Source organism: Cobetia sp. Ld8 (assembly GCF_045066615.1).
Lineage (GTDB): Bacteria > Pseudomonadota > Gammaproteobacteria > Pseudomonadales > Halomonadaceae > Cobetia > Cobetia amphilecti.
Map to the genome: position 1 here is coordinate 401,936 of NZ_JBISHF010000007.1, position 115,343 is coordinate 517,278.

87 protein-coding genes and 1 pseudogene (2 of these 88 running past the window's edge) are annotated in these 115,343 nt (G+C 60.9%); 49 read left to right on the forward strand and 39 right to left on the reverse strand.

Translation table 11 applies throughout. The features are described from left to right. Positions 1 to 130, forward strand: partial view of a DUF1294 domain-containing protein gene (locus ACJJV2_RS06625; protein WP_405279203.1) — the final stretch only. Its footprint begins 509 nt before the window's first position; the window shows 130 of its 639 coding nt (coding positions 510-639); its start codon lies beyond the left edge, outside the window; its stop codon occupies positions 128 to 130. Between the two features lie 112 nt (positions 131 to 242). Here ACJJV2_RS06625 and ACJJV2_RS06630 read toward each other — a convergent pair whose 3' ends face one another. Together ACJJV2_RS06630 and ACJJV2_RS06635 are read right to left on the reverse strand one after the other, a co-directional pair. Then, positions 243 to 1,184, reverse strand: coding sequence for a 2OG-Fe(II) oxygenase (locus ACJJV2_RS06630; protein WP_405279205.1), 942 nt, complete (start codon positions 1,182 to 1,184; stop codon positions 243 to 245). Positions 1,185 to 1,381: 197 nt separating this feature from the next. After that, entirely contained in the window at positions 1,382 to 3,076 is a 1,695-nt protein-coding gene (locus ACJJV2_RS06635; RefSeq protein ID WP_405279208.1) for an L-lactate permease, read from the reverse strand. Positions 3,077 to 3,842: 766 nt separating this feature from the next. Here ACJJV2_RS06635 and ACJJV2_RS06640 point away from each other — a divergent pair. Next, the gene (locus tag ACJJV2_RS06640) at positions 3,843 to 4,805 is read left to right on the forward strand and encodes a DMT family transporter (RefSeq protein WP_405279210.1); all 963 of its coding nucleotides are present in this window, start codon (positions 3,843 to 3,845) and stop codon (positions 4,803 to 4,805) included. 217 nt (positions 4,806 to 5,022) lie between these two features. Here ACJJV2_RS06640 and ACJJV2_RS06645 read toward each other — a convergent pair whose 3' ends face one another. The 4 genes from ACJJV2_RS06645 to ACJJV2_RS06660 form a co-directional block, all read right to left on the reverse strand. Continuing rightward, positions 5,023 to 5,706 (reverse strand): hypothetical protein, encoded by a 684-nt coding sequence (locus ACJJV2_RS06645; RefSeq protein WP_288987208.1) that lies wholly within the window; start codon positions 5,704 to 5,706, stop codon positions 5,023 to 5,025. Between the two features lie 175 nt (positions 5,707 to 5,881). Next, a complete protein-coding gene (locus ACJJV2_RS06650) occupies positions 5,882 to 6,322 on the reverse strand; it encodes a YkvA family protein (protein ID WP_192839264.1) in 441 nt (146 codons plus the stop codon). A gap of 281 nt (positions 6,323 to 6,603) precedes the next feature. Continuing rightward, positions 6,604 to 7,329: a pirin family protein gene (locus ACJJV2_RS06655; protein ID WP_405279214.1), complete on the reverse strand. Its 726-nt coding sequence runs from the start codon at positions 7,327 to 7,329 to the stop codon at positions 6,604 to 6,606. 61 nt (positions 7,330 to 7,390) lie between these two features. Beyond that, positions 7,391 to 7,843 (reverse strand): DoxX family protein, encoded by a 453-nt coding sequence (locus ACJJV2_RS06660; RefSeq protein ID WP_054557158.1) that lies wholly within the window; start codon positions 7,841 to 7,843, stop codon positions 7,391 to 7,393. Positions 7,844 to 7,974: 131 nt separating this feature from the next. On the opposite strand from ACJJV2_RS06660, the gene ACJJV2_RS06665 reads away from it, so the two are divergent. Then, positions 7,975 to 8,916 (forward strand): LysR substrate-binding domain-containing protein, encoded by a 942-nt coding sequence (locus tag ACJJV2_RS06665; protein ID WP_405279218.1) that lies wholly within the window; start codon positions 7,975 to 7,977, stop codon positions 8,914 to 8,916. 15 nt (positions 8,917 to 8,931) lie between these two features. Here the strand turns inward: ACJJV2_RS06665 and tdh are convergent, their stop codons facing one another. The 3 genes from tdh to ACJJV2_RS06680 all read right to left on the reverse strand — a co-directional run bounded on the left by tdh (position 8,932) and on the right by ACJJV2_RS06680 (position 12,828). Then, positions 8,932 to 9,957, reverse strand: coding sequence for an L-threonine 3-dehydrogenase (gene tdh, locus ACJJV2_RS06670; RefSeq protein WP_192839259.1), 1,026 nt, complete (start codon positions 9,955 to 9,957; stop codon positions 8,932 to 8,934). Next, complete coding sequence (locus ACJJV2_RS06675) at positions 9,954 to 11,192, reverse strand: glycine C-acetyltransferase (RefSeq protein WP_405279221.1); 1,239 nt, start codon at positions 11,190 to 11,192, stop codon at positions 9,954 to 9,956. Before ACJJV2_RS06675 ends, tdh begins: the two co-directional genes overlap by 4 nt. 124 nt (positions 11,193 to 11,316) lie before the next feature. Then, positions 11,317 to 12,828 carry a Na+/H+ antiporter NhaC family protein gene (locus tag ACJJV2_RS06680; RefSeq protein ID WP_405279223.1) on the reverse strand — a complete coding sequence of 504 codons (1,512 nt, stop codon included), beginning with the start codon at positions 12,826 to 12,828 and terminating at the stop codon, positions 11,317 to 11,319. A gap of 1,120 nt (positions 12,829 to 13,948) precedes the next feature. On the opposite strand from ACJJV2_RS06680, the gene ACJJV2_RS06685 reads away from it, so the two are divergent. Genes ACJJV2_RS06685 through ACJJV2_RS06705 form a run of 5 tightly spaced genes read left to right on the forward strand, consistent with a single transcriptional unit; the run spans position 13,949 to position 19,424 of the window. Further along, entirely contained in the window at positions 13,949 to 14,848 is a 900-nt protein-coding gene (locus tag ACJJV2_RS06685) for an NAD-dependent epimerase/dehydratase family protein (RefSeq protein WP_405279226.1), read from the forward strand. After that, complete coding sequence (locus tag ACJJV2_RS06690) at positions 14,845 to 16,140, forward strand: glycosyltransferase (protein WP_405279229.1); 1,296 nt, start codon at positions 14,845 to 14,847, stop codon at positions 16,138 to 16,140. Before ACJJV2_RS06685 ends, ACJJV2_RS06690 begins: the two co-directional genes overlap by 4 nt. Then, positions 16,140 to 17,168: a radical SAM/SPASM domain-containing protein gene (locus ACJJV2_RS06695; RefSeq protein WP_405279232.1), complete on the forward strand. Its 1,029-nt coding sequence runs from the start codon at positions 16,140 to 16,142 to the stop codon at positions 17,166 to 17,168. The genes ACJJV2_RS06690 and ACJJV2_RS06695 overlap by 1 nt, the downstream gene beginning before the upstream one ends. Next, the gene (locus tag ACJJV2_RS06700) at positions 17,165 to 18,835 is read left to right on the forward strand and encodes a methyltransferase (protein ID WP_405279234.1); all 1,671 of its coding nucleotides are present in this window, start codon (positions 17,165 to 17,167) and stop codon (positions 18,833 to 18,835) included. The genes ACJJV2_RS06695 and ACJJV2_RS06700 overlap by 4 nt, the downstream gene beginning before the upstream one ends. Continuing rightward, positions 18,828 to 19,424 (forward strand): histidine phosphatase family protein, encoded by a 597-nt coding sequence (locus ACJJV2_RS06705; protein WP_405279237.1) that lies wholly within the window; start codon positions 18,828 to 18,830, stop codon positions 19,422 to 19,424. Before ACJJV2_RS06700 ends, ACJJV2_RS06705 begins: the two co-directional genes overlap by 8 nt. Before the next feature lie 391 nt (positions 19,425 to 19,815). Here the strand turns inward: ACJJV2_RS06705 and ACJJV2_RS06710 are convergent, their stop codons facing one another. From ACJJV2_RS06710 to ACJJV2_RS06720, 3 genes are all read right to left on the reverse strand, one after another. Continuing rightward, positions 19,816 to 21,339, reverse strand: a complete 1,524-nt coding sequence (locus ACJJV2_RS06710) for a BCCT family transporter (RefSeq protein ID WP_405279240.1) — start codon at positions 21,337 to 21,339, stop codon at positions 19,816 to 19,818. 370 nt (positions 21,340 to 21,709) lie between these two features. After that, a complete protein-coding gene (locus tag ACJJV2_RS06715; RefSeq protein ID WP_405279243.1) occupies positions 21,710 to 23,407 on the reverse strand; it encodes a BCCT family transporter in 1,698 nt (565 codons plus the stop codon). A gap of 583 nt (positions 23,408 to 23,990) precedes the next feature. After that, the gene (locus ACJJV2_RS06720) at positions 23,991 to 25,793 is read right to left on the reverse strand and encodes a BCCT family transporter (RefSeq protein ID WP_405279246.1); all 1,803 of its coding nucleotides are present in this window, start codon (positions 25,791 to 25,793) and stop codon (positions 23,991 to 23,993) included. Positions 25,794 to 26,332: 539 nt separating this feature from the next. On the opposite strand from ACJJV2_RS06720, the gene ACJJV2_RS06725 reads away from it, so the two are divergent. The 8 genes from ACJJV2_RS06725 (at position 26,333) to ACJJV2_RS06760 (ending at position 33,976) form a co-directional block, all read left to right on the forward strand. After that, the gene (locus ACJJV2_RS06725; protein WP_054557162.1) at positions 26,333 to 27,289 is read left to right on the forward strand and encodes a GlxA family transcriptional regulator; all 957 of its coding nucleotides are present in this window, start codon (positions 26,333 to 26,335) and stop codon (positions 27,287 to 27,289) included. Positions 27,290 to 27,623: 334 nt separating this feature from the next. Then, a complete protein-coding gene (locus tag ACJJV2_RS06730) occupies positions 27,624 to 28,667 on the forward strand; it encodes a YHYH protein (RefSeq protein WP_405279250.1) in 1,044 nt (347 codons plus the stop codon). Positions 28,668 to 28,816: 149 nt separating this feature from the next. Beyond that, positions 28,817 to 29,167, forward strand: coding sequence for a hypothetical protein (locus ACJJV2_RS06735; protein ID WP_405279253.1), 351 nt, complete (start codon positions 28,817 to 28,819; stop codon positions 29,165 to 29,167). A gap of 229 nt (positions 29,168 to 29,396) precedes the next feature. After that, on the forward strand, positions 29,397 to 30,488 hold the full coding sequence (locus ACJJV2_RS06740; RefSeq protein WP_405279256.1) for a YHYH protein: 1,092 nt from the start codon (positions 29,397 to 29,399) through the stop codon (positions 30,486 to 30,488). Between the two features lie 206 nt (positions 30,489 to 30,694). Continuing rightward, a complete protein-coding gene (locus tag ACJJV2_RS06745) occupies positions 30,695 to 31,315 on the forward strand; it encodes a HupE/UreJ family protein (RefSeq protein ID WP_405279259.1) in 621 nt (206 codons plus the stop codon). Further along, positions 31,312 to 31,863 (forward strand): hypothetical protein, encoded by a 552-nt coding sequence (locus ACJJV2_RS06750; protein ID WP_405279262.1) that lies wholly within the window; start codon positions 31,312 to 31,314, stop codon positions 31,861 to 31,863. The genes ACJJV2_RS06745 and ACJJV2_RS06750 overlap by 4 nt, the downstream gene beginning before the upstream one ends. Positions 31,864 to 32,124: 261 nt before the next feature. Then, positions 32,125 to 32,736, forward strand: a complete 612-nt coding sequence (locus ACJJV2_RS06755) for a hypothetical protein (protein ID WP_405279265.1) — start codon at positions 32,125 to 32,127, stop codon at positions 32,734 to 32,736. A gap of 334 nt (positions 32,737 to 33,070) precedes the next feature. Then, on the forward strand, positions 33,071 to 33,976 hold the full coding sequence (locus tag ACJJV2_RS06760) for a hypothetical protein (protein WP_405279268.1): 906 nt from the start codon (positions 33,071 to 33,073) through the stop codon (positions 33,974 to 33,976). A gap of 174 nt (positions 33,977 to 34,150) precedes the next feature. On the opposite strand, the gene ACJJV2_RS06765 is transcribed toward ACJJV2_RS06760, so the two are convergent. The 5 genes from ACJJV2_RS06765 to ACJJV2_RS06785 all read right to left on the reverse strand — a co-directional run bounded on the left by ACJJV2_RS06765 (position 34,151) and on the right by ACJJV2_RS06785 (position 38,987). After that, complete coding sequence (locus tag ACJJV2_RS06765) at positions 34,151 to 35,197, reverse strand: alpha/beta hydrolase (RefSeq protein ID WP_405279271.1); 1,047 nt, start codon at positions 35,195 to 35,197, stop codon at positions 34,151 to 34,153. A 120-nt stretch (positions 35,198 to 35,317) separates the two neighbouring features. Next, a complete protein-coding gene (locus ACJJV2_RS06770) occupies positions 35,318 to 35,785 on the reverse strand; it encodes a thioesterase family protein (protein WP_192839241.1) in 468 nt (155 codons plus the stop codon). Further along, complete coding sequence (locus tag ACJJV2_RS06775; protein WP_405279275.1) at positions 35,785 to 36,738, reverse strand: L-carnitine dehydrogenase; 954 nt, start codon at positions 36,736 to 36,738, stop codon at positions 35,785 to 35,787. Before ACJJV2_RS06775 ends, ACJJV2_RS06770 begins: the two co-directional genes overlap by 1 nt. Further along, complete coding sequence (locus ACJJV2_RS06780; protein WP_405279278.1) at positions 36,735 to 37,670, reverse strand: 3-keto-5-aminohexanoate cleavage protein; 936 nt, start codon at positions 37,668 to 37,670, stop codon at positions 36,735 to 36,737. The genes ACJJV2_RS06775 and ACJJV2_RS06780 overlap by 4 nt, the downstream gene beginning before the upstream one ends. Positions 37,671 to 37,949: 279 nt before the next feature. Further along, entirely contained in the window at positions 37,950 to 38,987 is a 1,038-nt protein-coding gene (locus ACJJV2_RS06785; protein ID WP_279833170.1) for a LacI family DNA-binding transcriptional regulator, read from the reverse strand. Between the two features lie 162 nt (positions 38,988 to 39,149). Between ACJJV2_RS06785 and ltnD the strand changes: the two genes are divergently transcribed. The 12 genes from ltnD to cydC all read left to right on the forward strand — a co-directional run bounded on the left by ltnD (position 39,150) and on the right by cydC (position 55,119). Then, positions 39,150 to 40,088 carry an L-threonate dehydrogenase gene (ltnD, locus tag ACJJV2_RS06790; RefSeq protein ID WP_192839235.1) on the forward strand — a complete coding sequence of 313 codons (939 nt, stop codon included), beginning with the start codon at positions 39,150 to 39,152 and terminating at the stop codon, positions 40,086 to 40,088. After that, on the forward strand, positions 40,088 to 41,440 hold the full coding sequence (gene otnK / locus ACJJV2_RS06795; protein WP_405279283.1) for a 3-oxo-tetronate kinase: 1,353 nt from the start codon (positions 40,088 to 40,090) through the stop codon (positions 41,438 to 41,440). The genes ltnD and otnK overlap by 1 nt, the downstream gene beginning before the upstream one ends. Further along, positions 41,437 to 42,090 (forward strand): 3-oxo-tetronate 4-phosphate decarboxylase, encoded by a 654-nt coding sequence (otnC, locus tag ACJJV2_RS06800; protein WP_107334577.1) that lies wholly within the window; start codon positions 41,437 to 41,439, stop codon positions 42,088 to 42,090. Before otnK ends, otnC begins: the two co-directional genes overlap by 4 nt. Positions 42,091 to 42,128: 38 nt before the next feature. Further along, on the forward strand, positions 42,129 to 42,926 hold the full coding sequence (gene otnI, locus ACJJV2_RS06805) for a 2-oxo-tetronate isomerase (RefSeq protein ID WP_405279286.1): 798 nt from the start codon (positions 42,129 to 42,131) through the stop codon (positions 42,924 to 42,926). A gap of 98 nt (positions 42,927 to 43,024) precedes the next feature. Next, positions 43,025 to 44,020 carry a D-erythronate dehydrogenase gene (denD, locus tag ACJJV2_RS06810; protein ID WP_405279289.1) on the forward strand — a complete coding sequence of 332 codons (996 nt, stop codon included), beginning with the start codon at positions 43,025 to 43,027 and terminating at the stop codon, positions 44,018 to 44,020. A gap of 163 nt (positions 44,021 to 44,183) precedes the next feature. Further along, positions 44,184 to 45,560, forward strand: a complete 1,377-nt coding sequence (locus ACJJV2_RS06815) for a GntP family permease (RefSeq protein WP_215822963.1) — start codon at positions 44,184 to 44,186, stop codon at positions 45,558 to 45,560. A 298-nt stretch (positions 45,561 to 45,858) separates the two neighbouring features. Beyond that, positions 45,859 to 47,268 carry a GGDEF domain-containing protein gene (locus ACJJV2_RS06820; RefSeq protein ID WP_405279293.1) on the forward strand — a complete coding sequence of 470 codons (1,410 nt, stop codon included), beginning with the start codon at positions 45,859 to 45,861 and terminating at the stop codon, positions 47,266 to 47,268. Next, positions 47,265 to 48,509 carry a diguanylate cyclase domain-containing protein gene (locus tag ACJJV2_RS06825; RefSeq protein WP_405279296.1) on the forward strand — a complete coding sequence of 415 codons (1,245 nt, stop codon included), beginning with the start codon at positions 47,265 to 47,267 and terminating at the stop codon, positions 48,507 to 48,509. Before ACJJV2_RS06820 ends, ACJJV2_RS06825 begins: the two co-directional genes overlap by 4 nt. 600 nt (positions 48,510 to 49,109) lie before the next feature. After that, positions 49,110 to 50,516 (forward strand): cytochrome ubiquinol oxidase subunit I, encoded by a 1,407-nt coding sequence (locus tag ACJJV2_RS06830; RefSeq protein ID WP_405279299.1) that lies wholly within the window; start codon positions 49,110 to 49,112, stop codon positions 50,514 to 50,516. A 4-nt stretch (positions 50,517 to 50,520) separates the two neighbouring features. Then, positions 50,521 to 51,519, forward strand: coding sequence for a cytochrome d ubiquinol oxidase subunit II (cydB, locus tag ACJJV2_RS06835; RefSeq protein WP_405279302.1), 999 nt, complete (start codon positions 50,521 to 50,523; stop codon positions 51,517 to 51,519). Next, positions 51,506 to 53,341, forward strand: a complete 1,836-nt coding sequence (gene cydD / locus ACJJV2_RS06840) for a thiol reductant ABC exporter subunit CydD (protein WP_405279305.1) — start codon at positions 51,506 to 51,508, stop codon at positions 53,339 to 53,341. The genes cydB and cydD overlap by 14 nt, the downstream gene beginning before the upstream one ends. Then, positions 53,338 to 55,119: a thiol reductant ABC exporter subunit CydC gene (gene cydC, locus ACJJV2_RS06845; RefSeq protein WP_405279308.1), complete on the forward strand. Its 1,782-nt coding sequence runs from the start codon at positions 53,338 to 53,340 to the stop codon at positions 55,117 to 55,119. The genes cydD and cydC overlap by 4 nt, the downstream gene beginning before the upstream one ends. Before the next feature lie 122 nt (positions 55,120 to 55,241). Here the strand turns inward: cydC and dkgB are convergent, their stop codons facing one another. The 5 genes from dkgB to ACJJV2_RS06870 all read right to left on the reverse strand — a co-directional run bounded on the left by dkgB (position 55,242) and on the right by ACJJV2_RS06870 (position 59,461). Beyond that, a complete protein-coding gene (gene dkgB, locus ACJJV2_RS06850) occupies positions 55,242 to 56,048 on the reverse strand; it encodes a 2,5-didehydrogluconate reductase DkgB (RefSeq protein ID WP_405279311.1) in 807 nt (268 codons plus the stop codon). Positions 56,049 to 56,205: 157 nt separating this feature from the next. Continuing rightward, entirely contained in the window at positions 56,206 to 57,213 is a 1,008-nt protein-coding gene (locus ACJJV2_RS06855; RefSeq protein WP_405279314.1) for an alcohol dehydrogenase catalytic domain-containing protein, read from the reverse strand. Between the two features lie 120 nt (positions 57,214 to 57,333). Next, positions 57,334 to 57,591, reverse strand: coding sequence for a hypothetical protein (locus ACJJV2_RS06860; protein ID WP_405279317.1), 258 nt, complete (start codon positions 57,589 to 57,591; stop codon positions 57,334 to 57,336). Then, positions 57,563 to 58,171: an LLM class flavin-dependent oxidoreductase gene (locus tag ACJJV2_RS06865; protein ID WP_405279320.1), complete on the reverse strand. Its 609-nt coding sequence runs from the start codon at positions 58,169 to 58,171 to the stop codon at positions 57,563 to 57,565. The genes ACJJV2_RS06860 and ACJJV2_RS06865 overlap by 29 nt, the downstream gene beginning before the upstream one ends. Before the next feature lie 108 nt (positions 58,172 to 58,279). Next, a complete protein-coding gene (locus tag ACJJV2_RS06870) occupies positions 58,280 to 59,461 on the reverse strand; it encodes an MFS transporter (protein WP_405279323.1) in 1,182 nt (393 codons plus the stop codon). A gap of 442 nt (positions 59,462 to 59,903) precedes the next feature. On the opposite strand from ACJJV2_RS06870, the gene ACJJV2_RS06875 reads away from it, so the two are divergent. From ACJJV2_RS06875 to ACJJV2_RS06885, 3 genes are all read left to right on the forward strand, one after another. Next, positions 59,904 to 60,176, forward strand: a complete 273-nt coding sequence (locus tag ACJJV2_RS06875) for a hypothetical protein (RefSeq protein WP_064503359.1) — start codon at positions 59,904 to 59,906, stop codon at positions 60,174 to 60,176. Beyond that, entirely contained in the window at positions 60,173 to 61,672 is a 1,500-nt protein-coding gene (locus ACJJV2_RS06880) for a sodium:solute symporter (protein WP_405279327.1), read from the forward strand. The genes ACJJV2_RS06875 and ACJJV2_RS06880 overlap by 4 nt, the downstream gene beginning before the upstream one ends. A gap of 417 nt (positions 61,673 to 62,089) precedes the next feature. Continuing rightward, positions 62,090 to 63,118, forward strand: a complete 1,029-nt coding sequence (locus ACJJV2_RS06885; protein ID WP_405279329.1) for a diguanylate cyclase — start codon at positions 62,090 to 62,092, stop codon at positions 63,116 to 63,118. Positions 63,119 to 63,159: 41 nt separating this feature from the next. Here the strand turns inward: ACJJV2_RS06885 and ACJJV2_RS06890 are convergent, their stop codons facing one another. After that, on the reverse strand, positions 63,160 to 64,053 hold the full coding sequence (locus ACJJV2_RS06890; RefSeq protein WP_405279331.1) for a LysR substrate-binding domain-containing protein: 894 nt from the start codon (positions 64,051 to 64,053) through the stop codon (positions 63,160 to 63,162). A 325-nt stretch (positions 64,054 to 64,378) separates the two neighbouring features. Between ACJJV2_RS06890 and ACJJV2_RS06895 the strand changes: the two genes are divergently transcribed. The 5 genes and pseudogenes from ACJJV2_RS06895 (at position 64,379) to ACJJV2_RS06915 (ending at position 70,610) form a co-directional block, all read left to right on the forward strand. Next, on the forward strand, positions 64,379 to 65,362 hold the full coding sequence (locus tag ACJJV2_RS06895) for a DMT family transporter (RefSeq protein WP_405279334.1): 984 nt from the start codon (positions 64,379 to 64,381) through the stop codon (positions 65,360 to 65,362). Between the two features lie 329 nt (positions 65,363 to 65,691). Further along, positions 65,692 to 66,753 carry a GlxA family transcriptional regulator gene (locus ACJJV2_RS06900; RefSeq protein ID WP_405279337.1) on the forward strand — a complete coding sequence of 354 codons (1,062 nt, stop codon included), beginning with the start codon at positions 65,692 to 65,694 and terminating at the stop codon, positions 66,751 to 66,753. A 230-nt stretch (positions 66,754 to 66,983) separates the two neighbouring features. Further along, positions 66,984 to 67,604, forward strand: a pseudogene (locus ACJJV2_RS06905) (trimeric intracellular cation channel family protein); the annotation flags it as partial. 415 nt (positions 67,605 to 68,019) lie between these two features. Next, positions 68,020 to 68,910: a LysR family transcriptional regulator gene (locus tag ACJJV2_RS06910; protein ID WP_405279340.1), complete on the forward strand. Its 891-nt coding sequence runs from the start codon at positions 68,020 to 68,022 to the stop codon at positions 68,908 to 68,910. Positions 68,911 to 69,155: 245 nt separating this feature from the next. Next, positions 69,156 to 70,610, forward strand: a complete 1,455-nt coding sequence (locus ACJJV2_RS06915; protein ID WP_405279343.1) for an NERD domain-containing protein — start codon at positions 69,156 to 69,158, stop codon at positions 70,608 to 70,610. On the opposite strand, the gene ACJJV2_RS06920 is transcribed toward ACJJV2_RS06915, so the two are convergent. Continuing rightward, positions 70,585 to 71,703 (reverse strand): L-dopachrome tautomerase-related protein, encoded by a 1,119-nt coding sequence (locus tag ACJJV2_RS06920; RefSeq protein ID WP_405279346.1) that lies wholly within the window; start codon positions 71,701 to 71,703, stop codon positions 70,585 to 70,587. The genes ACJJV2_RS06915 and ACJJV2_RS06920 overlap by 26 nt on opposite strands. A 202-nt stretch (positions 71,704 to 71,905) precedes the next feature. Beyond that, positions 71,906 to 72,229, reverse strand: a complete 324-nt coding sequence (gene trxA, locus ACJJV2_RS06925) for a thioredoxin (protein WP_054557199.1) — start codon at positions 72,227 to 72,229, stop codon at positions 71,906 to 71,908. Between the two features lie 502 nt (positions 72,230 to 72,731). Between trxA and ACJJV2_RS06930 the strand changes: the two genes are divergently transcribed. The 4 genes from ACJJV2_RS06930 (at position 72,732) to chrA (ending at position 77,119) form a co-directional block, all read left to right on the forward strand. Further along, the gene (locus ACJJV2_RS06930) at positions 72,732 to 73,094 is read left to right on the forward strand and encodes a metalloregulator ArsR/SmtB family transcription factor (protein ID WP_054557247.1); all 363 of its coding nucleotides are present in this window, start codon (positions 72,732 to 72,734) and stop codon (positions 73,092 to 73,094) included. A gap of 114 nt (positions 73,095 to 73,208) precedes the next feature. Beyond that, entirely contained in the window at positions 73,209 to 74,258 is a 1,050-nt protein-coding gene (locus ACJJV2_RS06935; RefSeq protein ID WP_405280703.1) for an ArsJ-associated glyceraldehyde-3-phosphate dehydrogenase, read from the forward strand. Position 74,259: 1 nt separating this feature from the next. Next, positions 74,260 to 75,579, forward strand: coding sequence for an organoarsenical effux MFS transporter ArsJ (gene arsJ / locus ACJJV2_RS06940; RefSeq protein WP_405279350.1), 1,320 nt, complete (start codon positions 74,260 to 74,262; stop codon positions 75,577 to 75,579). 262 nt (positions 75,580 to 75,841) lie between these two features. Next, complete coding sequence (gene chrA, locus ACJJV2_RS06945) at positions 75,842 to 77,119, forward strand: chromate efflux transporter (protein ID WP_405279353.1); 1,278 nt, start codon at positions 75,842 to 75,844, stop codon at positions 77,117 to 77,119. Positions 77,120 to 77,270: 151 nt separating this feature from the next. Here the strand turns inward: chrA and ACJJV2_RS06950 are convergent, their stop codons facing one another. From ACJJV2_RS06950 to ACJJV2_RS06980, 7 genes are all read right to left on the reverse strand, one after another. Further along, positions 77,271 to 78,476, reverse strand: a complete 1,206-nt coding sequence (locus ACJJV2_RS06950) for a GAK system CofD-like protein (protein ID WP_248377862.1) — start codon at positions 78,474 to 78,476, stop codon at positions 77,271 to 77,273. A 178-nt stretch (positions 78,477 to 78,654) separates the two neighbouring features. Further along, complete coding sequence (locus ACJJV2_RS06955; RefSeq protein ID WP_405279356.1) at positions 78,655 to 79,329, reverse strand: HAD family hydrolase; 675 nt, start codon at positions 79,327 to 79,329, stop codon at positions 78,655 to 78,657. Then, on the reverse strand, positions 79,322 to 80,509 hold the full coding sequence (locus ACJJV2_RS06960; protein ID WP_405279359.1) for an ABC transporter ATP-binding protein: 1,188 nt from the start codon (positions 80,507 to 80,509) through the stop codon (positions 79,322 to 79,324). The genes ACJJV2_RS06955 and ACJJV2_RS06960 overlap by 8 nt, the downstream gene beginning before the upstream one ends. Continuing rightward, positions 80,509 to 81,489, reverse strand: a complete 981-nt coding sequence (locus tag ACJJV2_RS06965; RefSeq protein ID WP_405279362.1) for an ABC transporter permease — start codon at positions 81,487 to 81,489, stop codon at positions 80,509 to 80,511. Before ACJJV2_RS06965 ends, ACJJV2_RS06960 begins: the two co-directional genes overlap by 1 nt. Beyond that, the gene (locus tag ACJJV2_RS06970; protein ID WP_216060786.1) at positions 81,473 to 82,321 is read right to left on the reverse strand and encodes an ABC transporter permease subunit; all 849 of its coding nucleotides are present in this window, start codon (positions 82,319 to 82,321) and stop codon (positions 81,473 to 81,475) included. Before ACJJV2_RS06970 ends, ACJJV2_RS06965 begins: the two co-directional genes overlap by 17 nt. Next, entirely contained in the window at positions 82,321 to 83,154 is an 834-nt protein-coding gene (locus tag ACJJV2_RS06975; RefSeq protein WP_405279366.1) for an alkaline phosphatase family protein, read from the reverse strand. Before ACJJV2_RS06975 ends, ACJJV2_RS06970 begins: the two co-directional genes overlap by 1 nt. A 92-nt stretch (positions 83,155 to 83,246) precedes the next feature. Next, positions 83,247 to 84,335 (reverse strand): ABC transporter substrate-binding protein, encoded by a 1,089-nt coding sequence (locus tag ACJJV2_RS06980; protein WP_405279369.1) that lies wholly within the window; start codon positions 84,333 to 84,335, stop codon positions 83,247 to 83,249. Between the two features lie 652 nt (positions 84,336 to 84,987). Between ACJJV2_RS06980 and ACJJV2_RS06985 the strand changes: the two genes are divergently transcribed. After that, positions 84,988 to 85,758: a UTRA domain-containing protein gene (locus ACJJV2_RS06985; protein ID WP_405279372.1), complete on the forward strand. Its 771-nt coding sequence runs from the start codon at positions 84,988 to 84,990 to the stop codon at positions 85,756 to 85,758. Positions 85,759 to 85,909: 151 nt separating this feature from the next. Here ACJJV2_RS06985 and ACJJV2_RS06990 read toward each other — a convergent pair whose 3' ends face one another. Both ACJJV2_RS06990 and ACJJV2_RS06995 read right to left on the reverse strand, forming a co-directional pair. Next, positions 85,910 to 86,467, reverse strand: coding sequence for an NYN domain-containing protein (locus tag ACJJV2_RS06990; protein WP_405279375.1), 558 nt, complete (start codon positions 86,465 to 86,467; stop codon positions 85,910 to 85,912). A gap of 205 nt (positions 86,468 to 86,672) precedes the next feature. Continuing rightward, on the reverse strand, positions 86,673 to 86,861 hold the full coding sequence (locus tag ACJJV2_RS06995; protein ID WP_084589604.1) for a hypothetical protein: 189 nt from the start codon (positions 86,859 to 86,861) through the stop codon (positions 86,673 to 86,675). A gap of 330 nt (positions 86,862 to 87,191) precedes the next feature. Between ACJJV2_RS06995 and ACJJV2_RS07000 the strand changes: the two genes are divergently transcribed. The 5 genes from ACJJV2_RS07000 (at position 87,192) to ACJJV2_RS07020 (ending at position 91,822) form a co-directional block, all read left to right on the forward strand. Next, a complete protein-coding gene (locus tag ACJJV2_RS07000) occupies positions 87,192 to 88,277 on the forward strand; it encodes an NAD(P)-dependent alcohol dehydrogenase (RefSeq protein ID WP_405279378.1) in 1,086 nt (361 codons plus the stop codon). A gap of 148 nt (positions 88,278 to 88,425) precedes the next feature. Further along, positions 88,426 to 89,289 (forward strand): PA4780 family RIO1-like protein kinase, encoded by an 864-nt coding sequence (locus ACJJV2_RS07005; RefSeq protein WP_054557253.1) that lies wholly within the window; start codon positions 88,426 to 88,428, stop codon positions 89,287 to 89,289. 478 nt (positions 89,290 to 89,767) lie between these two features. Then, positions 89,768 to 90,784, forward strand: coding sequence for a substrate-binding domain-containing protein (locus ACJJV2_RS07010; RefSeq protein ID WP_405279381.1), 1,017 nt, complete (start codon positions 89,768 to 89,770; stop codon positions 90,782 to 90,784). A gap of 261 nt (positions 90,785 to 91,045) precedes the next feature. Then, positions 91,046 to 91,459 (forward strand): arsenate reductase ArsC, encoded by a 414-nt coding sequence (locus tag ACJJV2_RS07015; protein WP_131432205.1) that lies wholly within the window; start codon positions 91,046 to 91,048, stop codon positions 91,457 to 91,459. Positions 91,460 to 91,486: 27 nt separating this feature from the next. Then, a complete protein-coding gene (locus ACJJV2_RS07020) occupies positions 91,487 to 91,822 on the forward strand; it encodes a metalloregulator ArsR/SmtB family transcription factor (RefSeq protein WP_276315240.1) in 336 nt (111 codons plus the stop codon). Between the two features lie 89 nt (positions 91,823 to 91,911). Here ACJJV2_RS07020 and ACJJV2_RS07025 read toward each other — a convergent pair whose 3' ends face one another. The 4 genes from ACJJV2_RS07025 to ACJJV2_RS07040 all read right to left on the reverse strand — a co-directional run bounded on the left by ACJJV2_RS07025 (position 91,912) and on the right by ACJJV2_RS07040 (position 95,512). Next, positions 91,912 to 92,412, reverse strand: coding sequence for a DUF1456 family protein (locus ACJJV2_RS07025; RefSeq protein WP_405279385.1), 501 nt, complete (start codon positions 92,410 to 92,412; stop codon positions 91,912 to 91,914). A gap of 116 nt (positions 92,413 to 92,528) precedes the next feature. Next, the gene (locus ACJJV2_RS07030) at positions 92,529 to 93,293 is read right to left on the reverse strand and encodes a YiiX/YebB-like N1pC/P60 family cysteine hydrolase (protein WP_405279388.1); all 765 of its coding nucleotides are present in this window, start codon (positions 93,291 to 93,293) and stop codon (positions 92,529 to 92,531) included. 87 nt (positions 93,294 to 93,380) lie between these two features. Continuing rightward, positions 93,381 to 94,487 carry an endonuclease/exonuclease/phosphatase family protein gene (locus tag ACJJV2_RS07035; protein WP_405279390.1) on the reverse strand — a complete coding sequence of 369 codons (1,107 nt, stop codon included), beginning with the start codon at positions 94,485 to 94,487 and terminating at the stop codon, positions 93,381 to 93,383. 95 nt (positions 94,488 to 94,582) lie between these two features. Next, a complete protein-coding gene (locus ACJJV2_RS07040) occupies positions 94,583 to 95,512 on the reverse strand; it encodes a DMT family transporter (protein ID WP_405279393.1) in 930 nt (309 codons plus the stop codon). Positions 95,513 to 95,896: 384 nt separating this feature from the next. On the opposite strand from ACJJV2_RS07040, the gene ACJJV2_RS07045 reads away from it, so the two are divergent. Further along, the gene (locus tag ACJJV2_RS07045; RefSeq protein WP_225346721.1) at positions 95,897 to 96,763 is read left to right on the forward strand and encodes a cation diffusion facilitator family transporter; all 867 of its coding nucleotides are present in this window, start codon (positions 95,897 to 95,899) and stop codon (positions 96,761 to 96,763) included. 256 nt (positions 96,764 to 97,019) lie between these two features. On the opposite strand, the gene ACJJV2_RS07050 is transcribed toward ACJJV2_RS07045, so the two are convergent. Then, positions 97,020 to 98,402, reverse strand: a complete 1,383-nt coding sequence (locus tag ACJJV2_RS07050) for an NAD-dependent succinate-semialdehyde dehydrogenase (RefSeq protein WP_405279396.1) — start codon at positions 98,400 to 98,402, stop codon at positions 97,020 to 97,022. Positions 98,403 to 98,725: 323 nt separating this feature from the next. Here ACJJV2_RS07050 and ACJJV2_RS07055 point away from each other — a divergent pair, with 323 nt between their 5' ends. Together ACJJV2_RS07055 and ACJJV2_RS07060 are read left to right on the forward strand one after the other, a co-directional pair. Then, positions 98,726 to 99,166, forward strand: a complete 441-nt coding sequence (locus ACJJV2_RS07055; protein WP_405279399.1) for a low molecular weight phosphotyrosine protein phosphatase — start codon at positions 98,726 to 98,728, stop codon at positions 99,164 to 99,166. Positions 99,167 to 99,701: 535 nt separating this feature from the next. Continuing rightward, positions 99,702 to 115,343 carry the 5' portion of a VCBS domain-containing protein gene (locus ACJJV2_RS07060; protein WP_405279402.1) on the forward strand. 3,348 nt of this gene lie beyond the right edge of the window, so only the first 15,642 of its 18,990 coding nucleotides appear in the window; it begins with the start codon at positions 99,702 to 99,704; the stop codon falls past the right edge of the window.

A 115,343-nucleotide genomic window follows, 5' to 3' on the forward strand; every position in this document is an offset into this window, starting at 1 on the left:
GTTCTGGGGCGCGGTACTGCTCAATATCGCGGCCGTGAGCTGGCTGACTCTCTCGCCGGATGCCGCGACCCTTCGTGACCTGCTCGGCTTTCCCTTCATGGCAGGCGACGCCATGATCAGGTGGTCATGAACGGATAATTGAGCGGCGTTATCGATCGCATGACAACGACAAAGGGGGCCTATCAAAGGCCCCCTTTGTCGTTTTTGCTCACTAATGTTTACCAGTAGAGCATTGCTAGCCATCAGAACGGTGCGAAATCATCCTGTTCGGCGCTCGAGGCGACCCAGCGGTCTCTGGCAGGTATCGCCCGGCGTTGCGCGCCCTGTGGCGGTATCTGGCCTCGCTCACCATACAGCCACAGCACCAGGTTGGAGCGCTGGCCGCTGGTGATCGGCTGCGCGGCATGCGGCACATTACCGCGATGCAGCATGGCCGAGCCGGGCGTGAACGAGAAGCGCACTGCGTCTCCGCTAGCGGCGTCCAGAACGTCCAGTTCAGAGCCCTCGAAGGTCTCGTCGGGCAGGTTCATGTTGATGTTGAGGGTCACGGACGAGGCGTCGGTATGCGGCCGAATCGAGGCGTCCGTGGTGGGCTGATAATGGATCGAGAAGCCGAAGGACTGGCTGTCGTAGCCGATGATTTCCGGGAACAGCAGCCGCGAGATCGGGCGCATGTAGGTGTCCAGCAGTTGCTGATAGAACGCCTGGAAACCCGGTGCCGCCAGATAGCCCTCTGAGCGACGGTCGAGCATGGCGCCGCGTCGATTGAGCACGATGCCGTAGGGCGGACGCAGCGGAATACCGGCGTCCCATGCCTGTTCCAGCATGTTGCGCAGATCAGCAATGCGCTCGACATCGAAGAGCTGGAACTGATAGACGTCAGTGGCGACTTCTGTCATCAGCGCCTTGACGTCCGTCTCGCGCTCGGGATTTTCCCACGCCTGCTTGACGGCAGTGCGCAGCGCCTCGTCGATCAATCCACTATCGAGGATGGCGAGTTTGTCTTGCTCGACGGCTTCCCATTCACGCCAGGCGTCACTCAGCAGCTGACGATGGCTGTCCCAGAATTGCTGGACGGAGGGGGCGCGCCGCAGCATGGCCTCGCGGGAAGGAAGTTCGAGCTCGCGGGCCTGCTGCAACCGGGTCTGCTGTAGTCGGGTAGGGTGCAATACAGAATGGGTCATGGGGTGTCTGCTCCAGAAACTTGCGACATGAGGCTGCCGTTTCGGCGATGTTGGGCAATTTATTGCGCCGTGCCTTGTTGATAAACAGGCCCCTGGAGTAAACACATTCAATATTCTGTTGATGATCTCCACACGACAGCAGGCCCGCACACAATGCGGGCCTGCTGTCGTTTGCCAGAGTGATACGAGGCGTGTTGTCAGCTCATCAAGCCGTCGATCACGCCCAGGCCATGGAAGGCGATCATGCCGATGATGCCAGCGAAGATCACGTAGTAGAGCGTCGGCAGGATCGTCTTGCGAAGCGTGACGCCTTCGCGACCCAGGAGGCCGACGGTGGCCGAGGCGGCTACCACGTTGTGGATGGCGATCATGTTGCCGGCAGCCGCGCCGACCGCCTGGAGGGCGACCATCATGGCGCTGGAGATGCCCAGAGCCTGGGCGACGTTGAACTGGAAATCGGCCAGCATCAGGTTGGAGACGGTGTTGGAGCCGGCGATGAAGGCCCCGAGGGCACCGACACTCGGCGCGAACAGCGGATAGATATCGCCCACGCTATCGGCGATGAACTGCGCCATCGCCACCGGCATCGACACCAGATCCGCCTCGTTGACGCCGGAGTTGATCAGGATGCGCACCATCGGAATCGTGAACAGCAGCACGAAGCCTGCGCCGAGGATGGTACGGCTGGACTCGCTGACGGCAGCACTGACGTCTCGCATTCGCATGCGGTGCAGCACGATGGTCAGCAGTACCACGACCACCAGGATACCGCCGGGCAGGTACAAGGGCTGCAGACTGCCAGAGATGTCAGCCTCCCCGAGAATGCCGCTCCAGCCGAAGCTCCATGAGGTCAGCGCCTCCTTGATCGGCGCGATGACGCGCGACATCACCAGCAACACCGCGAGCAGCACATACGGCAACCACCCCATGCCGACCGAGAGCGGCTTGCGGCCCTCGACGGGCTCAAGTGTCATGTCCAGCTTGCCGATCCACTCCGCGGGCCAGCTGTCAGCGTTCGGGAAGTCCCAGGTTCTGCTGGGCAGCAGGAAGCCCTTGCGCGCCGCGGGTACCACGATGGCGAGCCCCACCATTGCGCCGATCATCGACGGGAATTCCGGCCCCAGCAGCATGCCGGCCAGTACGTAAGGCACCACGAAGCAGACACCGGCGAACAGCGCGAAGGGCGCGACTTCCAGCCCTTCACGCCAGGAGCGATTGGCGCCGAAGAAGCGCACCATCACCGCGACCATGATCAACGGCATGCAGATCCCGATGATGCCGTGGGTGATGGCGACCTCAGAGGTCACCAGCTGGAAGTAGGCCTCCCAGCTCGAGCCATTCGCGGCCAGTGTCTCGCTGACACCGGCCTTGTCGAGGCCACCGGAGACCCCGACCACGATAGGCGTGCCGACCGCACCGAAGGAGACTGGCGTCGATTGCACCATCATGCCCACCACGACCGCGGCCAGTGCCGGGAAGCCCAGCGCCACCATCAAGGGGGCGGCGACGGCGGCAGGGGTGCCGAAGCCGGAAGCACCTTCGATGAAGCAGCCGAACAGCCAGGCGACGATGATGGCCTGCACGCGGCGGTCCGGGCTGATGCCGGAGAAGCCGTTGCGTATCGCGGCAATGCCGCCGGAATGCTTGAGGGTATTGAGCAGCAGCAGGGCGCCGAAGATGATCCACAGGATCGCGATCGTCAGTATCAGCCCTTGGAGTGATGAGGCCAGGACACGAGTGAAGGTCATGTCCCAGGCCAGCAGGGCGATCAGCGCAGTGACCACGAAAACGATGGGCATGGCGAGGCGGGCGGCCATGCGAAAGCCGATCAACAGCACCCCGGCGAGCAGCAATGGCACGAAGGCCAATAGTGCCAATAGCGACTGATTCATGTGCAGCACTCTCCCTATGTTGCGTGGCGCCCTATGTTGCGTGGCGAACGTCGTTTTATAAGTCTTTGTTGTTGGGTGGGTGCGTTGTTATGTCGCACCTGACGCTAGCTCAAGGTAAGAGAGTCCATTTGTTTCTGCTACTTGAGGTCATCTGGTATTACCAGTGATGATCACGAGGTTTATTTGCGCCAACTCATTGATAGTCAATGCCTCTGTGAGGTGTCGCAGCCCACTCATCACGCGCAGCAGGCCAGTTTATTAGACTAAAAGGCGGCAGTTTACCGGGTGAGAGGCGTCTGCTTTCTGAGCGTGACAGGAAGGGCGTGCGGCCAATGACATCTGCATGTCACGCGCTCCACGTGCCCCAAGCGCCCCAATAGAAGGAGGAATGGCGAACAAAAAGCGGGTTGTCATGCGCGCCAGGAGAGCGGGCTCACGTCTTGCTGGCTCGCGGGAATCCCCTCTTTCTGGTGGTCGTCATTGTCTCGAGATGATGGGCGAAGTGGAGACCTATTCAGGCAAGGATATATCCCTGGATTATTCAAGAAGTCGCGCTCGATTCAGTGGCAAGTCACTTGTAGTCGTCATGTCTGTCATGCATTGGCGACAGGTTTTCAAGTTTATCTTTCGTTGGCTGATTGAGGATAACAATTGGATACCATTTAAATAAAAGAAAGTACAAATAAGCCGGCTGTGTATATTTACAGGCTCCGGCCGTGTCTTGATACGCTGTCTTTCCTCAATCAATCACGTCTATGGAGAGCGCATGGCACAATGGGGCACGTTGTTGGTCATTCTGGCAGCCTTCCAGTGGGGGATTACCGGTGGGCTGGGGAGCCAGTTGATGTCGTGGGGCTGGCAGACCGAAGTCATTTCGATATGGCGCGCCCTGATAGGGTTCATCTGCATGTTGGGCTGGATGTTTCTACTGGGGTATCACAAGCGCCCGGCCGACTCCACGCGCGGTCTGTTGGTGTGGTCATTGCTGGCGGGGTTAGGGGTCGCTGGTAACTTCATGTTCTATTTCAAGAGTGTCAATGAAAGCAGTGTCGCAGTGGCTGCCACGCTGATGTATAGCGCACCCATCTTTGTCTATATCGCCTCTTTCCTGGCACGAGTCGAGAAGCCGACGCCGACCAAGTTGGCATCGATCGTGGTGGTGATGATCGGCATCGTATTGCTGACAGGTGTGCTGCAATCCGGTTCTGCTTCTGTCACTACGTCAGGTATCGTCTTTGGCTTGTTGGCGGGCGTGTCTTACGCCGTGTTCATCTTCGCCTTCAAGTCCGCTTCGCGGCATGGCAGTGTGCCGGGCATCCTGGCTATTGCGTTGGGCTTGAGCACCTTGATCATGGTGCCGTTCACGGACATGGGGCAGGCGATTGCGGTGCCCTTCGCCGATGAGTGGTGGGTCTTCATCCTGTTCGGGCTGGTGGGCGGTGGCCTGTCCTTCTATTGCTATGTCTTCGGGCTGCGGCATAGCTTGCCCTCGGTCGCCTCCATCGTCGCCATGATCGAGCCGATCACCGCCACTCTGTACGGCCTATTGATTCTGGGGCAGGGGCTGAGTGCCATGCAGATAGGCGGCATGGCGCTGATTCTGCTCGCGATCACGGTGCTGAGCCTGGCGCAGAATCGCCCGGATGTGCTGCTGCGCATGCCGCTCGGGCTGCGCAAGGCCAGGCCGAAAGATTCGCAGTCGAATCAGGCGGAACAGGCAAATAGATGAAGCCTTTTGAGCTCTGAACCAGCGCCTTCACTCTGCTTGTGATCGTGATGAATGCAATGCCGCGAGGTACACGATGCGCGAGTCTCCAGGGTAATAGTGAAGGGATGAAGGGCCCTGAAACACGACAACGCCTCGTCAGCATGGCTGGCGAGGCGTTGTCGTGTTGTGACGTGTATGAAGTCGAGTGTTGCCAGTGCGTGCTGGATCTGCCTCGCTGTCAGCTATCGCTGAGCACGGCGGCAAGTTCTGGGCTCGGGCGACTGGCGTTGACGAAGAAGTCATTCATCGTCAACAGCAGGTACTTCTTCATCATGTTCTGGGCCGGCAGGAAGATGCGATCTCCGAAGTCGAAGTTGCCTGCCTGGTGCGGCACGGAGTCCTGAACGGCGTAATCCTTGCTGAACAGCAACTGCTCGTTCTTGTCGTACAGACGATACTGGACATCGAAATCGGCAATGATATCGAAATCTTCATTGGCGACACCGAAGGTCAGCAGATTCTTGGTCAGGTTCTGGGCGATCAGGTAATCAAGATAGACAGGGCCACGATTCTCATGGGCCTGGATTTCCACCTGCAGGCGGTAGTCGCTGGCACGTGCATCATGGGTGATGCGCGAAGAGGCGGGCAGTTGCTCACGCAGCAATTGATTGAAGTGGGTCATCGCCGGTGAACAGATGCGCGACAGCTTGATGTTGCCCAGTGGTTGCATGGCCTGTTGGGCAGCACCGGAAAACAGGTTGGCCTGTGGCTGGCTGTAATAGACGTCGGAATAGAACACCTTGTGCTGGTAGGCCTGCGCCTCCACCGGTGTGACCTTCGGGACATCGATCTGCGCGCGCGACACACAGCCGGCCATCACCATGAGGGCAATGCCCGCGCTAGCGAGTTTCATCAATGGCATGGGCATTCGAGTGACGGGCATATGACGAATTCTCGGGCGTGGCGAAGTTGTCGCTCACCGTAACATGCGCATGTCACAAGGCTAAACACGGGCCTGACAACGCCTTTCAACTATTGTTAACTTTTGTTGAATATTGTTGCATTTGTATATGTGAAGACATGCAAGAGGCGCCAGCTCAATCGAACCAGCGCTTGAGTGTCGTCTCCGCGCGCGCGGAATGTTCCGGCTTGATATGTGCGGCGACGATGGCGACGGCGCCTGCCATCAGCGTCAGGTCATCGGTGTAGCCAAGCAGCGGCGTGAAATCGGGCAGACCATCGATGGGCGAGATGAAATAGCCCAGCGCCCCATAGATGGTGGTGCGCGCCCAGAGAGGCGTGTCGGGGTCCTGGGCGGCGAAATACATGCGGAATGCGGGATTGAGCACGCGCTTGCCGGCCTTTCTGGCAGCGCCGCTCACCTTGCGCCAGAAGCCGGCCTCCGAGTAGTCCTCGGCATGGGCGTCGAGGGCCTCCTGGTGTGGACGGCTGCCATCGCCTGTCTGCGCTAGCGGATCCGGTGCTGGCAGCCTGAGTGTCTCAGGCGGCTCGGCGGCGATGATGGTCTCATTCGTCATGGCGCTGTCTCCGTCATCTGAAGGTGTCGGCAATGGCTGCCAGCCTCATATCCTGCGCTGCAGGCCTTACTCTACCATGTGACTTTGTACGGGTTGCGTCGTTCCATGGTTCGCTCCGTGAGTCACTTCGGGAATCGCTCCGTGTGTCGTTCTGTGGAGCGCTTTGTGAGCCGCTGCGTGCTGGCAATGACAGACAGAAAGACGCCGCTTCCTCACCCGTATCGATTGGGCAAGGAGGCGGCGTCTTTTTTGGCCATCAGGAATTGGTCAGCATCAACGGCTCAGGCGGGCAGGTCGAACAGCAGGGCATGCAGGCGGTGGGCCTCGCTCAGCGCGAGCCGTGATACCTGATCCAGCGTCACGGCGTCGCCTGCGACCAGCGAGACACTTTGCGCATCGTCCCCGCTCAAGCGCGTGGACCCGTCGATCACGTGCAGATAGTAGCGGCGCTCGGTGTCCAGTGGCAGTTCCAGTGCTGCGCGCTGCTCGTCATCTCCCTGCAGGGCGATGCGATACATCCGGGCATCCTGATTGATGGCCAGCACCCCAGGCGCGGCTTGCGCCGGTGGTGCGATCAACAGGGTGAGACCCTCGCGGGCGGCGAAGGGCTGCTGCTGATAGCGCGGCGGCAGCCCCTTGGCCTGTGGCGTGATCCAGATCTGAAGAAAGCGCAGCGGCTCGCGGGACGAGGCGTTGTACTCACTGTGCTCGATGCCCGTCCCGGCACTCATCAGCTGGACTTCGCCCACCCCCAGGGTATGCCGTGAGCCCATGCTGTCGCGGTGCTCGATGCTGCCTGACAGTACATAGCTGATGATTTCCATGTCACTGTGCGAGTGCGGATCGAAGCCCGCGCCCGGCGCCACGCGGTCATCGTTGATCACGCGCAGCACGGAGACGCCCATGTGAGCCGGGTCGTAGTAGCTGGCGAAGGAGAAACTGTGGCGGCTCTCCAGCCAGGCGAACCTGGCATGGCCGCGCTCATTGCCGGGACGTAATGTGAGCATGGCAACCTCCTGAGACTGTGCGGGCGCGCATTGAGTGATGAATAGCCAGCCTTCAGCAGGCTCATGAATCGTGCCTGGCCGGGCTCAGCAGACGGTCGAGTGACAGCTTGCCGCCGCCGGTGATCGCCAGGCTCGCCGCGATGGTCAGCAGTGCCAGCGCGTATTCGTAGCCATTGTTGCTCGCGAACAGACCATTGCCGATATGCACGGTCAGGATGGCGATCAGCATGGTGAAGGCCAGCACGGCAGCCGCCGGACGTGTCAGCAGGCCGATCAGGATCGCCAGTCCGCCGAAGAACTCGCCGCTACCGGATAGCAGCGCCATCAGGTAGCCCGGCTCGATACCGATGGAGGCCATCCACTGACCGGTGCCTTCCAGACCGTAGCCGCCGAAGGCGCCGAACAGTTTCTGTGAACCGTGGGCCATGAAGATGATGCCGGTCGGGACCCGTAGCACCAAGCTTGCGAGGCTGGAGTCGGTGGTCATCAGGCGAGAGAGGGCGGACTTGAACATGTGTGGCTCCATTGATCAGGGGATGTGAGGTCTTTCAGATCAGTGTGTTTGATCGATGGAGCTACTATAGAATGAGGCCTATCAAAAAAATAACGGAGGATTCTGGTCTCAATGATCAGAATTTTTGAATCATGGTCTCACCCATCACACTCGACGCCCTGCGCGTGCTGGATGCCATCGAGCGGCGGGGCAGTTTCGCCGCGGCCGCCGAGACATTGCATCGCGTGCCCTCGGCGATTTCCTATTCGGTCCAGAAGCTGGAGGAAGAGCTGGGCGTGCCGCTGTTCGATCGCTCGCGGCGCAAGGCCGAGCTGACCGATGCGGGTCACCTGGTGCTGGCGCATGGGCGGCGCATTCTGCTGGCCACCGAGGAGATGACGGCGCTGGCGCGTCAGGCGGGAGCGGGCTGGGAGGTCGAACTGCGTATCTGCGTCGATACCATTCTTGATCCAGAGGCGCTCTATCCGCTGTTGGAGGAGTTCCAGGCCATCCAGCCGCGCACGCGGGTGGTATTGAGCGAGGAGGTGATGGCGGGTGCCTGGGATGCGTTGCATGACAATCGCTGTGATCTGGTGATCGGCGCGCCCGGCGAGCCACCGGTATCGGGTCTTGCGTGCCGGCGGTTCGGCGCAATAGAACCGGTCTTCGCCGTGGCGGCAGATCATCCGCTGACCCGGCTGGCGCAGCCGATTGCCATCGAGGCGCTGCAGGAGTATCCCACCGTGATCGTGGCGGACAGTTCGCGCAGTCTGCCCGGTCATTCTTCCGGCTTGCTGGATGGCCGCAGCCAGATCATCGTCAAGACCACGGCGCAGAAGATCGAGGTCCAGCGCAAGGGGCTGGGAGTTGGCTATCTGCCGCGGCATCGAATCCATCGTCATCTGGAGGAGGGCAGTCTGGCACTGCTGCAGCTGGAGACGGCGCGCGCGCCGATCGATCTCTCGCTCGCCTGGCGCAGTGGCCGTCAGGGCAAGGCGCTCAAATGGTTCCTCGAGCGCCTTGCCGCCCCCGGCATGGGTGAGGCCTTCGGGCTGTTGCCGCGCGCGCCGGCGACTGACTTGCGTGGAGACTGAATCGCGCAAGCGCCCTCAGCCCCAGTCGAGCACCACCTTGCCCGACTGACCGGAGCCCATGATCTCGAAGCCTTGCTGGAAGTCTGCGACGCCCAGGCGATGGGTGATGATGGGCGAGAGATCCAGCCCTGACTGGATCAGGCTGGCCATCTTGTACCAGGTCTCGAACATCTCGCGGCCATAGATGCCCTTGATGGTGAGGCCCTTGAATATGACCTTGGTCCAGTCGATGGCCATCTCGCCGGGCGGAATGCCCAGCATGGCGATCTTGCCGCCATGATTGATGACATCGAGCATCTGCTCGACGGCGGAAGGCACGCCGGACATTTCCAGTACCACATCGAAGCCTTCATGCATGTCGAGCTCCGCCATCACCTCCTGCAGGGATTCGCGGCTGACATTGACGGTGCGGGTCGCGCCCATCTGCTCGGCCAGTGCCAGTCGATAGTCATTCACGTCGGTGATCACCACGTGGCGAGCCCCGATATGGCGGATGACCGCTGCCGCCATGATGCCGATGGGCCCGGCGCCGGTGATCAACACATCTTCGCCGACCACATCGAACGCCAGCGCCGTATGCACGGCATTGCCGAAGGGGTCGAAGATGGCCGCCAGGTCATCGCTGATCTCATCCGGCAGCTTGAAGAGGTTGTAGGCGGGCAGGGCGAGATATTCGGCGAAGGCGCCGGGGCGGTTGACGCCCACGCCCTCGGTATTGCGACACAGATGGCGACGCCCCGCGCGGCAGTTGCGGCAATGGCCACAGGTGATGTGCCCTTCGCCCGAGACACGGTCGCCGATCTCGTAGCCGCGCACCTCGCTGCCCAGCGCGACGATCTCCCCCGCATACTCATGACCGGTGACCATCGGTACCGGCACGGTCGCCTGCGACCACTCATCCCATTGATAGATGTGCATGTCCGTGCCGCAGATCGCGGTCTTGCGGATCTTGATCAGCACATCGTTGTGGCCGATTTCCGGCACGGCCGTCTCGGTCATCCAGATGCCGGGTTCGGCCTTGAGCTTGGCCAGCGCCTTCATGCATCACCTCCCGCCGTGGACTTGATCACGCCCATCTCGCGGCCGATGCGCGTGAAGGCGGCAATGGCCGTCTCGATCTGCTCCGGAGTATGCGCCGCCGAGATCTGGGTACGAATGCGCGCCTGTCCCTTGGGCACCACCGGGTAGGAAAACCCGATCACGTAGATGCCGGCCTCCAGCAGGCGATTGGCGAAGTCGCCCGCCAGGCGTGCATCGCCGATCATCACCGGAATGATGGCGTGACCGGCACCCGCGAGGGTGAAGCCGGCCTCCTGCATGCCACGACGGAAGCGTTCGACGTTCTCCCACAGTTGGTGGCGCGCCTCGGCGCTGTCCTCGACCTTGTCCAGCGCCTTGAGGGTCGCCGCCACGATGGGCGGTGCCAGCGAGTTGGAGAACAGATAGGGGCGCGAGCGCTGACGCAGCCACTCGACGATGGGCCCGCGCGCGGCCGTCACGCCGCCCGAGGCCCCGCCCAGTGCCTTGCCGAAGGTGGTGGTGATGATGTCGATCTGGTCCATCACGTCATGGTATTCGTGGCTGCCACGCCCGTTGGCCCCCACGAAGCCGGTGGCGTGGGAGTCATCCACCATCACCAGCGCATCGTAGCGTCTGGCGAGCTCGCAGATGCCCTTGAGGTTGGCGATCACGCCATCCATCGAGAAGACACCGTCGGTGGCGATCAACTTGAAGCGTGCACCGGCGGCGTCCGCCTCCTTGAGACGGGCCTCGAGTTCGCGCATGTCATTGTTGGCATAGCGATAGCGGCTTGCCTTGCTCAGACGCACGCCATCGATGATGGAGGCGTGATTGAGCGCATCGGAAATGATGGCGTCTTCAGGGCCGAAGAGTGTCTCGAACAGGCCGCCATTGGCGTCGAAACACGAGGAATAGAGGATGGCATCGTCCATGCCGAGAAAGGCTGCGAGGCGTTTTTCCAGCACGCGATGCTGATGATGAGTGCCGCAAATGAAGCGCACCGAGGCCATGCCGAAGCCGTCACGCTCCAGCGCCTGTTGCGCGGCGGCAATCAGCTCGGGGCTATCGGCCAGGCCCAGATAGTTGTTGGCGCAGAAGTTGATCACCTCCGACCCTCGCCCCTCGCGTTCATCACAGCCCGCGACCCGCAGGCTGGCACGCTGGGGCGAGGTGATCTCGCGCTCCTGCTTGTAGAGACCTTCTTCATGCAGCTCATTGATCTGACGGCTGAGGTGGTCGTGGAAACTGGCTGGCATGCGTCGCTCCTGTCTGTCGTGGTCCTGTTCGCTTCCGATGGACGCTGAACGCCTGCGGGAAACGTGATGGCACAGGCTTTCAGCGTAGTCGGGGTCTGTCAGCGGTGTGGTGCGGATCGTGCGCTCAGCTGGCCGGACGCTCCTTGAGTTCGTTGCCATCCTCGTCTTCAAAGGTCAGCCCCCAGCTGGTGACGGCGGCCAGCAGCATGATGGCCACGAGGAACCAGCCCTGGAAGACAAACGGGAAGACGGCGGTCGGCGAGACGGAGGGCAGCCAATCATAGGTGCCCTGCATGGACTGGATCGTCGACCAGCCCAGCAGTACCGGTGCACCCCAAGGGAAGATGTAGCCCAGCGCAGAGGTCACGGCGTCCAGCATGTTGGCGCGGCGATAGCGATGGATGCGGTAGCGGGTGCCCAGCGCACGCACGAAGGGCGCGGCCGCGATCTCGGCGGCGGTATTGATGGTGATCGCGCTGTTGAGCAGCGCCACGATGCCCCAGATGGCCACTTCGGCGCGGCGCATCGATTGCTTGATCCAGCGCATCAGCAGGCGCGTGACATGCTCCATGGTGCCGCCGAGGGTCATCAGGTGGGCGGCACCGACGATCAGCAGGATCAGGATGCCCATGTTGACGTAACCTTCGACGCCGCGAACCAATGCGCCAGTCATGACGCCATCGGCCTCGGCATCGAAGGCGATGATCTGTGGCAGGCTGCCGGTGCCGGCGATCAGCATGACAGGAATGGCGAGCAGGATGCCCCAGGTCAGAGAGGTCAGCAGGTGCTGTCCACGCAGTGCCAGTATCAGTACCAGTGCAAAGGGCGCCAGCATGATCAGGCCCGCTGGATCGGCGGCCTCCTGCATCGATTGAACCGCCGCGGGGTCGGTGATGCCGCCTTGCTCGCTGCCGCCGAAGATCACGAACAGCGCCAGTGCCGGCAAGGCTGCCGCAATCGAGTACTTGAAGCGGCTTTTCACCACGCCGGGGACATCCGCGCCCTGGGTCGTGGCGGAGACGATGGTGGTGTCCGACACCGGGGCCAGGTTATCGCCGAAGATGGCACCGGACAGAATTGCGGCAAACAGCAGGGTGGGGTCACCGCCCACCGCGATGCCGGCCGGATACATCAGCGTGCAGAAGGCGACCGTGGTGCCGTAACCAGTACCGACAGCGGTCGAGAACACGGCTGCGAGCAGGAAGGTGAGCCCGACGAACCAGCCGCCGGTCATGTCCGAGATGCCGCCCAGCCAGACAAGCCCTTCGACCAGTCCCCCGACCTGCAGAACCTGAGCGAACATCCCGGCATAGAACCAGGCGACGATGGCGACCACCCCGATGGGCTGCGTCAGCCCATCGAACAGCCCGTTGGCATAGTCCTCCCAGCGACTGGTGCAGAAGAACAGACCGAGGGTCAGCCCGAACAGAGCCCCCATGACCAGGCCGATTTCAGAGGACAGCCCCAGCACGCTGGTCGTGATTGCCCAGACGACAAAGAAGATCAACGGGATGGCGGCGCCCCAGGCACCGAAGCGGAATGTCAGCGAAGGGGAGTCAGGCGCTGCGTGTGAGGCGTCATTGGGCGGGTGAGCAGCGTTCTGCTGCCCATGATCCTGCTGGGAAGTCGGGGACATGTCATTACCTGTCTACGTCATTGTGATTGTTGGGTGACGACTTGAGGCAGGCGCTGGGCAAGACGATCTTCCGCATGGCAATGCATTTGCTTCACCTTGCATCGGATGGCACTCGGCACATGCCTGAGCGCAATGGCGATGTCCGCATGGCCTTGTCAGCAATACAAACGCCAGCAAGGCTTGTGGATGTTTGATGTCTTGCCAGCATGAAGCGCTGAAAATCCAGCGTTCTGCCAGTCATTTCAGCCTATCAGTGTGTGCTGATGGACTGTCAATGCGGCGAAGGCGCAAGACGTGTCGTTCGAGGCGGGTAGCGAAAAAAGGTGTTCATCAGACGTGACACGGCCCTGCACCTCATTCGAGGGCAGGGCCGTTGTTTTGGATAGATCGCGTTGGACAGATTGCGTTGTCCTGCATCGCATCAGTACGCGCTGCGGCGTCTCTCACGCCATGGCGGTTCAGCGCTGGGTAAGTGGCGCCGGCGCCGGGATGGCGCGGGTGGCGCGATCACGGCGTACGCGGATCACGAAGGCGATCAGAGTCTTTATAAAGTACTTGGTACGTGATAATGATCAACGAAACGAAAGTGATGCTGTCCACCTCGGTATGAATAGATACTTGGCTCAGGGTAATGACGCTGAGGATTCGCGTAAGAGTATTGCGGTTATGCAGAAAGGTATCAAGAGAATGGAGAAAGCCCCCCCCGATTGAATAGCTGTTGCTTGAGTCCAAGAAAATCTCGGCCAGTATCCGATCCAATGTCGACCTCTTGCTACGTATCAGCAAGAATTTTTGGCTATCGAAAGGTTCGCTACAAAAGAATGGCCAAGCACCAAGCATCATTGTTCAGTCTGGCAGCTCATGCGAACTGGTGCCGAGAAACAGCACGAAGGGAAAATAAATAAAGGCAGCACATCTTGAATCTGACTTGATAGACAAATAATATGGCAGCTAGGTTGAGGGTGACATTCTCTGGCGTCCTAACCACATTGCTAGAGCAGAAAGATGCTCTTGGTACTCTCCCCCCCCTAACCAGGTCTTGAGTTGTTGATGAATTTCTTTTCTATATCGAGTGATGCGTATTTTTAGTACATTTTTACAGTGGCTTTAATTTGATTCTATGAAAAAAATTTTAATGACAGGCCATCTGGGCTTGGTTGGGCGGCACTTAAAGCCTTTGCTGGAACGCAAAGGGTATTTAGTTCAGGGATTTGATCTGGCTGATGGCAGCGGGGATATCTGTCGGCCAAGGGAGCTCGAGCAAGCTTTGATAGGCGTAACTGGTGTAATTCATCTAGCGGCAGTCTCTAGAGTTATCTGGGGCGAACGCGATCCTGAGCTGTGCTGGTATACTAATGCTGTATCAAGTGAACAATTGTTGAAAGCAGCCTATGAAAATTATAATAAACCATGGGTGCTGGTTGCTAGCAGTCGTGAAGTATATGGCGAAGCAAATGTGCTTCCTGTGCGTGAGTCATTATTACTTGACCCTGTAAATATATATGGCCAAGCAAAAGCATATATGGAGCGAAAAGCACTAGAGGCCAGAGAAGGGGGGCTCAATACAGCAGTGATTCGTTTAGCAAACGTATATGGCTGCACTGAAGATCATCCAGACAGAGTCTTACCAGCATTCTGTTATAATGCCGTTAGACAGTCAGATCTTCGTGTGGATGGCTGGGAGCATTTGTTTGATTTTACTCATGTGTCTGACACAGTTGAAGGCCTCTTATTAATTGTTGAGCAGCTGGAACATGGTGAAAAAAACCTTCCGCCAACACATTTTCTTCCCGGTATAGGCACCACGCTTGGTGAAGCCGCTGAAATGGCTGTCAGATTTTCTCACAGCAACTCCAGAATAATTGAAGCGCCATCTCGAACTTATGATGTAAGTCGCTTTATCGGTGACCCAGCTCAGGCCAAAGCGCTATTTGGATGGCAGGCACATGTCACACCTGAGCATGGGATTCAGCTTTTAGTTGAAGCATTTAAAAAACAGTTAAAGGACGTTTCTGCATGAAAATTGTGAAAGTTATTCATGGGTATCCGATGCTATACAATGCCGGGTCCGAAGTATATTCACAAACCATTTGTCAAGCCTTGGCAGAGCGTGGCCACGAAGTGCATGTGTTCACTAGGGAGGAAGACTCATTCCAACCTGATGGTGCCTTACGGGTCAGTCATGATCCCGACATGCCGGCAGTTACCTTGCATCTCGTTAATAATCCGAGAATGCGGGATCGTTATCGATTGGATATTATTGATCGCCGATTTTCTGATCTACTTGATGAAGTTCAACCAGATGTTGTGCATATTGGTCACTTGAATCATCTTTCAACTTCTCTGGTGTACGAGGCAAAAAAACGGAAGGTTCCGATCGTTTATACATTGCACGATTATTGGTTGATGTGTCCAAGAGGCCAGTTTATGCAAATGCACTCTGCGGATGATAATCTATGGGCTGCTTGCGATGGCCAAGAAGACAAGAAGTGTGCAAAGCAATGTTATGCCCGCTACTTTTCCGGTAGTGCACAAGAAGAAGCTGATGATGTAATTTATTGGGAAGGTTGGGTAAGCCGACGAATGGCACATGTTCGAGACATCGTCAACCATATTGATTTGTTTATCTCTCCTGCTAACTATCTCAAACAGCGATATGAGTTAGAGTTTGATCTTCCGCAAGAGAAGAGTATATATTTGGATTATGGTTTTGATAGGTCTAGAATGCAAGGTAGAGTTCGCCAGAATAATGAAGTGTTTACATTTGGATATATCGGAACCCATATGCCGGCTAAAGGTATTCATCAGTTAATCAATGCCTTTGGTATGCTCAGAGGAGAAGCGAAGCTTAGGATATGGGGACGTAATCGTGGACAGGATTCTAGATCCTTACATGAAATAGCATCGTTATTACCCGATAACAAAGCAAACTCTATAGAATGGATGACGGAATACAAAAACCAGTCTATTGCCAAGGATGTGTTCAGCTACACCGATGCGATTGTTGTACCGTCAGTCTGGGTCGAGAACTCGCCTTTAGTCATCCATGAAGCCCAACAAGCCAAGGTACCTGTAATCACAGCTTGTGTCGGTGGCATGGGCGAATACGTCCATCATGAAGTCAATGGTCTAAACTATCAACATCGGGATACAGTTGATCTCGCAAAACAAATGCAGCGTTTACTCGATGAGCCAGGGTTAGCAAAACAATTGGGTCAGCATGGTTATCCTTTTAGCGATGATGGCCAAATCCCCGACATTCAACAACATATACTGGATCTGGAAGCTTGTTACGCGAGGGTCATGGGCTGATGACACACAAATTTTGGCGAATTACACTAGATACTAACCCTGACTTTTGTAACCTTAAATGTGTAATGTGCGAGGATCACTCTCCTTATGCTGCTAGTCTGACGGAAAGAAAAAAAAATGGATTATTGCGTCCCACCATGGACACTACATTACTTGAAAAAGTTGTGCGCGAGGCGGCTCAGTTGGGAGTCAGAGAAGTCATCCCCTCTACTATGGGTGAGCCACTACTCTACCCTCATTTTGATGTTTTTCTCGCTCTGTGCTCCGAGCTTGGGCTTACCCTCAACCTCACCACCAATGGCACGTTCCCAGCCCCCAAATCACACCAGAACGTTGAGTATTGGGCTCGAAAAATTGTTCCGATTACCAGTGACGTAAAGATTTCCTGGAATGGCGTAACCGAAAGGACCCAATCAACAATTATGGGGGGAACTTCTCTTGAGCAACATATAGATAATGCTAAGCGCTTTATTGAGATACGTGATGAATTACAATCAAAGAATTACTGCTCAATGACAATGCAGTTGACATTTATGCGCAGCAATCTTGAAGAAATTCCCGATTTACTGGACCTAGCATTATCACTAGGGTTTGATCGATTGAAGGGTCATCAACTCTGGACTCATTTTGATGAAATTCGAAATGAAAGCCTTCGGAATGATCTGGTTTATGCTGCTCGCTGGAATCAAATCGTCCAACATTGCCATGAACGTGTCGCTACTCATAACCAAACAGCTAAGCGTCCGTTCCGACTAGAAAATTTCTTTGCACTTGATCTTGCCATATTAGAGGATATCTCGCCCGACGGCGAGTGCCCCTTTTTAGGTAAAGAGCTCTGGGTGGATCCCACGGGGAGGCTCAATGTATGTTGTGCACCAGACCAGCAGCGTAAGACCTTGGGGGATTTCGGTAACCTCAATACAGCTAAATTATCGGAATTGGTGGAAGGCGAGAGCTATCAAGAATTGATGAATACCTACCAGTCACATGCACTCTGTCAGTCTTGCAATATGAGGCGGCCAAAATGAAAGTTGAAGAAAAACCAACCATCTCTGCATGTGGAAAGTTTCATGTGGGGGGAGACCTAAAGCCTTTATACGAAGCACAGTTTGATGAAGTACTTGCCTTTCATGAAGTAAATGGATGCTGGATTGCATCAGCACAGAAAGGCTCTGATGCTTTTCATATAAATATAGATGGAAAGCCTATCTATACCCAGCGCTTTAAAAGGTGTTTTGGCTTTTATCATGGGCTGTCTGCAGTAATTGACGAAGATGGTTGGTACCATATAGATCAAGCGGGAAATGCTCTCTATCCAGAGCGATATGGCTTTGCTGGTAACTATCAAGAAAACGCTGTCGTGGTAATGAATGCAGATGGCCAGTATTTTCATCTCAACGCTTATGGGGCGCCTCTATACAATAATCGATGGCAGTATTGTGGAGATTTCCGCGATGGTATTGCCGTAGTACAGGCGATGAATGGCTTAAGTACGCATATTCGTTATGATAGTACACTCCTACATCAGCAGTGGTTTCTAGATTTGGATGTATTCCATAAGCGGTATGCGAGAGCAAAAACCAGTAGGGGTTGGTGCCATATTGATAAATATGGCGTCCCAATTTATTCGCAAAGATATTTATCTGTTGAGCCCTTTTATAATGGATTTTCTCGCTGTGAAACAAATGATGGCGCTTTGCTTGTGATTGATGAACGAGGTTATACTGTTCGGCTGCTACGCAGTCAAACAACCGATAAGTTTGTAGAGTTATCTGCTGATATGGTCGGGTACTGGAAGACTTATGTTATCTATTCGGCAGTCAAGCTTGGAGTATTTGACAATCTACCCGCTGCCGGTGAACAACTTTCCATACGTTGTGCATGTGATCCACAAAAGCTTGAGCGTTTGATGAAAGGTCTTGTTGAACTGGACCTTGTTGAACTGACAGCTGGTTGTTATACAGTTTCAGAAAAGGGCTCTTATCTTTGCTCATCTAATAGTACAACGTTAGCCGATGCTGCCATTGAATATGGGGAAGATCTTTTACAGTGTTGGCAAAATTTGCCTGGAAAAATTCAGGATGAAAAATTTGAATCAAAGATTTTCTCTGAAGTAGCCTCTGATCCTAACAGAGTTATCTCACACCATCGAATGCTCGGTAGCTATGCTCTGCATGATTACTCAGCAATAATACCGTTCTTGCCAATCAATAAAGAGCAAAGAATTCTGGATGCTGCTGGAGGAACAGGCACATTAGCCACATTATTGCAGGCTCACTTCCCTGTTTCATCTATTTGCCTTGGTGATATGGCATCTGTTGTGGCGGAATCCACTTTTCCTGTCAAATTGGAAATGGATCTTTTTAGCACATGGCCAAGAGCATTTGATATTGTCGTACTAGCTCGAGTTATACATGATTGGGAAGACGCAGATGCAGTGAAGATTCTACAGAATGCAAAGCAAGCTCTGACATCTTCTGGAGTAGTTTATTTGCTGGAAATGGTGCTTGAAGAAAATTCAACCCAAGGAGCTTTATGTGACTTGCACCTTTTAGCTGCAACAGGTGGGAAAGAAAGAACGGTAACTGAATTTGATGCTATTGCTATTCAATCAGGACTAAAAGTATGTCAAGTTATCCTGGGGCCATCCTTGGTTTCCTTGATTATATTGAGGCAGTGGCATAATAATGAATAAATTGATTCTAGTGCGTCATGCGGAAAGACCCGATATTCCTGATGATACTGTTGGGAATGATATACTACTGACAGATAAAGGGGAAAATGATGCTCAGTACTTCGCGCAGAAAATTTCCTATCCTGTTGTTTCTATACAATCTAGTCCTGTTGAGAGATGTAGACAAACAGCAAATGTCATTGGCGATGTTGTTGGTATTAAGTATGAAGATATTATTTTAAGTCGGGATCTTGGTGAACCTGGTTTTATAATTGATGATGGTGCTGTAGCATGGACTCACTGGAAAGAAAAAGGGCACGCGAAAGTAAACGAATATCTCCTATCAGGCTTTGAGAAATGGGACGGATTTTCAGATCTAGATCTTGCTGTCAAGATGTTCGATAATAAGATTCGTAAACAACTGTTAGCTTCGAGAGGAGGTGTGCATATATGGATTACACACGATACCATTCTAGCAACATATGTTTCTAGAATAATGCCCAGCAGGTTGCAAATAAGTCAATGGCCGAAGTATTTAGATTACATTTCTGTTGAAGTTATAGGCAATGATTTTATTTATACCTATTTCTATAATGAAGCTATTAATTAGTACAAGGGGGTGTCAGTATCATGTACAACTCTACTTCTATAACAATGCTTATAACTTATAGTCTAGAGTCTTAAGTGGTTTCCGGCCTGTCATGTTCTATATCGTAATTTTCAATTGAATATATACGATAGGTTTGAGTAGGTTATTAGTTCTACCTGCTAACATATCTCCATATTAAGGCCGATACTGATTGGCTGTTTACGGGTGCTCAGCACATGAATACACGGCTTCAGCACAGCTTTCGAATGAGATGGCGCACAATTCTGCGCCACCCCCTAGCTTGATACACCATAAGGCAACGGCCCTGCACCTCGTTCGAGGGCAGGGCCGTTGTGTTGGACAGACTGCATCGCGTCGGCAAGCGCTGCGACGCCTCTCACGCCATGGCGGTTCAGCGCTGGGTAAGTGGCGCCGGTGCCGGGATGGCGCGGGTGGCGCGATCACGGCGTACGCGGGTCACGAAGGCGATCACCAGCGCGAAGATGCCGAAGGCGACCGGGATCGCGGCGACCGAGATCAGGCTCAGCAGGGTCTTGTAGACATCACCGCCCAGCCAGCTGACCACGACGGCCAGTGCCGCCATGGAGACGATCCAGAAGGCACGTGAGCGTTTGACGGTCAGCATCTCGCACACCAGGCCCGCGGAGTCGGCGCTGGTGATGAAGAACAGCAGGATGTTGAGCGTCAGGATCAGGGACAGCAGGCCGCTGCTGTCGATGGTGTCGATCAGCTTGAACACATCATCGACGCCCAGGCTCAGGCTGCCGAGCCCGAAGACCACGAACCACAGGCACGAGAACAGGGTCGGAACCAGCATCACGCCCAGCACCATGCCACGCAGGGTGCGGCCCTTGGAAATGCGGGCGATGAAGACGCCGGTGAAGATGAACCAGCCATACCAGGCCGCCTCGAAGGCATACAGCCAGTCTGCCAGCCATGTCTTGCGTTCCGGATCGCCCAGGCCGATATCGGTGGCCATCGCGGGGTACTTGAGCAGGTATTCCGGCACCAGGCGCACGAAGGTAGAGAGGATATCGCCGGGCACGGTCAGCACCAGCACGCCGAGCATCAGGATGATCGCGAACAGGGTGTTGTAGTTGCTCAGCCACTTGATGCCGCGCTTGAGGCCCGAGGCGGAGGAGATGATGGCGCACACGGCCAGCACGCAGATGATCAGGCTCGGGCTGAACTCGATGCCGACCAGCTTGACCAGCCCCTGCTGGATCGGGGTGGTCGCGTAGGTGAAGGACAGCGACAGACCGATGACGGTGGAGACGACGAGGCTGATCAGGTTCAGCTTGCTCCACAGGCCGTTGCCCAGCAGTTCTTCGGCGGGCTTGGCCATCTTCATGTTGTACATGGCGTGGGCGAAGAGCGCGCCGATGGCCAGATAACCGGCCCAGGCCAGCAGACCCCAGTGATTGAAGGCGTTGAGCAGCGCCATGTCGGTGCTCAGGCCGGCATCGGTGTGATATTTGGGTTCCAGTACGCCCCAGGTGAGCAGGCCGATGCCCATGCCGGTGGCAAACAGCATGCCCATCCAGCTCAGGGTATGGAATTCAGGGTCGCCTTCGCCGAAGCGCAGCTTGCCCAGCGGCGTAAAGCAGACCGCAACCAGAATCAGCGAGACGGCAAAGGCCGGCCAGGTGAACAGGAAGCCGAAGTTGCCGATTACCGAGCCCTTGATCAGGTCGAGACTGGCCAGAAATCCTTCGGGAAACAGGGCGGCGGCACCGATCAGCAGCGCGATCACGCAGACGGTCGCGATCGAGGTCAGGTATTGCTCCTTGCCACAGGTCGAGTTTCCCAGTCCGCAGATGTCGTCAGCGGAGTGCGCGTTCTGTTGTTCATGATTTGACTGTCCAGAGACGGACTGTTCAGAAGCAGGCTGTGCAGAGGGCGAGTGGTGGGGCATTGTGCGAGTCCTGATGTTGTTATTGTCGTGGCAGGCAACGTGATGCGGGGATGAGATGACGCGTTGAAGAGGCCGATGCTGAGCTCCTGTGAATGGCAAGGACCTCATAAGACTATCCGTACTGGGTAAGCAGTTTTGGATATGCACGACAACTAATTGGCTTGTTGCGACATGACGGCCCGCTTCAGGGCAATATCGGCAGGCATGAGCTTGATGTGTTGCCCAACGCGACTCGCCGAGCCGCCCCTGTGACGGGATGGCTCGGCGAGTGGGGGTTGGCAGGACCGGTCTGGCAGAGCATGTCTTGCCAGTGAGGCTTTATGTGGGGACTGACACAAGTTCAGGCTCACTCTCAGTCTCAGTCTCAAGCTCAGGCCTGGCTTCTGTCCGGCTTCGGCTTGCCGAGCTTCATGAGGACGATGCCGGATTCCTGACATAGCGCTACCAAGAGGCCCAGCGTCATCGCCACGATCACGAAGCTCATCGGTAGGGCGGCGGCCATCAGGATGGTCTGCAGCGCCTTGAGCCCGCCCGCCATCAGCAGCGTACCGGCCACCAGCCCGATGCAGATGCCCCAGAAGATGCGGTGGCGCGCCAGCGGTTCTTCATCGCCCAGCGACAAGATGGTCGTGACCACCAGGGTGCTGGAATCCGAGCTGGTGACGAACCAGCTGATCAACAGGAAGATCAGTAGAGACGACAGGATGACGCTCAGCACGCTGTTGCCCGCCAGGGCATCGGCGGTGGCGAACAGCGCTTCGGGCAGGTTCCAGTTGCGCACCAGCGTCATCAACTCGCCGCTGCCGGCACCCATGCTGGCCGTCAGCTCCTGATACAGGCCGGTGCCGCCGAACAGCGCCTGCCAGATGAAGATGATCAGCGGCGGCGCGATCAGCACGCCCAGAATGAATTCACGCAGGGTGCGGCCCTTGGAGATGCGGGCAATGAACAGCCCGATGAACGGCGCCCACGCCAGCCACCAGGCCCAGTAGAAGATGGTCCAGCCGACCTGCCAGCTGTTTTCTCCCGCGGTCTCAGCGACCCACAGCCCCATCGGCACCACATCGCGCAGATAGGCCAGCAGCGTTTCGCCGAACAGCGAGATCAGCCACAGCGTCGGGCCGCCGATCAGGAAGCTGCCGACCACGAGGACCGACACGCCGATGTTCAGCTCGGAGATGAAGCGAATCCCGCGCTTGATGCCGGAAACCGCCGAGGCGATGGAGATCGCACTGATCGCGACAATCAGCGCCAGCTGGGTGCCGATGCCGGCATCCAGGCCGGTGAGGCGATTGAGGCCCACCGCGATCTGGCTGACGCCCAGCCCCAGCGAGGTGGCGATACCGAATACGCAGCCCAGCACGCCCATGATGTCGACGGCATGGCCGATCGGGCCGTAGATGCGATCACCGATCAGCGGATAGAGCGCGGAACGCAGCGCCAGCGGCAGTTTCTTGCGATAGGCGAAGTAGGCCAGCGTCATGCCGACCATGCCGTAGATCGCCCAACCATGCAGCCCCCAGTGGAAGAAGGCCACCTTGAGCGCCTCGACGGCGCGGGCGTGATCCATGGCGGTCGCGCCGGCCAGATCCGCGTGCGGGTTGTTGGGGTAGCCGAAGCCACCGGAGTTGTCGAAATAGAACATCGGCTCCGCGACACCGAAGAACAGCACGCCGATGCCGACACCTGCCGAGAGCAACATCGAGATCCAGGTCAAGCGCGAGAATTCCGGGGCGCTGTCCTTGGGACCGAGGCGCAGGCTGCCCCACGGCGAACACACCAGGACCAGCGACAAGGCGATCATCGCGACCACCAGCACCAGGTAGTAGGTGCCGAAGGTATGTTCGATCCAGCTGCGCGCGGCACCGAAGATGGTGGCCGCCCCATCGGGTGAGAGACCGGCCCCGACGACGAACGCCAGCAACAGGCCGGCCGAGGTCAGGGTCATGCCCTTGTGCATGCCCTTGAGCGGGCCGCTGGTTTCCACCTGGATATGTGCCGTGAGGGCATTGTTCTGCGAAGGGTGTGGTGCGGGATCACCGAGTGGATCATGGTCTGTCGCTGCCATGAGAAGACTCCTGAATTGTTGTAGTTGTTGTGTGAGCTGTCGTTCTAATTGCTGCTTGATCTGTCGTGCGTGCTGCGGCCTGAGTGCCTTGAGGCCTTGAGAGCGGAAGCGATACGAGCAGGCCGGTGGCTAAAGTGGGGGATGGTGTTCTCGATCAGGCCAATGCCGAGGGTGGCCAATCTCGAGAGCGCAGAGAGCGTCATGCGTGCCTGGCTGGGCACTTTTGCTGTCATTCTCCTGTCAGCAACGCAACCGACTGTCAGGCCGTGGGTTGCGCCTTTCCAGACTAGTCAGGCGCGGTGTGGGGACGTTGGAGGCAAGCGACGCCTGCTTGCCACAACACGACGTGAAGAGCATGCAAAAGACGCCAGAAATGACAATGCCCGCTCAGGTGTTGGCCTGAGCGGGCATTGATGACGCGTGGGTGACACGATTGTGACGCTATGGTCACGCCATTCTGATGCTGTGATCACACATACAGGCCATTGAGCCTGTGATTTCGGTGCAAGTGCTGAGAGCGTCACGCCGTCCTCTCTACGCTTGCGTCATGGAGCCTTGCATTACGAAATCACTGGCAGATGGCCTAGCCCGCGTTGGTCTGGCTGACCGTTCGCGGCGTGGCTTGCGGGCCGCTCTTCGGCTGACGACGCGACGTGATCATGCTGCGTGATTCATCGACCAGTGCGACCAGCAGGCCAAGCGTCATGGCGAGGATCACGAAGCTGACCGGCAGGGCGGCAGCCATCAGGACCGTCTGCAGCGCCTTGAGCCCGCCTGCCATCAGCAGTACCGCCGCGACGGAGCCGATGCAGACACCCCAGAAGATGCGGTGACGCGGCAGCGGGTCTTCATCGCCCATCGACAGGATGGTGGTGATGACCAGGGTGCTGGAGTCGGAGCTGGTCACGAACCAGCTGATCAGCAGGAAGATCAGCAGTGACGTCAGCACGGTGCTGAGAATGTCATTGCTCACCAGCGCATCGGCGGTGGCGAACAGCGCCTCTGGCAGATTCCAGTCGCGAATCATGCCCATCAGCTGGCCGGTGCCCGGGCCCATGGCCGCGTTCAGCTCCTGATGCAGTGCGGTGCCGCCGAACAGGGTCTGCCAGATGAAGATGATCAGCGGCGGGGCAATCAGCACGCCAAGGATGAACTCACGCAGGGTGCGGCCCTTGGAGATACGTGCGATGAACAGACCGATGAACGGCGCCCATGCCAGCCACCAGGCCCAGTAGAAGATGGTCCAGGCATCCTGCCAGTCGCGCTCGACCGGCGTGCTCGCGACCCACAGCCCCATGGGGATGACGTCACGCACGTAGGAGACGACCGTCTCGCCGAACATGCTGATCAGCCACAGGGTCGGGCCACCGATCAGGAAGCTGCCGACCACGATGACGGACACGCCGACATTCAGCTCGGAAATGATGCGGATGCCGCGCTGGACGCCGGAGACCGCCGAGGCGATGGAGATGACACTGATGATCGCGATCAGCACGACCTGGGTGCCGATACCCGAGTCGATACCAGTCAGGCGGTTGAGGCCGACGGCGATCTGACTGACGCCCAGCCCCAGCGAGGTGGCGATACCGAACACGCAGCCCAGCACGCCCATGATGTCGACGGCATGGCCGATGGGGCCGTAGATGCGGTCACCGATCAGCGGATAGAGCGCGGAGCGCAGTGCCAGCGGCAGATTGCGGCGATAGGCGAAGTAGGCCAGCGTCATGCCGACGATGACATAGACCGCCCAGCCGTGCAGGCCCCAGTGGAAGAAGGCTTGCTTGAGGGCGTCGACGGCGCGGGCGTGATCCATCGCCATATGGCCGGCGAGGTCTGCGTGCGGGTTGTTGGGATAGCCGAAGCCGCCGGAGTTGTCGAAGTAGAACATCGGTTCGGCGACGCCGAAGAACAGGATACCGATCCCGACGCCTGCCGAGAGCAGCATCGATATCCAGGTGAAGCGCGAGAATTCAGGGCGGCTATCCGGCGCGCCCAGGCGCAGCTTGCCCCAGGGGGAGAAGACGAGGGCAATGCACAGGCCGATCAGGCCGACGATGGTCACCAGGTAATAGGTGCCAAAGGTGGATTCGATCCAGGCGCGTGCGGCGCCGAACAGGCTGGAGGACAGCTCGGGAGCCAGGCCGGTGGCGAGAACGAAAAGCAGCAGCAGGCCGGCGGAGGTCAGGGTCATGCCCTTGTGCATGCCCTTGAGCGGGCCGGAGGTCTCGACGCGCAGGCTCAGGTCCGGCGAATGGTAGCGCTGAGAACCGACGACTGCCGCGGCGCTGCCGTCAGAGGTGGTGTTGTTGGAGGTGGTGTTGTTGGAGGTGGCGTTTTTGGTACTGGCATTGTCAGGTGAGGCGGGATCAGGCTGAGGTGGGGTCACGCAATATCTCCTGTTCGAGCTGGTCGTAGGGCCAGCGTTCCCTGTCGCGGTCACGGCGGAATGACCGTTCATCTGTCGCGAAAAATTGTTGTCGATAAGGCAACGAGATGAAGACGTGAATGCTTGTCGAGAGGCGCGGGGTGACGCTAACTCCCTCAAAGCATTACAATATATTATGAATGGAATTGATTTTGATGGCTACAGCTTCTGGAAAATTGGCTGTGTCGCAAAAGCGTGTTCGCCAGCGGGCCCATTCGGTCACGCAGACTCATTGGCAAGGGCTATCGCGCAGGGGAGTCGTGGCTGTCTGAGAAATAGAAATCATGCAATGATATTCTTGACGTGATACGACCATTGCTTGTCTGAATGCGACAATGCTGGCCATCTTTGGGATGCTTTCGGGATAACATTTCGGCGGTGCAGGGGCGTTAGCAGAGCCTGCACCTCAGGCGCTTGCCCTCACGACGTCATTGACGCTGCTTGCGCTCAGCCGCCGGGCAGGACGGATTCACCTTCTCACTCTCTGGAGCCACTGCACGATGCGACTCGATTACATCGGCCCGCTACCGGAAACCATCGGGTTTCTCTTGCTGCCACGCTTCTCGATGATGGCGTTCTTCGCGGCCGTGGAGCCTCTACGCATCGCCAATCGCATCAGTGGCAAGCCGCTGTTTCGCTGGTTGCTCATCAGTGAGGATGGCCAGCCGGTCACGTCTTCCAGTGGAATGACGCTGGTCGCCGATCACAGCATTCTCGATATTCGCTCCTTGCCTTCGCTGGCGGTATGCAGCGGTTTCGAGCCCGAGGCGCACCTCAATCGCGCCTTGACGGGCTGGCTGCATCGTCTCGATGGCGGAGGCTGTGTGCTGGGTGGCCTGGATACCGGCTGTTTCCTGTTGGCGGCGGCAGGACTGCTGGATGGTGAGCGCGTCACGCTGCACTGGGAAAGCCTGCCGGCGTTTCGTGAGCGCTTCCCGACCATCAGTACCTCGGATGAGCTGTTCGAGCTGGGCGCGCGGCGCTTTTCCTGTGCCGGTGGGGCAGCCGCGATGGACATGGCGCTGGATGTGATTGCCCGCCGGCACGGCACGGCGCTGGCGGTGGATGTCTCGGAGCAGCTGGTACACGACCGCATGCGCACGCGGACGGACCAGCAGCGCATGACGTTGGCGCGCCGCCTGGGCACCCACAAGCGCCAGCTGGTCGATGCGGTCGCCCTGATGGAGCAGAACCTGGACACCCCCTTGTCGCTGGAGGAGCTGGCGAAGCGCTGTCGCGTCTCGCTGCGCCAGCTGCAGCGCCTGTTCGAGCAGGAGCTGTCGACCTCGCCGCGGGCCTGGTACCTGCGGCTGCGCCTGGAGCGGGCGCGGCATCTGCTCAAGGAAACCGACCTCGATATTCTCTCGGTCGGGCTGTCGAGCGGCTTTACCTCCAGCTCCAGCTTCTCGCGTGCCTACCGCAACCACTTCGGGCATTCCCCGCGCCAGACGCGCTGAGGCCTGGCCATGGGCGCTGCTTTCAACACAAGGGCGCTGCTTTCAACAATTGCTGCAAGTTCGTGCGCCACCTTGCGTGCGTTCGGCTCTCACCACTGGCTTTTGCCGGTGGTCCTCATGCGGCTGTCATAACCGCGTGTCAAAAACGTGATCTGATGGAAAAGGCTGCCAGAACGCGGGTATCCACGCCTTGAGATGCCATGCTGTCGGGCAGGGTGCGTCTTGTGCTGGAGGAAGTACGAGGTTCCAGCCGGCGTTTGCCGCGGGTGAGTGACAGATGCGTGTGGCCTGCAGAGGCATGAGAGCGACTTTCGCAATGACAAGGGGGTGGGGAATGAAGCATCTGACAAGCAAGCTGCTACTGGGGAGCGCCATCGCCTTGATGGCCTCCACGACCGCCGTGGCCCACGGCACCGACATGAGCGAGCGCCTGGCAACTATCAAGTCGATGTTCGATGCCGACAGCGTCGTGGCAGGCCCCGAGGTGGTGGATTGCACGCTTTCCGGCGGCACCGAGACCCAATGCTTCAGCATCACGCTCAAGAACTCGCTGGCCGCCGACGAGATGGGCCCCTGGTGCCCGGGCAATATCTCGGACACTGCTGATGAGGGCGGTATCTGGGTGCGTGACGGCACGCAATACGACGTGGATGGTGCCTTCATCGAGAATCTGGCCACCTTCTATGATGACCCCGAGTGGCAGCTGTTCGATGAGGACACCGGCAAGGTTCACGTCACCGATACCAGGACCGCGTGTGATCAGGCGGCGCGGCCGGATGTGGCCGAGGAGTACAACAACTACTGCGTGGAATGCCGCGCGGAATACATGGAAGAGGTCGTCGAGACCACCTATGTGCTGCCCTTGGTGCCTGTCGCCCGTCAGGGTGAGGCGGCAGGGCGCACGCCAGGCCCGCGGGGCATCGCCTTCAATGGCGTCAGATTCGACGCCGCAGCGCCGCAGGATGCGATTCTCGCTGCCCATACTCTGGCCCCGTTCGACGATTGCGGGGGGCATGTGAATCTGCACGTGGGTTATCACTACCACGGTGCCAATGGCTGTAGCCCCAAGCAGGAGACGTCTGAAGCGGATGCCCCTATGATCGGCTTCGCGATGGACGGTTACCCGATTCTGGCCAAGCTGACCGGAGATGACGCCGAAAAGGCCGAGCTGGATGCCTGCAGCGGTCACGTCGCTCAAGGGATCGGCTATCACTATCACGGCAACAGTGCCGAGAAGAACGAGATTCTGGGCTGCTTCAAGGGCGAGATCGGCTGTGCGCTCGACTCGCCGGATGCGGTCTGCAAGGCAGATGAACGCCCGGCAGGTGGGCCGCCCGAGGGCGGGCCTGAAGGGCAAAAGCCTCACGACGAGGCCTGATGCCGAAGGCTTCTCTCGTGTGCAGGGGGGAGCCCTTGCGAGTGCTGGGGTTGCCCCGGGTTGTCGGCGTGGTTGCGGCTTTCTGACATATTGCCTGCACACTCTGGCGGCACCCTGCGTTCATCCGCACGAATACACAAGGAACGAGCATGATGAAGCTTTCTGGTCTCTCTGGCGTGAGTCAGGCCATCGCCCGCAGTGGCGCAATGTTTGCCATCACCGGCGCCCTGCTGGCAGTCAGTGCCGTGAGTGCGGCGCAGCAACCGCCGCGCGGCAAGCCGCCTCAGGAAGCATTGGAGGCATGTATCGCCAAGCAGGTGGGAGACCAGTGTCAGATTCAGGTGCAAGGTCAGCAGGATCTGATCCCCGGTCAGTGCATCGCACCACCCGAGGGCGGCCCTGGCTCGGGTGCATCAGGTGACGCGCCGGCCGATGGCGGTGAAGGTCTTGCCTGCCTGCCCGAGGGTGCCAAGCCGCCGGGTGGCCCAGCGGAACGCTGAGGCTGAAGGCGCCTGCGCCGCATGCACCGTGAATGCTTCGCCCGCCACTCTGATGATGTTGCATGGAATCAGAAGGCGGGCGTTGTTGTCTGTGGGCTGCCGGTTGTCAGTGCTGGCTTTTGGACTGAAGCGCTGCTCTTTTGCATGCGTACTGGTTGATTCACCATCTCTGTCGCGGTGACACCTTGCGCTTACCGCGACGTCCAAGCGTCCTGTCAGGAGTCATTGAATGACCATCACACCTCCTCATCGTGCAGCTGCCGTGCGGCACAAGGCACGCTTGCCCGCTGCTGTGCTGTCAGCCTCGGTCGCGATGCTGATGGCCGCCGCGGCTCACGCTGAAGTCGTGCCGAGCCAATTCTCCTCGGCCGCGCTGGAGAAAGCCCCTGAAACGGTGAGCTGTACGCTGGAAAATGGCACGCAGACCCAGTGCACCCGTCTGGTGGTCAAGTACAAGCCGGATGGCCTGAAAACCGGCCCGTTCTGTCCGCCATCTCTGGATGATGAGGGCGGTATCTGGGACTGGGATGGCGAGAACTCGGGCCTGTATCGTCTGGATCGTGCCTTCTTCGAGATGCTCGATACGCTCGGCTTCCATTTTCATGATGACGACGAATCGCTCCACATCATGACGGACCTGAGCAAGAGGCCGGTCGAGGCCAACAACTGCCTCAACGTGGCCGAGGATGAGAGCGTCGAGATGACCGTGCTGCTGCCCCTCGAGCCGGTCGAGGCTGACGAGCCCACGCCGCTGGGCACCGTCGCCAAGATCGGTCTCGCCCTGGATGGCGTGCCGATCTTCGCTGACGCCCCGTCAGTGCTGGATACCGGCAACCTGCCGGCACTGGATACCTGCGGCGGGCATGTCGATCCCGGTGGCTGGTATCACTGGCATGCCACGGCGACCGATATCGACACCCTCTATGATGAGCACGGTGTCGATGCCCACTGTCAGTTGCCACAGAGCCATACCGCCCAGTTCGCCTATGCCTTCGATGGCTATCCGATGTTCGGCACCCAGGATTCCGGCGGCAGCGTCCCGACGGACCTCGACAGCTGCAATGGTCATTTCGGCCCGACAGAGCGCCACCCCGAGGGCGAGTACCATTATCACGCCACCGACGAGTTCCCGAATCTACCCAAGTGCCTCAAGGGCGTGGTCGCCAAAGACAACTTCGTGACCACGGCCAGCATGGGTATCGGCTCGCCGCGCATACCGGGCCAGGGCCCCGGCCCGGGTGGGCCGGAGAAGGACACGTCTGATCGCCCGGAGTCTGATCAGCCGTCAGAGGCCCCGTCTCAGGCATCCAGCGAGCAGTAGGGCCGGATGTCCATCAGGCTGCCGAGTGGAAGCTTGGCGCGGCAGCTTGGAGGGCAGCCTGGCCCGCCACCTTGCCGACAGTCGCGCGGACTGCCTGAGCACAAGCGCTGCATGAAATAGCGTGCAGTATGAAGAAGCCCTGCGGCCATGCGAGAGACCTGCATTGCCGCGGGGCTTCATGCTTTTCACCGAAGGATTGTTACCTCATGACGTTCACCCGCTTTTCGGCGCCGCGACTCACGCGGGCAGCCATCTCTCGCCTGGGCCTGTTGCTGGTCATGTTCTCCGGGGCTGCGCATGCCCATGTCGATACTGATTCGGTCGGCGGCTTTGCCGCGGGCTTCCTGCATCCCCTGACCGGGATTGATCACTTCACGGCCATGGTGGCGGTGGGCCTGTGGGGCGTGATTCTGGGGCGGCCCGCCACCTGGCTGCTGCCGGTCGTCTTCCCGATGATCATGGCGCTGGGCAGTGTGGTCGGCATCGTGGGCCTGGCGCTGCCGGGCATCGAGATCGGTATCGCGCTTTCCGCACTGGTGCTCGGCGCCTTCATCGTGTGGCGGGTCGCGTTGCCGCTGTGGCTCGCCTGTCTGGTCGTCTCGGTGTTCGCGATCTGTCATGGCTACGCCCACGGGGCGGAATTGCCCCTGGCCTCTGATCCTTTCGCCTTCGCGATGGGCTTCATGTTGGCCACCGGCAGTCTGCATGCCGCCGGTATCGGCGTGGGCGTAGTGGCAGAGCGCTTTCGTCAGGGCGTATTGCTGCGGGTGTTGGGCGCAGTGACGGCGCTGTTGGGTGTCTACTTCCTGATGGAGGCCCTGGCATGATGATGTGGGATCAATGGCTGTTGGGTGTTCGCGCCGCCACCGGAAGTCCGGTGATTCTTTATCTGCTGCTGACGGCCAGTCTGGTGGGCGTTGCCTGTCAGAGCCGCTTCACGACTGGCGAGTGGCTGCGCGGTGTCCTGCGTCTGATCAATGCCATGGTGCTGGGAATCGTGGTGGCGCTGTACGCGCCGGATTCGCTGGTGATGGCAGTGGTGGGCTTTGCGATCGTCACGGCCTTGCTGGTGTCGATTCACCTACCGCTGCGCACGCTGTGGGGCAGGGCGCTGATGGCGCGTGTCCCCGCAGCGTTGTCGGGGCTGGTGATCGCCCTGCTGTTCGTCGGTCATGACGTGGCCACTACCCCAGTGGCAATACTGCTGGGCGTTATGACGGCCATACTTCTCATCGTTGTCGCCGGCTGGGGGATTCTTGCCTTGGCCGGGCGTTTGCTCCCCGAGACGGCTTTCGTCATCGCCCAGCGTGTACTGGGCGCCTGGCTGGTCGCCATCGGCGTGATGACCCTGACCTTCATCGTGATGCAGTGGTGAGGCTGGTAAAGATCTATCTATGGACCTTAATCAGTTAATATAGTCAGCTAGTAGTTATTGGATGAGAAATAGATATTTGAAAAAACAAATCTCTTCATGCATAGTATAGTAAATGTAATAAGACCAGCTGTCTTTTAGTTTGGGAAGGCAGTGGGTGAAGCGGTTTTAAGGAGTAAAAGAGGTGCAGGGGGTAAGGTGTTTAAAGGTAGCAAATACTCTTTGAGCTTCTTTGTGGCCTAAAAATTAACTAAAGAGGTTATTTTGAATTCTATCTCGAGCGACTCATGCGATGAAATAGTATTAAGAAATCATGCGAGCTATATTGAGGATGTTGAAAGTGTTATAGAAGCTAATGAGAAGTTGACGAATTTTTGGGGTGATTCTGCAGGTTGGGCGCCTGACTCAGCTTTTGAATTACTGTCAAAATCACGCCTTGACTGGCAAGTGGAGTTATCAGCAACATTGAGGATGTGGAACTTCAAGCATAATGTAGATGGTCAGTTAATTTTAGCTTGGGCAAACTTGGGTGCTTTAATAGAAGGTACGTTAAAGCTATTCTTGTCAGTTTATCGTAATGATTACTCTAAGGACGAAATTAGGGTTAAACGTAATGAAAAGACTATCGATCCTGATACTCTTTCATATGAAAGCTTAAAGCTTTTTTTTAAGAAGAAAGAGATATTGTCTGATGAGTGGATTGAGTATCTAAGTGGTGTGCAATTGAAAAGAAATGCAATACATGCCTATAAGCACAGAGATATAGGTAGTGTTGAAGATTTTCATAAGAGTGTGTCAATGTATTTAGAGTTCTTGTTCCATATAAATGATTCTCTTCCCTATCCTGAGGGTTATGGTTGTCTCTTGGGCACCTGACTATGCTCTATTTTTTAAGATAGAGTTGAGTTTTTTGGTTTTACTAATCATCTTGATGATAGTGTAAGTTTTAAGGATTAATGCTTTACTTTTAAGGTGCAAATTTTAGTTTGTAGTTTAAATTGACATGTTTGATGCATGGGTATCTTTTGTGGGTGGTGGTGCATCTCTTGCTATTATTTCATTTTAATCTATGTTTTTGTAATAATAAAGTTATGGCTTGTGTTTCGCTGGTAAAGAATAATAGTTCAGATCGCTCAAATCTCTTGCATTGCTAGCTAATGCCCCCATTGCATGAGGGTGCCCTCAGTAAGCCCCAAGGAATGGAGTGCGTATGCAGTTCATGAAATATGCCAGGCAGTTGGCGCGGAACCCGCTGGGGATCATCGCGTTGTTCATCTCGTTGATCTATGGCTGCGCGAGTCTGCTGCTGAATTCGGCGGCCGAGACGCTGACGGTGGCGGAACGTTGGCCGTTGATCGGTTTCATTGTGGTGTTTCCGCTGCTGGTGCTGGTGGTGTTCTATCGACTCGTGACCCATCATCACGGCAAGTTGTATGCGCCGGGGGATTACGACAAGGACCGCTCCTTCATGCGCACGCTGTCGCCAGCCGAGCAGGAGCAGCGTCTGACTCGCGAGGTGCAGGCGTCGCTGGGGGAGAGTGATTGGCAGCAGGGCGGAGCAGACGCCGAGGCTCAGGTGTCAGCCGCCGCTGAGGATAGCGGGCAGGCCGTCGACGATGCCGATGTCGCGCAGCTGTTGAGCCCTCAGGACGGCGCCGATGAGAAGGCGCCGTTATCGCGTGCCGAGCATCTGGATCATCATCGCCAGCAGATGACCCAGCTGAAGGATGCCGTGCTGCGTCAGATGCAGGAATCCTCCACTGCGGGCGGTAGTGCGAGCGGCGCGATGACGCGTCATGTGCGTGTCGGGGAGACCGATGCCTGTTTCGATGCGCTGCTCGAGGGAGAAAGTGCCCCCTTCACGTTCATTGAAGTGAAGGTGCTCAAGCACTACGCCAGAGCGCAGACGGTGCTGCAAAGTCTGCTCTACGAGGCGCTGCTGGCGGACCGCACCCTGGAGGCCAATTTCAGGCTGATCGTCGTGGTCGTGCTGACGGAGGATTCGTCTCAGGATATGACGCGAGAGCGGCTGGAGCAGGAGTGGCATCAGCGAATCAATCAGTGCCCGGTCGCCATCGAGCTGCGTTTCATGTCATCGGCGAGTCTGAAGACTTAGGCGACGGCTTGACGCTCGAGCGGTCATCACCAGGCCTTTCATTCATCAGCTATATCTGCCGTCAACTATGTCGGTCACCAGCTATGTCTGTCACCAGCTATGTCTGTCACCAGCAGCGCAAACGCCCAGTCACGATTTTCGTGGCTGGGCGTTTGTGTATGTGAGGGGCTTGCGCTAGTCCAGGGCGCACAGGCGCCGATCGAGGGCTTCACAGAAGGCCTGCCAGGCGTGCTGCATCTCGGGGAGCGCATGATGTGCGTGCAGCGCCGCATGCACCATGCCGCTTGCACTGCGATAGCCGACATCGGCACCGCGCCAGCGCCAGACATCCACCGCTGCTTCCAGCGGTTGGGTCAGCGGGTCATGTTCGGCGGCCAGCACTTCGATCTGGCGTGCTGGCGGCTGCTGGGAGTGGGCCGGCGAGGGTGAGTAGCTGGCGGAGCGGTCGCCCTCGGCGACGGTCAACCACATGCTGACCACTTCATCGCGGCCGAGCAGCGGCGCATCCGAGCCCAGCGCGAACTCGTTCTCCTTGGCCAGCACGAAGACCGGGTCCATCGGCGGGTAGATCAGCCCCAGCACATAGCTTGTGGGCTGCTCGGGGGCCGGATGCTCCTGATGGTGGGCCGTCTCCATTTCCGCGCCGTGGGTGCCGAGACTTTGCATGCGCGTGCCCTGCAGGCCGATGTTGGGCATCTCGGTATCGAGTCGGCGCGCCACATCCATCGCCAGCCGAGCGCCGGCGCTGTCACCGACGATGGCCACCGGTTCGACAGTGGCGGAGAGGTGCTCGATGGTCGCCAGGCAATCCGCCAGTGCGTCCCGATAGTTGGCTTCCGGCAGCAGGCGATAATCGACACTGACCACTTCACGCCCCAGCTGGGCGGCCAGGCTGGAGGCGATGCCCTGATGGCTCTCCGGCGAGCCTATCTGCCAGGCCCCGCCGTGCAGAAACACCACCGGTGCCGGCAGGTTGCCGTCCGCCTTGCGTGCCACCTCCGGGATGAAGTGGCGCAGGCGCAGCGGCGTCGCGCGGCCGGCGATCTCGACGTGATTCTCGTGGGTCGTGACGCCCTCGGCGAGCGGCGCACCAAGTTGCTGGCACAGTTGTTCATAGCGCTTGCGGGCGTCTGCCAGGGGCATCTCTACCATTTCATCCATGCCGCGCGCGAAGTCATCGATGAAGGCGCGACAGGTGATGGGGGAAGGCGTCATGGTCATGAATCGGCTCTCGGCGGGTGTCCCAAGACAATAACACCCCGCCAGAAGACTGGCAGGGTGTGGGTTTCGACGCTAAATCAGCGACTTGTTATCCGAAGCGGACATCGGTTGTCACACGTCTCAGGCCGTCTTGCGGCGGATGGCGATACGACGACCGGCCGCCTTGGGCCAGTCATCGTCGCCTGCCGGCTGGGGCAGGGCGGCAATGCGCTCCGCCACCGATTCCGGGCAGGGCGTCGGGCGACCGCCACTGATGCTCATCGCCATCAACATCTGCTCGCTGGTGGCGATCTCACCGCCGTCGGCATCCGTCAGGGTGAACAGCACATGCTGGCGCTTGGCGTCATGGTCCAGCAGCAGCACCTTGACCTTGAGCGTCTGACCTTCATGCGCTTCCGCCAGATAGCACAGATGCGTCTCCAGGGTGTAGATGGTCAGGTCGTGTTCGCGACGACCCTCGGCATCCAGCCCCACGTGCTCCATCAAGGCTTCGACCGCCATCGAGAAGGCACGCGCGTACTCGGCATCATTCATGTGGCCGTTATAGTCGACCCACTCATGCGGTACCGTGATCTCGAGCAGGTCCATCAGATACGTCCCTCGAGGCCTTCGGCTTCCGGCCAGTACTTGCGCGTCAGGCTCAAGAGCTCGACCAGGAAGTCATCGCGACGACGGTCCAGCTCGGCGACCGGGCGGCCCGCAGCCTGGTATTCGCAGCCTTCCACGACCTTGTCGATCAGCTCGTCGGTCAGCTCCGGCGCTTCGAGTTTGGTCCACGGCAGTTTCAGTGCCGGGCCGAACTGCTCGAGCATGTGACGCATGCCCGGCTCGCCGCCTGCCAGGTGGAAGGTCAGGAAGGTGCCCATCAGCGACCAGCGCAGACCACAGCCATAGACGACGGCAGCGTCGATCTCTTCGGTGGTGGCGACGCCGTCGTTGACCAGGTGCAGGGCTTCACGCCACAGCGCTTCCATCAGGCGGTCAGCGATGTGACCTTCGATCTCGCGACGCACGATCAGCGGACGCATCGCCAGCTGCTGGTAGTCATCGCGGGCGCCTTCCAGCAGTGCCGGTGAGGTGTGCTCGCCACCGACCAGCTCGACCAGCGGCAGCATATAGACCGGGTTGAAGGGGTGAGCGACGATGACGCGGCCCGGTGCCTTCTTGCAGTCCTGTTGCAGATCGGTCGGCTTGAAGCCGGAGGTGGAAGAGCCGATCACGACGTGCTCTTCGGCCGCGGCATCGATGGCGCTGAGGATTTCCTGCTTGAGCGGCAGACGCTCCGGCACGTTTTCCTGGATCAGATCGGCGCCGACCACGGCTTCCTCGAGGGTCGCGGCGAAGCGCAGACGATCGACGGAGGCACCTTCTGCCAAGCCATCCTTTTCCAGCGCATGCCAGGCATTCGCGACGAAGGCGCGAGTGCGGGCTTCGGCGTCCGGCGCCGGGTCAAAGGCGACCACATCCCAGCCATTGGCCAGTGCGCGTGAGATCCAGCCATTGCCGATGACACCGGTTCCTACGACAGACAACTGGCTCATGCGACACCTCCAGCGGTTTCGAGTGCTGCCACGTCGCCAGCGGTCTTGCCGGTGGACGGATCACGCAGCTTGAGGAATTCACGCGTCTCGGCCGGGGTCATCACGCTGGAACCCAGGTTCTCGATGATGCCGGAGGACTTCTCGACCAGTTGGGCATTGGTCGCCATCACGCCCTTGGACAGGTAGAGGTTGTCTTCGAGACCGACGCGAGCGTGACCGCCCAGCAGCACGGCCTGTGCGACCATCGGCATCTGCATGCGGCCGATACCGAAGGCTGCCCAGTTGGAGTTGGTCGGCAGCTTGTTCTTCATGGTCAGCATGGTTTCGGTGTCAGCTTCTGCGCCCCACGGGATGCCCAGGCACAGTTGGAAGAGCAGGTCGTCGTCGAGCAGGCCTTCCTGCTGCAGCTGGCGGGCGAACCACACGTGGCCCAGATCGAAGCACTCGAGCTCCGGCTTGACGCCAGCGGCCTGCACCAGACGAGCGTGCTCGCGCAGCCAGTCGGCGGTGTTGATGTAGACCATGTCGCCGAAGTTCAGGCTGCCGCAGTCCAGGGTGCACAGTTCCGGCAGCAGTGCCTGTATCGGCGCATGACGCTCGGCCGGGGTCTGGATGTCGGTGCCCGGGCCGCCACGAGTCGGGTCATTGACGTCCGGAATCCAGTCGCCGCCGCCACCGGCGGTGATGTTCATGACGATGTCGGTGTCGGCGGAACGCACACGGTCCATGACTTCACGGAAGTGCTCGGTGGAGTGGCTGATGCCGCCGGTCTCCGGATCACGCACGTGAATGTGGGCCACGCTGGCACCGGCCTTGGCGGCCGCGATGCAGTCATCGGCGATCTGCTTCGGGGTCACCGGGACATTCGGGTTCTTGCTGGCGGTATCACCCGCGCCAGTGATGGCGCATGTCAGGATAGTCTTGCGATTCATCGTCGGGCCTCACGTGTCAGAACACTTGTCTGCGGTAAGTCGCAGCGGCCATGTCACCAGACGTCAACCTGCACGTCCCGGTCGCATCGCCTCTGCGCCTTTGTTGAACACAGTGTCGTGAAGTTGAGGGCAGCGAGATGATCAGAAGACGCCGGATACTTTGCGTTTTACGTCAACTTTGCTCAGGCCGGGTGCCAACCCGCCATGACGGACGCGAATGCGTCGGTGAGAAGCCTCGATCGTGAGCCAATCGGTGCGTCAAAGGGAGGCTTCGCGGCCTCAGGTGCTGCCACCGACCCGCAGCGTGAATCCCAGGTCGTGGCTCAGTTCTCCGACGGGTTCGCCATTGATGCGCGCCAGCAGCTTGCGCGCTGCCATGCGGCCGATCTGCTCCCGCGGTGAGACGATGGTGGTGAGGCGCGGCGTGACATGCTCCCCGATCGGCAGGCCATTGAAGCCGGCGATGGCGATGTCGTCCGGGATGCGTACGCCAAGCCTGGCGGCAGCGAGAATGGCGCCACAGGCCATGTCATCGTTGGCGAAGTGGATGGCGTCGCAGTCAGGGAAGGTCGCTTTGATACGCTCAAGCGCCTGAGCACCGCTGGTCATCTGTTGCCGCACGGGCAGGTCGAGCAGGGGAGCCTCTTCGATGCCGGCCGCCGCCAGCGCCTCACGATGCCCGGCATAGCGCATCGCCGCGCGATAGTCGCGATCGAGCTCGGCACCGGCGAAGTGGATCGTGCGATACCCGCGTGCCAGCAGGTGCTCGGTCATGGCGCGTCCGGCGGCGACATGATCCATCCCCACGTTCAGATCCAGGCCTTCCCCCAGCTCCATGATCTCAACGATCGGCTGATTCCAGTTCTCCAGTATCTGGCGCGTCGCATCGTCATGGCGCAGCCCCGTCACCACCAGGCCCGCGGCCGACCAGCCCAGAAAGGTACGGATCAGCTGGGTTTCCCGAGCCAGATCGTAATCCGTCTTGCCCAGCAGCAGCTGATAGCCGTGTGCCTCGAATTCGTCCTGCAGGCCCTTGATCACATCGATGAACACCACGTTGGACAACGAGGGCACGATCACTGGAATCACGCGACTGGAGGCCGAGGCCAGGCTGCCGGCAATCATGTTGCGCACGTAGCCGACCTTCTCGACGGCCGCTTCGACCTTGATGCGGGTCGCTTCGCGCACGCTGTCGGGGCTATTGAAGTAGCGCGAGACGGTGATCGAGGAGACCCCGGCTTCCCGGGCCACGTCATTCAGGGTCGGCTGCATGGCACCCTTGCGGCTGCGGCGGGGAGATGATGGTGGATTAGACATATGTCGCGTTTTCTCATTTGCCGCTTGTCGTGGCTTGGAGCCTAATCTATTAATGATGTTAGCGCTAACATGGTAGCGCTAACATTCAGCGAAGTGCTGATCGGTGTGCCGCATGAGGTCGCCTTGATCATCACTTGAAACAGCTTCCGCGGGAGATGCGAGATGACAGCAGCAACGACTTCACCAGTGATCGGCCTTGTCGGCCTCGGCGCGATGGGAATGGGCAGTGCGCGCGCCATGCTGGAAGCAGGCCTGGACGTGATCGGCTGTGATATCTCGCCCGCCGCCTGTCAGGCCTTCGAAGCGGCGGGTGGCCGCGCCGTTGCCTCGCCGCTGGAACTGGCGGCCGAGTGTCAGGTGGTGGTGCTGGTCGTGGTGAATGCCGATCAGGTCGAGCAGGTGCTGTTCGGGGCGCAGGGTGAGGGCGGGCTGGCCGAGCGACTCGCGCCGGGTAGCCTGGTGATCCAGTGCGCCACCGTGGCGCCGAGCTTCGCGCGTGAACTGGAAACCCGCCTGAACGGCATGCAGCTGGAGCTGCTCGACGCCCCGATCAGCGGCGGCGCCGTCAAGGCACGCAGTGGTGAGCTGTCCGTTATGTCCTCCGGCAGTGAAGCGGCTTACGTCAAGGCGGAACGCGTGCTGGCGGCGATGGCAGCCAATGTCTATCGGCTGGGCGACTGCGCCGGCCCGGGCTCGAGCGTCAAGCTGGTCAACCAGCATCTCGCCGGCGTGCACATCGCGGCGGCGGCAGAAGCCATGGCGCTGGGTATGAGCATGGGGATCGACCCCGACACCCTGTATGACGTCATCACCCATTCCGCGGGCAATTCCTGGATGTTCGAGAATCGCGTGCCGCACATCCTCAAGGGCGATTACACGCCGCTGTCGGCCGTCGACATCTTCGTCAAGGACCTCAACATCGTGCACAGCACCGGGCGCGAGCTGAAGCTTGCCATGCCGGTGGCCGGCAGTGCCCTGCAGCAGTTCACCGCCGCCAGTGGCGCAGGTTTCGGGCGCGAGGATGACTCGGCCGTCATCAAGGTCTATCAGCGTCTCGGCAGCTTCAGCCTGCCGGCCGCGAATGATGAAGGAGCGCAGTGATGCCGATCGTACTGGGCGGAATCGCCGATGACTTCACCGGCGCGACGGATCTTGCCAACAACCTGGTACGTGCCGGCATGCGCACCGTGCAGGTGATCGGGGTACCCCAGGATGCGCTGCAGGAAGGGGCGGCGAACGGGCTGGATCTGACTGAGGTCGACGCCGTGGTGGTCGCGCTCAAGTCGCGCAGCTGCCCGGTGGATCAGGCGATCAGTGAATCCCTCGCGGCGCTTGAATGGCTGAAAGCCCAGGGCGCGCGTCAGCTGTTCTTCAAGTACTGCTCGACGTTCGATTCCACGCCCGAGGGCAACATCGGGCCGGTCGCCGATGCCTTGCTGGAGGCCTTGTCTGCCACGCAGACGGCCTTCGTGCCGGCCTTCCCCATCAACGGGCGCAGTGTCTATCAGGGCCATCTGTTCGTCGGCGACCGCCTGCTCAATGACAGCGGCATGCAGCATCACCCTCTCAACCCGATGACCGATGCCGACATCGTGCGCGTGCTGTCACGCCAGACCCCGCATGGCGTGGGGCTGCTTGATCACGCCACTCTACGCCGCGGCGCGCAGGCGGCCCGTCAGCGTCTGGACGAGCTTGCCCATCAAGACGTGCGTCATGTGGTCTGTGACAGCCTCGATGAGCAGGATCTTGAGGTACTGGCCGAGTCGCTGGTGGATCACGCGCTGGTCACCGGTGGCTCTGGCCTCGCGCAGGCCTTGCCTGCCCAGTACCGCCGCAAGGCCTGGCTTGAGCCGATCGATGATGCGGCGGTGCTGGCCCCGGCGCAGGGCGCCGCGATGGTGCTGTCCGGCAGTTGTTCTCGCATGACGCTCAAGCAGGTGGCGCACTTCACGCAGCAGCATGCTGCCTTCGCACTGGACCCCGTCAAGCTCAACGCGAGCGATGCCCACTTCGAGGCGGCGCTGGGCTTCGCCCGTGAGCAACTGGCGGTGACGGACCCCAAGCCATTTCTGATCTACGCCTCGGCCGAGCCGGAAAGCGTCAAGGCGGCGCAGGCGTCACTGGGCGTCAAGCAGGCCGGTGAGCTCATCGAGTGCGCCCTGGCCAGTCTGGCCAGCACCCTGGTCGCGGAAGGCGTCGGGCGCCTGCTGGTGGCGGGGGGAGAGACCTCCGGCGCGGTGGTCTCGGCGCTCGACATCCGTGAGCTGCGTATCGGCGGTCAGATCGACCCCGGCGTGCCCTGGACACAGGCACCGCACCCGGCCGCCGGCCCCTCGCAGCCGGAGGCGATGCTCTCGCTGACACTCAAGTCCGGCAACTTCGGGGGCGAAGACTTCTTTACCCGGGCATTCGACGTGCTGGATGCCATGAATCCTCGCGAGGAGAACGCATGAGTCAGTCACAGCACGATATCAACGTGTTGCGTGAGCAGATCGCCACCTACGGCAAGTCACTGTTCGACCGCGGCCTGACCATGGGCTCCAGCGGCAACATCAGCCAGCGGCTGGACGATGGCGGCTGGTTGATGACGCCGACCAATGCCTGCCTGGGGCGCCTGGACCCGGCGCGCATCTCGCGCCTCGATGCCCAGGGCGTATTGATCGATGGCGACGCGCCGACCAAGGAGCACTTCCTGCATCGCGCCATGTATGACGAGCGCCCGCAGTCGGGTGCCATCGTCCACCTGCATTCGACCCACTCGGTGGCGGTGTCCTGCCTGCCGGACGTGAATCCCTGCGAGTGCATTCCTCCGCTGACGGCCTATTACGTGATGCGGGTCGGCAAGCTGCCGCTGGTGCCTTATTACATGCCGGGCGACCCCGCGCTGGGCGATGCCGTGCGTGGCCTGGCCGGCAAGCACTGCGCCGTGCTGCTGGCCAATCATGGCCCGGTGGTGGCCGGCAAGACCCTGGAAGCGGCGGTCTATGCCACGGAAGAGCTTGAGGAAACCGCCAAGCTGTTCCTGCTGCTGCAGGGCAAGAACCCACGTGGGATGACCCCGGAACAGGTGGCGGAACTCGAAGCCAGGTTCGGGCGCCCCTGAGTGATGACGTCTTCGTCTGTGAAATCCAAGGATCTGACATGAACCGATTGGCCGCCAATCTCAGCATGCTGTTCACCGAGCATGACTTTCTCGATCGCTTCGCGGCTGCGGCCGAAAGTGGTTTTCGCGGGGTCGAATATCTCTTCCCCTATGCCTATTCCCCGGAAGAATTGCGCGCAAGGCTCGATGAGCACCAGCTGTCGCAGGTGCTGTTCAATCTGCCGCCGGGCGACTGGGAGGCCGGTGAGCGTGGCCTGACCTGCCTGCCGGGCCGCGAGGAGGAGTTTCGGGCCTCGGTGGCCGAGGCGATCCGCTATGCCCAGGCGCTCGATTGTCCGCGCATGCATGCCATGGCGGGCCTGGTACCGCAGGGCGCGGATGACGCCATGCGCGCGCGCTGCACCGAGACCTATATCAGCAACTTGCGTTACGCCGCCGCCGAGCTTGAGAAGGTCGGCAAGACACTGCTGATCGAACCGATCAACCCGCGCGACATGCCCGGCTTCTATCTGAGCGGCCAGGCGCAGGCACGCGAGATTCTCGCCCAGGTCGGCGCCGCCAACCTCAAGGTGCAGTTCGATCTCTATCACTGCCAGATCGTCGAGGGCGATCTGATCCGCAACCTGGAAGCGCAGTTTGCGCATATGGGCCATGTGCAGATCGCCGGCGTGCCGGACCGTCACGAGCCGGATGTCGGGGAAGTGCATTATCCGGCGCTGTTCGACCGGCTGGAAAGTCTGGGGTACGACGGCTGGATCGGCTGTGAATACCGTCCACGGGGTGAGACGCGCGCAGGCCTCGGCTGGGGTCGCGCCTTCGGGCTCAAAGACGGCTAGTCCGGCACCGCCTGATCACGACTCAAGACAGCAGAAACGCCAATAACGACAACACGCCATGAGCCGTCATGCCAGGCGGCGAGCAAGGAGTCCACACGATGCACGTCATGATTACCGGCGCCGCCGGATTTCTCGGTCAGCGCCTGACCGAGGCCTTGATCGACAAGGGCAGCCTGAAGGGGCAGCCATTGTCACGCTTGACCCTGCTGGATCAGATCGAGGCGCCACGTCCCGAGGCGGCGTCATGTCTGGCAGTCGAACCGGCCACCTCGCTGGATATCGAGATCGTGGCGGGCGATATCGCCGATGCCGAGGTGCTTGATCGCTGCCTGGCGGGCGAGCCGCAGGTGATCTATCACCTGGCAGCCGTGGTCAGCTCGGCAGCCGAGGCGGACCTGGCGCTCGGCATGCGCGTCAACTTCGACGCGACTCGCCTGCTGCTGGAAGGCTGCGCGGCGCGTGGATTGCGCGGCACCCGACTGGTGATGGCCAGTTCGGTCGCCGCCTACGGAGGCGATCTTCCCGAGACGCTGAGCGACATGACCGCGCTGGTGCCGCAGAACTCCTACGGCACCCAGAAGGCGATGTCGGAACTGCTGATCAATGACTACAGCCGTCGCGGGCTGGTGGATGGCTGCGTGCTGCGCCTGCCCACCATCATCGTGCGCCCGGGGCGTCCCAATGCGGCAGCCTCGAGCTTCGCCTCCTCCATCCTGCGCGAACCGCTCAATGGCGAAGCCGCCATCTGCCCGGTACCGAGCGAGCTCGAGATGTTCGTGATGTCGCCCCGTCGGGTGGTCGCGGCCCTGCTCAAGGGCGCGGAGGTGGCGAGCGCGGACTTCGGCCTCTCTCGCTGCTTCATGCTGCCGGGCATCACCGTCAGCGTCGCGTCAATGCTCGCGGCACTCAAGGATATCGCCGGTGAGCAGGCGCTGGCACTCGTCAGGCATGAGCCTGACCCGCGTATCACCGCCATCGTCGGCAGCTGGCCGGCGCGCTTTGACACCCGCAAGGCGCGTTCGCTGGGCTTCGTCGGCGATGCCGACCTGCACGAGATTCTCAATGCGTATCGCGACGAGAGTGCTATCGCCTAGCCAGCGTCTGGGCATCTCATCCAGAACGAGCTCGCCAGACACCTTTGCCAGACCTGCTCGTCACATCAGTACGTCAATAACAACGATCGGCGTCATGCCAGCCGGCAGCGCCGACACCGCATACCTTGCGCCACACAATAACAAACTACAGGAGTAGCACCCCATGACAGACGCCGCCGTCGCGGGGCCACAGGTCATCATCGGCCTGGGCATCGCCATCTTCGTCATGATCTATCTGGTATTGAAAACCCGCGTGCATGCCTTGCTGGCCTTGATCATCGCCGCCTCGCTGGCGGGGTTGATCGGCGGCATGCCGCCCAATGAGGTCATCAGTGCCATCACCACCGGTTTCGGCAAGACGCTTTCCACCATCGGTCTCGTGATCGGCTTCGGCGTGATGATGGGGCGTATCCTGGAGGTGACCGGTGCCGGGCAGCGCATGGCCTACGCCATCCTCAATCTGCTGGGCAAGAACAAGGAAGAGGCCGCGATGGCGCTGACGGGCTACATCGTCTCCATCCCGATCTTCTGTGATTCGGCCTACGTCATCCTCAACCCGCTGGTGCGTTCACTGGCGCGCAACAGCGGACGTTCGGTGATCGGTCTGGGCATCGCGCTGGCGGCCGGCTTGATCATCACCCACTCGAGCGTGCCACCGACCCCGGGCCCGCTGGGCGTGGCCGGTATCTTCGGTGTCGACATCGGCCTGATGATCGGCTGGGGCCTGGTGATTACCGCACCGGCGCTGATTGCACTGGTGATCTATGCCCGTCTGATGGGGCCGCGTATCGAGGCGATGCTGGAAGCCCAGCCGGGTGGTTTCGAAGGTAGCGTCAAGCATGACACCGACAGCATGATGCCTGAATCGGAGCTGCCGTCTCTGCTGATGTCCTGCATGCCGATCGGCCTGCCCATCGCGCTGATCTTCCTCAATACGCTGGTCAGTGCCGTGATGGGCGATACCAGCAACGCGTTTACTAGCACCATCGCCTTCGTCGGCAACCCAGTGATCGCCGTGGGCATCGGGGTGCTGGTCGCCATCTATGGTCTGATGCCGAAGACCCCCAAGCAGGAAGTGTTCGATCATCTGGAGAAGGGTGTCGAGACGGCGGGTATCATCCTGCTGGTCACCGGTGCCGGTGGTGCGCTGGGCTCGGTACTGCGTGCCAGTGGCGGTGGCGATTACATCGCCATGCAGGTGGCGGCACTGGGGCTTCAGCCGCTGTTGATTCCGTTCATCATCGCCACCCTGGTGCGCTTCATCCAGGGGAGTGGCACGGTGTCGATGATTACTGCGGCCTCGATTTCCGCACCTATCCTGATGGGCATGCCGGACGTCAACATGGTGCTGGCCGCGCAGGCCGCCTGTATCGGCGCGATGTTCTTCAGCTACTTCAATGACAGCTATTTCTGGGTCGTCAATCGTATGCTCGGCGTCAAGAGCACCAAGCATCAGATGCTGGTGCTGACCCTGCCGACGACGCTGGCCTGGGCCATTTCCATCATCACCCTGTTGCTGCTCAACGCCATCGTCGGTTGAGCCAGCTAGAGCAGTCAGCTGCATCAAGAACGCCGGGCCTCATCGAGGCCCGGCTTTTCGTTGGATTTTCGTTCATGAGCGAGGTATCAACACGGACATGCGGCGCTTGAGCATTTCCGTCAGCGTGGCTTTCAACATCTGCGCATGTGATAAAGAAAGCAGGGCGATCGAAGGGAAATCAGACATGCCTTCACGAATGGCAATATTGGAGCAACACCTGAGTGCCACGACTCCTGCGAGGCTGAGCTTTGCCCCTGAACTCGAGAGGGACTTTGAACAGTTCGAGCATCGTCGGCGCATGAGCCGTGCCGTAATGGGCTGCTGGAGCCTGATCATCTTTCAGCTGATGTTCGTGCTCTATGACACCGCCTATGCGCCGGTCGCGATGCCGGTGACAGAGAATCTCGCCGTGATGCTGCGCCTGTATGTCTGCATCGCGCTCGCGATCCTCGTGCTGGTACTCAAGAGTGAGGTCTGTCGCCCCGCCGGGCGCGAGGCGCTGCTGGTCGCGACCCTGTGGGGCGTGATCGGCCTGGCGGCGTGGCTGGCGGTGCGCGAGAACCACCTGCGCTGCTTCCTCGAACTCTATGCGCTGGGCGTGGTGCCACTGGTCGGTATCGTCCTGATGCAGCTGCGTTTCGTCGCGGCTCTGGTGCTGTCGGCAGGGGGGATGGCCATCGTGATCAGCGTGGCGCTAGGCGTAACGATGCCCTATGCCCATATGGACTTCGCGATCGCCTTCGTCTTCATGGCGTTCTGCCTGTTTTCGCTGATTGCCAGCTTCCGCATCGAGTTCTCGGCCCGTCATGCCTATCTGATGACCTCCATCGATCAACTGCGCCTGCAGGATGTGGAGTCACGCAATGCCGAGCTGCAGGAAATGGCCTGTCTCGACCCGCTGACCCAGCTCTACAATCGTCGTCATCTGATCGAGGTGCTCAAGCAGCACCATGGCGATGCTCAGCAGGCAAAGAACGGCGTGTCAGCGTCCCATCCGGTGCCACCATTGCCGTGTCTGGCGCTGATGATGATGGATGTCGATCACTTCAAGGCCTTCAATGATCACTACGGGCATGTCGCGGGCGACAACTGCCTGTATCAGATCGCCCAGGCCTTGCAGGAAACACTGGACAGGGAAAAAGGTGCTGGCATCGCCGGTGCTCTCGAGGGGGAAGAGGCTGCGTTGGCCAGCGTCGTCCGCTTTGGCGGCGAGGAATTTACCGCCCTGGTGGCCGTGCAGGATCTCGAGCATGCGCGCAGCCTGGCCGAGGCAATGCGCTATGCCATCAAGTCGCTCAAGCTGCCTCACCGCGAGTCGGAACTCGGCGTCGTCACCCTGAGTGTGGGGCTTTACGTCATCCCCTTGTCGCGCCTGCTCGAGGGCGAGGGGATGGAAGATGAGAAGACGCGTGACATGGCGGTCGAGACGCTGCTCAGCCGCTGGGTCGATCAGGCCGACAAGGGGCTCTATCGTGCCAAGCGCCATGGCCGCAACCGTACCTGCGTGCAACGTGGCAACGGCCACGGCAAGGCGCGCGCCCAGGCCAGTGATGACCTGCGTGATGGCATGCGTGATGGCCTTCACGATGGCCTTGACGATGAGCGGCAGGCTGCGCAGCAGGGTGAGCGGCAGAATGCACAGCACTATGAACAGAAGGCTGAGCTGCCAGATCACAGGCCGCCGATGGGCGGAGCGGGCCTGTCATGAGAAGTCAAAAGCGACTCCCCGGCGGCCGCGAGGCGACGATGCCGGCGGCGGTGGCCGCCGAGCGCGGTGTCGTCGAGGGGCTGATCGACGGTCGCGGCGCGTCACGCTGGCGGCTCATGTTCCCCGACGCCCTCGAGACCCGGTATGAGGAAGAGACGCGCGTCTCGCGCACGCGTGGCTTGCTGTATTCCGGCATCTTCGCCTTCGTGATGTATGCCACCTTCCTGGTCAGTGACACCATTCATCGCAGTGAGGACCTGGCACTGGCCGCCATGCTGCGGCTGGGCGGTGTCTGCGTGGTGGCCATGCTGGTGCTGCCGCTGGTGCAGCGCGCGTCTTCCATGCGGCTCAAGGAATGGCTGATGACTGCGCTGGTGATCAACACCATGCTGGTCAGCGCCATCCTGTTGCAGCTGTCGCGCACCGAGCTTTCGCATGTCGATACGCTGTTGTTCGGCTTCTTTCCGATGGTCGGCAACATTCTCTTTCGACTGCGCTTCCCCCAGGCACTGACGGCGTCGCTGACCTGCACGCTCATCATGGCTGGGGTGATCGCGTTGGAACCTGCCGGTCAGGAGGGGCTGGAGCTGCTGGCGATGGTGATCTTCGTCAGCACCACGGGACTCTCGCTATTGGCCAACCATCAGCTCGAGCATAATCAGCGTCAGGTGTGGTTGCTGCGCCAGCGTGAGCGGCTGTTGCTGGAGGAGAAGCGCGCTGCCGGGCAACGTCTTACCCGAGAGGCCAACTGCGATGCACTGACGGGCGTCTACAACCGGCGCCATCTGGAGCGGGATCTGGCCCAGCGCTGGGCGGAGCTGACCCGTGAGGACGGGCTGGCGATCCTGATGGTGGATGTCGATCACTTCAAGACCTACAACGACCATCATGGACATGTGGAAGGGGATCACTGCCTGCAGCAGGTTGCCGAGGCGCTTCAGGCTGCCATCGGCCCGCAGCCGGGCATGGTGGTGCGCTATGGCGGCGAGGAATTCCTGATCCTGCTGGAGTCAGTGACCGAGCGGCAATTGCGGGCCTGCGCCGAACGCATCCGTCGCAAGGTGCGTGCGCTCAAACTGATCTACTCTGACAGCGCGGTGGCGAAAGTACTGACCGTCAGCGTCGGGGCGGTGAGCTACAAAGCCGAGCAGCACACCAATCTGACCGACCTGGTGCGTGCGGCGGATACGGCGCTCTATGACGCCAAGCATCAGGGGCGCGACTGCTGTGTCGTGAGGTGAGTTTCTGACGCGAAGGGGCAGGGCAACAAGAAAAAGGATAGAGAGAAGAGAGAAGAGAGAAGAAATAGATAAAACGGAAGAGGGAAGAGATGGAGACAACAAGGCGCGTTCTCGAAAGGGGGCGCGCCTTGTCTTTATGCCGCCATCAGGGCGCACATACCTGGCCGGCTCAGGGTGCGCAGCACGGCAGAATTCAAGATAAACCGCGTCCGACGGCCCCTGGCATTGGTCGTATTCGAGGCTCGACGTGTGGTTATCTTGATGTACGTCAATAAAGGCGGATGTGCGGCGAAATATAGATGGCAAGCCTGAGCATGCCGAGTGGAAAATATGTGGATGCTGTCATGCAATATGGCGGGCCTGATCGATCACCAACACGGCGATTGATCGGATGGCTGGGCCTGCGGCAAAGCGTCATCGTGCACGATAGCCTGGTGTTTTCTATGCTCTTTGGGTCAGCTGGTAGAAAGATGACTGCCATGATCGATGGAGTTTGGTGGTATGCCTTATCGTCACGGGCCTGACCGTGATATCGCTGCGACTGTGCGTCCCACAACGGGATGAACAGAGTGCAACCCCTGGAGTCCTGAGGAGTCGCCCATGGAACTGGATCCCGTGATCCTGTCACGCATACAGTTCGGATTTGTCGTGTCCTTTCATGCCGTCTTTCCGGTGTTTACCATCGGTCTGGCATCCTATGTGGCCTTGTTGCATGGCCTTTTCTACAAGACAGGCAATGCCGCCTGGGAGCGCCTTGCGGCGTTCTGGGTGAAGGTATTCGCCGTGGTCTTCGCGATGGGCGTGGTCTCCGGTATCGTGATGGCCTTCCAGTTCGGCACCAACTGGAGCAACTTCAGTTATGCCACCTCCAACTTCATCGGCCCGATGCTCAGCTATGAGGTGGTGACCGCCTTCTTCCTCGAAGCCGGCTTCCTCGGCGTGCTGCTGTTCGGGCGTGGCAAGGTGCCGGAAGGCGTCCACCTGTTCGCGGCACTGATGGTGTCATTGGGCACCTTCATCTCCTCCTTCTGGATTCTGTCCTCCAACAGCTGGATGCAGACACCGGCGGGCGTCGACTTCATCGATGGTCACTTCTTCGTGAATGACTGGAGCGCGGCCATCTTCAATGCCTCCTTCCCGTATCGCTTCACGCATATGGCGATCGCCTCGTTCTTGACCGGCGGCTTCGTGGTGGCCGGGGTGAGTGCCTGGTATCTGCTGATCGGGCGTGATGCCGAGGCCAACAAGCGCGCGCTGTCCATGTGCATGTGGCTGCTGCTGGTGCTGGCGCCGGCGCAGGCGGTGGTGGGTGACATGCACGGCATCAACACGCTGGAGCATCAGCCGACCAAGGTCGCGGCGATGGAAGGCAACTGGGAAACCCAGTCGGGCGCGCCCTTGCTGCTGTTCGCCTGGCCGGACAAGGAAGCCCAGATGAACCACTTCGAGATTGCGATCCCGAAGCTGGCCAGCCTGATCCTGACCCATGACCCCGATGGTGTGGTGCCGGGCCTCAAGGAGGTCGAGCCCGACATGCAGCCGCCGGTGTGGTTCGTGTTCTGGTCGTTCCGCGTGATGGTGGCGGTGGGGCTGGTGATGATCGCGGTGGCGTTCATCGGCCTGTTCCTGCGTCGCGATGGCAAGCTCTACCGCTCGCGGCCCTTCCTGCAGACGCTGCGTCTGATGTCGATCGCGCCATTCTTCGCCGTGCTGGCCGGGTGGTTCGTCACCGAGGCCGGACGCTCACCGTGGCTGGTCTACGAGATGATGACCCAGCAGGAGGCTGTCACGCCGTCACTGACCGGCTGGATGGTGCTGGCTACGCTGATCGGCTACTTCCTGGTCTATCTGGTGGTCTTCGTGACCGGCAGCTACTACCTGACGCGCGTCATCCGTGGCGGCATGCAGCCTGAGTTGCCGCATGACGATGTCGAAACCGCGATGCGCCCGCTGTCCGCCGCGCACGAGAGTCTCGATGATGATGCCAGCCGTACGGTAAGGAGTTGAGCACATGGAACTGATCAATCTGACCATGATCTGGGCGCTGATCATCGGCTTCGGCATCATGATGTACATCCTGATGGACGGCTTCGATCTCGGGGTCGGCATCCTCTATCCCTTCGCCCCGGATGAACACGCCCGTGACGTGATGATGAATTCGGTCGCGCCCGTCTGGGACGGCAATGAAACCTGGCTGGTGCTGGGCGGGGCCGGCTTGCTGGCGGCGTTTCCGGCGGTTTACTCCATTCTGCTGCCGGCGCTGTATCTGGGGGTCTTCCTGATGCTGGCCGGGCTGATATTCCGCGGGATCGCCTTCGAGTTTCGCTTCAAGTCCACGCGCAATCGGCATTGGTGGAACGTCGCCTTCAGTGGCGGTTCCTACGTGGCGACCTTTTGTCAGGGTGTGGTGGTCGGGGCCTATATCCAGGGCTTTGCCACCGAAGGCCATATCTATGTCGGCGGCGCCTTTGACTGGCTGACCCCCTTCACGGTGATCACCGGGCTCGCGCTGGTGGCGGGCTACGCTCTGCTGGGGGCCACCTGGACCATTCTGAAGAGTGAGGGCGAGGTCCAGGCATGGGCCTATCGCATCACGCCCAAGTTGCTGATTGCCGTGCTGGTCGGCTTCGGGGTCATCAGCCTCTACACGCCGTTCGTCGATGAATACGTGCGCGAGCGCTGGTTCAATCATATCGGCATGTTCTGGGTCTTCCCGGTGCTGGCGCTATGCTGCGCGGCCCTCATCTGGCGTGCCGTCAGCAAGCGGCTGGAGGGCCAGCCGTTCGTCGCGACCCTGGGGCTGTTCCTGTTTACCTATCTGGGGCTGATCTTCAGTAAGTGGCCGTATCTGGTGCCACCGGACATCACCATCTGGGATGCGGCGTCAGACCCGGGCGCGCAGCTGTTCCTGCTGATCGGCGTACTGTTCGTGATTCCCATCGTGCTGGGCTATACCGCCTGGAGCTACTGGGTCTTCCGCGGCAAGGTGCAGGACGGTGGCTATCACTGATCTCACGCAAGGGGCAGCGCAGGGGGCAGCGCAGGAGGCCCCGACCAGCGCTGCTGGCAATGACACGGCGCGAGCCAGCGTCAGCGACGCCAGTGTCACTGGCAAGGAGCGCGACAAGGCCAGACGCAAGGCTGCTGGCAAGTGGCTCACCCAACAGGCGACGCGCGAGCGTCGCCTGTTGGCTATGGCGGCGCTGTGCGGCGCCTTGGCGGGGCTGGCAACGGTTGCGCAACTGGTGCTGCTGGCCTGGCTGGTCACCCAGGTGATCGAGCAGCCCGAGGCGTTGACCCGCCTGTGGTGGCCGTTTGGCGGCCTGGTGGCGCTGCTGGCGGTGCGCGCCTTGCTGAGTGCCGCGCAGGAGCTCTGCGCCCAGAAGGCCAGTCAGCGACTGCGACAGCAGGTGCGTCGTGATGTGCTGGATCACCTGCAGGCACTGGGCCCGGTGCGCGCGGCGCAGTTTCATGGCGCCGATGTGGCCCAGCGCTGGGTCGAGCAGGTCGAGGCGCTGGAAGGCTACTTCGCGCGTTTCTACGTCCAGCTGCGCCTGGTGCTGATCAGCCCGCTGGTGATTCTGGTCATCGTGGTCAGTCAGGACTGGCTGGCGGCGATTCTGCTCGCGCTGACCGCGCCGCTGATTCCGCTGTTCATGGCGCTGGTCGGCATGGGGGCCGAGTCGCTCAATCGCGAGCAGTTCGTCGCGGTCGCGCGCCTGTCGCGCCACTTCGTCGATCGGGTCCGCGGGATCACCACGCTGCGCCTGTTCGGCCTGGGCGAACAGGCCACGCGCGAGGTCACGCTGGTCGCCGATGATTATCGCCGCCGCAGTCTGCGCACGCTGCGCCTCGCCTTCCTCTCATCAGCGGTACTGGAGTTCTTCTCGTCGGTGTCGATCGCGGTGGTCGCGATCTATATCGGCTTCGGCCTGCTGGGCGACATTCCCTTCGGGCCCGCCCAGTCGCTGACCCTGTTCAGCGGGCTGTTGATCCTGCTGCTGGCACCGGAATTTTTCCAGCCGCTGCGCACTCTGTCTCAGCACTATCATGATCGCGCCTCGGCCTTGGCCGCCGCGGACTCGCTGCTGGAGCTGCTCGACACGCCCATCGCGTCGGCGCGTCAGGCCTCCACGACGGCGTCGGCCAGTGTCTCGCTGCCCGGCGATGTGATGCTGCAACTGGAGGCCGTCACGCTGACGCATCCCGGGCGGGGCAGGGTGCTTGGCCCGCTGGATCTCACCTTGAAGGCCCACGAGGTGCTGGTGATCAGCGGCCCGTCCGGGGCCGGCAAGTCATCGCTGTTGCATCTGATGGCGGGATTCGTGGCACCCGATGAAGGCCAATGCCTACGCCGAGATACCACTGGCCTTGCCTGGATGGATCAACGCCCGCTGCTGATGCAGGGCAGTCCGGCCGACAACCTGCGCATCACCGCGCCAGATGCCAGTGATGAAGACATCGCGCAGGCGCTGACGCGCGCCGGACTCGCCGAGGTGCTGGCCGCCTTGCCGCAGGGCATCGCCAGCCCGTTGGGCGAAGGCGGGCGTGGGCTGTCCGGCGGCCAGGCTCAGCGTCTGGCGCTGGCGCGGGCCTTCTTGAGCGATGCGCCGCTGGTGTTGCTCGACGAGCCGACTGCCAGTCTGGACGCCGACACCGAACAGCGCCTGATCGCCGGTTTCCAGGCGTTGGCCGAAGAAGGCCGCACGTTGGTCATCGCCACTCACCATCCGGCCTTGAGGGCCATGGCGACGCGCCAGCTGTGCCTGACCCGTGATGGGGTCGTTGGCACCACTGGAGAGACACAGGATGCTGGGGAGGGCGAATCATGATCGAACCCGCTCGCTCTCTCGGTCCTGGCTCCACTCCCTCGACGCGCGAGGCACTGGCCGCGCTGGCGCCCTGGTGGCAGGTGCATGAGCGCTACCGCCGTCGATTGCTGCTGGGCGTGGTGCTGATGATGATGACCGCGCTGTCGGCACTCGGGCTGCTGGCGGTCTCGGGGTGGTTCATCACGGCGTCGGCCCTGACGGGGGCGGCGCTGGCTGCCGGTGCCGTCGCCGTGCTGGATGTCTACACGCCGGGCAGCGCGATTCGCCTGTTTGCCGTCTCGCGCACCGTCTCGCGCTATCTGGAGCGTCTCTACAATCACGACACCATCCTGCGACTGCTGGCCAGCCTGCGCGGCAGTGCCTTTGCCTCGCTGGTCAGCATGGACCCCGCGCGGCTGGCAGCCCGGCGTTCCAGTGACTGGCTCAATCGTCTGACCGCGGATATCGACACCCTCGATGCGCTCTATCTGCGTCTGGCGGCGCCTCCGGTGATGGCCTTGCTGCTGATCGTGGCGCTGCTTGGCATCACGTTGGTGTGGCTACCGGGCGCGACGCCGTGGCTGGCGCTCTTGCTGCTGACTGGCTGGGCGTGGCTGACACTCGGGCAGGCACGTTGGGGGCTGGCGGCCAGCCGCCGGCGTGTGACCACTCTGGAGACATTGCGCTCCAGCCTGATGGAGGCGCTGCGCGGGCATGCCGAACTCGAGGCCTACGCGGCGCTTGGCCATGTGCGTAAGCAGCTTGAGGCGGTGGAAGCGCGTCTGCTGGCGGACCAATGGCGGCTGGCGGTCATCAGTGCCGTCGGCAATGCGCTGGCCGTGCTGGTGATCGGACTCGCCTGGTTGCTGTTGCTGGCGATGGGCATGCTCGCATTGCGCGATGGCCAGCTCAGCGGACCGATGATGGTGATGTTGCCGCTTGCGGCGATGGCGCTGGGTGAGGGACTGGCGGGGCTGCCGGCGGCCTTCAGTCAAGCCGGGGCGACGCTTGGTGCCGCAGAGCGCCTCAATGATATCGAGCACGCCGCGGGTGTCGTGCATGGCGATGCTCGCCTGTCAGCGGGGCCGATCACAGTGACGCTGGAGCAAGTCAGCTACCGTTATCCGGGCGCCTTGTTCGCTGCATTTTCAAACGTCTCGCTCACTGTCGAGGCCGGCGCGCAGGTCGCGATCTGTGGCGCCTCCGGCGCTGGCAAGTCGACGCTGGCGGCGCTGCTGACCGGGCAGACCAGCCTGGCCTCCCGCAGCCTGCAGAGCAGGATAGATGAAGAACCGCAAGGTGAAGAACAGAGCGGGCGAGTGTTGCTCAATGGCCGTGAGGTGCATCACTACGCGCCTCTGGCGATTGCCGATGGCGTCGGCTGTCTCACCCAGCAGGTCGATCTGTTCGATGCCAGTCTGGCTGACAACCTGCGACTGGGGGCCGCCGACGCCGATGATGCCGCGCTATGGCGGGTGCTGAACGCGGTGGATCTCGCCGACTGGGTCGCGAGTCTGCCGCAGGGGCTGGCAACGCGTGTCGGTGAGGGCGGTCGTCAGGTATCGGGTGGCCAGGCACGGCGCATCAGTCTGGCGCGCCTGGCGTTGACCAACCCCGGCCTCGTGCTGCTGGATGAGCCCTTCTCGGGGCTGGATGCCACGACAGCGCAACGCGTCGCGCAGGGACTTGCTGACTGGCTGGCGGGCCGGACGGTGATCTATCTGCTGCATGAGCATGATCTCGAGGCGCCACGCCCCGGCACCGAGGCCGTGACTCGGGTGTGGTGGCTGGATCGCTGAGGCGCCCCCAGAGTGGGATCAAGGCAGAGTGGAAATGCGAAAAAGCCTCCCGGGCAGAGTGCCCGGGAGGCTTTCTTGTCACTGGACCCGTCGATCAGGTTCAGTCAGTTGGGCTCAGTCAATCAGTCCCAGTCGGGCGCGATCTCTGGATTGGCGATACGCTCGCCGCGATCCAGCTCGGCGATCTTGGCCATGTCCTCGCCGGTCAGCGTCAGCGAGAAGGCCTCGAAGTTGCTGCGGATGTTCCTGGGCTTGGTGGAGGACGGGAAGGTCACGATGTCCTGCATCTTGAGCCACGCCAGAGCGATCTGCGCCGGGCTTACGCCGTGGCGGTCCGCGATGATCTTGAGGGTCTCGTCATCCATCACCTTGCCGACGGCCAGCGGCATGAAGGCGCTGACTTCGAGTCCCAGCTCCTGACACTTGTCGAGCACCTTGCGGTTCTGCAGGAAGGGATGCACCTCGACCTGATTGGTCAGCAGCTCATCACGCCCCAGAATGCCGACGGCGCGTTCCATCTGCTCGCAGGTGAAGTTGGAGATGCCGATATGGCGTGTCTTCTCCTCGGCCTTCATCTTGGCGAGCGCCGGCAGGTAGTCCTCCATGGCGACTTCGTCATTGGGTGACGGCCAGTGGATCAACAGCAGGTCGACGTAGTCCATCTGGAGCTTCTCGAGGCTTTCCTCGACGCTCTTCTCCAGGTCACCGGGCTGGAGACGGTCGAACCAGATCTTGGTGGTGACGAACAGTTCACTGCGCGGGATGCCGCTGTCGGCGAGCACCTGTCCCACTTCGGCTTCGTTGCCGTAGAACTGGGCGGTATCGAAATGACGATAGCCGGCGTCCAGCGCCGCCTTCATGCTCTCACGCAGGGTGTCGCCTTCCAGACGGAAGGTGCCAAAGCCGGGATTCGGTAGGGTAGTCGACATGCGGTAACTCCTGTTGACGTTCCCGCCGAGTGCGGCGGGGACGTTTCCATGTGTTGTGTCGTGTTTACTGGGGCTGTGAAACTGGCGCGACAATGGCGTGCCTACGCATCAGTCATGTGCCGGTTGCGCAACAATCCTGTGCCGCCCGCCATGCGCCTCATTCGTTGGCCGTGATCACGAATTTCAGGGCGCGACGCTCACCACTCTTCAGTTCGGCGAGGCAGGCCGGCAGCGCCGTGAACGGCTCGATGCAGGGCGCCGGCTGGTTCATGGAGCCATCGGCGATCGCTTCGAGCAGACCTTCCCCCGCCTCGACCAGGCGTGCCCAGTCCTCGTCATCGCCCGCCCAGTGCAGCGCGCCCAGCGCGACTTCGTGCTGCGAGATGGCGCGATCGAAGGCCGGCGCGGCCGCCTGCTCCAGACGGTCCTGAATGCAGACGATGTGGCCATTGGCCCCCAGGTGGCGGGTCATCTTGTGGGCGTGATCACCATTGACGGTATCGATCACGGCGAAGACCGGCGCGTCCAGCTGCTCGGCGTCCGCAAGCGTCTCGTCGGCGCCCAGCGCCTTGAGGTCCGCGTGGCGCTTCTCGGAAGCAACGCCAATGACGTGGAAGTTGCGCTGTCTGGCCAGCTGGATCAACCAGCGGCCCACGCTGCCGGAGGCGCCGGTGATCAGCAGGCGTCGCCCGGCCTTGATGGGCAGCTTGTCGATGGCAAGCCAGGCGGTCAGTGCCGGGCACGGGAAGGCGGCGGCGTCATTGAAGCCCAGGGTGACGGGCAGGCGCATCACGGCGCGCGCCGGGACACGCAGGCGTTTGCTGAAGGTGCCCGGCCCCGCCAGGGTGGTGTGGACCGCGATGCGATCGCCCGGCGATACGTGACTGACATTGGCACCGCAGGCGATCACCTCGCCGGAGGCATCGACGCCGGGAATCTGGCCGGCTTGCCACAGCTCGCTGTCCATCGCCATGAACTTCCAGTCGACGGGATTGAGGCCGATGGCACGCGTGGCGACCAGTACCTCGTCGTCTCCCGGCGCGCCGATGTCCACCTCTGACTGCTCGAGCGCTTCAGGCTCGCCCGGGCCTTGCCATACCCAGGCGGGTGCCCGAGTGGCGCTGTGACTGATGTCTTGTGTGGTGGTCTCTGTGGAATCTGACATGGGATATCCTTGCAGCGTGAACGGTGAATCCTTTCCGCCATGGCGGGGGCAGGTCGCGCGACCCGCCCGGCTTGCCAGTGCGCTCAGCCAGCCGGGCAGATCAGTGCAACCCTTGCGCCCTCATGAGAAGTGCGGCAGCACCTCACGCCCCAGTTCCTCGAGGGTTTCCGTGAGCGGGCGGCGATTGCGACGCAGGTGGAAGCCGATGTGATTCACCCCGGCATCCTGCATGGCCGACAGTTCTTCCATGAGGGCAAGGCGGCCACTCGACAACCCGAAGCGATGACGACGCACCGGGGCGTGCGGGTCTTCTTCCAGATTGAGGTGGATGAAACTGACGTAGGGTTTGTCACCGGCGACCTGACGCCAGAGCGCCACGCGACGGATGTGATCCTCCGGTGTGCCCGGGTAGGCCAGCCAGCCGTCCATCTCGCGACCGATCCACTCGGGCGTCGTCCGCCTGGCCCTTGATGACATCCACCGCGTGACGGAAGGCGGCACCACGGGTCGCGAACTCCTCGCCGAACAGCGGGTATTCCGCCGGTCGGTCGCCACTGGCGACGCCCAGCAGCAGACGGTCTTCGCTCAGGGCCTGCACGCTGGCGGCGGCCTTTCTCACCAGCCACGGCTGGCGCAGCGGCAGCACCGCGGCGGCGGTACCCAGCAGCAGGTTGTCGGTGTGACTGGCCAGATAGCCCAGATAGGTGAACAGCTCGAAGACCTGACCGGCATCGCCGAAGGCAGGGTCGAACAGCGGCACGTCACGCAGCCAGGCGGCGCGGAAGCCGAGCCTGTCGACCTGGCCGATCAGCTCGGCATGTGCGCGCATGTCAGGCACGCCGAAGGGCGTGGAGGGGGCTCTGTCAGTGCGGACCCAATCATTGTCGAGGGGCAGTTCGACGCCCAGGGTCAGGGGGCCTTGGGTGAGGCGATCCAGCGGGCGGGTCGGGGAGATCATGATGGACTCCTTCAGCAAGCAGGTGTGTAGACGACGGTGCCCCCGAGCCAGCAGGCTGAGCTGTCGGAATCGGGGGCACGTCGTGATGGCGGGAGGCTTCGCGGCGGATCAGGCGGTCGCGATGGAAGACGCGTGACGCTTGTCGAGGCGACCGGCCAGCAGGGTCAGCAGCAGGGCGGCGGTGACGATCAGCGCGCCGATCCAGGCGGTGTCGGTCAGTGCCATCCCGGAGACCACCTGGCCACCGACGATGGAGCCCAGTGCGATGCCGATGTTGAAGGCGGCGATGTTGAGGCCGGAGGCCACATCAACGGCCTGCGGCACGAAGCGTTCGGCCTGCTGCACGACGTAGACCTGCAGGCCCGGCACGTTGCCGAAGGCGAAGGCACCCCAGATCAGGATGGTGATCACGGCGGTGATCGGGTTGGCGGCAGTGAAGGTCAGCACGCCGAGGATGACGATCAGGCCACCGAAGATCAGGGTCAGGGCGCGGATCGGGCCCATGCGGTCGGCCAGCTTGCCGCCCTGGATGTTGCCGATGGCGACCGAGACGCCGTAGACCAGCATGATCAGACTGATGGCGCCTTCATTGAAGCCACTGACGTCCTGCAGCAGCGGGGCCAGATAGGTGAAGGCCGTGAAGGTGCCGCCGTAGCCGAGAATGGTGATCAGGTAGCCCAGCAGCAGGCGCGGATGGGTCAGAACCTTGAGCTGTTGGGCGAAGGTGGCCGGTACGCTCTTCTTGAGATTGTTGGGCACCAGGATGGCGCTGCCGATCAATGCCAGCACGCCGAGGACCGAGACCACGAGGAAGGTGGCGCGCCAGCCGAAGTGCTGACCGATCCAGGTGCCCAGCGGCACGCCGGTGACCAGAGCCACGGTCAGGCCGGTGAACATGATGGCGATCGCACTGGCTTCCTTGTCCTTGCTCACCAGGCTTGTCGCGATGGTGGAGCCGATGGAGAAGAAGACCCCATGGGCCAGGCCAGTCAGGATGCGCGCCGTGATCAGCGAGCTGTAGCTGGGTGCCTGCCAGGCCAGCAGGTTGCCGGCGATGAACAGTGCCATCAGGGCCAGCAGTACCAGCTTGCGATTGAAGCGGCCGGTCATGGCGGTCAGCACGGGGGCGCCGATGGCGACACCGACAGCATACAGGCTGACCAGCAGGCCAGCGGAAGGCAGAGAGACGCTCAGGTCCTGAGCGATGGTGGGTACCAGTCCGACGATCACGAACTCGGTGGTCCCGATGGCAAAGGCGCTCAATGTCAGCGCCAGCAGGGCAAGGGGCATGGCAGTTCTCCATCAGCAATGGGTGGGTCTTGGATGCTGTGCAGTCTGCCGTGAGATACCTTTGTGATAAACGCACGAAATGATGAAAGACTTTTGCAGTTTTCGTAAAGATTGCCTGTGACGGCGTCATTTCTCCCATCCTTGCAGCGCCTGTCCCTGTCCCTGTCCCTGTCAGCTTGTGTCGTCGCCGCGATCTCATGCCACATGGCGCCACAGGGTGACTCAACAGCGTGATTCAACAGGGGGACTCGACAGGGCGACTCAACCGGGTGGCTCAACAGCGGGATTCACCAGGGTGACTCCACAGGGCGGGGCGCAGCGGCTACACTGCGCGCCGAGAATTTTCATTCACTCCCTGTTCACATCGGAGATCGTCTTGGCCGCGCCTGACACCCCGTCTTCCTCTCAGCCTGATGCCCGGACTGCAGAGACTCCCTGTTCCTTGCCGCGCCTCGTCGTGCCCTCGACCTGGCGGGGCTGGAGCCTGCTGGTGATCTTCCTGCTGCTGGTCGTGATGGGCATCTGGCCGGTGATCGGCTGGATCAATCAGCAGACCCTGTTGTGGGGCATGCCGTCCTTGATCATCTGGAGTTACCTGATCATCTTCGCCTGCAGTGGTGCGATGCTGCTGGGTAATTGCCTGTTGCGCCGTCGCCACGGCGCAGACCCGCTGTCGAAAGCGTCCGCTGGCGAAAGAGACGGAGGCACCGCGTGATTGATCCGCATGCCTTTTCGTCCGTGCATGACAGCGTGCCCTTGCTGGTCACCCTGGGGTATGTCGTCCTCGCCACGGCCATCGGTCTCGGCGCGCGGGGTGGCCGCCGCATGGACACGCTGGAACAGTGGGGAGTCGCCGGACGCTCGATGGGACCCGTGACGCTCTATCTGTTGATCGCCGCCGGCAGCGTCAGTGCCTACACCTTCATGGGCGCGCCGGGCTGGGCCTACAGCAAGGGCGTGCCGGTGTTCTATGTCGCCATCTATCTGGCCTATCTGGCGCTGGTGGCCTGGTACTTCGGCCCCAAGGTGTGGAAGTTCGGCGAGCAGTTCGGGCATGTCACCCAGGCAAGCGCGATCGCGGACCGCTATCAGAGCCCTCTGCTGGGCGCGCTGTCGGCGCTGGTGATGTCGATTGCCTCCATCGCCTATGCGGTCCTGCAGACCATCGGCTCGGCCTACATCCTGCTGGTGATGAGCGGCGGGCGCATCCCGCTCTGGGCTGGCGTGTTGCTGGTGCTCAGCGCGATCGCCGTCTATCTGTTCGTCAGCGGCCAGCGCGCCATCGGGCGCACCAATGCCTTCCAGGGCGTGTTGATGCTGGTCGTTGCCTGGGTGATCGGCCTGTGGGCGGCCTATCTCTCCACCGGCGAATGGGGCTTCAGTGGCGTGTTCACGCGTCTTGAGGCCAGCCATCCGGAGTATCTGCGTCTGCCCGGCGCCGGCGGCGACATGAGCTTCAGCTTCTGGACCACCTCGATCATCGTCTCGATGCTGTCCTTCATGCCGCCGGTTTGGACCCAATGGATGAGCGCCGCCTCCGCCGGCACCATCCGTCGCAGTGCCAGCTGGCTGCCGACCTATTATGTGGTGATTTTGCCGCTGGTGGTGGTCGGATTCATCGGTATCTACAGCCTGCCGGAGCTCGAGCGCGCCGACACCGTGGTGCTCGAATACGCGATGGCCAACATGCCGGTCTGGCTGGTGGGCCTGTTGGGCGCGGGCACGCTGGCGGCCTCGATGTCCTCCAGCGAGCCCTTCATTCATTCGGTGGCCCTGAGCCTGAGTCGCGATGTACTGCAGCCGAGCCTCAAGCTTGATGACCAACGCGCTGGCAAGCTGGCGCGCTGGCTGATCTTCCCGGTGATGTTCCTGATCGTGGCACCCCTGGCGATCTGGGAGCCGGGCAATCTGGTGATGATCCTCTTGATCGGACTGGGCTTTGCCTCTCAGGTATTGCCGGCATTTCTGGGCATGTTCTTCTGGCCGCGCGCCTCGGCGGCAGGTGTCATCAGCGGCATCAGTGCCGGCTTCGTGGTCACGGTGCTGTTTACCGTCGTATGGCCGCATCCGCTGGGCCTGCATGCCGGTTTCTGGGGGCTGATGCTCAACCTGCCGGTCTTCGTGCTGGTGTCACTGCTGACACGGCCGGTGGATGAGGCGGTGACGTTGCGCTTCTTCCGCATCGCCGCCCCCTGGAGCCTCAAGCGCTGATAGGCAGCATGGGAGATCATGGCGGAGTGATGTCGGGGGCATCACTCCGCTCTGAAAGTCGAGCGTTCGGCTCGACCAAACAGTTGTCTGAAATTTGGACAAGCGTTTGACAAGCTTGTGAACGATTGTCACGTTTGCGCCCGATCGCTTATTGATCCGTGTCGCCTTGTATAGAGTGAGATCATTGATTGGCTGCCCTCAAGGGAGGGGACGTGAATGAATGATCTTATGGTACAGGTGGATAGGCAGATACATCGTGAAGGTGGTCTTGGGGTGCATTTTCCTGACGAGATAGAAGCACGATTCGAGCGTGACATTCATGCCGCGCGCAGTCACAAGCTTGCCTGCATGGGCGCGGTGGCGATCGGTATCTATCTGCTGTTTCTGATCAATGACTGGCGTTTTCGTCCTGATCACATGTGGGAAGCCATCGTCATCCGGGTCGGGGTCATGACGCCCATCGCCCTGGTTTGCATCTACCTGCTCAAGCGAGGTGTGACGCCGGCCTTGCGTGAGATGCTGATGACCGCGCTGGTGTGCTTCGCGATGATCTTCACGGCCTTGTTGATTCAGTTGTCGGTCTCGCCGCATTCCTTTCTCGATCTATTCGCGCTGGGGCTTATCGTGCTGGTGGGCAACGTCCTGTTTCAGCTGCGCTTCTGGTATGCCCTGTGCTCTTCGGCCTTCCATTTCGGGGTGATGCTGTATCTGGTCACCGCACATCCCACCCCTTACGCTTCGGCAGGTTTCATGGCGTTGATGGTGTTCTTTTCCATCACGCTGTTTTCGATCATTTCCAATCTACGTAGTGAAAGGGCCGAGCGCCTGTCCTACCTGTTGTTGTTGCGTGAGCAGCTGAGAGTCGAGGAATTCACGGTGAAGAATGAAGAGTTTCGGCGCCTGGCGTCGATAGATCCCTTGACCGAAGTCTATAACCGGCGCCACTTTGACAGCCTCGTGAGCTCGCTGATCGGCAAGCAGGTCGACCGTCGGCTTCAGTACGGCGTGGCCATGATCGATGTCGATTCGTTCAAGGCCTACAACGACCACTATGGTCACGTGAAAGGGGACCTGTGTCTCAAGCGTATCGCGACGGCAATCTTCGAAAGTGTGCACCCCGATGTCGATATCGTGGCGCGTTTCGGGGGGGAAGAGTTCGTGGTCTTGCTGCCATCCTGTACGCCGCAACAGGCGTTGGAGCGCGCAGAAGAAATCTGCCAGCATGTTCGCGGCCTGGCGCTACCCCATGCGAAAAGTTCGCAACAAGGCATTGTTACCATCAGCGTGGGTGTCTCTGCCGCGGGCAGCGGGATGGGCTACAACTTCGAGAATATTCTCAAGCAGGCGGATGAAGCGCTTTACCACGCCAAGGCATCGGGGCGTGACCGCTGCGAGTTGTTTGCTCAGCATGATGAGCCAGTATTGGGGCGAGCCTCCGCAGGCTGACGTTGTGGTGTCTGAGTCGCGCGCCCAAGGTGGATGTGCGCTCACGTCTCGTGCGACAGCCCCAGCTGCTGGCGAAGCCACGGCAGCATGATCTGCTCCGCCTGATGCGCCCGTGCCCCGGGGTAGACCAGATAGAATCCCTGGCCCTGATCCGGCAGACCACACAGGGTGACCAGTTGCCCCTTCGCGATGCCTTCCGCCGCCATCAGGCGCGGTGTCAGCGCGATACCCTGGTCCGCCAGAGCGGCATCGATCGCGAGACTGGTGTGAGTGACCCAGAGGCGATCGGCCTTCTCAAGACCCGAGAAGTGCGCCGCAAAGGTATGCCACCCCTGATGACTGTCCTCGATCAATACGCACCCGCGCATATCGAGCCTATCCAGTCGCTCGCCCAGCTGTTCCCGATAGCCGGGGCTGCAGACGGCAATACGCTCAAGCCCCGTCAACCATATCGCCTTGAGTCCAGCGTCATGCTGGCCATAGCCCTGACGAATGGCGAGATCGATCCCGTCCTGATGCAGATTCGAAAGTCCCTCGCTTGCGTGTACCCGCAGTTGCCATTCGGGATGTGCGTGGCGAAAGCTTGCCAGCCGAGGCATCAGCCATTTGGCGGCAAAGGAGGGTGGTACGCTCAATGACAGGGTGGTGTCAGCGGGGTCATGGCTGGCATCGCGCACGGCCTTGTCGATGTTGCCCAGCGCCAGGGCGATCTGCTCATGGAAGCGCTGGCCTGCGTGAGTCAACGCCAGACCACGTGGGAGACGATGGAAAAGCTTTACTCCAAGCTGTGTTTCCAGCTCGCGTACACGCTGCGCCACGGCGCTCTGGGTGAGCGACAGCTCTTGCGCCGCGCGGCGAAAGTTGAGATGGCGCGCTGCTGCATCAAAGGCCGGCAGCGCGCCCAGGCGCAGTTTCGTGTTCAGGTTCTTGCTCATGTCAGGGGCGTGCTCAAGTCAGGGGCGTGCTCATGTTCAGGCTCATGTTCAGAGCCATGCTCATGCTCAGAGCCATGGGCGCTTGGCCGGCAGGCGGCGACGATACCCCTCCAGCGCCAGTACGCTATCTGAGTGGGAAGCCGGCGCACCGCGTGTGTCGCCTAATGGCACGAGAGTGAAGATTTTCTACAGGGTAATGCAAATAATGCCCGCTTGTCGCGACGCGGAGCACAGCCGAACATGGCGCTATCGGCCAAACATGGCGTTATCGCCAGGGGCGCCATGTGGTTGGCTCCCCAAGTATCCTCGCCACAAGGAGTACCCCATGCCTCGCTCACGATTCTCGGCACATCTTGCCTTTCTGTCGCTCGGTACCATCTGGGGCAGCAACTTCCTGTTCATGAAATGGGCGGCGGAGTGGATCACCCCGGGTCAGGTGACCCTGCTGCGTGTCGTGGCAGGCTTCATCCCCTTGGCCCTCTATGCTGCCTGCCAGGGCGTTCTGCACCGGGAGCACTGGCGCCATCTGCACCACTTCGTTGTCATGGCCCTGCTGGCGACGGCGCTGTACTACCTGGCATTCGCCTATGGCAGTTCGGTATTGCTGTCGAGTGTCGCGGGCATGCTCAGCGGCGCCATCCCGCTCTTCACCTTCGTGGCGGCGGCCTTGTTCCTGCGCAACGAGCCGATCAATGCACGTTCGATCACCGCCACCTTGCTCGGCATCATCGGTATCGCGCTGATTGCCCGCCCATGGCAGGGGCTGCAGGCGGATGTCTCGCTGGCGGGCGTGGCCGCCATGCTCGGCGGCGCGATGTGTGTCGGCTTGTCATTCGTCTATGCCAAGCGCTTCGTGATGCCGTTGGCGATTCCTTCGCTGGCCTTGGCTACCTATCAGACGGGGATTGCCACTCTGCTGCTGCTCGCCGTCATCGATCTTGAGGGTATCCTGGCGCTGAGCAACGACGGCGTTGCCTTGACCGGGCTGGTAATCGGCCTCGGGGTGTTGGGAACCGGCGTGGCCTATGTGCTTTATTACTTCATCGTCGGCATCCTTGGCGCCATCAAGGCCTCTGGCGTGACCTACCTGCCCCCGGTGGTCGCCGTCATCATCGGAGTGCTGCTGATAGGGGAGCCCATCCGCGGGCTCGACCTGCTGGCAATGGCGATCATTCTGGTGGGCGTCATCCTGTTGCAATCCGCGCGTCAGAAGCAGCAGGTTGCGCCTCCCAAGCCAGACGGCAGCGAGACTGAACAGGTATTGCCTCGCTCAGGCGGCCTCGAGACCTCGAATCACTCGGCGCGATGATCAACACTGGGGATCACGACTGAGGCAGCAGCAGAGAAGCACGACTTAGCATCGTAACTGTAGCTCGTGATAGTGATGGGGAATGATCGAACGCCTGATGCTGCACCCTGCCTGTGAGTGGGGTGCAGCATCATGTTTCAGCCGGTGTGACCTGTCTCAACACTGTGCCACTTACCTCCAGTGCCTGACACGGGTAAGGTTGAGGCAAATGGCCACAGGTTGATGAAATTTGCCTCATGTCTGAACCGCAGCCCGAACCAGCTGAATCCTCTGGGCTTTCAGTACTGTCTGAATTGTCAGAAGTCGCTGAACAGCCCGCGCCATCCCGCATGCCTCCTCTAGCGTCGGCGACGGCGTCGGAGCCCCTCTCTGCGCCGTATCCGCGCCCGGATTCACCGCCGCTGCTGGCACCGGGGGCCGCCGAGCACACGCTGAATGTCTGGTTGGTGCCGCGCTTCTCGATGTTGACGTTGTTCTGCCTGCTGGAACCGCTACGGGTCGCCAATCGCTTCGGACGGCCGCTGTTCGCCTGGCGTCTGCTGTCCAGTGATGGTGAGGCTGTCGTGGCCAGCAATGGCGTGCGTATCGACGTCGATGGTGCCTTTTCGTCTCTGGTCAATGAGACGCAGTCGGGTGGCCAGAGTGGGGCGCAGACGCGCTTGATGGTGGTGTCATCCTACGGACCGGAAGTCAGCGTCGGCAGCCAGGCGCGTGGCGTGATTCGTCATCTGGCAGCCCATGGCGCCTGGCTGGGAGGGTTGGATACCGCCCCCTTCATTCTGGCGCGCGCCGGGGTGCTCGCCGGTCATCGGGTCGCCCTGCACTGGGAGAGCGTGCCGGCCTTTCGCGAGGAATTTCCTCAACTCGAGATTAGTCAGGCCGACTATGAATGGCAGGGCGAGCGGCTGACGGGCTCTGGCGGCGCGGCCAGTATCGACATGATGCTGGCGTGGATCGAGTTTCTGTACGGGCCGTCGCTGGCGGACGCCGTCGGGCGGCAGCTGGTGCATCAGCGCGGGCATCTGGCGTCGCCTGCTGCTGTCAGCACTCGAGACGATTCGCTGCCACGCAGTGTGGTCAAGGCGCTGGCCGTGATGGAGGCCAATCTTGCCCAGGTGCTGACGATCCCCGACATCTGCCGTCTGGTCGGCCAATCCCAGCGCCAGTTGACGCGTCTGTTCATGGCGCATTTTGAGGAAACGCCCAAACAGCGCTATCTCGGCATGCGCCTGGATCATGCGCGGTGCGTATTGGCCGACAGCAGTCGCAGCGTTTCCCAGGCGGCCCTCGGCGTCGGATTCACGCATCTGGCGCACTTCTCGCGTGCCTATCGCCAACGATTCGGTGAGCCGCCCAGCGCGACCGCCCGCCGTGGTCAGGCCACGCCCTGAGGCGGTTCATCATCCTGCGCTCTCTGAAGGTGGCGCGGATGATGTCGAGGGCACAAAAAGAGCCGCAAAAGGGAGTATGATCGCGCCGCTGCGCCGCTGCGCCGCTGCGCCGCTGCGCCGAAACAGCGTCACAGAAGACGACTTGGCAGAGGGTGCCATCAGGGTTCGCGACAAGCATATACGCCATTGTTTCATGCGCACGCCAGCGCACTGCAGGAGGCTTCACGAGAATGAACTGGATAACCTGGCTCGACCTGGCCGGTGTGATGATCTTTGCCCTGACCGGTGTCGTCGTGGCGTGCCGTTCACGCATGGACCCGATCGGCATGCTGGTGCTGGGCGCCGTGACCGGTATCGGCGGCGGTACGCTGCGTGATCTCGTGCTGGGAATCGGCCCGGTGTTCTGGGTCGAGCAGCCGATCTATCTGTGGGTCATCCTGTTGACGGTAATGGTGGCGACGCTCGGCTTTCATTATATCCATCGCCTGACGCGTGTTTTCCTGCCGGTCACCGATGCCTTCGGGTTGGCGCTGTTTACGGTATTGGGCGCGCACAAGGCGCGCATGCTGGGCGTGGATGGCATCGTGGCCGTCTTGATGGGTACCATGAGCGGCGTGGCGGGTGGCATGATCCGCGATGTGCTCGCACGCCGTGTGCCGATGGTGCTGCGTCAGGAAATCTACGCCTCGGCGTCGCTGGCGGGTGGCATTCTCTATATCGCGCTTCTCGAGGTGGGCGTTGGCCTGGCGTGGGCCACTGGCGCGGCCATCGTGCTGATACTGGCGATTCGCCTGCCGGCGATCTATTGGCATCTAACCTTGCCGACCTTTGCCTGGGTGATCATTCCGCCGCCTCCGCTGGCTTCGCAAGTCAACGGCCAGAGGCATGATCAGGCCCCGTCGGGCGCAGCGGGCACGGGCGGGGAGAGTCGCGAGGGCGTGCACGCCGCGCCAGATGGCAGACCTCGTCAGCGCTCGGAATTCGCGACGACGCTGGGCGGCTCGATCGGTGCCAGTGATGTCTCGCCCTCGGGTCAGCTGGAGACACCGCCGGCGCCTCCGTCATTGCCGCGGCGCACGCCCAAGGCACGGGTCAGGATGCTGCGCCCCGGCGAACGCCGCCGTGGTGGGCTCTAGGCGACATCCTTTTGCTGAGTGATTTGTTCGGCAAGCAATATTGCAGAAGCGATCATGATGCGGATGATTATTGTGATTTCTGCAAAGATGCATGGGACCATGCATCTTGCACTTTCAAGGAGATCACAGCATGCGCAGCCGTTCGGATGACCTCGAGTTGCTACTGGCCGTGGTGGATAGCGGGGGCTTCAGCGCCGCCGCCAATCGGTTGAACATTCCGGTGGCCAAGGTATCGCGGGCCATCCAGCGCCTGGAGGGTGAGCTGGAAACGCCGCTGTTGAATCGCACCACACGCAGCGTGGCACTGACCGATGAGGGGCGCGGCTTCGTCGAGCGCGTACGTGAGGGCTTGTTGCTGCTCGGCAGTGCCGAAGAGGCCCTGTTGCAGCAGCGCGATCAGCCCAGCGGGAGGCTGCGTGTCGATGCCGCGAGCCCCTTCGTGCTGCATCAGCTGGTACCGCTGGTCGCGGAGTTCTCCCGCAGCTATCCCGGCATCGCGCTGGAGCTGTCAGCGGCCGATGACATCATCAACCTGCTGGAACAGCGTACCGATGTGGCCATCCGCATCGGCGAGCTGGATGACTCCACGCTGCACGCCAAGGTGCTGGGGCGCTCCACGCTGCATCTGGTCGCAAGCCCCGCCTATCTGGCCGAGCATGGTGTGCCGTCCAGTGTTGCCGCGCTGCAGACCCATCAGCTGCTGGGGTTCCTGCCCCCCAGTCGTCTCAATCGCTGGCCGCTCAAGGGTTCCGCACAGGGCTTTGACACGACACCTCATCTGCCGACCACCAGTGGCGAAGTCATGCGTCAGCTGTGTCTGGCGGGGCATGGTATCGCCCTTATCTCGCGCTTCATGCTGGGCAATGACCTCAAGACCGGCGCTCTGGTGGAAGTGTTGCCCGGCCAGATCCAGAGTCCCAATCCCCGCGAGCAGATCCAGGCGGTCTATTACCGCAACAGTGCGCTGTCGCCACGCATCAGCGCCTTCGTCGAGTTTCTCGCCACCCGCCTGACGCTGTGAGTGGCTGATGTCTGGCGCCCCAGACTTGCCCTGACCAGTGGGTAGAGGGCGTTGATTTCCCCTTATACAGAGTTTTAACGATTATCCCGCTCCAGAAACATGGCAGTGGAGTCGGGCTGATTTAAATAAAGTTTATAATATCTTGATGAAATCTGTTTATTGACGCATGTTGCATGGCGTATTTCACGGGCAATAGCGATATATTGGGCTGACAAGGATGTAATCAGCGCTTCAGGGACGAGCAGATGATAGCCAAGGAAAAAGAGGCCTACAGTGGCGACGATGAGCGCGCCAGGTACGGTCACCGCCAGGAAGAGGATGTGGCCTTCCATCTACGGCGTGCTTTCGGGGACGACCCCGAGGTCGTGATCTTCAATGATCTGCGACTGAAACACGGTGAGGAGAATGCCCAGATCGATCATCTGGTCATGCATCCCTTCGGCTTCATCATCATCGAGTCGAAAAGCATCACTGGTGAAGTCAGGGTCAATGCGGCAGGTGAATGGCAGCGCAGCTATCGGGGCAATTGGTCTGGGCTCAAGTCACCACTGCGTCAGGTGGAATTGCAGCAGGATATTCTCAAGCGCCTGTTGATCGAGCATCGCACTCGTTTGATGAACAAGACCCTGGGGCTGCAAGGCGGCTTTGCCGGTCGACAATGGAAAGTACTGTGCGCCGTCTCGAGCAATGCCATCGTGCACCGTGACGATATGGCCAAGGGGGTCTCGGCTCAGGTGGTGAAGCCGGAGTTTCTCCACGAGCAGGTCAGTGGTCTGATCGGGGCGCGTTCGATGGTCAAGCGTGCTTTGCTGTTCGATACGCGTCCGGAGTTCACCAAGGATGAGCTTGAGCGTGTCAGCGAGTTCCTGCTCAAGCAGGACGCCCGTTCGCGTCGCGCGCATGCCGTCGAGACCGTCCGTCGCGAGGTGAGTCGTCGCCCGCCGCCGGCAGCGAAGACGCCTGATGCCGCTGACAGTGCCGCGAGTCGATGGGCGGTCAATGAGGGGGGTGTCCGTGAATCTGACAGCAAAGCCCTCGCCAACAAAGACCTCCCTAACAAAGATATCGGTAACAATGGCGCGGGCTACAGTGCTCATGGCAGCAATGGCATTGGCGACAATGCACCTGGCAGTCATGAGCTTGACGACCAGGAGCGCTGTAAACAGAAGCAGCGCGCCATGGCCAGGCAGGAAGGCGATTCGTGTGCAGTGGTAGTTGCCATCCCCGCCGCCGCGGCAGTCAATGAGGCGAAGGCAAGCGCCGAGAGAGTCGCTAAGCCCAAAGCTGAAACCAGAGCCGAAACACCAGCGCCGCCAGGCGAGGCACCAATCGGGTCGCCAGTGCCTGAAGCGTGTCTGGCCTCGCCACAGTTGAGCGAGCATCTCGACAGAATCACCGCACGCCTGAAGGCTTCCGCCACCACGCCAGCGCCACCGGAAGTGCGAGTCCAGTGCCAGAAATGTCAGGAAAAAGACGCACTGCTGGGGCGTTACGGCCCCTACGGTTATTACGTCAAATGTCAGGTCTGCAACGCCAATACATCACTCAAGCAGGGCTGTCCGGCCTGCGAGCATCACAGCGTACGCCTGAGCAAGTCCAGGGCGGTCTACTCGGGGCGTTGTCTTTCAGAGGGTCGACTCGATGGACCTCTCTACAGCCGTCTCTATTGCCGACTCAATTGTCGACGGGCCAGACCTTGAAGATACGGTACGGCGCCTGGCCTCTGTCCTTGCCGTCATTGAAGGGCGGCGTGCTGTCCAGTTGGTTGACGGTGACATAGAGCCAGCCGTCGGCTGCCATGCGCACGCCATCCGGCCAGTCGAGACGCTCATCGCGCACCAGCGGCGTCAGTTTGCCATCGGCGCCCAGTACATCCAGCCCATGCTGATTGAGGTTGGTGAAGTAGTGGGTGCCCCCGGCGGTATCCGCGCCATCGGAAACGGGCTTGTCGCCGACGCGCGTGATGGCAGCGGCGATGGTGGCGTGATCGGCGCCTTCGCGCAGCAGCCTGGCCGGTACGCTATACCAGCTGTGGCCGGTCATGGCGCCGAAGAAGACTGTCTCGCCATCGCCGGACAGAGTGATCGGATCGACGCCGACCTTGGCAGGCTTGCCATAGAACTGGACGTCCTTGCCATCGATCTTTAGCTTGGCGCCGGGTTCTGCCTCAAGCGCCGGATGCTCGCTGAAGCGGGTGGCCTCGCCGCTCTCCAGGTCGACGGTGATCAAGCCCGGATTGGCGATGTCTGCCAGATAGGCCACGCCACGGCTGCGGTCCACTGCCAGGTCCTGCACGAAGCTGCCCTCGGGGGCGATATTCGCCGGCAGAGTCAGCTTGGTGATCAGCTTGCCCGAGGCAATATCGAAGCCCCACAGGCGGGTCTTGCCCAGATGCAGCCCCATGTCGGTGATCCACAGACCGCCCTGGCCATCCTGATAGATGCCCAGCGGGGAATCGATGGTGGCGTCGCTGTAGCGGCCGGCATGCGTCTGCAAGGCGGGGGAGGGCCAGGCGCGATAGCTGTTCTGACCGGTGATCTCGACCAGCTGCACATCGTGATCCCCATCCATCGGGTGGATGGTGGCGAAGACCTGTCCATTGGGCGTCACCGCCACATTGCCGGGGCGAATCTGCATGACGGCGACAGAGCGCATTTCACCGTAGGCAGGCCCGGCCTTGAGCGCTGAGGTGGTGGCCGGCAGGGTCGTATGGCCGTTGGCGCAGCCCGTCAGCAGGCCGGTAAGCAGGGCGACCATGCCCAGATGTCGGGTCGAACGGACGGGGTCAGGCATCAATGTTTCCTTGTCATGGTAATGCTGGTGTTACTGTCGCGATGAGCGATATCTTGAAGGCAGGAATTTCTCGATGACGATAATTGCCTGAAAAATCATGGGCATAGAGTAACCTAAAGCACCGTGCAGACCAAAAAAAACGCCCTCATGGAGGGCGTTTTTCATTGCAGCGTCAGTGCCTTGCGGCCAGAACCTGTTTCGATCAGGCGTGACGCGAGATCATGGCGTCGAAGTTTTCCTTCGGCTGGACGCCGGTGAGGGCTTCGAGCTTCTCGCCGGACTTGAACAGCGCGATGGTCGGCAGGCCGCGGACGCCATTCTGGGCGGCGAGGTCCGGTGCATCATCGACATTGATGGCAACGACCTTGAGGGCATCACCCTGTTCCTCGGCAATGGATTCGACGATCGGGTCGAGCATCTTGCACGGTCCGCACCACGGTGCCCAGAACTTGACCAGCACCGGCTGCTCGCTCTCGATGACTTCCTGGGTGTAGTTGCTATCGACGACTTGAGCGAAATCCGCCATTTGTCTCTCCTGTGCATCACGAGGGATGCGTGATTCAAAAGGGCACTTGGTGTGCTTGATGGGCACACACTAACGCTGCTCGACTTTTGTTCGCAAGCGCATTCGCTTTTGAGGCCAGGCAACATATGCGTGCCGTTTGCGCAACAGTGGTGATGGTGTGGTCGCCTACCCGCTGGTACACCGTGCCAGGCGATGTTCTGATCGCGCTTCATTCGTCCTTCATTCAGTCTTCACTCGCTTTCCATCGCTGCCATCTATTCACGCGCCGGTTGTCATCCAACTGTCATGCATGTGTCACTTGATATATGGAAAAACACATATATGATATTTCGTATGTCACCGCGCTTCAGCCGGCTGGCAGGCAACCTGCCTTGCCATGCGTCAGGTGCCGGTGAGAGGGAATCGGGTGGGGGAATCGGGAGGGGAGCAAGATGGCTCAGGCATACGCGAGGACATCGCCATGAAACCGTCAACCAATGACGTTATTGATGGAGTGGGAGACATGGCGGCCTGCCTGACACCGTTGCAGGTATTCAAGTGCCTTGCCGAGGACACTCGCCTGACCGTCGTGCAGCTGTTGGCCCAGATGGAAGAGTTGTGTGTCTGTGAACTTATCTGGCTGCTGGAGCAGCGCGCCATGCCCATCTCCCAACCCAAGGTCTCGCGGCATCTCGCCCAGCTGAGAGATGCTGGCCTGCTGACCAGCCAGCGGCGTGGTCAGTGGGTGCACTACCGCCTGGCACCTGACCTGCCGGCCTGGTGCCATCAGATACTCGCGACCCTCTGTCAGGCCAACGCCCGCGAGGTGTCGCGCTGGGTGGCGTGGCTGGAGACGATGCCCAACCGCCCTGTGCGCTGCTGCTGAGCGCATAGGCCGTAGAACGTTAGCCGAATCTTTTCGAACACTCTCAAGGAAATGCCCATGTGTCCTGCTCATAGCGCTCCGTCCTATTCCTCGTCCATCAGCGTGCCGGAGGGCATGCCGGCCCTGCGCGTCGGTATCAATGGCTTCGGGCGCATCGGTCGTCTCGCCCTGCGCGCGCTGTGGAAGCTGCGCGAGGATATCGCGCTGGACGTGGTGCGCATCAATGACCCGGGTGGCGATGCCGCGACCCTCGCCCATCTGCTGGAATTCGATTCCGTGCATGGCCAGTGGTCGCCGGGCACCGGTATCACCAGTGACGCGGACTCCATCACCCTCGATGGTCAGCGCACGGCATTCTCCAGCCAGCGTGAGATCGGTGACACCGATTGGTCGGGCTGTGACGTAGTGATCGAGGCCTCCGGCAAGAAGAAGAGCACCGAGGTGCTGAACGCCTATCTCGAACAGGGCGTCGCGCGGGTCGTGGTCTCCGCGCCGGTCAAGGAAGAGGGCGTGCTCAACATCGTCATGGGCGTCAACGATCACCTCTACAACGCCGATGAGCATCGCATCGTGACGGCGGCCAGCTGCACCACCAACTGCCTTGCACCGGTGATCAAGGTGATCCAGGAGCAGTTCGGCATTCGTCATGGCTCCATGACCACCGTGCACGACATCACCAATACCCAGACGATTCTGGATGCGCCGCACAAGGACCTGCGCCGCGCGCGGGCCTGCGGCATGAGCCTGATTCCGACGACCACCGGTTCCGCCAAGGCGATCAGCGCCATCTTCCCGGAGCTGGAAGGCCGCTTGAATGGCCACGCCATTCGCGTGCCGCTGGCCAATGCCTCCCTGACCGACATGGTGTTCGAGCTCAACCGCGAAGTGACGGTGGAAGAGGTCAATCAGGCGCTGCAGAGCGCGGCGGAAGGTGAACTGGCCGGCGTGCTGGGCTACGAGACACGCCCGCTGGTGTCGATCGATTTCCGTACCGATTCCCGCTCCAGCATCATCGATGCGCCCTCGACCATGGTGGTCGCGGGCACCCAGCTCAAGCTGTACGCCTGGTATGACAACGAGTGGGGCTATGCCAACCGCACCGCAGAGCTGGCGCTGAAAGTGGGCCTGGGTGATCTGGCCGACGCCAGCACACAGGAGCGCTGAAATGCTTGCCCGCCTGCGAGAGCTGCCCCATGAGGTGCGCCAGTACCTGCTGGTGACGGGGAATTACTGGGCCTTCACGCTGACGGATGGCGCACTGCGCATGCTGGTGGTGCTGCATTTCCATTCGCTGGGCTATTCGGCGCTGGACATCGCGCTGCTGTTCCTGTTCTACGAAGCCTTCGGTGTCGTCACCAACCTCGTCGGCGGCTGGCTGGGGGCGCGGCTCGGCCTCAATCGCACCATGAATGCCGGGCTTGCGATGCAGCTGGTGGCGCTCGGCATGCTGTTGGTGCCGGAGCCCATGCTGACGGTGGTCTGGGTGATGATCGCCCAGGCGCTGTCGGGCATCGCCAAGGACCTCAACAAGATGAGCGCCAAGAGCGCCATCAAGGTGCTGGTGCCGAAGGGGCAGCAGGCGGCGCAGTCGCAGAGCGCACTGTATCGCTGGGTCGCGCTGCTGACCGGCTCCAAGAATGCCCTCAAGGGTCTGGGCTTCTTCCTCGGTGGCGCGGCGCTCAGTCTCATCGGCTTCCAGGGCACGGTATTGGCCATGTGGCTAATGCTGGCCGTGGTGTTGGTGCTGTCACTGCGCAAGCTCTCGGCATCGCTGGGGCAGAGCAAGGCCAGCCGCAAGCCGGCGTTTCGTGAGATGTTCTCGACCTCGCGGGCGGTCAATGTGCTGTCGGCGGCGCGCATGTGCCTGTTCGCTGCACGTGATGTCTGGTTCGTGGTCGCCTTACCGGTCTATCTGGCCGAGGTACATGGCTGGAACTTCTGGACGGTCGGTATTCTGATGGCCGCGTGGGTGATCGGTTATGGCGGGGTGCAGACCCAGGCCCCGCACATTACCGGGCCGATCGCGCGTCGCTTGAGCGGTGATGCGGGCGTACGCTGGATGACCGTGCTGCTGGCTGGTGTGCTGGCGCTGTTGCCCGCGCTGATGGCGAGCATGTCGCTGGACGCGCAGCAGGGCGGCGACAGCAGTGCGGCCATCCTGCTGGGGCTGGCACCCCTTGAGTGGTTGATCATCGGTCTGCTGGTGTTCGGCGTCATCTTCGCCGTCAATTCCAGCTGGCACAGCTACCTGATCGTGCGCTTCGCGCGCAGTGAAGGCGTGTCGATGGATGTCGGCTTCTATTACATGGCCAACGCCATGGGGCGCCTGCTGGGCACGTTGCTGTCCGGCTGGCTCTATCAGGCCTATGGTCTGGAAGCCTGCCTGTGGTGGTCGGCGGCACTGGTGGCGGCGAGCGCGGTGATGGCCATCGCGTTGCCCTCGGACACGCAGCATGCCTCCACTCAGGAGACGTCGGCCAACTGAATCCTTCGCCGGGCACCTGACGCCTAAGCCCTTATGCAGGAAGCCCTCATGCAGGAAGCCCGTCCCAACCATGGGGCGGGCTTCCTGTCATCTGGCGGCGATAGTCTGGTGGGTGATGCAAGGGGCGAGAATCAGCTCATTGCGCTTTCACCTGATGTCACCGTAGCGTCAGCAAGTGAAAATTCTTTCATATAGCTCTCACATAAGCCCCTCGCTGGATTTCTGATCGTTATCCTTTTCTTCCCGCTCCAAGAGAAACGTCATGTCACATCCGGATGAAACTGCAAGGCGTGAGCGCGACCCTGCGACGCCTGATGCTCCGCTTGCGAGCGACAAGGCGCGGCGCAGTGAAGTGCTGCGCACCTTCCTCACTCTGGGGCTGACCAGCTTCGGCGGCCCGATTGCTCACCTGGGATACTTCCACGATGAGCTGGTACGCAGGCGAGGCTGGTTGAGTGACAAGGCCTACGCCGAGCTGGTCGCGCTCTGTCAGTTCCTACCGGGCCCGGCCAGCAGCCAGGTCGGTTTCGCGCTGGGCATGGTGCGTGGCGGTGGCGTGATGGGTGGGATACTGGCGTGGATCGGCTTCACCTTGCCGTCTGCGTTGGCGTTGCTGGTGTTGGCGCTGGTGGCGGGCAGCCTCGATGGGCCGCTGGCCTCCGGGGTGATCCACGGCTTGAAGCTGGTGGCGGTGGCCGTCGTCGCCCAGGCGATCTGGGGCATGGCGCGCAAGCTGTGCCCGGACTTGCGGCGTACCTGTCTGGCGCTGTTGGCCATGCTGGGCCTGGCGCTGGCACAGAGCGCCTGGACGCAGGTCGCCTGGGCGCAGGTCGGGGTGATCGCGATGGGCGCAGTGCTCGGCAGCCTGCTGTGTCGTGATGACAAGGCGGCATCCGTGCGCCAGCAAGCCCAGGCCGCGGGGCTGTCACTGCCGGTCTCGACGCGCCTGGCGCGCTACTGCCTGATCGCGTTCTTCGTGTTGTTGATCGGCCTGCCGCTGGTGGCATCGGGCAGTCTGGTCGATATCTTCTACCGTGCCGGGGCGCTGGTGTTCGGGGGCGGGCACGTGGTGCTGCCGCTGTTGGAGGCCTCCACCGTCGAGACGGGCCATATCGCGGCCGATACCTTCCTCACCGGCTATGGCGCCGCCCAGGCAGTGCCGGGGCCGCTGTTCACCTTTGCCGCCTGGCTGGGGACCGGCATGGCGCAGGTGGGCGGAGGTTCGGCATTGCTCGGTGCCGTCATTGCGCTATTGAGCATTTTCCTGCCGGGGATTCTGCTGCTGATCGGCGTGGCGCCACTGTGGGGGCGTCTGCGCGCCCGCGCCGGGGCGCGCGCTGCGCTCGCCGGCGCCAATGCGGCCGTGGTGGGCGTGCTGGGCATGGCGCTCTATGACCCGCTGTGGACCACCAGCGTGCTGAGCCGCACGGACCTGGTGATCGCGCTGACCGCCTTCATCGCACTGACGCGTTTCTCGCTGGCTCCCTGGAAGCTGGTGCTGGGGATGGTGATCCTCGGCGCGGTGCGTGGCGTGATCTAAGTCTCGCTTCTCTTTCAGGGCGCAACTCTCGACCATCGCTCTATCAGGTCTCGACTTGATGTCCGGAACAAGAACGGCCCCGTCTGCTGTTGGCAGGCGGGGGCGTTCTTTTGCTGCAGAGCAACTTATGCCGAGCAGCTCGCGGTTGGCGTCACACCAGCGACAGCAGCGCGGTGACCAGCAGCTCGTTGTCGTAGTAGGGCGCGCTCTGCTCGCTGATCAGGCGGGTGTCGATCACGGTGATGCCCATGCGCTCGAGCGCCTCGATGCAGGGGCCGCCGGGGTAGTCACCGCGCTGGCTGTCGAGAAGCACGATGTTGAGCAGGTTCTCGGTGGGGCAGTCTTCCATGCGGCCGGTGAGGTCGGCACACAGGGTGTCGAGCAATACGCTGACCAGCTCATCCATGCGCTTGCCGGTCTGCTCCGGGTCCGGGCAGCAGTTGGGGATGTAGACCTTGGGGCAGGGGTTGGCCAGCACCGCGCGCCCGACGCCCTTGGGCAGCAGATTGGCGAGCACGCTGGAATAGAAGCTGCCGGGAGGGAAGCAGATCAGCTCGGCCGACTCGATCAACTGGCGATTGTTGGCGTGCAGCTCCGGCACCACGGGCACATGGTGGTCGCCCTCTGTCGCGGCCAGGCGCATGCGCGCGATGGGCGAATCGAGAGGGGCGACTTCCTTGCCGGTGATGCGGTGCTGGCCGATGATCTCGCGACCATCTTCCAGCGTCACCGCCAGATGGCAATCGGCATTGACCACGGCGCGCACCGTGCCGCGTACATGTACCAGCTTGGAGAACAGGAAGATGATCTGATCCAGCTGCTGGTGATGGTTCAGATAGCCGCCGGCAATGATCAGATTGCCGATGCTGGCGCCGCGCAGATCGAAGCCTTCCGGCATGGCGTCGATGAGAAAGCCCAGCTGATGGCAGATCAGGGTGCGCATCGGTTCCGCGACCGCCATGGTCAACGGATGGCGCCCGGCTGCCAGCTCGCGCAGCGTGGCGTGCAGCATCTCCGGGCGCGCTTCACGTGGCAGGCGGTGGGTAAACAGGCGATAGATGTCGGGATGGCCCAGGACGCTGTCATCGGCCAGCGCCATCAGGCGTGAACGCAGATCGCCGATGGCGGGCATCGAGAAGGCGTCGCGCAGTTTGGCCGAGCTGCCACCGGAGTCGAACGGCGTCACCAGATGGATGCTGTGGTGGGTATAGCGGGTCAGGGTGCGTGAGACCCCGGTCAGTGCGGTGCCACCACTGAAGAACAGCACGCGCGGGCCGACTTCGGGGGCTTTCAGATAGCGCCTGACGCGCATGGGATCGGGTACACGTGCGGTCCGACTGACCCTGACCTTGGCCATTGCATGGCTTCCTTTATGCTTGCATTTTTGGCATAGAGTGCCTTTTTTTACGCCCAGCGTCGCCTATTATGCACTTTCTCTCAATTCCAGCGCAGGGACTCTCGATTCCCGTCTCTCGATCCCAGCCCAGCGTCTCTTGTTGCCAGTCTGGCTTCCCTCATCGCCAACCCGGTTTCCTTCATTGCCAACGTAGTGTCTGCCAGGCGCGCTGTTGCGCCAGGCTGGCGAGGGTCGGGTCCGGGTGGACGGCGAACGGGTGATCGACGAATTCCAGCAAGGCCAGATCATTGCGTGAATCGGAATAGCCCCAGCTGGGCACTCCGGTACTGTGGCTGGCGTGTTGCTGTTGCCATGCCTTGAGTGCCGCGAGCTTGCCCTCGCGGAAGGTGCGAATGCCACAGGCGCGCCCGTTGTAGCAGCCTTGCTCGGTCTCAAGGGCCGTGGCCAGGGCCGCGTCCAGCGCCAGGCGCTCGGCGAGAGGGGCGACCAGATGCGCCGTCGAGGCCGAGATGATCACGACCTGATGATTCTGCGCGCGGTGCCAGTGAATTCGCTCCAGCCCCTCACGATACAGGCGCGGCATCAGCTCGGCATCGAGAAAGCGTGCCACCTCGGCATCGACCTCACTGACGGCGCGACCTGCCAGCGGGGCCAGCAGGTGAGTCAGGTGGGTCTCCATGTCCAGCTCACCGGCCGCGTAGTCCAGCATCTGTTGTGCCCAGATCGCGCGATATTCCTCGCCATCGGCGATCCAGCCCCTTGCGATCAACCAGTCGGTCCAAAGCCCCGTGGCATCGCCCTCGAGCAAGGTGTCGTCAAGATCGAAGATGGCAAGCCCTGTGATGTCATCCATGGGACACCTGCGACGTGGCGGCGGTCTCGTGCCCGCCCAGCGCCTGTACCTCATCCAGATCGGCGTGCAGCATGACGCGCAGATGGCGCGGCAATAACTGCCGAGCGCTGCGATTGAGGACATCGACATTCAGGCGCAGTCCCTGACAGTCCACCTCGTAGCGCACGATATTGCCGAGCAGCTGGTGGCGGCGGATCACGCCCGGGCAGCCGGGGCCGGCATTGTCCGGCAAGGGTTGGGTCGGGAAGTTGGCATATTCATCCTGTTGCCCCTGGGGGCTGGTGTCCGGTTGCAGATACAGCGCTTCCGGGCGCAGTGCCACGCGCGGGCTGTCGCTCTCGTAGCCGAGCAGCGGGCGCGCCAGCTCGCGACCGATCAGGTTGTAATGCCCCATGAAGCCTGCTGCCGTGGCATCCACCGGCCGGGTATACAGAGATTCGGCATTGCCCTGTTGCAGGATGCGCCCCTGATGCATCAGGAAGATGCGGTCCGACAGCAGCAGCGCCTCCTCCTGATCGTGGGTCACGAACAGGGTGGTCAGGCCGAGGCTCTTCTGGATATCGCGGATCTGATCACGCAGATGGCGGCGGATACGAGCATCGAGTGCCGACAGCGGCTCATCCAGCAACAGGATCTGCGGCTCGACCACCAGCGCGCGTGCCAGCGCCACACGCTGACGCTGGCCGCCGGACAACTGGTGCGGGAAGCGCTGCGCCTGATCGGTCAGCTCCACCAGTCTGAGCACCTCGCTGACACGCCGCTCGCGCTCTTCCGGGCGCACCTTCTTCATGCGCAGCCCGAAGGCCACGTTGTCCGCCACCCGCATGTTGGGGAACAGCGCATAGTGCTGGAAGACCATGCCGATGCCGCGACGCTGCGGCGGCAGCGACGTGATGTCGTGACCATCGACGATGATCTGGCCGGCATCGACCTCATTGAGGCCGGCAATGGCGCGCAGCAGGGTCGACTTGCCGCAGCCAGAAGGGCCGAGCAGGGTGATGAATTCCCCCCGCGCGATCTCGGCCTCTATCTCGGCGAATACCTGGGTCTTGCCGAAGCTCTTGGCCAGGCCATTGAGCTTGAGGTAGTGCTGGTCGGCGGCGCGTTCGCGCAGGGCGCTGGTCAGAAGGCCGCCGGCGCTCTGGCTATCGAATGTGGTGGCGGTGTCGATGGCAAGCATCAGCGGTCCCCTCGGGGTGCGGAGTCTGACGACTGGTGATGGGTGTGACGCGGCTCGAGATCGGCGCTCGGCACCGGGCCGGGCAAGCCGTCGGTCATGGCGGTGGCCAGCGCCTCGTCGGGGTCATCCGCGGGCATCTCCTGCTCGGCGGGCTGACGATTGCCGAGCCAGGTCAGGATCAGGGTGAACACGAACAGGGTGATGACCAGGGCGCTGGTGAAGTGGCCGCTGGCGCCGCGGATATTGTTCAGGTAGACCTGCAGGGTCTCGAAGCGGGTGCCGACCAGCATGTTGGCGAACACGAATTCGCCGGCCAGGAACGAGAAGGCCAGGAAGACGGCAATCTGGATGCCGACGCGGATATTGGGCAGCACGACCAGGAAGAACGCCTTGAGCGGACTCGCCCCCAGCAGTTGAGCGGCCTCCATCAGGGACGCCACGTCCAGTGCGCGCAGGCTGTTGGCCAAGGCGCGGTACATGAAGGGCAGCACGATGGTGAAGTAGGTGGGGATCAGGATCCACGGCGTGCCGACGATGGCCAGCGGGCCGCCCGCGTAGAGTTGCAGCAGGCCGACCGATGACACGATGGGCGGCACGGCGAAGGGCAGCAGGATCAGCCCATTCATCACGCTGTCCAGGCGCGGATAGCGTGTGTGGGCGAGAAATACCACCGGCACGATCAGCAGCAATGACAATGCCAGCGCACCGACGGCGACCAGCAGCGAGCGCCCGAACGCCGCCAGGAAGCGCGGTGTGGTCCAGAGCTCCAGAAACCATTTCACGGTCAGGGCATCGGGGGTCAGGCTGGCGCCCCAGCGTGTCGCCAGGGCGTAGAACAGCGTCGCAATCAGCGGCAGTGCCAGCAGTGCGAAGACACTGGTGACGATGAAGGTGTAGATGTTCACGCGGCGCAGGCGCGCCATCAGGCTGGGCAGCAAGGGCTTGCCGTGGCGATAGGGCAGTTCAGCGGGAAGTGACATGGTAGCTCCTGCGCATGAGCCATTGCTGAATCAGCGTGACGATGACGAGAATGACGACCAGCACCAGGGCCAGCGCGCTGGCCAATTCCGGCTGCAGGAACAGGTCCCCGGAGACCAGATTGGCGATGCGGATGGTCATCAGGTTGTAGCTGGTGTTCACCAGCGCATAGACAGTGGCGTAGGCGCCCATGGCATTGGCGAAGAGTACGGTGAGCGTGCCTGCCAGGGACGGCCACAGCACCGGCAGGCCGATGTGCTGCCAGTAGGCGAGGCGGTTGGCGCCCAGCAGGCTGGCGGCTTCACGCCACTCCGTCTTCAGGGTGCTGAAGGCGGGATACAGCAACAGGATGCCCAGCGGAATCTGGAACCAGGTGTAGATGACGATCAGGCCGGTGCGCGAGTAGAGATTGAAGTCCTCGAGCAGACCGAAGCGCTCGAGCATCAGGGTCAGCATGCCGTTGGCGCCCATCAGGATGATGAAGGCGAAGGCCAGCGGGACACCGGCGAAGTTGCTGGTCATGTTGGTGAAGGCGATCATCATGCGCGTCAGGCGCGGGCCACAGCGGTGCATGCTGTGACAGGTCACGGCGGCGATCGCCAGCCCCAGCACGCTGGACATGAAGGAGATCTCGAGGCTGCGCCAGATGGCCTGGCGGAAGAAGGCCGAGGAGGCGATCTCGTGAAAGTTGGCCAACCCCCAGCCCGTGGGGGTCTTGAAGGCGCTGATCATCACCCACACCAGCGGCGCGATCTGGAAGGCGCCGAAGATCAGCGCAAACGGCAGCAGCCACATGACGGGGCTGGTCAGGCGACGCTTCAATGCGGCAGACATCACTTGAGGCCTCGCGTGGCAGCATGGCTCGCCAGCAGCGACGGATTGCTCGCCTTGCTGTGCTCAAGCCCCAGCAGTGTGGCCAGGGTGCCGCAGAGCTCGCGTTGCTTGAGATCCGTCGCGGCGTCGTTGGCGAAGGCGTTGCCGAAGGTCCACAGCGGCACGCGACGCTCCTCTTCCAGCAGGCCGGAGTGTGAGCGGTCGGCATTCATGCCGTGATCTGCGGTGACCATCACCTGATAGCCGGCTTCCAGCCATACCGGCAGGTAGTTGGCCAGGGCGACGTCGGCATGCCGTGCGGCGTTGCGATACTGCGGCGTGTCGCCGCCATGACGATGGCCGGCATCGTCGATGTTCATGCTATGTACCAGCAGGAAATCCGGGTCGTGACGCAGGCGCAGCATTTCGGCGTCACTGAACAGATGGTCATCCGGATAATGATCCTGCCAGTAGAAGATGCCTGCCTGGATGGCGGATTCCGGGTTGTCGAGCCAGCGATGGCGGGCCGGCACGAAGGGGGCCGCGACATAGAGTTCGCTGACCCAATGATAGGCGGCGGCAGCCGTGCGCTTGCCCTGCTGGCTGGCGAGGTCGAACAGGCTGATGCCGCGTGAGCGGCGCACGATACCGTTGTTGACGATACCTGAGTCGACAGGCAGGTCGCCGGTCAGCAGGCATTCATAGAGCGGGCGCGACATGGCCGGCAGCTCGCAGTCCAGTGATTGATACTGGCCACGGCCGGCCTCGACCAGGGCACTCAGATAGCCCATGGCATGATGACCCACGGCATGGTTGAGGCCGTCGAGCACGACAAGAATGACACGCTGAGACATGGTGACTCCGAGAAGCTCAAGACGGCACCGCAAAGGCGATGCCGTCTGTCAGGATGGTGCGCGCTCTGCTCGCGTGAAGCAGAGCCTGGGGATCACTGCTGGTGGATCAGTACCTGGGACTGCCACTGACGCGGCAGCTGCTTGGCACTGGCTTCCCAGCCCGCGAAGTCCTGGACCGGACGAGCATTGGCATACTGCTCGTTGGGCAGCAGCTTGGCGGCGATATCCTCGGGCAGGGTGAGGTGCTCGGCGCGGATAGGACGGGCATAGCCCTTGGCCAGGTTCAGCTGACCGGCATCGGAGAGGATGTACTCACGGGCCAGCTTGGCGGCATTCGGGTGCTCGGCATGCTTGTTGATGATGGTGGCGTAGCCGGAGGTCACGGAGGCATCAGACGGGATGACGACCTCGAAGGTGTCGCGGTTGATCTGATCGCGATAGTTCAGGGCATTGAAGTCCCACAGCAGGGCGACTTCGACTTCGCCTTTCTCCAGATTGGCGATGCTCGGCTCTGCCAGTGACAGACGGCCCTGGCGCGCCAGTTCCGCGAAGACTTCCAGGCCCGGTGTCAGGTCGGATTCCTTGCCGCCATTGGCGAAGGCAGCGGCCAGAATGGCGTTGTTGGCCTGTGAGGCCTTGCCCACGGCGCCGACGGACACCTTGTAGTCACCTTTGGCGAGGTCGGCGAAGGAGGTCGGGCGCTCATCTTCACTGACCAGCGTCTTGTTGATCATGAAGGAAATGGTGCCGGTGTAGCCCAGTACCCAGTGGCCATCCTTGTCTTTGGCCCACTCCGGGATCTGCTCCCAGGTCGTGGTCTTGTAGGCCTGGGTCACGCCTTGCTGCACCGCGATCGGACCGAAGGCGAAGCCCACGTCACCGATATCGGCGGTGGCGTTCTCACCCTCGGCCTTGAACTTGGCGACTTCCTCGGCGGAGCTCATGTCGGTATCGCTATGCGCGATGGAATACTTCGACTCGAGGTCAGCCCAGGTGTCCTTCCAGTTGGCCCAGCTGTCCGGCATGCCGACGCTATCGACACGGCCTTCGGACTGAGCGGCCTCGAGAAGGTCAGCCGGCATGTCGGCGGCACTGACGGAGGCACTGCCCAACAGGGCGGCCATGCAGGTGGAAACCAGCAGGCCGGTGGAGCGGGATGAGGTAGTGGCAATCGACTTCAAGGAGATTTCCCCAGTAGGTGATGAACAATCGCTGCTCTGAAGGTAAGGCGTGACGGGTATCAGGTACCCTGTCGACACGCTGAGAGCACATCCGGATGCTCAGGTCATTGCTCAGGCCAGTTCTCGGATCATTGATCAGACCAGTGCTCTGCAAGTGCTCAGGCAAGTGCCGAGACAGCCGAGGCTGTGTGGTCTAGTTCAGTTCGAAAGGCACGATCGACTCTAGCGCTCGCCTGTGACAGTTGCGTGTCGTCAACATGTCGTTGTCATGGCATGGGGTGACGGCTCTGGCTCTGTCTCCTTCATACCTTCTCCGTGCCTTCTTCGTGCCTTGCCGCGGGCCCCGGTCCTCGCTATCTTCCACAGCCATAAGTGTGCAAAGCAGGGCGTGCAAGGCATGAGTCAGCGCGTGATGACTGACCTGGCGTGGCAGCCAGAGTTGTGCTGTCACCGAGTTGTCACGCCAATGCCACTATTCTCCTCATGCGTGTCTCGACAAGCGTGTCTTGAAAAGTCGCACTGAGCTTTACGGGGCATCTGAACTAGACCACAGAATCGCTTCGCCCTGACCCTTTCCATCCTGGACGCCCTGGATGTCATGCAAGTGACTCGCCAGAAATTGCTGTCTTTCGTTATCTTTCAGGAACTTCGCATGCCTTCATCTTCGCTTGAGCCCCAGAGTGACGCCGCTTCATCGGCAACTCCTGACGCGGATGTCCCCGTGGCAGGGCTCAAGGGCAAGCTGCTGAACCATCTTGAGGCAGCGCCGCTACGCGCCTCACAGCGCCTGCCCTCCGAACGCGAGATGATCGAACGCTTTGCCACGACGCGGGTCACGCTGCGCGACACCCTGCTGCAGCTGGAGGCGGAGGGGCGTATCTATCGCGAGAATCGGCGGGGCTGGTTCGTCTCGCCGCCACGACTGCGCTATGACTTGCTGGCGTGCCTGCCATTTCGCGACATGGTCGAGTCACAGCAGCGGGTGGCCAGCACCGAGGTACTGGCGGCAGGAGAAGTCGCTGCCAACGCGGTGATCGCGCGGCGGCTGGGGATTGCGGAGGGCTCAGTGGTCTATCGCATCACTCGCGTGCGGCGTATCGACGGGCGGCGCGTGCTGCATGTCTGCCATCACCTGCGACGTGACTGCTTCCTGGGCATCCTCGATTTCGACCTCGCTGCCCACTCCCTGACCGACCTCTACCGGCACGAATACGCCATTCGTGTCAGCCGCGTCAGCTTCGAACTGGCCTCCACGGTGTTCGACGCTGAGGCCGCCGCCGCGCTGAACGCCGCGCAGGGCAGCCCCGCGCAGCGCATCACCCGCATCAACTTCGATCAGAATGGCCGCGCGGTGGACTGCGATGATGAACACTGGCGCCACGACGCCATCGAATTGACGTTGAGTGCCGCACCACAGAGCTAGTTGGCAAGTTCGCGGTAAAGCCTGAATGTCTGGCAGGCCGCTGGTAGCCCAGACGAAAACACCCGCACAACTCTCTGTCAGTAGAGGCCGTGCGGGTGTTTCTTGTGCGACGGGCAGGATTCGGGCGCGGTTGAGACCCGATCGATCGGTATCAGCGCATCAGCAGGCTTTCATCGACTTCGCGGAAGTGATGGGCGCTTTTCATCAGGGCGAGGGCGGTGAGGGCTTCGACGCCATAGACGCGGGTGGTGATGGCGTGGCGGGTGGCGACATGGTCCAGCAGCAGGGCGAAGTCGCCATCGCCGGAGGCGAGAATGATCTCATCGACCTCGGGGGCGGCTTCCATCACGTCGATGGTGATGCCGACATCCCAGTCGCCCTTGGCCGAGCCGTCGCCGCGCTGGATGAAGGGCTTGAGTTTGACCTCAAAGCCTATCTCGCGCAGGCGCTGCTGGAATTGCTGCTGCTTGGGGTCGCCACGGTCGATCGCGTAGGCGTAGGCATGCTGGATCGAGCCGAGGCGCTCGAGCTCTGCCCACAGGCGACGATAATCGAACTGCCGGCCGAAGGTATTGCGGGTGGTGTAGTAGATGTTCTGCACATCAATGAAGACGGCTAGGCGTGTGCATGCCCCATCCGCGTCGCGAGTGCCATGCACGCTGTGCTGGCGGGAGTCGAGGGAGCTGTCGCGCGAAGAGGATGCTGGCATGGGCGTCGCCGTGGCGGGAGGAGCAAGGGCAGGCAAGAGGTGATTTTCCTCTCCCCAGAAAGAAGCCGGCCGCTACCTGATGATGCAGGGCAGCGGCTGGAGGTCTAGCGATGAACAGCGCTCTCACCGGTCAGTGACTCGATGGCAGGCGCCAGTTGAGTGAGGCGAGCAGCGCGTTCGGGCACCAAGGCTTGATGGGCAAGCCTCAGCTCTTGGCAGCAGGGTTTGACGGCTTGGTCGGCTTGACGCCAATGACCTGGCCGCTGACACCGGATTCAATCACATCCACCTTGCCACCACGGTCCAGGAAGGCCTGCATCTGAGCTTCAAGCGAGGCTGAGGTTTCGACAGCAGCCGGTGCTTTTTTCTTTGCAGCAGTACGAGTATTCGCCATGCGGGACTCCGTTCCAAGACGTGAGGGGTGAAGGTGCATGATAACACAGTGGCAACTTTGCTGCTTGATGGCGTCAATTTGGAATCAGAAGCCTGATGTTTTGCGTCGCTTTTCCTTGTGTCTGCAAGCCTCGCGCAGCTTGGTGGGTCGCTGTTGCGATATGACCAACACAGTGATGCAGGGCAGCCAAGCCATTGAAAAGTCGGGCTGTCGGCAAGATGTCAGTGGGCATGATCGCTACTGCCGCATGGCATGCGAATCCTTTTGCGGGCGCTGAATCATCTTTGATGACCAGGCTGTCCGACGCTCAGCCAAGCAAGGAGAGACTCCATGACAAGCCCTTCCAACGGTGATTTTGACGGCCAGACACGCGCTTATGCCGTGGCGTCCGAAACGGCAGACCTAGCGCCCTGGAACTTCGAGCGTCGCCAGCCGCGCCCGGATGACGTGGCCATCGAGATTCTCTACTGCGGTGTCTGTCACTCGGATCTGCACGTCGGGCGCAATGACTGGGGCTATTCTCAGTACCCGCTGGTACCGGGGCACGAGATCGTGGGTCGGGTGACCCAGGTGGGCAATGACGTCAGTCAGTACAAGGTGGGCGACATGGTCGGCGTTGGCTGCATGGTGGATTCCTGCCGTGAATGCAGCGCCTGTCAGAAGGGGCTCGAGCAATATTGCCTCGACGGCATGACCATGACCTACGGCAGCCCGGACCGTCACGATGGCAGCCTCACCCAGGGCGGCTATTCCGACAAGATCGTCGTCAGCGAACGCTTCGTGGTCTCCATCCCGGATAAGCTCGACCCGGCTGTGGCCGCGCCGCTGCTGTGCGCGGGTGTCACGACCTATTCGCCGCTGCGTCACTATGGCGTGAAGTCCGGTGACAAGGTCGGGGTGATCGGCATGGGCGGCCTGGGTCACATGGGCATCAAGTTTGCCAAGGCGATGGGCTGTGAAGTGACGCTCTTCACCCGCAGCGAGAGCAAGGTCGAGGAAGCGCGCGAGAATGGCGTCGATCATGTGATCGTCTCGACGGACGACGAGCAGATGGCAGGTGCCACCGAAACCTTCGACTTCCTGCTCGACACGGTGCCGGTGCCGCATGATCTCAACCCCTACCTCAATACCCTGAAGTACGATGGCACGCATATCCTCGTCGGCCTGGTGCAGGAAGTGGACCCCGCGCTGCAGGGCGGCAACCTGGTCATGAAGCGCCGTGTACTGGCGGGCTCGTTGATCGGTGGCATGCCCGAGACCCAGGAAGTGCTCGACTACTGCGCCGAACACGACATTGGCTGCGATATCGAGATGATCGACATCGACACCATCAATGATGCCTGGAAGCGCATGCAGGACGGCAAGGTCAAGTATCGTTTCGTGATTGACATGCAGAGCCTCAAGAACGCCCAATAAGCGCTGGCGCTGCTGCCGACGAGGCAGTCTGTCAGTGAATGCTGAAACCCCCGCCAATGACGCATTGGCGGGGGTTTTGTCGTAAGGTATGTCACAAAATTGCTACAGGGTGATTCCCGATGTATCGCAAAACGCGTATAAGAACGCGATGAAAACGCCAAAGAGAATCCAGCCGCTCATAGATGACGGTCTGGTCGATGAAGTGCTCCGCCCCTTGATGAGTGGCAAGGAAGCCTCGGTTTACGTCGTGCGCTGCGGAGAAGAGATTCGCTGTGCCAAGGTCTACAAGGATGCTGCCCAGCGCAGCTTCAAGCAGGCTGTGCTGTATCAGGAAGGCCGCAAGGTGCGTAACAGTCGCCGTCAACGGGCGATGGAGAAGGGCTCCGGCTTCGGACGCAACCAGCAGGAAGCCGCCTGGCAGAATGCCGAGGTCGATGCGCTGTATCGTCTGGCCGATGCCGGTGTGCGCGTGCCGCAGCCGTTCGGCTGCTTCGATGGCGTGCTGCTGATGGAGCTGGTCACCGACGACGACGGCAATGTGGCACCGCGCCTGAATGATGTCTCGATGTCCGCCGAGCAGGCGCGGGAAGACCATGCGCTGATGATGCAGTACATCGTGCGCATGCTGCATGCCGGCCTGGTGCATGGCGATCTGTCCGAGTTCAACGTGCTGGTCGATGACTATGGCCCGGTGATCATTGATCTTCCGCAGGCGGTCGATGCCGCGGCCAACAACAATGCCAAGAGCATGTTGGCGCGTGATGTCGCCAATATCACCGCCTACTACGCGATGTTCGCGCCTGAACTGGCACAGACGCGCTACGCCGACGAGATCTGGGCATTGTTCGAGGCCGGCGACATGGACCCGGATGTCGAGCTGACAGGCCTTTATGAGGACGACGCCGAAGCGCCGGACGTGGATGCGCTGCTCGAGAACATCATGGCGGCCATGGAAGAAGAGCAGGAGCGCAAGGCGCGCCAGAAGAGTGCCGAAGAGGGCGATGATGACTAGCAGGAACCTTTAGCTGCTAACTGCTAGCCGCTAGCCAGGCCTTGGGCTCCCGCCAGAAGCGCTAAGGAGGGGCTCGCCTGTGGCAAGCGAGTGATGCCCTGTCACGCACGCTGCCGTGTCGATGGCCTGATCTTCCCCCGAGTGTCTGGGGAGATCAGGCCATTTCTGTTGGGGCCTTGTCTCGGCCGAAGGTAAAGCAGAGAGGCGAAAGGGGAAGGGATAGAGAGGCAAGGCATCCCGCGGCAGGATGCTCAGCGGAGATGTCACGCGACTGCAATAAAATGATGCTCATATATGCCTATGCGTATTTATCGACGTGCCTGTCATCGAGATACGTGTTCAGCATGCCATGGGTGATTCTCATCACTGGCGTGTGGCGATTGGCGAGATGTCGCGCCAATCGGGGTGGCGGAGTCGTGAGGGATTCCGCCACCAAATATATGCTTATTCATATAAATCAATGCATCGGAGCACCGCAATGAATCGCCCTCTCAAGCAGCTCGCTTTCGTGATCGCCTCTGCGGCTATCGTGTCCAGTGCACAAGCACGTGACCAGGTTCGCATCGTCGGTTCCAGCACCGTCTATCCCTTCTCGAGCTATGTGGCGGAAGAGTTCGGTGTCACCACGGATCATCCCACTCCGGTCATCGAGGCCACGGGCTCTGGTGGCGGCATGAAGCTCTTCTGTGAAGGTGCCGGCAGCAACACCCCGGATATCACCAACGCCTCGCGCCGCATGAAGGCCTCCGAATTCGAGCGCTGTCAGGAAAATGGCGTGACCGACATCACCGAAGCCTTCATCGGTTATGACGGCATCGCCTTCGCGCAGTCCAACACCAACGACCCTGCCGCCTTCACGCTGGAGCAGATCGCGCTGGCGGTAGCAGCCCAGGTGCCGGTCGATGGCAAGCTGGTGGCCAACCCCTATACCCGCTGGAACCAGATCGATTCCAGCCTGCCGGACCGCAAGATCACCATCTATGGGCCGCCCAGCACTTCCGGTACGCGCGATTCCTTTGAGGAGTTGGTGCTGGAAGCCGCCACCGAAGAGCTGGACGGCTATGGTGGTGAAGGCTACTCCAAGGTGCGCAACGATGGCGTCTTCGTGCCGGCCGGCGAGAACGACAACCTGATCGTGCAGAAGCTGTCGGAAGACACCGAGGCCTTCGGCGTCTTCGGTTATTCCTTCCTCGAGGAGAACGAAGACTCGCTGAGCGGCGCGACCATCGACGGCATCGCCCCGTCTCCCGAGGCCATCTCGGAAGAGACCTACCCGGTCGCACGTACCATGTTCTTCTACATCAAGAATCAGCATGCGGAAGAAGCGCCGGTCATGTATGACTACGCGGATCTGTTCATGAGCGAGAAGATGGTCGGCAACCTGGGCTACCTGAAAGGCATCGGCCTGATTCCGGCGCACGAAGAAGCGCGCAAGGCGGCGCGTCAAGCCGTCGCCGACAGGAAGACCCTGACGCTTTCGGACCTGCAGGGCTGATGACGTGAGCCACGCGGTGCGGCGGTCGAGCGCAGCGAGTGGCGATCTTCGCGGGCTGGCGTGGTGTGCCTGGCAGTTGCCGGTCACTGCGCTGGCCCGTTCGCGTCTGTTGCAGGTGTTGTCACAGGGTTTGTTGCAGAAAGTGATCTGAAGGTGGGGCGCTGAGGCCTGAAAGGCTACTGACATCAGTTTGTTATACAAGCGCGGTACTTCTGATATGCGACCCTATGGTAAGGTAAATTGCAGCTCTGGAGATGAGTCATGTCCAAACAGCGAGTGCTTTTTCTGTGCAATGCCAATTCTGCCCGCTCCCTGATGGGGGAGGCATTGCTGCGCAACATGGCGGGGGACGAGTTTGACGCCTTCAGTGCCGGTGTCGCGCCTGATGCCCCGCAGCAGCATGCGTTGGACGCTCTGGCGCGCGCCGGGGTGGATAATTCAGGTCTGGCGAGCGAGTCGATCGATCGCTACCGCTCTCAGTCCTTCGATGCCGTCATCGTGCTGTGTCAGAAGGCGCAGCAACAGTGTCGCCAGTGGGATGGCCAGACCGATGAGCTGTTGTTCTGGGATATCGAAGATCCGCGCAATGAGGATACTGCCGTGTCCTATGGGCGCGCCTTGAACGAAATTCGCACGCGCTTGCAGCTGTGGTTGGCGGCACGCTCACATCATTGAATCAGGTGGAATTCTGCATTGTCTCTTCTGACCCCGACACGTCTTTTCAAATGCCTCAGCGACGATACACGCCTTGTGCTGATGTTGCTTGTCCATGCAGAAGGCGAGCTTTGCGTATGCGAGATGACCTACGTGTTGCAGGAGTCGCAGCCCAAGGTATCGCGCCATCTGGCCCAGTTGCGCAATTGCGGTCTGCTGCTGGATCGCCGCCAGGGACAATGGGTCTACTACCGTCTGATGCCTGACCTGCCGTCCTGGGTATTGCCGGCGCTGGTCGCGGCGGCGGAAGGGAGTCAGCACCGCATGGCACCGTTACTGGCGCGCCTGGCCACCATGGAAGGGCGCCCCAACCGCGAATGCTGAGCCGCTGTTGGTACCGCCATTGCCGCCATGCAACAACGCCGCTCCGGATTCCGGGGCGGCGTTGTTGTTGAGAGCACATCAGGGTCTGATCAGACCGGATCGACGGCGTGCTGCTCGGTCTCGGGGTCATGGCGACGATGGCGCAGTTCGATGCCCTTGAGCAGGTTGCGCAGGATCTGGTCCTTGCACTCGCGGTAGTGGCGATGATCGGGCTTGCGGAAGAAGGCAGACAGCTCGGACTTGGTGATCAGCTCGAAACCGGCCAGTGCCAGCAGCTCGAGCATGTCGTCATCCTTGAGTTCGAAGGCGATCTTGAGCTTGCGCAGAATCACGTTGTTGTCGAGACGCTTATCAGGCGCTGGCTGGGCGCCTTCGCGCTTGCCGCGACGCACGTTGATCAGGCCATTGAGGAACCTGGCCAGGTCGATGTCCTTGATGCGCTGCTGAGCTTCATCATCATCGCGCTTGAGCCAATCGCTGATCTGGGCGCGTGAGACCTCGTGGTCCGCGGCAGCGAAGGTGTTGATCATGTCGGTGTCGGAGAGATTCAGCGCGTAGCGCAGGCGACGGATGATGTCGTTATTGGTCACGGGCGTGGTTCCGGTCGTGAAGAGTGTCAGAGGGCGGCAGGCGGCTCAGTCGGCACAGGAGAACTGATGCACCAGCGCCGGCCAGCAAGGCCGCGGATGGCGCGCAGCATACCAGATCAGGCGGGCGGTTCGCTCCACTGCAGGCGATGGGGATCGAATCCGGCGCACAGGGTCGGCTTGATGATGTCGAAGTAGGGCGAGATATCGAAGTCGCAGGGCGCAAACAGGCTGTGATGGCGGATATGCAGCAACTCCTGATAGCAGTGCAGGCATGCCGGGTCGCTGGAGGGCAGGACGTCACTGTCTGGCAGGATGGGATAGCGCACGGCCTGGAAGGCCTCGGCGATCAGCGATGAGCAGATCGCGCGGGTCGGGTCGCCGCTGCCCAGTGCCAGCATGCGGCGTCGATAGCGGCTTGGCACCGGTGGTGTGCGAATCAGATAGCGAGCCAGATCGACGATGTTGCGCAGGTCATATTGATGGCCCAGGCGCGCCTCGGCATGGGCGATCAATACGCTGATCTCCTCCTCCGTGAGTCCGACCGGGCGGCAGATGCGCGTGTGCTGATGCCAGTAATGGTTGAGGGGGACGCGGCGCACCCCGGCGGAGACGTCCGCTTCCAACAGGCAGTCGCCCCTGACCGGGCGACCTCTGCTGTCCAGCGGCGTGCGCACGCAGAGCGCGGCGTGAGACCAGGTCGACTGGGTGAGGTAGCGAATGGCGGTGCTGATACGCGAGGAGCCCTCGACCAGCAGGACATCGCCGCGCCGCAGGGTGGCAGCCAGCTTTTCCGGTGATGAGGTGGCGCGATGCGCCGGTAGCTTGCCCGGCGCCGTGAGATGACGCGCCAGCCGCGTGCCCAGCCAGTCGAGTCCTCGCATGCCTGCCTCCCGTATGGCTCAACCCTCATCAGCCAGTCTGGGACCTTTTGGAGAATTCAGCCAAATGCCATCTCGGGCATGTCGCGCTCAGCGACCCGGTTTCGGCACGTCCTGCTGACTGACATTCTCGTCACTGGCGGTCTCGCTGGCCTCGGCCTGGTCGTCGGCGTCCGGTTCCGGGGCATCGAGCGTCTCGCCGGTGTCCTGGGCGGGCGTCAGCGCCAGTTCGGTGAGCAGCGGAAAATGATCGGAGCCGAAGGCTTCCATGCGCGCCACGCGCACCACACTGAAATGCCCGCTATGGAAGAGGTGATCCAGCGGCCAGCGCAGCAGGGGAATGTTGGCGTGGAAGGTGTTGAACATGCCACGGCCCACGCGGGGGTCCAGCAGGCCGGACAGCTTGCGGAACAGGCGCGTGGTACGAGACCAGGCCACGTCGTTGAGGTCACCGGTGACGATCACCGGCTGCTGGCTGTCGGCGACGCTGCGCGCCACGATGATCAGCTCGGCATCTCGCTCGGATGACTCGTCATTCTCGGTCGGGCTGGGCGGCGCCGGGTGCAGGAAGTGCACTCGCACGCGATCACCGCTGGCCAGTTCCAGTTGCGCATGCATCGACGGCACGTCCTCTTCGACCAGGTAGTCGATGCTGGCGTCATGCAGTGGCAGGCGTGAATAGACATGCATGCCATAGAGGTTGTCCAGCGGGCATTTGAGGGTGTGGGTATAGCCGTATTGCTCGCTATCCGCCTCGAGCACGTCGAGCCGCTGCTGCCACCAGTCATCGGATTCCAGCGTCACCAGCACGTCGGGCTGTTCGCGTTCGACGATGGCCAGCAGCTTGTCACTGTCGTGATTGCTGGTCAGGACATTGGCGTTGAGCAGGCGGACCTGACGCTTCTGGTCGTGCTGTCTGGTGCGCGCGGACTCGCAGGGAAAGAGGCGGGTATAGGGCACGATCCAGTGTGCCTGATAGACAAGCCCGGCCACGGCGATCACGGCCAGTGACACCCTGAGCCCGAAGGAGAGCTGGGACACCGCGAGGTCGGCGATCAACAACATCGCCCACAAGGCGGCCAGCTGCAGACGGGGGAAGTCCATGATGCGCACCGACCAATGGCGAATACGCGTCAGTGGCAGCAGGGTGAAGGCTGCCATCAGCAGCGTCAGTGCGCCGAGTAGCGTGGGGATCATGGTGGCTCCGGTGGCAGAGAATGGGGCGGGAAGTCGAACGCTCAAGCGTCAGACATGGTGGCGACATGCCTGACACTCAAGTCAGGACGCTGTTCTCACGAGGCAACTCGCCGCTGACGCCACAGGCGTGAGATCCATTGCCAGCGATTGATCAACAGGGCGGTGAAGATGAGGCCGCAGCCGGTCATCTGGATCAGGGTCATGCGCTCACCGAACCAGGCAGCCGACATCAGGGCGGCCCAGACCGCTTCCAGCATCAGGATGACCGAGGCGTGACTGGGGGTGGTCAGGCCCTGTGCGTAGATCTGCAGGAAGAAGCGCAGCGTGCTGGCGATCAGGGTACTGGCCAGGAACCAGCTCAGGATGTCGAGACTGATGCCGGCGGGCCAGCTCTCGCTGAGCGCCGAGAGTATCAGGCAGGTGACGCCGGTGGTCATCAGCTGGATGGCCGTCAGCGGCAGGGCCGGGATATTGCGCACCAGGCGTGAATTGAAGTTGAACACCAGAGCGAACAGGCAGGCGGCGCCGAAGATGAGCCACTGGGCGGGCTCGATGGTGAAGCCATCGGTCGCGCCGGGCTGCCCCATGCCGAGCAGGGCGAAACCGAGCAGGGCGGTGGGCAGCGCGATCCAGGTGCTCAGCGGCGGCCTGTCCTTGAACAGCAGTCGCGCGAGTACCGGCACCATCAGGATGCCGAAGCTGTTGATGAAGGCGATCACGCCCAGCTGATCAGACAGTGCGACCCCTAGCGACCAGCAGGCCATGGCGCCCCCGAACAGGACACCGACGCCGCTGGCGCGCAGCTTGCGCGCGGTGGACAGCTGTCCCAGTGAGCGCGCATCGAAGATGGCCAGAATGAGCCCCGCAAGCAGGAAGCGACTGCCGATGAACAGCAGAGGGGGCATGCCGGCCATCGCCTCCTTGGAGAATATCCAGCCTGCGGCGGCGATGATGGTGACCAGCAGGAGCAGCAGGTCGGCCTTGAGGGGCGAGCGGGAGGGGGTCGTCTCGGAGGAGAGGCTCATGGGGAGGGCGGGAATCCTTTATTCGTTGCTTCGCAAGTGATAACTATCCTACCAAGCTGACGCAGTGGCTGCTGGCCTTTATCGGAACGCGAAAATCCGCCAATGCGTCTTGAAAGCCGCGCGACTTTCGACGTTACACTGCGCATCATGCAGACACGTTTCTTTTTTCATTAGATGGCCGGAGGTTGAATGGCATCGACACCGCAAGATGACGCCCGCGAACCCTCGCATGAGCCTTCCGGGCAGCACGCTCACGATCATTCTCATGGCTACGACCCTTCAGGCGGGCACTCGCATGGCGATTCACACGGTCATTCACACGGCCACTCACATGATCATTCGCACGGTCATTCACACGGGCACCACCATGATCATGCGCCTGAGGTGACCGCCGACAGCGAGCGACGCGTCAAGCTGGCGATGTATCTGACGGGCGGCTTCATGCTGGCGGAGGTGGTCGGCGGGCTGGTCGCGGGCTCACTGGCCCTCTTGGCGGATGCCGGGCACATGCTCAGTGATACCGTGTCGCTGGCATTGGCCTGGGGCGCGTTTCGCCTCGGGCATCGGGCGGCGACCCGCAAGCTGACCTTCGGCTATGCACGCTTTCAGGTGCTGGCCGCGTTCGTCAATGGCCTGACCCTGCTGGTGATTGGGGCGGCGATCGTGGTGGCCGCCATCAAGCGGCTCTGGCTGCCCTCCGAAGTACTGGCGGGTCCGATGCTGGCCATCGCCGTACTTGGGCTGGTCGTCAATATCGCGGCATTTCGTATCCTGCATCAGGGCGATCAGGACAACCTCAATCTGCGCGGCGCGGTATTGCACGTGATGGGGGACCTGCTCGGCTCGGTGGCGGCCATCGTCGCCTCGCTGATCATCATGACTACCGGCTGGAATCAGGCTGACCCGCTGTTGTCAGTGCTCGCGGCGGTGCTGATATTGCGCGGTGCCTGGTCGTTGGTGAAGCGTTCGGCGCACACCTTGCTGGAAGGCACGCCGGAGCAGCTCGATCACGCCGATATCCAGGCGGGCGTCCTGGCGCTTGAGGGTGTGGAGAGCGTACATGACCTGCATCTGTGGGGGCTGACGCCACAATCACCGATTGCCAGTCTGCATGTCGTCGTGGCCGCCACCAGTGTACCCGGCGATGTGCTGGAGCGTGTTCAGGCCTATCTGCGCGACGGCCATGACATCTCACACGTCACGGTTCAGCTGGAAGGCGAGGCATGCCTGCAGGGCTGCGTGACGCGCTGATGTGATGAGTGCGATCAGCGCGCTGGCTGGTTGAGGGAGGGGGATCTCGCAAGGCAAAGCATGCGAATCCCTGACGCAAAACGCCCCGCTGAAAAGCGGGGCGTTGTTCGTTGCCGCGAATGGTCTGGAGCGCATCATCCGCCGCAGTCTCTTCTGCAGTCTCTTCTGCAGTCTCTTCAGCTGTGCAGTGTCGCTGGCGTCACGTTACGCCTTGACGCGCAATGACTCAGCGCTCAGGGACTCAGTGCTCAGCGACTCAGTGTTCAGCGACATAGACGGTGCGGATATTCATGAAGGCACCGAAGCCATATTCGCTCTGCTCACGACCATAGCCACTGCCTTTGACACCACCGAAGGGCAGCTGGGCGAAGGGCGTGGTCGGACGGTTGACGAAGCTCATGCCGGCCTGCAGCTGACGAGAGACGCATTCACCACGTTCGTCGTCCTTGGCCACCACGGTGCTGCCCAGGCCATAGGGGCAGTCGTTGGCAAGCTCGATGGCATGCGCTTCGTTGTCGGCGACCACCACGGAGGCGACCGGACCGAACAGTTCTTCATCGAAGGCCGGATTGCCCTGGGTGACATTGGTCAGCACCGTCGGCGGATACCAGGCACCGTCACGATCCGGAATCTCACCACCGCATTCAAGCTTGGCGCCTGCCTTGATGGCGCGCTGGACCTGGTCATGCAGGTCATCGCGCAGGTCCTTGCGAGACATCGGGCCGATATCGACCCCTTCGCTCATCGGGTCATCCATGCGCATGTCCTTGACCTTCTCGATCAAGCGCTTGGAGAAGTCCTCGGCGAGGGACTTGTCGACGATCAGGCGCTTGGACGCGGCGCAGCTCTGGCCGGTGTTGTCGAAACGCCCGGCGATGGCGAGATCCACCGCACGCTCGATGTCGGCATCATCCAGCACGATCAGCGGATCGATACCACCCAGTTCCAGCACGCTTGGCTTGAGCGCTGCGCCTGCCTGCTCGGCGACCTTGCGACCCGCCTCTTCGCTGCCTGTCAGGGTGACGCCCTGCACGACAGGATCATTGATGATGTCTTCGATCATCTCCGAGCCCACCGGTAACCAGGTGAAGATACCCTCTTCAAAGTCGGCCTTGTGGAATAGCTGGGTGATCAGATCGGCACAGCCCGGGACATTGGAGGCGTGCTTCATCAGGCAGACATTGCCGCCCGCCAGGGCCGGAGCCGCGAAACGGATGACCTGATAGAGCGGATAGTTCCACGGCATCACGCCGAGGACGGCGCCGATGGGGTCCTTGACGATCTTGGCACGCACGGCGCCGTCGACATCACGCTGCTCGGTTTCCATCAGCTTGGGCAGGTTGTCGGCATAGAAGCGCACGATGCTGGAGGAAATCTGCGTCTCGCTGATGCCCTGATCATAGGGCTTGCCCATCTCATGGGCGATCTGCGTGGCGATTTCCTTCTGATGCTCATCAATCAGGTCCGCCAATACGGTAAGGCGCTGCGCACGATCCTTCACGGTCGTCTGGCTGAAGGTGGAGTACGCCTTGCGCGTCTGCTCCAGTGTCTGCTGAACCTCTTCCTTGTTCAGCGTGGCGTATTCCTTGAGAACCTTGTCATTGGCCGGATTGGACGCGGTCAGTGTCTTGTTGCTCATCTTGCCTCCTTGACATCTTCAACAGTGCATCCCGCATGGGGTCGCTCAGGAAGTTGGCTGCGTTGGCTTACATACCCAGTTCTGGTGATGTGTCCACGTGTCTTCAAGGCAGGCAAGGCAATTCAGCGTGTCATCGCTGTGTTGCTGAAAATGCACACGGCTTTCTCCACAGCTTTCATGGCTCAGCTCGGCTGGCGTGCAGCAGCCCTGTACGCGGCGTCGCAGCATGCGACAATACCGATATTGATCGATAGTGAACGCCAACGCGACGGCGTGTTCCAAGTCAGCGGGTTTCAGGAAGTCAGTAAAGGAGAGCAAGACGCGTGTTCAACAATATTCTGGTGGTGTGTACCGGCAATATCTGTCGCAGTCCGGTTGGTGAGGCACTGCTGAAGCAAGCGTTACCGGGCAAGACGGTTCATTCCGCGGGTGTGGGCGCACTGGTGGATCACCCGGTGGAGCCAACGGCAGGCAAGCTGGCGGCAGAATCGGGGCTGGAGCTGGAGCAGCATCGCGGGCGTCAGATCACCCTGGAGATGCTGAACGCCGCGGACCTCGTGTTGGTGATGAGTGATGGCCATCGACGCGCCATCAACCAGATGGCCCCCCAAGTCAGTGGCAAGACGATGCTGTTCGGCCGCTGGCTGGCGGGCGGGCAGGGCGAAGAGATTCCCGATCCCTACCGCAAGAGCGAAGAAGCCTTCCAGCATGCGCATCAGAAGCTGGTGGAAGCGGCCGCGCTATGGGTCAGCAAGCTGAATTAGGGTTTTCTCATCGTTTGTATCAAAATGTGTTGATAAGTTTCTGTTAAGACGAAAAGGGCCGATTGCCATGCAATCGGCCCTTTTTTTTGTGTAGAAAAAATACCCATTTATCAGCCATTTGGCGTTCGTGGCGAAAATTCTCCAGAGTCCGTGATCCAGATCTCATCCTATAGCGTTAATCGTATAAGTCTTAACTCTGCATGAGCTTTTTGCATTTTTCCTGTTTTTTGTGTATTTTTGTTAAAAAATTGTCTCAAACAATTACACTGGTGTTACTACGATGCGCGAACTTGATCTCCAGGCTCTTGAGCCCCGCTTGCTGTTGGATGCCGCCGCAGCCGTGACTGTTGCTGAGGGCGCTGATCTCCAGGGTGACAAGGTGTCAGCGACAGGTGACACCGCCACTCTTTCCGGGACGGAAGATTCGTCATTCTCGTTGTCAAGCCTGAGCGTGACAGACAGTGGGGCGTCTGATGAGGATGAGTACTCGCTGGAGCTGACACTGGATGCGGAAGCTGTCGCTGGTGGAGCAGTGTTGAGCAACAATGCAACCAGCGCCACGCTGACCGGCACGGCGGCGGAGATCAGTGCAGAGCTTGCCGATTTATCCGTGACTCCCGGCGAGAATTACACTGCCGACATCACGCTCAGTCTGACGCTGACGGAGACAACAGAAGGCGTCACGGAGACTGATCGAGGGACCTTGGATTTCGTGGCGACGCTGACGCCAGTCAACGATGACCCGGTTTTCGGGGACAGCGGTGCGACGGTGGCCGAGGCGGGCAGTTTCACCTTCTCCATCGAGGCGCTGGGCCTGAGTGATCCGGATATCGTCAGCGGTGAACAGGATACTGACCAGCTGATCATCGAGATCGACAGCCTGCCGACGGGAGGCTCGCTGACGTTCAATGGTTCACCGGTCGCGATCGGTTCAAGCTTCGATTCAGACCAGCTTGGCAAGCTGGTCTATACCCATGACGGTGGCGATGTGGCCGTCGGGGACACTGACAGTTTCGCCATCACGGTGGTGGATGGTGCGGGTGGTGAGGCCTCCAATACTCTCAATATCGAGCTGATTCCTGACAATGCCGCACCTGCCATCACAGGCGACCCGCAGCAGTTTGAAGGTCAGAACACGACGCTGGGGCTGAGTTATTCGGATGAAGAGTCCGGACATGCCGATGCGGCGGCCAATGCAGCGGTGGAGATCACCGATCTGGGCAATCTCTCGGATCGTGGCACCCTCTATCTGGACCTCAATCAGGACGGTGTCGCAGATGCTGATGAGATCATCTCCAGCACATCGAGCGATGCCGCCAGTTTCACGGCAGACAAGCTCCAGTATCTGTCCTTCGCCCATGATGGGGATGAGCCAGTCGTTGATGACTTGCCCACTTTCACCATCAAGGTGACCGACGCCGGTGGTGGTGAAGGGACGGGAAATGAGCTTTCCAGTGAGCGTACCGTCGAGATCAGCATTCTCGAGAATGATGACGATCCGACACTGTCACCTACCACGGAGGTGCTGGATGCTACTGGCGAGGCGGTACTGATCGGTGCATCCGCCCTGAGTGCGATCGACCCTGACAGTACAGATGACCAGCTGAGCTACAAGATCGAGGCCTTGCCGAGCTTTGGTGAGATCCAGATTCTCAATGGGACTGATTGGGTCAAGCTGCCGGTGGGTGGCACCTTCTCGCAGGCGCAGGTCACGGCAGGCGAGGTCCGCTATCAACAGACCCTCGTGGATGGCACTGGTGGCACGGCGGACGACTTCACCTTCACGTTGGTGGATTCCGAATTCAAGGCATTTGAAGAGGCAGGAGACGCAGGCACCTGGGGCGGCGCGGACTCACCGACCGTGGGCACACTGAATTTCCTGATTGACAATGTGGCCGGCGGCCCCGGGGAGCAGCAACAGGAAACCATCTACGCTAAGCAAGTGAACAATACCGGCGTCACTGTGAGCGAAAGCACGTCCAATCCTGCTTCCACCGCGGTGGTCATCACAGACGATATGCTCAAATATGGCGCCGAGCTGGACGGTTACGTGCTGCCCGCCACCCAGATCGTCTACACCGTCACGGACGTACCGACGAACGGGACTCTCTACCTTGATGGGCAAGCGATTGCCAATTTCGGCAGCTTCACTCAGGACGATATCGACAACGGCCTGGTGACGTTCCTGCACGATGGCAGCGAAGATCATGAGTCCAGCTTCACTTTCACCATCCTGCCGACGGATATCGATGGCGACCCGGACACCCTTGATCCCATTACCGGTGTCTTCACCATTGATGCGACGCCAGTCAATGACGCGCCCGTCGCGGGTGATTCTAACGTCAGTTTGCTCGAGAAGACCGATACGACGGACGGCATCGTTCGTATCACCAATCTGATGATGTCGGATGTGGATGGCAGTCTGGAGAATCTGGACGGCGAGGGCGAAAGTGATGATCTCTGGTTCCAGATCGCCAGTACTGAACTGAGCGGTGGATCACTCGAAGTCTGGGATGGCGACAGCTGGGAGGCAGCCTCCACCGATGTCTGGTACTCCCAGGCGATTCTGACCGCGCAGGCGGATGGCCAGACGGGGGGATTGCGCTACGTTCACGACGGTGGTGAAAGTGTCGACTCCCTGAACGACAGCTTCACTTTCATCGTGCGTGATGATCTGACGGCGCCGTCTGATCCCTTCGCGACGGATTCTTCTACTCCGACAGACAATGGGCTCGATACCAGCGTCGTTTCCAATGTCGGCAACGTCTCCATTGAAGTGACCCCTTTCAATGATGCACCCTTGATCCCGCTCACCTCCGATGCCGCGGATCAGACGGTCATCGATGCTCTGGGTCAATCGTCCACTTCCGCCAACGATGTGCTTACCTTGGGTGAAGGCGAAACTTCTGTCATCGACAATAGCCTGCTGCAGGCCGTGGACAGCGACAACACCACGCGTCAGTCGACCTTCGTGATCAAGAGACTGCCGGAGAACGGCAATCTGACGCTGAATGGCAAGATATTGCGTGTGGGTAGCTCCTTCACGCAGGCCGATATCGACAATGGTCTGCTGGAATATGAGCACGATGGCGGGGAAACTCGCGCCGACGACTTCACCTTTACCGTCAGTGATGGGCCGCTGACGACGGAAGTCGCGACGTTCAGTATCGAGATTACACCGCTGAATGATTCGCCTGAGATCGCATCGACGCAGCCATCTGATCGTTTGATCCCACCCTCTACGGCGCTGTCTGCCCTTGATCTGGGCGATGTCTTCACCCTCGGTGATGTCGATATTCTGGATCCCGATTCCAATTTGGGTATCGATGCTGGCGAGACTGATAGCATCAAGGTATCACTCTCGCTCAAGGATGCAGATGGGTCTGTTGTCCCGTTTACCACCGCTGTACTGACGGCTTTGCCGAGTGGTACAGATTCCACTGTCATCACTGATGCCAATACCTTGGTGGTTGAGGGTACCTTGGAGGCTGTTCAGGCTTCCCTTGAGACATTATCTGTCCAGATGGTTCTGGATACTCTCAATGGTGAAGCAGACCCCGACGCTCGTTGGACTCTCGAAGCCGTAGTGGATGATCGTCTTGAGAGTGGCAGCCCGAACGGTGGCTCTGAAAATGAAGGCGGCGAAGCCATCGGCGATGACTTCAATACTGCAACGGCCAGCGTCGAGCTGTGGGCATCCACCGAGAACGACGCACCGGTCGTGACATTGCCGTCTGATGTTTCTGAATTGACCGTGATCGAAGATGGCGGTTTTCAGGATGTCGGCACCATCACGGTGACCGATGCTGACAGTTTTGACACCGCTCTTTCCGTCGTCCTGAGCGTGCCGAATGGCACGCTGCAGATCACGGATGCTGGTGATGCGGCTGTCAGCAATGATGGCACCGACACCGTCACTCTGGTCGGCACCCAGGCAGAGCTTGCGACAGCCTTGGCAAACGTCCAGTACCAGCCGGATGCCAATGACAACGGCACTGTGGTGCTGACCGTCACCGCGACCGATACTGATCTGCATGGTGACAATACCGCCATCACGACGGAGCAAGCTGCCAATATCACCGTGACTGCCGTCAATGATGAACCGGTGCTGAACTCCACCACCCCGGTGCAGACGATGGATGATGGTCAGCCCCTGACCATCACTGGCCTGTCCGTCGCAGACATCAATGATGTCGATCAAGAAGTCTTCGAAGATAGCCAGACCGTTACAGTGTCTGTGCGAGGCGGCGCCACGGGTGAAACAGGCGGCACCTTGAATATGGATGCGACCGGTGTCACGGGCAATGGTTCAAGCGAAGTCACCCTGACGGGGACGCTGAGCGAGATAAATGCGGCCCTGGGAGCGCTTGTCTTCACTGCTGCCGAGATCAATTCAGATGCTTCGGCAACGCTGGAGGTCACCTTCAATGATGAGGGTAATGGCGATGCCGATATCCTCAATGCTCTGGTCGTCACGACTGCCATCACGGTCAATATTTCCGGGACCAATGATGCGCCCACCATCGCGGTAGCCAACAACGCTCCTGAAGTGAATGAGGATGCCAGCCTTACACTGTCAGCGCTCGGAGTGACCCTTGAGGATTCCGATGATTTCGGCGCTGATGATCTGACGCTGAAGTTGACCGTGGTTCACGGCACCTTCAGCAATGGCACCAACACCATTACTTTCACCGGTACCGTCGCAGAGCTGCAGACGTCGCTGGATACTGAGGTCTATACACCTGCCGACAATTTCTACGGCGAAGATACCCTCAACATCGTGTTCAATGATGCAGGCAAGACCGGGCAAGGCGGTGCTCTACAAGCGAGCCGTGACATCACTCTCACGGTGACACCGGTCAATGACCCTCCAGTAGCCGATGGCACGGATGAATCCATCGTTGCCGTCGATGAAGATACCGCGGCTGATGCGATCGTCGGAACGGATCTCTATACCCTGCTGGTTGATCAGTACGATGACGCGACAGATGATCAAACCGACGAAAATGGTTCCACGGCTGATAGCGAAGCCACCTTGCTGACGTATGTCGCCATTTCCGGCAACACCGCGACCAGTGATCAGGGCACATGGCAGGTATTCATCGATGCTGGTTGGGTCGACATTCCCTCGGGTCTATCCGATAGCAGTGCATTGGTCGTATCAGCAGATGCCGATATCCGCTTCGTTCTGGCTGATGACTTCAATGGCGTACCAGGTTCGTTGACCGTCCGTCTTGGTGACGGCAGTGATACCAGCATCGAGACCAGCGGTTCCGCTGGCGAATTGAAAGATCTGGCCGATGAACCCAACGGTAACCTGGGCGATCAGACGGGTGTCTGGTCGGATGTTCAAATTGCCATTGGTACCAGCGTCATCGAGGCCAATGACGCCCCGACCATTCGCTTCGACAGCGTTGTTCTGGCATCCATCGACGAAGATACCCCCAACCCTTCAGGCGACACCGTTGCCAATCTGATGGCGGACAACTTCGATGATGACAGTGCTGATGATCAGACCGATGAGGCGGTGTCTGGTGGTAGTGAGGCCGATGATTTCGCCGGCGTTGCGATCATCTCCAACCCGTCAGTCGCGAGTGAAGGCACATGGCAGTATTCCACGGATAGCGGGGCCACCTGGGTCGATCTACCGACCGATGTCAGCGCTGACAATGCGCTTGTTCTGTCACCCACTGACTCACTGCGCTTTGTACCGATAGAGAATTATCACGGTGAGCCGACAGGGCTCGATTATGTCGTGGCCGACGATAGCAGTGGTGCTGTGACGTCAGGAACCCGTGTTGATGTTTCCACTTTTGATCAGAAAGGTATCTGGTCGGATGTCGCATCTGCCGCCACGCTGAATACCACGGTCAATGCGATCAACGATTCGCCAGTGCTGGGTGGGGTGACCGCTCCTCAGGCGTTTGCGATTTCCGTGGTGGAGAAAGCGGGACCCGGAACTGGTAGCGATGAAGTCTCGCTGGTGTCAGAGGCTTCTCTAGCCGATGTTGACACCGCACTGGTTGGCGACAACTTCGGTAGCGGTATCATCACGGTCAGCATTGCAGCGGCGACCAATGCCGATGTGTTTGCCGTCGATGAATCACTGGCGGGCTTCGCCAGTGCTTCTCTTGTCGACGGCACCCTGACGGTGACGCTTGAATCCGCTACCACGGCAGCTCAGGTCTCGGCATTGCTCGACTCGCTGACCTATCAGAACATCAGCGATGATCCGGACACCAGCACTCGCGCCTACACCGTGGTTGTCAATGATGGCAATCACGATGGGCTTGCTGAAATCGATGGTGCCGGGCTGGATAGCAATATTCTGACTGGCTACCTGCAGGTCGTGGATACCAACGATGATCCTGTCGCCAATGATGATGCCGATGCCACCGACGAAGGCGTTGCACTGACCACTGCCGACACCCCCAATCTGTTCGGCAACGATACTGACCTGGATACGCCCACGGGCGACTTCACCATCACCCAGGTGAATGGCAGTACTGGCGGAGTTGACTCTGCTGTCTCAGGCAGCACCGGCGGTTCTTTCACGGTCAATTCCGATGGCACTTGGGGCTTTGATCCGGGTACTGATTTCGATGGCCTTACCGTTGGCGAAAGTGCCGTTACCACCATTACCTACCAGGTCAGCGATGGCGAGGGTGGCGTCTCGACCGCTACCGTCAGTGTGACCGTCAACGGTGTGGATGACATTCCGACGCTGACCCCGGATACCGGCAATGTCACGGAAGATACCAATGTGACCTCCGGCAATCTGACCACCAGCGGTACGCTTGACGCGGGCACGGGCGGCGACACAGGGGAAGACAAATTCTCGGCTGAGACCGTATCGGGTACCTATGGCGACCTGACCGTCGATGCCGATGGCAACTGGTCCTACAGTGCCGACAATACTCAGGATGTCATTCAGCAGCTCAATCAGGGCGCCACGCTGACGGATACCCTGACCGTCACCAATGCTGATGGTGTCACCCAGACCACCGTCAGCATCACCATCACCGGTGTCAATGACGCGCCGGTCGCTGTCGCCGATACCGGCGAGACTGCAGAAAACATCGATCTGAGCGTCGCAGCTGCGAATGGCGTACTGGCCAATGACACGGATATCGATACCGGCTCCACCAAGGCGGTTAGCCAGGTGGCTGGCGCGGGGACGGGCGTTGGGGAAGCGGTCGTCATGGCAGGGGGCGGCACTGTCACCATTACCGCGGATGGCAGCTATGTCTTCGCGCCGGGGACTGACTTCGATTATCTCGCCGAGGGTGAGACCGCGACTACCACCGTTGCCTATACCGTACGTGACGACAATGGCGCCGAGTCGAGCAATACGCTGACGATTACCGTGACCGGCACCAATGATGCGCCGACCGTGGTGGAGACCCTGGCTGCTCAAGACAGCGTCGATGGTCAGGCCATCGCGCCCTTTGACGTGGTGGATCTGTTCGCGGATGCCGATGACGGTGCGGTGCTGACCTACTCGGCAACGGACCTGCCGGACGGGCTGAGCATCGACCCGGATACCGGTGTGATCAGTGGCACGCTGACCAGTGATGCCTCCCAGGGCGGCAGCGGGGGCGTTCACACCGTCACGCTGACGGCGACGGATGAAAACAATGCGCCTGTCACCACGACTTTCACGTGGACCGTGGCCAATGTGGACCCCGTTGCGCAGGACAATAGCGACGATATCTCTGAAGGACTTGCCACTGGTTCCGACAGCATGGTTGACGGCAATGTCATTTCTGACGCCGGTACCGATAGTGATGGTGGCAATGACAACGATGCCATCGTCGTCAGCGGTGTCGGGGCGGGAGCCAATCTGGGCACGGATGATGCGGCCGGTACGCCGGTTGAAGGTAGCTACGGCAGAGTGACCATCGCCGAGGATGGTAGCTACACCTATACGCTCGATAACACCGATTCCGTCATCCAGGCGCTGGATGTCGGCGACAGTCTCACAGATACCTTCACCTACGAGATTTCCGATGGTCAGGGTGGCACCGATACAGCGCTGCTGACGATCACCATCAATGGCACCAACGATGCTCCGGTCGCGACCGATGATGCCTCAACCACTGATGAAGACACTGCGCTGACCACGGCCGACACGACCAATGTGCTGGTCAATGACATTGATGTGGACGCTGACTCCGCGCTTGTCGTCAGTCAGGTCAATGGCAGTGGTGCGAATGTCGGTCAGCCGGTTACCGGCAGTGAGGGTGGCGATTTCACCCTGAATGCTGACGGCAGCTGGAGTTTCGATCCCAGCGGCGATTTCGAAGCGCTGAAGGACGGCGAAAGCGCTGTCACCACCCTGACGTATCAGGTCAGCGATGGCCTGGGCGGTGTCTCCACCGCCACGGTCAGCGTGACCATCAATGGCGTTGACGATGTGCCGACTCTGACGCCGGCCACTGGCGACGTCACGGAAGACACTGCGGTCAATGGTGAGGGAGACCTCGTGGCTGCCGGCACTCTGGCGGCAGGTACCGGCGGTGATGCAGGCGAAGACAAGTTCACCGCCGCTACCCTTACCGGGGAGTATGGCGAGCTGACGGTCGATGCTGACGGCAATTGGGCCTATAGCGCAGACAATGCGCAAGATGCCGTGCAGCAGCTCAACCAGGGCGTTGAGCTGACCGATACCTTCACGGTCACCAACGCCGATGGCGTGACCACCACGACGGTCACTATCACCCTCACCGGCGTGAACGATGCGCCGGTGGCTGAAGCGGATACCGGCACCACGGCCGAAAATGCCAACCTGGTGGTGGACGCCGTCGAGGGTGTGCTCAGCAATGACACCGATATCGACACAGGCTCCACAAGCGTCGTCAGTCAGGTCGCGGGCACTGCCGCCGGCGTGGACGCCGCGGTCGACATGACCGGGGGCGGCAGCAGCACCATCGCCGAGGATGGCAGCTACACCTTCGCGCCGGGGACCGATTTCGACACCCTGGCTGTCGGCGAGAGCGCCACCACCACCATCGCCTACACGGTGCAGGATGATAACGGTGCCGAATCCAGCAGCACCTTGACCATCACCGTGACTGGCACCAATGACGCCCCGACCGTCGTCGCGACCCAGGGTGACCAGGCCCATGAAGATGGCGAGGCGATCACCGAGTTCTCGGTGGCCGACCTGTTCGAGGATGTCGATAACGGTGCCGAGCTCACCTACACCGCCGCACAGTTGCCGGACGGCCTGAACCTGGACCCGCAGACGGGTGTCATCAGCGGCACCTTGAGCAGCGATGCCTCTCAGGGCGGTACTGAGGGTGATGGGGTACATACCGTCGTGCTCACTGCGGACGATGGCAACGGTGGGGTGATCACCACATCCTTCACCTGGACCGTGGCCAACGTGGTGCCGGTGGCAGAGGACAACAGCGATTCTCTCGATGAAGGCGTGGCAGACACCAGCGTCAGCCAGGCTCAGGGGAACGTGATCAACGACGCCGGCACGGACAGTGATGGCGGCAACGACAACGATGACATCGTGGTCAGCGGTGTCGGGTTCGGCGAGAACGTCGCCACGGGGTCTGCAGCTGATACCGAGGTGTCCGGCACCTATGGCGCCGTCGTGATCGAAGCGGACGGCCGCTACATCTATACGCTGGACAACAGCAACGCAGCGGTTCAGGCGCTGGATATCGGCGACAGTCTGGTAGAGACCTTCACCTACGAGATCTCCGATGGCCAGGGTGGCGTTGCGACTGCTCTGCTGACACTCACTATCAACGGCACCAATGATGCCCCGGTATTGGTGGACAACGCTCAGCCCGTCGAGCAGAACGATGCGGATGGCGATGAAGTGACGCCGGTGGATGTCTCCACCGCCTTCGCGGATATCGATGGCGATGCCGTGCTGACCTATAGCGCAGCGAACCTGCCGGACGGCCTGAGCATCGATCCGGATACCGGTGTGATCAGCGGAACGCTGACCAGCGATGCCTCCCAGGGCGGCACCGACGGCGCACATTCCGTGACGGTCACGGCGACCGATGATCAGAACGCGACCGTCACCACCACCTTCGTGTGGAATGTGGACAACGTGGCACCGGTGGCGCAGGACAACATCGCGAGTGTGTCGGAAGGGCTCGACACTACCAGCACCAGTGCGACAGGCGGCAATGTCCTGACTGACGCGGCGCTGGATGCCAGTGTCGATGCGGACGGAGGAAATGATACCGATACCCTGAGTGTCAGCGGTGTCGGGGCGGGTCAGAGCGTGGTGGACGCGGCGACAACTGCCGAGGGCACCTACGGCAGTATCTCACTCGATAGTGCCGGCGATTACGACTACACCCTCGATAACACCAATCCGGACGTTCAGGCACTGGCAGTGGGGGAAAGTGTCACCGAGACCTTCACCTACGCGATTTCCGATGGCCAGGGCGGCTCGGATACCGCCGAGCTGACCATCACCATCAACGGAACCAACGATACGCCGGCCATCACGATTGCGGCCGGTGACAGCATCAGCGCCGCGCTTTCAGAGTCGGATAGCGGCTTGAACGCGGATGGCACCCTGACGGTCACCGATGTCGATACCTCCGACAGCGTGACGCCCACGGTCGAGGCGGTGGTCGCCGACGGGGACGTCAATGGCCTGTCGGATGCCGCTCTGCTTGCGATGTTCAGCGTGGATGGTGGCGCCATCATCGACGGCACTGCCAACGACGGCACCCTGAATTGGGGCTTCGACAGCAGCGCGCTTCCCGAAGCCTTTGATCATCTCGAGCAGGGGGAAGTGCTGACCCTGACGTATCAGGTCGATGTCGCGGATGGTAACGGCGGCACCGACACTCAGGACATCACGCTGACCATTACCGGCACCAATGATGCGCCGGTGTTGGTCGCAGGCGCTCAGCCGCAAGATCAGTCTGACAATGACGGCGATGCGATCACGTCGTTCAGCGTCGCGGATGCCTTCGCTGACGTCGACAACGAGGCAGTGTTGAGCTTCGAGGCTGACAATCTGCCCCCGGGCCTGGTGATCGATGCCGACTCCGGCGAAATCAGCGGCACCCTGTCACCGGATGCCTCCATCGGCGGAGACGACGGTGTCTATACCGTCACCCTGAGGGCCACGGATGAAAACGGTGCCGAGGTCACGACGACCTTCACCTGGAGCGTGGCCAACGTCGACCCGCAAGCCGAGAACGATGCTGCCTTCGTGACGGAAGGACTTGATGCCGGTGACAGCAGTGACGTCAGTGGCAATGTCCTTGCCGCTGCGGGTGCCGGTGTCAATGACCAGGCAGACAGTGATGGCGGCAACGACTCGGATGCGCTCGTCGTCAGTGGCCTGGCCTTCGGGGCGGTCCCGAGCGCCTTCACCGCCGCCGGCAGTGACGTCGAGGGCAATTATGGCGCCGTCACCATCAATGAAGACGGCACCTATACCTATGTCCTGAACAATGCCCATGAAGATGTCCAGGCATTGGCAGAGGGCGAGGTGCTCAGCGAAACCTTCACCTACCAGATCTCCGATGGTCAGGGCGGCACGGATACCGCACTGCTCACCATCACCATCAATGGCACCAATGATGTGCCGGTCATTGCCATCGAAGGTGACGACAGCGCCGCCGAGTCACTGACCGAGACTGACGACACGCTCGCCACCTCTGGCACGCTCTCCGTCAGCGATCTGGATACCTCGGATAGCGTCACGCCCAGTATTGATTCGGTGACCGCCACAGGCGACACCGACGGCCTGAGCAATGCCGAGCTGCTGGGCATGCTCTCCGTCGATGCCGACGCGATCATAGATAGTGCCAACAACGACGGCACCCTGAACTGGACCTTCGACAGCAACAGTGTCGCCGGTGAGGCGTTTGACCATCTCGCCGTCGGCGAAAGCCTGGTGCTCGACTACACCGTGGTCGTCACCGACAGCCAGGGCGCGACCGCCGAGCAGGTCGTCTCGATCACCATCAACGGCACCAACGATGCACCTGTCATTGCCGTTGAAGGCGACGACAGCGACAGCGCCGACCTGACCGAGACCAACGCACCGCTGTCCGCCGACGGCACCCTGTCCGTCAGTGATCTGGACACCACCGACGACGTCACCCCGAGCGTCACCGCAGTGAACTCCACTGGTGACACCGACGGCCTGAGCAATGCCGAGCTGCTGGGCATGCTCTCCGTCGATGCCGACGCCATCATCGACGGTGTCAGCAACGACGGCACCCTGAACTGGACCTTCGACAGCGCGAACCTGCCGGAAGCGTTTGATCATCTGGCACTGGATGAGACGCTGGTGCTGGATTACACCGTGCAGGTGACTGACAGCGAGGGAGCGACAGCGGAGCAGGTGGTGACCATCACCATCACCGGCACCAATGATGCACCGGTACTGGTTGCCGGCGAGCAGCCCGCTGATCAGACCGACAATGATGGCGACCCCATCACGCCGTTCAGCGTCGCGGATGCCTTCACGGACATCGACAATGATGCCGTGCTGAGTTTCTCGGCTGACAACCTGCCGGACGGGATCGAGATTGATCCGACCAGTGGTGAAATCAGTGGCACCTTGTCGCCGGATGCCTCCATCGGCGGTGACAACGATGACGGCACCTACACCGTCATCCTGACCGCGACCGACGAGAATGGCGCCACTGTCACCACGTCCTTCACCTGGACCGTGGCCAACGTCGCGCCCGAGGCCTTCGACAACGTGGCGGACCTCGAGGAAGGTGTCGCCACCGGCGATACCAGCACTGCCACAGGCAATGTCCTCGATGATGCGCAACCGGATGCCGACACCGATGGCGGCAATGACAGCGATGCACTGATCGTCAGTGGTATCGGTGCTGGCACCAACGCCGGTACGGCAAGTGCGGTCGATACTGACGTGACCGGCACCTATGGCAGCATCACCGTCGCGGAAGATGGCAGCTACACCTACACCCTGGACAACACCAATCCTGATGTTCAGGCACTGGCCGTCGGGGAAAGCCTCAACGAGACCTTTACCTATCAGATCTCCGATGGGCAGGGTGGTGTCGATACGGCACTGCTCACCATCACCATCAACAGCACCAATGATGCGCCTGTCATCGACATTGATGGCGATGACAGCGCGGCTGCGATTCTGACGGAAACAGATGCAACCCTGAGTGCCGCCGGTACCTTGTCGGTCAGTGATATCGACACCACCGATGAAGTGACCCCGAGCGTCACCGCCGTGACTGCGACTGGTGACACCGACGGCCTGAGCAATGCCGAGCTACTGGGCATGCTCTCCGTCGATGCCGACGCGATCATAGATAGTGCCAACAATGACGGCACCCTGAACTGGACCTTCGACAGCAACAGCGTCGAAGGCGAGGCGTTTGATCATCTGGCAGTGGGCGAGAGCCTGGTGCTTGATTACACCGTGGTCGTCACCGACAGCCAGGGCGCCACTGCCGAGCAGGTCGTCTCGATCACCATCAACGGCACCAATGATGTCCCGGTCATTGCCATCGAAGGTGACGACAGCGCCGCCGAGTCACTGACAGAAACCGATGCACCGCTGACTACCACCGGCACGCTCTCCGTCAGCGATCTGGACACCACCGATAAAGTGACGCCGAGCGTCACCGCCGTGATTGCCACAGGCGACACCGACGGCCTGAGCAATGCCGAGCTGCTGGGCATGCTCTCCGTCGATGCCGACGCGATCATAGATAGTGCCAACAATGACGGCACCCTGAACTGGACCTTCGACAGCAACAGCGTCGAAGGCGAGGCGTTTGATCATCTGGCAGTGGGCGAGAGCCTGGTGCTGGATTACACCGTGGTCGTCACCGACAGCCAGGGCGCCACTGCCGAGCAGGTCGTCTCGATCACCATCAACGGCACCAATGATGTCCCGGTCATTGCCATCGAAGGTGACGACAGCGCCGCCGAGTCACTGACAGAAACCGATGCACCGCTGACTACCACCGGCACGCTCTCCGTCAGCGATCTGGACACCACCGATAAAGTGACGCCGAGCGTCACCGCCGTGATTGCCACAGGCGACACCGACGGCCTGAGCAATGCCGAGCTGCTGGGCATGCTCTCCGTCGATGCCGATGGCATCATCGATGGTGCCAACAATGACGGCGCCCTGAATTGGGTCTTCGACAGTTCAAGCGTCGCCGGTGAAGCCTTCGATCACCTCGCAGTGGGCGAGAGCCTGGTGCTCGACTACACAGTGGTCGTCACCGACAGCCAGGGCGCCACTGCCGAGCAGGTCGTCAGCATCACCATCAACGGCACCAATGATGTCCCGGTCATTGCCATCGAAGGTGACGACAGCGCCGCCGAGTCACTGACAGAAACCGACGCATCTCTGACTACCGCCGGCACGCTCTCCGTCAGCGATCTGGACACCACCGATAAAGTGACGCCGAGCGTCACCGCCGTGATTGCCACAGGCGACACCGACGGCCTGAGCAATGCCGAGCTGCTGGGCATGCTCTCCGTCGATGCCGACGCCATCATCGATGGTGCCAGCAATGACGGCACGCTGAACTGGACCTTCGACAGCGACAGTGTCACCGGTGAAGCCTTCGATCATTTGGCGGTGGGCGAGAGCCTGGTGCTCGACTACACCGTGGTGGTCACCGACAGCCAGGGCGCCACTGCCGAGCAGGTCGTCAGCATCACCATCAACGGCACCAACGATGTCCCTGTCATTGCCATTGAAGGCGATGACAGTGCCGCCGAGTCACTGATCGAGACGGACGGCACCCTGACCACCGCCGGCACGCTATCCGTGAGCGATCTGGATACCACCGATGAAGTCACCCCGAGCGTCACCGCAGTTACCGCGACTGGCGACACCGACGGTCTGAGCAATGCTGAGCTACTGGGCATGCTCTCCGTCGATGCCGATGCCATCATCGATGATGCCAACAATGACGGCACCCTGAACTGGACCTTCGACAGTTCAAGCGTCGCCGGTGAAGCCTTCGATCACCTCGCAGTGGGCGAAAGCCTGGTGCTCGACTACACCGTGGTTGTCACCGATAGCCAGGGTGTGACCGCTGAGCAAGTCGTCTCGATTACCATCAACGGCACCAATGACGCCCCGGTCATTGCCATCGACGGCGACGACAGCGCCGCCGAGTCACTGACTGAGACTGACGACACCCTGACCACCGCCGGCACGCTCTCCGTGAGCGATCTGGACACCACCGACGAAGTCACCCCGAGCGTCACGGCCGTGACTGCCACCGGTGATACCGATGGCCTGAGCAATGCCGATCTGCTGAGCATGCTCTCCGTCGATGCCGATGCCATCATCGATGATGCCAACAATGACGGCACCCTGAACTGGACCTTCGACAGCTCAAGCGTTGCCGGTGAAGCCTTCGATCATCTCGCCGTCGGCGAGAGCCTGGTGTTGGACTACGCCGTGGTCGTCACCGACAGCCAGGGTGTGACCGCCGAGCAGGTCGTCTCGATCACCATCAACGGCAGCAACGATGTCCCTGTCATTGCCATCGACGGTGACGACAGCGCCGCCGAGTCACTGACCGAGACGGACGGTACCCTGACCAGCGCTGGCACGCTCTCCGTGAGCGATCTGGATACCACCGATGTCGTCACGCCGAGCGTCATCGCAGTTACCGCGACTGGCGACACCGACGGTCTGAGCAATGCTGAGCTGCTGGGCATGCTCTCCGTCGATGCTGACGCGATCATCGATGGCGCCAACAACGACGGCACCCTGAACTGGACCTTCGACAGCAATAGTGTCGCCGGTGAAGCCTTCGATCATCTGGCGGTGGGTGAGAGCCTGGTGCTCGACTACACCGTGGTCGTCACCGACAGCCAGGGCGCCACTGCCGAACAGGTCGTCTCGATCACCATCAACGGCACCAATGACACGCCGGTCATTGCCATCGAAGGTGACGACAGTGCCGCCGAGTCACTGACAGAAACCGACGCGCCGCTCACCACCGCCGGCACGCTATCCATCAGCGATCTGGACACCACCGACGAAGTCACGCCGAGCGTCACCGCCGTGAACGCCACTGGTGACACCGATGGCCTGAGCAATGCCGAGCTGCTGGGCATGCTCTCCGTCGATGCGGACGCGATCATCGATGTCGCCAACAACGACGGCACTCTTAACTGGACCTTCGACAGCAACAGCGTCGAAGGCGAG

What these genes read in the sequence shown, in the direction of transcription:
- ACJJV2_RS06630 (WP_405279205.1), bottom strand. Translation starts at nt 1,184, where the DNA reads ATGACCCATTCTGTATTGCACCCTACCCGACTACAGCAGACCCGGTTG.
- ACJJV2_RS06635 (WP_405279208.1), bottom strand. Translation starts at nt 3,076, where the DNA reads ATGAATCAGTCGCTATTGGCACTATTGGCCTTCGTGCCATTGCTGCTC.
- ACJJV2_RS06640 (WP_405279210.1), top strand. Translation starts at nt 3,843, where the DNA reads ATGGCACAATGGGGCACGTTGTTGGTCATTCTGGCAGCCTTCCAGTGG.
- ACJJV2_RS06645 (WP_288987208.1), bottom strand. Translation starts at nt 5,706, where the DNA reads ATGCCATTGATGAAACTCGCTAGCGCGGGCATTGCCCTCATGGTGATG.
- ACJJV2_RS06650 (WP_192839264.1), bottom strand. Translation starts at nt 6,322, where the DNA reads ATGACGAATGAGACCATCATCGCCGCCGAGCCGCCTGAGACACTCAGG.
- ACJJV2_RS06655 (WP_405279214.1), bottom strand. Translation starts at nt 7,329, where the DNA reads ATGCTCACATTACGTCCCGGCAATGAGCGCGGCCATGCCAGGTTCGCC.
- ACJJV2_RS06660 (WP_054557158.1), bottom strand. Translation starts at nt 7,843, where the DNA reads ATGTTCAAGTCCGCCCTCTCTCGCCTGATGACCACCGACTCCAGCCTC.
- ACJJV2_RS06665 (WP_405279218.1), top strand. Translation starts at nt 7,975, where the DNA reads ATGGTCTCACCCATCACACTCGACGCCCTGCGCGTGCTGGATGCCATC.
- tdh (WP_192839259.1), bottom strand. Translation starts at nt 9,957, where the DNA reads ATGAAGGCGCTGGCCAAGCTCAAGGCCGAACCCGGCATCTGGATGACC.
- ACJJV2_RS06675 (WP_405279221.1), bottom strand. Translation starts at nt 11,192, where the DNA reads ATGCCAGCCAGTTTCCACGACCACCTCAGCCGTCAGATCAATGAGCTG.
- ACJJV2_RS06680 (WP_405279223.1), bottom strand. Translation starts at nt 12,828, where the DNA reads ATGTCCCCGACTTCCCAGCAGGATCATGGGCAGCAGAACGCTGCTCAC.
- ACJJV2_RS06685 (WP_405279226.1), top strand. Translation starts at nt 13,949, where the DNA reads ATGAAAAAAATTTTAATGACAGGCCATCTGGGCTTGGTTGGGCGGCAC.
- ACJJV2_RS06690 (WP_405279229.1), top strand. Translation starts at nt 14,845, where the DNA reads ATGAAAATTGTGAAAGTTATTCATGGGTATCCGATGCTATACAATGCC.
- ACJJV2_RS06695 (WP_405279232.1), top strand. Translation starts at nt 16,140, where the DNA reads ATGACACACAAATTTTGGCGAATTACACTAGATACTAACCCTGACTTT.
- ACJJV2_RS06700 (WP_405279234.1), top strand. Translation starts at nt 17,165, where the DNA reads ATGAAAGTTGAAGAAAAACCAACCATCTCTGCATGTGGAAAGTTTCAT.
- ACJJV2_RS06705 (WP_405279237.1), top strand. Translation starts at nt 18,828, where the DNA reads ATGAATAAATTGATTCTAGTGCGTCATGCGGAAAGACCCGATATTCCT.
- ACJJV2_RS06710 (WP_405279240.1), bottom strand. Translation starts at nt 21,339, where the DNA reads ATGCCCCACCACTCGCCCTCTGCACAGCCTGCTTCTGAACAGTCCGTC.
- ACJJV2_RS06715 (WP_405279243.1), bottom strand. Translation starts at nt 23,407, where the DNA reads ATGGCAGCGACAGACCATGATCCACTCGGTGATCCCGCACCACACCCT.
- ACJJV2_RS06725 (WP_054557162.1), top strand. Translation starts at nt 26,333, where the DNA reads ATGCGACTCGATTACATCGGCCCGCTACCGGAAACCATCGGGTTTCTC.
- ACJJV2_RS06730 (WP_405279250.1), top strand. Translation starts at nt 27,624, where the DNA reads ATGAAGCATCTGACAAGCAAGCTGCTACTGGGGAGCGCCATCGCCTTG.
- ACJJV2_RS06735 (WP_405279253.1), top strand. Translation starts at nt 28,817, where the DNA reads ATGATGAAGCTTTCTGGTCTCTCTGGCGTGAGTCAGGCCATCGCCCGC.
- ACJJV2_RS06740 (WP_405279256.1), top strand. Translation starts at nt 29,397, where the DNA reads ATGACCATCACACCTCCTCATCGTGCAGCTGCCGTGCGGCACAAGGCA.
- ACJJV2_RS06745 (WP_405279259.1), top strand. Translation starts at nt 30,695, where the DNA reads ATGACGTTCACCCGCTTTTCGGCGCCGCGACTCACGCGGGCAGCCATC.
- ACJJV2_RS06750 (WP_405279262.1), top strand. Translation starts at nt 31,312, where the DNA reads ATGATGATGTGGGATCAATGGCTGTTGGGTGTTCGCGCCGCCACCGGA.
- ACJJV2_RS06760 (WP_405279268.1), top strand. Translation starts at nt 33,071, where the DNA reads ATGCAGTTCATGAAATATGCCAGGCAGTTGGCGCGGAACCCGCTGGGG.
- ACJJV2_RS06765 (WP_405279271.1), bottom strand. Translation starts at nt 35,197, where the DNA reads ATGACCATGACGCCTTCCCCCATCACCTGTCGCGCCTTCATCGATGAC.
- ACJJV2_RS06770 (WP_192839241.1), bottom strand. Translation starts at nt 35,785, where the DNA reads ATGGACCTGCTCGAGATCACGGTACCGCATGAGTGGGTCGACTATAAC.
- ACJJV2_RS06775 (WP_405279275.1), bottom strand. Translation starts at nt 36,738, where the DNA reads ATGAGCCAGTTGTCTGTCGTAGGAACCGGTGTCATCGGCAATGGCTGG.
- ACJJV2_RS06780 (WP_405279278.1), bottom strand. Translation starts at nt 37,670, where the DNA reads ATGAATCGCAAGACTATCCTGACATGCGCCATCACTGGCGCGGGTGAT.
- ACJJV2_RS06785 (WP_279833170.1), bottom strand. Translation starts at nt 38,987, where the DNA reads ATGTCTAATCCACCATCATCTCCCCGCCGCAGCCGCAAGGGTGCCATG.
- ltnD (WP_192839235.1), top strand. Translation starts at nt 39,150, where the DNA reads ATGACAGCAGCAACGACTTCACCAGTGATCGGCCTTGTCGGCCTCGGC.
- otnK (WP_405279283.1), top strand. Translation starts at nt 40,088, where the DNA reads ATGCCGATCGTACTGGGCGGAATCGCCGATGACTTCACCGGCGCGACG.
- otnC (WP_107334577.1), top strand. Translation starts at nt 41,437, where the DNA reads ATGAGTCAGTCACAGCACGATATCAACGTGTTGCGTGAGCAGATCGCC.
- otnI (WP_405279286.1), top strand. Translation starts at nt 42,129, where the DNA reads ATGAACCGATTGGCCGCCAATCTCAGCATGCTGTTCACCGAGCATGAC.
- denD (WP_405279289.1), top strand. Translation starts at nt 43,025, where the DNA reads ATGCACGTCATGATTACCGGCGCCGCCGGATTTCTCGGTCAGCGCCTG.
- ACJJV2_RS06815 (WP_215822963.1), top strand. Translation starts at nt 44,184, where the DNA reads ATGACAGACGCCGCCGTCGCGGGGCCACAGGTCATCATCGGCCTGGGC.
- ACJJV2_RS06820 (WP_405279293.1), top strand. Translation starts at nt 45,859, where the DNA reads ATGAGCCGTGCCGTAATGGGCTGCTGGAGCCTGATCATCTTTCAGCTG.
- ACJJV2_RS06825 (WP_405279296.1), top strand. Translation starts at nt 47,265, where the DNA reads ATGAGAAGTCAAAAGCGACTCCCCGGCGGCCGCGAGGCGACGATGCCG.
- ACJJV2_RS06830 (WP_405279299.1), top strand. Translation starts at nt 49,110, where the DNA reads ATGGAACTGGATCCCGTGATCCTGTCACGCATACAGTTCGGATTTGTC.
- cydB (WP_405279302.1), top strand. Translation starts at nt 50,521, where the DNA reads ATGGAACTGATCAATCTGACCATGATCTGGGCGCTGATCATCGGCTTC.
- cydC (WP_405279308.1), top strand. Translation starts at nt 53,338, where the DNA reads ATGATCGAACCCGCTCGCTCTCTCGGTCCTGGCTCCACTCCCTCGACG.
- dkgB (WP_405279311.1), bottom strand. Translation starts at nt 56,048, where the DNA reads ATGTCGACTACCCTACCGAATCCCGGCTTTGGCACCTTCCGTCTGGAA.
- ACJJV2_RS06855 (WP_405279314.1), bottom strand. Translation starts at nt 57,213, where the DNA reads ATGTCAGATTCCACAGAGACCACCACACAAGACATCAGTCACAGCGCC.
- ACJJV2_RS06865 (WP_405279320.1), bottom strand. Translation starts at nt 58,171, where the DNA reads ATGATCTCCCCGACCCGCCCGCTGGATCGCCTCACCCAAGGCCCCCTG.
- ACJJV2_RS06870 (WP_405279323.1), bottom strand. Translation starts at nt 59,461, where the DNA reads ATGCCCCTTGCCCTGCTGGCGCTGACATTGAGCGCCTTTGCCATCGGG.
- ACJJV2_RS06885 (WP_405279329.1), top strand. Translation starts at nt 62,090, where the DNA reads ATGTGGGAAGCCATCGTCATCCGGGTCGGGGTCATGACGCCCATCGCC.
- ACJJV2_RS06890 (WP_405279331.1), bottom strand. Translation starts at nt 64,053, where the DNA reads ATGAGCAAGAACCTGAACACGAAACTGCGCCTGGGCGCGCTGCCGGCC.
- ACJJV2_RS06895 (WP_405279334.1), top strand. Translation starts at nt 64,379, where the DNA reads ATGCCTCGCTCACGATTCTCGGCACATCTTGCCTTTCTGTCGCTCGGT.
- ACJJV2_RS06900 (WP_405279337.1), top strand. Translation starts at nt 65,692, where the DNA reads ATGCCTCCTCTAGCGTCGGCGACGGCGTCGGAGCCCCTCTCTGCGCCG.
- ACJJV2_RS06910 (WP_405279340.1), top strand. Translation starts at nt 68,020, where the DNA reads ATGCGCAGCCGTTCGGATGACCTCGAGTTGCTACTGGCCGTGGTGGAT.
- ACJJV2_RS06915 (WP_405279343.1), top strand. Translation starts at nt 69,156, where the DNA reads ATGATAGCCAAGGAAAAAGAGGCCTACAGTGGCGACGATGAGCGCGCC.
- ACJJV2_RS06920 (WP_405279346.1), bottom strand. Translation starts at nt 71,703, where the DNA reads ATGCCTGACCCCGTCCGTTCGACCCGACATCTGGGCATGGTCGCCCTG.
- trxA (WP_054557199.1), bottom strand. Translation starts at nt 72,229, where the DNA reads ATGGCGGATTTCGCTCAAGTCGTCGATAGCAACTACACCCAGGAAGTC.
- ACJJV2_RS06930 (WP_054557247.1), top strand. Translation starts at nt 72,732, where the DNA reads ATGGCGGCCTGCCTGACACCGTTGCAGGTATTCAAGTGCCTTGCCGAG.
- ACJJV2_RS06935 (WP_405280703.1), top strand. Translation starts at nt 73,209, where the DNA reads ATGCCGGCCCTGCGCGTCGGTATCAATGGCTTCGGGCGCATCGGTCGT.
- arsJ (WP_405279350.1), top strand. Translation starts at nt 74,260, where the DNA reads ATGCTTGCCCGCCTGCGAGAGCTGCCCCATGAGGTGCGCCAGTACCTG.
- chrA (WP_405279353.1), top strand. Translation starts at nt 75,842, where the DNA reads ATGTCACATCCGGATGAAACTGCAAGGCGTGAGCGCGACCCTGCGACG.
- ACJJV2_RS06950 (WP_248377862.1), bottom strand. Translation starts at nt 78,476, where the DNA reads ATGGCCAAGGTCAGGGTCAGTCGGACCGCACGTGTACCCGATCCCATG.
- ACJJV2_RS06955 (WP_405279356.1), bottom strand. Translation starts at nt 79,329, where the DNA reads ATGGATGACATCACAGGGCTTGCCATCTTCGATCTTGACGACACCTTG.
- ACJJV2_RS06960 (WP_405279359.1), bottom strand. Translation starts at nt 80,509, where the DNA reads ATGCTTGCCATCGACACCGCCACCACATTCGATAGCCAGAGCGCCGGC.
- ACJJV2_RS06965 (WP_405279362.1), bottom strand. Translation starts at nt 81,489, where the DNA reads ATGTCACTTCCCGCTGAACTGCCCTATCGCCACGGCAAGCCCTTGCTG.
- ACJJV2_RS06970 (WP_216060786.1), bottom strand. Translation starts at nt 82,321, where the DNA reads ATGTCTGCCGCATTGAAGCGTCGCCTGACCAGCCCCGTCATGTGGCTG.
- ACJJV2_RS06975 (WP_405279366.1), bottom strand. Translation starts at nt 83,154, where the DNA reads ATGTCTCAGCGTGTCATTCTTGTCGTGCTCGACGGCCTCAACCATGCC.
- ACJJV2_RS06985 (WP_405279372.1), top strand. Translation starts at nt 84,988, where the DNA reads ATGCCTTCATCTTCGCTTGAGCCCCAGAGTGACGCCGCTTCATCGGCA.
- ACJJV2_RS06990 (WP_405279375.1), bottom strand. Translation starts at nt 86,467, where the DNA reads ATGCCAGCATCCTCTTCGCGCGACAGCTCCCTCGACTCCCGCCAGCAC.
- ACJJV2_RS06995 (WP_084589604.1), bottom strand. Translation starts at nt 86,861, where the DNA reads ATGGCGAATACTCGTACTGCTGCAAAGAAAAAAGCACCGGCTGCTGTC.
- ACJJV2_RS07000 (WP_405279378.1), top strand. Translation starts at nt 87,192, where the DNA reads ATGACAAGCCCTTCCAACGGTGATTTTGACGGCCAGACACGCGCTTAT.
- ACJJV2_RS07005 (WP_054557253.1), top strand. Translation starts at nt 88,426, where the DNA reads ATGAAAACGCCAAAGAGAATCCAGCCGCTCATAGATGACGGTCTGGTC.
- ACJJV2_RS07010 (WP_405279381.1), top strand. Translation starts at nt 89,768, where the DNA reads ATGAATCGCCCTCTCAAGCAGCTCGCTTTCGTGATCGCCTCTGCGGCT.
- ACJJV2_RS07015 (WP_131432205.1), top strand. Translation starts at nt 91,046, where the DNA reads ATGTCCAAACAGCGAGTGCTTTTTCTGTGCAATGCCAATTCTGCCCGC.
- ACJJV2_RS07030 (WP_405279388.1), bottom strand. Translation starts at nt 93,293, where the DNA reads ATGCGAGGACTCGACTGGCTGGGCACGCGGCTGGCGCGTCATCTCACG.
- ACJJV2_RS07035 (WP_405279390.1), bottom strand. Translation starts at nt 94,487, where the DNA reads ATGATCCCCACGCTACTCGGCGCACTGACGCTGCTGATGGCAGCCTTC.
- ACJJV2_RS07040 (WP_405279393.1), bottom strand. Translation starts at nt 95,512, where the DNA reads ATGAGCCTCTCCTCCGAGACGACCCCCTCCCGCTCGCCCCTCAAGGCC.
- ACJJV2_RS07050 (WP_405279396.1), bottom strand. Translation starts at nt 98,402, where the DNA reads ATGAGCAACAAGACACTGACCGCGTCCAATCCGGCCAATGACAAGGTT.